The 115,343-nt window shown below is 38.2% G+C and carries 109 protein-coding genes, 5 pseudogenes and 2 riboswitches (1 of these 116 running past the window's edge); of the genes and pseudogenes, 82 read left to right on the top strand and 32 right to left on the bottom strand.

All coding sequences use genetic code 11. The annotated features are described in order from the left end of the window. From F4V44_RS18425 to coaD, 4 genes are all read right to left on the bottom strand, one after another. A protein-coding gene (locus F4V44_RS18425) for an EAL domain-containing protein (RefSeq protein ID WP_150441482.1) crosses the window boundary here: on the bottom strand, window positions 1-964 show its beginning. Its footprint begins 1,817 nt before the window's first position; only the first 964 of its 2,781 coding nucleotides appear in the window; the start codon lies at window positions 962-964; its stop codon lies beyond the left edge, outside the window. A gap of 107 nt (window positions 965-1,071) precedes the next feature. After that, entirely contained in the window at window positions 1,072-1,245 is a 174-nt protein-coding gene (locus F4V44_RS27945) for an aspartyl-phosphate phosphatase Spo0E family protein (protein ID WP_223881959.1), read from the bottom strand. A 225-nt stretch (window positions 1,246-1,470) separates the two neighbouring features. Further along, on the bottom strand, window positions 1,471-2,670 hold the full coding sequence (locus F4V44_RS18415; protein WP_150441481.1) for an MFS transporter: 1,200 nt from the start codon (window positions 2,668-2,670) through the stop codon (window positions 1,471-1,473). A 537-nt stretch (window positions 2,671-3,207) separates the two neighbouring features. Next, window positions 3,208-3,681: a pantetheine-phosphate adenylyltransferase gene (coaD, locus tag F4V44_RS18410; RefSeq protein ID WP_150441480.1), complete on the bottom strand. Its 474-nt coding sequence runs from the start codon at window positions 3,679-3,681 to the stop codon at window positions 3,208-3,210. A gap of 147 nt (window positions 3,682-3,828) precedes the next feature. On the opposite strand from coaD, the gene F4V44_RS18405 reads away from it, so the two are divergent. The 4 genes and pseudogenes from F4V44_RS18405 to F4V44_RS28425 all read left to right on the top strand — a co-directional run. Beyond that, window positions 3,829-3,975 (top strand): YrdB family protein, encoded by a 147-nt coding sequence (locus tag F4V44_RS18405; RefSeq protein WP_223881958.1) that lies wholly within the window; start codon window positions 3,829-3,831, stop codon window positions 3,973-3,975. Between the two features lie 121 nt (window positions 3,976-4,096). Next, window positions 4,097-4,819 (top strand): hypothetical protein, encoded by a 723-nt coding sequence (locus F4V44_RS18400; protein WP_150441479.1) that lies wholly within the window; start codon window positions 4,097-4,099, stop codon window positions 4,817-4,819. A gap of 96 nt (window positions 4,820-4,915) precedes the next feature. Beyond that, entirely contained in the window at window positions 4,916-5,524 is a 609-nt protein-coding gene (locus F4V44_RS18395) for a zinc ribbon domain-containing protein (RefSeq protein WP_191090764.1), read from the top strand. Between the two features lie 257 nt (window positions 5,525-5,781). Then, window positions 5,782-5,988, top strand: a pseudogene (locus F4V44_RS28425) (YrdB family protein); the annotation flags it as partial. Between the two features lie 149 nt (window positions 5,989-6,137). Here the strand turns inward: F4V44_RS28425 and F4V44_RS18385 are convergent. Next, window positions 6,138-6,488, bottom strand: a complete 351-nt coding sequence (locus F4V44_RS18385) for an aldo/keto reductase (RefSeq protein WP_150441477.1) — start codon at window positions 6,486-6,488, stop codon at window positions 6,138-6,140. A gap of 573 nt (window positions 6,489-7,061) precedes the next feature. Here F4V44_RS18385 and F4V44_RS18380 point away from each other — a divergent pair. The 3 genes from F4V44_RS18380 to metE all read left to right on the top strand — a co-directional run bounded on the left by F4V44_RS18380 (window position 7,062) and on the right by metE (window position 11,282). Beyond that, window positions 7,062-7,544, top strand: coding sequence for a DUF4306 domain-containing protein (locus tag F4V44_RS18380; RefSeq protein WP_150441476.1), 483 nt, complete (start codon window positions 7,062-7,064; stop codon window positions 7,542-7,544). A gap of 669 nt (window positions 7,545-8,213) precedes the next feature. Next, window positions 8,214-8,504 (top strand): nucleoside triphosphate pyrophosphohydrolase, encoded by a 291-nt coding sequence (locus F4V44_RS18370; RefSeq protein WP_150441513.1) that lies wholly within the window; start codon window positions 8,214-8,216, stop codon window positions 8,502-8,504. 122 nt (window positions 8,505-8,626) lie between these two features. Next, window positions 8,627-8,824, top strand: a riboswitch (cobalamin riboswitch). A 160-nt stretch (window positions 8,825-8,984) separates the two neighbouring features. Beyond that, window positions 8,985-11,282: a 5-methyltetrahydropteroyltriglutamate--homocysteine S-methyltransferase gene (metE, locus tag F4V44_RS18365; protein WP_150441475.1), complete on the top strand. Its 2,298-nt coding sequence runs from the start codon at window positions 8,985-8,987 to the stop codon at window positions 11,280-11,282. Between the two features lie 361 nt (window positions 11,283-11,643). Here metE and F4V44_RS18360 read toward each other — a convergent pair whose 3' ends face one another. Continuing rightward, window positions 11,644-12,639: a DUF3231 family protein gene (locus tag F4V44_RS18360; protein WP_150441474.1), complete on the bottom strand. Its 996-nt coding sequence runs from the start codon at window positions 12,637-12,639 to the stop codon at window positions 11,644-11,646. Window positions 12,640-12,876: 237 nt separating this feature from the next. Between F4V44_RS18360 and F4V44_RS18355 the strand changes: the two genes are divergently transcribed. After that, a complete protein-coding gene (locus tag F4V44_RS18355; protein ID WP_150441473.1) occupies window positions 12,877-14,934 on the top strand; it encodes a catalase in 2,058 nt (685 codons plus the stop codon). Window positions 14,935-15,108: 174 nt separating this feature from the next. On the opposite strand, the gene F4V44_RS18350 is transcribed toward F4V44_RS18355, so the two are convergent. From F4V44_RS18350 to F4V44_RS18320, 8 genes are all read right to left on the bottom strand, one after another. Further along, window positions 15,109-15,516: a ribonucleotide-diphosphate reductase subunit beta gene (locus F4V44_RS18350; protein WP_223881957.1), complete on the bottom strand. Its 408-nt coding sequence runs from the start codon at window positions 15,514-15,516 to the stop codon at window positions 15,109-15,111. Window positions 15,517-15,806: 290 nt separating this feature from the next. Next, on the bottom strand, window positions 15,807-16,397 hold the full coding sequence (locus tag F4V44_RS18345; protein WP_150441472.1) for a ribonucleotide-diphosphate reductase subunit beta: 591 nt from the start codon (window positions 16,395-16,397) through the stop codon (window positions 15,807-15,809). After that, entirely contained in the window at window positions 16,385-16,687 is a 303-nt protein-coding gene (locus tag F4V44_RS18340; protein ID WP_223881956.1) for a hypothetical protein, read from the bottom strand. The genes F4V44_RS18345 and F4V44_RS18340 overlap by 13 nt, the downstream gene beginning before the upstream one ends. 410 nt (window positions 16,688-17,097) lie before the next feature. Continuing rightward, window positions 17,098-18,840: a class 1b ribonucleoside-diphosphate reductase subunit alpha gene (gene nrdE / locus F4V44_RS18335; RefSeq protein WP_150441471.1), complete on the bottom strand. Its 1,743-nt coding sequence runs from the start codon at window positions 18,838-18,840 to the stop codon at window positions 17,098-17,100. Continuing rightward, window positions 18,837-19,196, bottom strand: coding sequence for a class Ib ribonucleoside-diphosphate reductase assembly flavoprotein NrdI (gene nrdI, locus F4V44_RS18330; protein ID WP_150441470.1), 360 nt, complete (start codon window positions 19,194-19,196; stop codon window positions 18,837-18,839). Before nrdI ends, nrdE begins: the two co-directional genes overlap by 4 nt. Beyond that, window positions 19,193-19,417: a glutaredoxin family protein gene (locus F4V44_RS18325; RefSeq protein ID WP_150441469.1), complete on the bottom strand. Its 225-nt coding sequence runs from the start codon at window positions 19,415-19,417 to the stop codon at window positions 19,193-19,195. The genes nrdI and F4V44_RS18325 overlap by 4 nt, the downstream gene beginning before the upstream one ends. Before the next feature lie 120 nt (window positions 19,418-19,537). Next, window positions 19,538-19,715, bottom strand: a riboswitch (cobalamin riboswitch). A 147-nt stretch (window positions 19,716-19,862) separates the two neighbouring features. Beyond that, window positions 19,863-20,000 (bottom strand): PH domain-containing protein, encoded by a 138-nt coding sequence (locus tag F4V44_RS27940; protein ID WP_223881955.1) that lies wholly within the window; start codon window positions 19,998-20,000, stop codon window positions 19,863-19,865. Continuing rightward, on the bottom strand, window positions 19,964-20,272 hold the full coding sequence (locus F4V44_RS18320) for a PH domain-containing protein (RefSeq protein ID WP_223881954.1): 309 nt from the start codon (window positions 20,270-20,272) through the stop codon (window positions 19,964-19,966). Before F4V44_RS18320 ends, F4V44_RS27940 begins: the two co-directional genes overlap by 37 nt. Window positions 20,273-20,681: 409 nt before the next feature. Between F4V44_RS18320 and katG the strand changes: the two genes are divergently transcribed. The 16 genes and pseudogenes from katG (at window position 20,682) to F4V44_RS18240 (ending at window position 36,124) form a co-directional block, all read left to right on the top strand. Further along, window positions 20,682-22,865, top strand: coding sequence for a catalase/peroxidase HPI (gene katG / locus F4V44_RS18315; RefSeq protein WP_150441468.1), 2,184 nt, complete (start codon window positions 20,682-20,684; stop codon window positions 22,863-22,865). Window positions 22,866-23,358: 493 nt separating this feature from the next. Next, window positions 23,359-24,108 (top strand): DeoR/GlpR family DNA-binding transcription regulator, encoded by a 750-nt coding sequence (locus F4V44_RS18310; protein WP_150441467.1) that lies wholly within the window; start codon window positions 23,359-23,361, stop codon window positions 24,106-24,108. After that, the gene (pfkB, locus tag F4V44_RS18305; protein WP_150441466.1) at window positions 24,105-25,016 is read left to right on the top strand and encodes a 1-phosphofructokinase; all 912 of its coding nucleotides are present in this window, start codon (window positions 24,105-24,107) and stop codon (window positions 25,014-25,016) included. The genes F4V44_RS18310 and pfkB overlap by 4 nt, the downstream gene beginning before the upstream one ends. A gap of 15 nt (window positions 25,017-25,031) precedes the next feature. Then, entirely contained in the window at window positions 25,032-26,897 is a 1,866-nt protein-coding gene (locus tag F4V44_RS18300; RefSeq protein ID WP_150441465.1) for a PTS fructose transporter subunit IIABC, read from the top strand. 123 nt (window positions 26,898-27,020) lie between these two features. Continuing rightward, the gene (locus F4V44_RS18295) at window positions 27,021-27,287 is read left to right on the top strand and encodes a phosphocarrier protein HPr (protein ID WP_150441464.1); all 267 of its coding nucleotides are present in this window, start codon (window positions 27,021-27,023) and stop codon (window positions 27,285-27,287) included. Between the two features lie 419 nt (window positions 27,288-27,706). Continuing rightward, window positions 27,707-27,907: a cold-shock protein gene (locus tag F4V44_RS18290; protein WP_150441463.1), complete on the top strand. Its 201-nt coding sequence runs from the start codon at window positions 27,707-27,709 to the stop codon at window positions 27,905-27,907. Between the two features lie 23 nt (window positions 27,908-27,930). Beyond that, window positions 27,931-28,209: pseudogene (locus F4V44_RS18285) on the top strand (phosphocarrier protein HPr). Window positions 28,210-28,375: 166 nt separating this feature from the next. Then, a pseudogene (gene arsB / locus F4V44_RS18280) lies at window positions 28,376-29,151 on the top strand (ACR3 family arsenite efflux transporter); the annotation flags it as partial. Between the two features lie 21 nt (window positions 29,152-29,172). Next, complete coding sequence (arsC, locus tag F4V44_RS18275; protein ID WP_150441462.1) at window positions 29,173-29,577, top strand: arsenate reductase (thioredoxin); 405 nt, start codon at window positions 29,173-29,175, stop codon at window positions 29,575-29,577. 116 nt (window positions 29,578-29,693) lie between these two features. Further along, window positions 29,694-30,644, top strand: a complete 951-nt coding sequence (locus tag F4V44_RS18270; RefSeq protein WP_150441461.1) for an exonuclease domain-containing protein — start codon at window positions 29,694-29,696, stop codon at window positions 30,642-30,644. 208 nt (window positions 30,645-30,852) lie between these two features. Next, window positions 30,853-31,983 carry a GerMN domain-containing protein gene (locus tag F4V44_RS18265; RefSeq protein ID WP_150441460.1) on the top strand — a complete coding sequence of 377 codons (1,131 nt, stop codon included), beginning with the start codon at window positions 30,853-30,855 and terminating at the stop codon, window positions 31,981-31,983. Window positions 31,984-32,116: 133 nt separating this feature from the next. After that, window positions 32,117-32,530 carry a DUF3231 family protein gene (locus tag F4V44_RS18260; RefSeq protein ID WP_223881953.1) on the top strand — a complete coding sequence of 138 codons (414 nt, stop codon included), beginning with the start codon at window positions 32,117-32,119 and terminating at the stop codon, window positions 32,528-32,530. A gap of 339 nt (window positions 32,531-32,869) precedes the next feature. Further along, window positions 32,870-33,376 carry a CBO0543 family protein gene (locus tag F4V44_RS28300; RefSeq protein WP_317978344.1) on the top strand — a complete coding sequence of 169 codons (507 nt, stop codon included), beginning with the start codon at window positions 32,870-32,872 and terminating at the stop codon, window positions 33,374-33,376. A gap of 278 nt (window positions 33,377-33,654) precedes the next feature. Continuing rightward, window positions 33,655-34,101 carry a GNAT family N-acetyltransferase gene (locus F4V44_RS18250; RefSeq protein WP_150441458.1) on the top strand — a complete coding sequence of 149 codons (447 nt, stop codon included), beginning with the start codon at window positions 33,655-33,657 and terminating at the stop codon, window positions 34,099-34,101. A 99-nt stretch (window positions 34,102-34,200) separates the two neighbouring features. After that, the gene (locus tag F4V44_RS18245) at window positions 34,201-35,082 is read left to right on the top strand and encodes an EamA family transporter (RefSeq protein ID WP_150441512.1); all 882 of its coding nucleotides are present in this window, start codon (window positions 34,201-34,203) and stop codon (window positions 35,080-35,082) included. Window positions 35,083-35,137: 55 nt separating this feature from the next. After that, on the top strand, window positions 35,138-36,124 hold the full coding sequence (locus tag F4V44_RS18240) for an NAD(P)H-dependent flavin oxidoreductase (RefSeq protein ID WP_150441457.1): 987 nt from the start codon (window positions 35,138-35,140) through the stop codon (window positions 36,122-36,124). A 299-nt stretch (window positions 36,125-36,423) separates the two neighbouring features. On the opposite strand, the gene F4V44_RS18235 is transcribed toward F4V44_RS18240, so the two are convergent. After that, a complete protein-coding gene (locus tag F4V44_RS18235; RefSeq protein WP_150441456.1) occupies window positions 36,424-38,211 on the bottom strand; it encodes an adenine deaminase C-terminal domain-containing protein in 1,788 nt (595 codons plus the stop codon). A 467-nt stretch (window positions 38,212-38,678) separates the two neighbouring features. Here F4V44_RS18235 and F4V44_RS18230 point away from each other — a divergent pair, with 467 nt between their 5' ends. Next, window positions 38,679-40,016 carry a phenylacetate--CoA ligase family protein gene (locus tag F4V44_RS18230; RefSeq protein WP_150441455.1) on the top strand — a complete coding sequence of 446 codons (1,338 nt, stop codon included), beginning with the start codon at window positions 38,679-38,681 and terminating at the stop codon, window positions 40,014-40,016. A gap of 109 nt (window positions 40,017-40,125) precedes the next feature. Here the strand turns inward: F4V44_RS18230 and F4V44_RS18225 are convergent, their stop codons facing one another. The 3 genes from F4V44_RS18225 to F4V44_RS18215 form a co-directional block, all read right to left on the bottom strand. Continuing rightward, window positions 40,126-40,395 carry a 2Fe-2S iron-sulfur cluster-binding protein gene (locus F4V44_RS18225; protein ID WP_150441454.1) on the bottom strand — a complete coding sequence of 90 codons (270 nt, stop codon included), beginning with the start codon at window positions 40,393-40,395 and terminating at the stop codon, window positions 40,126-40,128. 159 nt (window positions 40,396-40,554) lie between these two features. Continuing rightward, window positions 40,555-40,920 carry a hypothetical protein gene (locus F4V44_RS18220; RefSeq protein WP_150441453.1) on the bottom strand — a complete coding sequence of 122 codons (366 nt, stop codon included), beginning with the start codon at window positions 40,918-40,920 and terminating at the stop codon, window positions 40,555-40,557. Window positions 40,921-41,084: 164 nt separating this feature from the next. Beyond that, window positions 41,085-42,422 carry a gluconate:H+ symporter gene (locus F4V44_RS18215; RefSeq protein ID WP_150441452.1) on the bottom strand — a complete coding sequence of 446 codons (1,338 nt, stop codon included), beginning with the start codon at window positions 42,420-42,422 and terminating at the stop codon, window positions 41,085-41,087. An 817-nt stretch (window positions 42,423-43,239) separates the two neighbouring features. On the opposite strand from F4V44_RS18215, the gene F4V44_RS18210 reads away from it, so the two are divergent. The 3 genes from F4V44_RS18210 (at window position 43,240) to F4V44_RS18200 (ending at window position 48,322) form a co-directional block, all read left to right on the top strand. After that, the gene (locus tag F4V44_RS18210) at window positions 43,240-44,427 is read left to right on the top strand and encodes an ROK family transcriptional regulator (protein ID WP_191090763.1); all 1,188 of its coding nucleotides are present in this window, start codon (window positions 43,240-43,242) and stop codon (window positions 44,425-44,427) included. A gap of 210 nt (window positions 44,428-44,637) precedes the next feature. Further along, window positions 44,638-46,968 carry an arylsulfatase gene (locus tag F4V44_RS18205; RefSeq protein ID WP_223881952.1) on the top strand — a complete coding sequence of 777 codons (2,331 nt, stop codon included), beginning with the start codon at window positions 44,638-44,640 and terminating at the stop codon, window positions 46,966-46,968. A gap of 100 nt (window positions 46,969-47,068) precedes the next feature. Further along, window positions 47,069-48,322: an anaerobic sulfatase maturase gene (locus tag F4V44_RS18200; protein WP_150441450.1), complete on the top strand. Its 1,254-nt coding sequence runs from the start codon at window positions 47,069-47,071 to the stop codon at window positions 48,320-48,322. Window positions 48,323-48,691: 369 nt separating this feature from the next. On the opposite strand, the gene F4V44_RS18195 is transcribed toward F4V44_RS18200, so the two are convergent. Further along, a complete protein-coding gene (locus F4V44_RS18195; RefSeq protein ID WP_150441449.1) occupies window positions 48,692-49,159 on the bottom strand; it encodes a CinA family protein in 468 nt (155 codons plus the stop codon). Window positions 49,160-49,473: 314 nt separating this feature from the next. On the opposite strand from F4V44_RS18195, the gene F4V44_RS18190 reads away from it, so the two are divergent. The 4 genes from F4V44_RS18190 (at window position 49,474) to F4V44_RS18175 (ending at window position 51,853) form a co-directional block, all read left to right on the top strand. Then, window positions 49,474-49,788, top strand: coding sequence for a PadR family transcriptional regulator (locus F4V44_RS18190; protein ID WP_150441448.1), 315 nt, complete (start codon window positions 49,474-49,476; stop codon window positions 49,786-49,788). 16 nt (window positions 49,789-49,804) lie between these two features. After that, window positions 49,805-50,419 carry a DUF2812 domain-containing protein gene (locus F4V44_RS18185; protein WP_150441447.1) on the top strand — a complete coding sequence of 205 codons (615 nt, stop codon included), beginning with the start codon at window positions 49,805-49,807 and terminating at the stop codon, window positions 50,417-50,419. A gap of 220 nt (window positions 50,420-50,639) precedes the next feature. Then, on the top strand, window positions 50,640-51,317 hold the full coding sequence (locus F4V44_RS18180) for a CPBP family intramembrane glutamic endopeptidase (RefSeq protein WP_150441446.1): 678 nt from the start codon (window positions 50,640-50,642) through the stop codon (window positions 51,315-51,317). A gap of 41 nt (window positions 51,318-51,358) precedes the next feature. Beyond that, window positions 51,359-51,853: a hypothetical protein gene (locus tag F4V44_RS18175; RefSeq protein WP_150441445.1), complete on the top strand. Its 495-nt coding sequence runs from the start codon at window positions 51,359-51,361 to the stop codon at window positions 51,851-51,853. Between the two features lie 113 nt (window positions 51,854-51,966). Here the strand turns inward: F4V44_RS18175 and F4V44_RS18170 are convergent, their stop codons facing one another. Continuing rightward, a complete protein-coding gene (locus F4V44_RS18170) occupies window positions 51,967-52,674 on the bottom strand; it encodes a helix-turn-helix domain-containing protein (RefSeq protein WP_191090762.1) in 708 nt (235 codons plus the stop codon). A gap of 400 nt (window positions 52,675-53,074) precedes the next feature. Here F4V44_RS18170 and F4V44_RS18165 point away from each other — a divergent pair, with 400 nt between their 5' ends. Both F4V44_RS18165 and F4V44_RS18160 read left to right on the top strand, forming a co-directional pair. Then, entirely contained in the window at window positions 53,075-54,748 is a 1,674-nt protein-coding gene (locus F4V44_RS18165; RefSeq protein ID WP_150441443.1) for a flavin-containing monooxygenase, read from the top strand. 30 nt (window positions 54,749-54,778) lie between these two features. Beyond that, complete coding sequence (locus tag F4V44_RS18160) at window positions 54,779-55,732, top strand: alpha/beta hydrolase (RefSeq protein WP_150441442.1); 954 nt, start codon at window positions 54,779-54,781, stop codon at window positions 55,730-55,732. 124 nt (window positions 55,733-55,856) lie between these two features. Here the strand turns inward: F4V44_RS18160 and F4V44_RS18155 are convergent, their stop codons facing one another. Together F4V44_RS18155 and F4V44_RS18150 are read right to left on the bottom strand one after the other, a co-directional pair. Next, the gene (locus F4V44_RS18155; RefSeq protein ID WP_150441510.1) at window positions 55,857-56,579 is read right to left on the bottom strand and encodes a DUF421 domain-containing protein; all 723 of its coding nucleotides are present in this window, start codon (window positions 56,577-56,579) and stop codon (window positions 55,857-55,859) included. Window positions 56,580-56,759: 180 nt separating this feature from the next. Beyond that, entirely contained in the window at window positions 56,760-57,263 is a 504-nt protein-coding gene (locus F4V44_RS18150; RefSeq protein ID WP_150441441.1) for a DUF2269 family protein, read from the bottom strand. 201 nt (window positions 57,264-57,464) lie between these two features. Between F4V44_RS18150 and F4V44_RS18145 the strand changes: the two genes are divergently transcribed. From F4V44_RS18145 to F4V44_RS18120, 6 genes are all read left to right on the top strand, one after another. Next, window positions 57,465-58,967, top strand: coding sequence for an aminotransferase class V-fold PLP-dependent enzyme (locus tag F4V44_RS18145; RefSeq protein ID WP_150441440.1), 1,503 nt, complete (start codon window positions 57,465-57,467; stop codon window positions 58,965-58,967). Window positions 58,968-59,164: 197 nt separating this feature from the next. Then, entirely contained in the window at window positions 59,165-59,584 is a 420-nt protein-coding gene (locus F4V44_RS18140) for a MarR family winged helix-turn-helix transcriptional regulator (RefSeq protein ID WP_191090761.1), read from the top strand. A 153-nt stretch (window positions 59,585-59,737) separates the two neighbouring features. Continuing rightward, entirely contained in the window at window positions 59,738-60,916 is a 1,179-nt protein-coding gene (locus F4V44_RS18135; RefSeq protein WP_191090760.1) for an iron-containing alcohol dehydrogenase, read from the top strand. Window positions 60,917-60,984: 68 nt separating this feature from the next. After that, on the top strand, window positions 60,985-62,448 hold the full coding sequence (locus F4V44_RS18130) for an aldehyde dehydrogenase family protein (RefSeq protein ID WP_191090759.1): 1,464 nt from the start codon (window positions 60,985-60,987) through the stop codon (window positions 62,446-62,448). A 143-nt stretch (window positions 62,449-62,591) separates the two neighbouring features. Beyond that, window positions 62,592-63,635, top strand: coding sequence for a zinc-dependent alcohol dehydrogenase family protein (locus F4V44_RS18125; RefSeq protein WP_150441436.1), 1,044 nt, complete (start codon window positions 62,592-62,594; stop codon window positions 63,633-63,635). A 262-nt stretch (window positions 63,636-63,897) separates the two neighbouring features. Then, a complete protein-coding gene (locus F4V44_RS18120) occupies window positions 63,898-65,181 on the top strand; it encodes an MFS transporter (protein ID WP_150441435.1) in 1,284 nt (427 codons plus the stop codon). A 122-nt stretch (window positions 65,182-65,303) separates the two neighbouring features. Here F4V44_RS18120 and F4V44_RS18115 read toward each other — a convergent pair whose 3' ends face one another. Further along, entirely contained in the window at window positions 65,304-65,627 is a 324-nt protein-coding gene (locus tag F4V44_RS18115; RefSeq protein WP_150441434.1) for a hypothetical protein, read from the bottom strand. A 321-nt stretch (window positions 65,628-65,948) separates the two neighbouring features. Here F4V44_RS18115 and F4V44_RS18110 point away from each other — a divergent pair, with 321 nt between their 5' ends. Then, entirely contained in the window at window positions 65,949-66,281 is a 333-nt protein-coding gene (locus F4V44_RS18110; RefSeq protein ID WP_150441433.1) for a DUF1904 family protein, read from the top strand. A gap of 127 nt (window positions 66,282-66,408) precedes the next feature. Here F4V44_RS18110 and F4V44_RS18105 read toward each other — a convergent pair whose 3' ends face one another. From F4V44_RS18105 to F4V44_RS18095, 3 genes are read right to left on the bottom strand one after another with little or no spacing between them, the layout of a single operon-like run. Continuing rightward, a complete protein-coding gene (locus tag F4V44_RS18105) occupies window positions 66,409-66,654 on the bottom strand; it encodes a hypothetical protein (RefSeq protein ID WP_150441432.1) in 246 nt (81 codons plus the stop codon). Further along, window positions 66,635-67,150 (bottom strand): RNA polymerase sigma factor, encoded by a 516-nt coding sequence (locus F4V44_RS18100; protein ID WP_150441509.1) that lies wholly within the window; start codon window positions 67,148-67,150, stop codon window positions 66,635-66,637. Before F4V44_RS18100 ends, F4V44_RS18105 begins: the two co-directional genes overlap by 20 nt. Before the next feature lie 16 nt (window positions 67,151-67,166). Then, entirely contained in the window at window positions 67,167-67,547 is a 381-nt protein-coding gene (locus F4V44_RS18095) for a group-specific protein (protein WP_223881951.1), read from the bottom strand. Between the two features lie 831 nt (window positions 67,548-68,378). On the opposite strand from F4V44_RS18095, the gene F4V44_RS18090 reads away from it, so the two are divergent. Together F4V44_RS18090 and F4V44_RS18085 are read left to right on the top strand one after the other, a co-directional pair. Then, window positions 68,379-69,293, top strand: coding sequence for a catechol 2,3-dioxygenase (locus F4V44_RS18090; protein ID WP_150441430.1), 915 nt, complete (start codon window positions 68,379-68,381; stop codon window positions 69,291-69,293). A gap of 39 nt (window positions 69,294-69,332) precedes the next feature. After that, window positions 69,333-69,635 (top strand): 2Fe-2S iron-sulfur cluster-binding protein, encoded by a 303-nt coding sequence (locus F4V44_RS18085; RefSeq protein WP_150441429.1) that lies wholly within the window; start codon window positions 69,333-69,335, stop codon window positions 69,633-69,635. A gap of 93 nt (window positions 69,636-69,728) precedes the next feature. Here the strand turns inward: F4V44_RS18085 and F4V44_RS18080 are convergent, their stop codons facing one another. Next, window positions 69,729-70,667: an aldo/keto reductase gene (locus F4V44_RS18080; RefSeq protein WP_150441428.1), complete on the bottom strand. Its 939-nt coding sequence runs from the start codon at window positions 70,665-70,667 to the stop codon at window positions 69,729-69,731. A gap of 674 nt (window positions 70,668-71,341) precedes the next feature. Here F4V44_RS18080 and F4V44_RS27505 point away from each other — a divergent pair. After that, window positions 71,342-71,485 (top strand): hypothetical protein, encoded by a 144-nt coding sequence (locus tag F4V44_RS27505; RefSeq protein WP_191090758.1) that lies wholly within the window; start codon window positions 71,342-71,344, stop codon window positions 71,483-71,485. Window positions 71,486-71,722: 237 nt separating this feature from the next. Here F4V44_RS27505 and F4V44_RS18075 read toward each other — a convergent pair whose 3' ends face one another. Continuing rightward, window positions 71,723-72,028 carry a hypothetical protein gene (locus tag F4V44_RS18075; protein ID WP_150441427.1) on the bottom strand — a complete coding sequence of 102 codons (306 nt, stop codon included), beginning with the start codon at window positions 72,026-72,028 and terminating at the stop codon, window positions 71,723-71,725. A 263-nt stretch (window positions 72,029-72,291) separates the two neighbouring features. Continuing rightward, window positions 72,292-72,900 (bottom strand): TetR/AcrR family transcriptional regulator, encoded by a 609-nt coding sequence (locus F4V44_RS18070; RefSeq protein ID WP_150441426.1) that lies wholly within the window; start codon window positions 72,898-72,900, stop codon window positions 72,292-72,294. A 511-nt stretch (window positions 72,901-73,411) separates the two neighbouring features. Between F4V44_RS18070 and F4V44_RS18065 the strand changes: the two genes are divergently transcribed. The 7 genes and pseudogenes from F4V44_RS18065 (at window position 73,412) to F4V44_RS27500 (ending at window position 79,033) form a co-directional block, all read left to right on the top strand. Beyond that, a complete protein-coding gene (locus tag F4V44_RS18065) occupies window positions 73,412-74,632 on the top strand; it encodes a benzoate/H(+) symporter BenE family transporter (RefSeq protein WP_150441425.1) in 1,221 nt (406 codons plus the stop codon). A gap of 1,170 nt (window positions 74,633-75,802) precedes the next feature. Then, window positions 75,803-76,900 (top strand): YncE family protein, encoded by a 1,098-nt coding sequence (locus tag F4V44_RS18060; RefSeq protein WP_150441424.1) that lies wholly within the window; start codon window positions 75,803-75,805, stop codon window positions 76,898-76,900. A 55-nt stretch (window positions 76,901-76,955) separates the two neighbouring features. Beyond that, window positions 76,956-77,228 (top strand): DUF2933 domain-containing protein, encoded by a 273-nt coding sequence (locus tag F4V44_RS18055; RefSeq protein WP_150441423.1) that lies wholly within the window; start codon window positions 76,956-76,958, stop codon window positions 77,226-77,228. 30 nt (window positions 77,229-77,258) lie between these two features. After that, window positions 77,259-77,420, top strand: a pseudogene (locus F4V44_RS18050) (stage II sporulation protein P); the annotation flags it as partial. 72 nt (window positions 77,421-77,492) lie between these two features. Then, the gene (locus F4V44_RS18045) at window positions 77,493-77,852 is read left to right on the top strand and encodes a hypothetical protein (RefSeq protein WP_150441421.1); all 360 of its coding nucleotides are present in this window, start codon (window positions 77,493-77,495) and stop codon (window positions 77,850-77,852) included. A 451-nt stretch (window positions 77,853-78,303) separates the two neighbouring features. Beyond that, entirely contained in the window at window positions 78,304-78,849 is a 546-nt protein-coding gene (locus tag F4V44_RS18040) for a TVP38/TMEM64 family protein (RefSeq protein ID WP_150441420.1), read from the top strand. Window positions 78,850-78,889: 40 nt separating this feature from the next. Continuing rightward, window positions 78,890-79,033 (top strand): hypothetical protein, encoded by a 144-nt coding sequence (locus F4V44_RS27500; protein ID WP_191090757.1) that lies wholly within the window; start codon window positions 78,890-78,892, stop codon window positions 79,031-79,033. A 64-nt stretch (window positions 79,034-79,097) separates the two neighbouring features. On the opposite strand, the gene F4V44_RS18035 is transcribed toward F4V44_RS27500, so the two are convergent. Further along, window positions 79,098-79,484, bottom strand: a complete 387-nt coding sequence (locus F4V44_RS18035) for a hypothetical protein (RefSeq protein ID WP_150441419.1) — start codon at window positions 79,482-79,484, stop codon at window positions 79,098-79,100. Window positions 79,485-79,724: 240 nt separating this feature from the next. Between F4V44_RS18035 and F4V44_RS18030 the strand changes: the two genes are divergently transcribed. From F4V44_RS18030 to F4V44_RS17985, 11 genes and pseudogenes are all read left to right on the top strand, one after another. Further along, window positions 79,725-80,264 (top strand): HXXEE domain-containing protein, encoded by a 540-nt coding sequence (locus tag F4V44_RS18030; protein WP_150441418.1) that lies wholly within the window; start codon window positions 79,725-79,727, stop codon window positions 80,262-80,264. Then, entirely contained in the window at window positions 80,219-80,521 is a 303-nt protein-coding gene (locus F4V44_RS18025; protein ID WP_150441417.1) for a DUF7010 family protein, read from the top strand. The genes F4V44_RS18030 and F4V44_RS18025 overlap by 46 nt, the downstream gene beginning before the upstream one ends. Next, a pseudogene (locus F4V44_RS27495) lies at window positions 80,500-80,643 on the top strand (GH32 C-terminal domain-containing protein); the annotation flags it as partial. The gene F4V44_RS18025 and the pseudogene F4V44_RS27495, both read left to right, overlap by 22 nt. Window positions 80,644-80,680: 37 nt before the next feature. Beyond that, the gene (locus tag F4V44_RS18020; RefSeq protein WP_150441416.1) at window positions 80,681-81,637 is read left to right on the top strand and encodes an aminoimidazole riboside kinase; all 957 of its coding nucleotides are present in this window, start codon (window positions 80,681-80,683) and stop codon (window positions 81,635-81,637) included. Window positions 81,638-81,820: 183 nt separating this feature from the next. Continuing rightward, window positions 81,821-83,029: an N-acetylglucosamine-6-phosphate deacetylase gene (nagA, locus tag F4V44_RS18015; RefSeq protein WP_150441415.1), complete on the top strand. Its 1,209-nt coding sequence runs from the start codon at window positions 81,821-81,823 to the stop codon at window positions 83,027-83,029. Then, window positions 83,016-83,741, top strand: a complete 726-nt coding sequence (gene nagB, locus F4V44_RS18010; protein ID WP_150441414.1) for a glucosamine-6-phosphate deaminase — start codon at window positions 83,016-83,018, stop codon at window positions 83,739-83,741. Before nagA ends, nagB begins: the two co-directional genes overlap by 14 nt. Window positions 83,742-84,415: 674 nt before the next feature. Beyond that, window positions 84,416-85,933 (top strand): NADH dehydrogenase subunit 5, encoded by a 1,518-nt coding sequence (locus F4V44_RS18005; RefSeq protein WP_150441413.1) that lies wholly within the window; start codon window positions 84,416-84,418, stop codon window positions 85,931-85,933. After that, a complete protein-coding gene (locus F4V44_RS18000) occupies window positions 85,933-88,557 on the top strand; it encodes a DUF2309 domain-containing protein (protein WP_150441412.1) in 2,625 nt (874 codons plus the stop codon). The genes F4V44_RS18005 and F4V44_RS18000 overlap by 1 nt, the downstream gene beginning before the upstream one ends. A 76-nt stretch (window positions 88,558-88,633) precedes the next feature. Beyond that, entirely contained in the window at window positions 88,634-88,999 is a 366-nt protein-coding gene (locus F4V44_RS17995) for a DUF2294 domain-containing protein (protein ID WP_150441411.1), read from the top strand. 81 nt (window positions 89,000-89,080) lie between these two features. Then, the gene (locus F4V44_RS17990; protein WP_150441410.1) at window positions 89,081-89,584 is read left to right on the top strand and encodes a carbonic anhydrase; all 504 of its coding nucleotides are present in this window, start codon (window positions 89,081-89,083) and stop codon (window positions 89,582-89,584) included. A 308-nt stretch (window positions 89,585-89,892) separates the two neighbouring features. After that, window positions 89,893-91,110, top strand: a complete 1,218-nt coding sequence (locus F4V44_RS17985) for an MFS transporter (RefSeq protein WP_223881949.1) — start codon at window positions 89,893-89,895, stop codon at window positions 91,108-91,110. 117 nt (window positions 91,111-91,227) lie between these two features. Here F4V44_RS17985 and F4V44_RS17980 read toward each other — a convergent pair whose 3' ends face one another. Then, window positions 91,228-91,518 carry a HesB/YadR/YfhF family protein gene (locus F4V44_RS17980; protein WP_150441408.1) on the bottom strand — a complete coding sequence of 97 codons (291 nt, stop codon included), beginning with the start codon at window positions 91,516-91,518 and terminating at the stop codon, window positions 91,228-91,230. Window positions 91,519-91,788: 270 nt separating this feature from the next. On the opposite strand from F4V44_RS17980, the gene F4V44_RS17975 reads away from it, so the two are divergent. The 19 genes from F4V44_RS17975 to F4V44_RS17885 all read left to right on the top strand — a co-directional run bounded on the left by F4V44_RS17975 (window position 91,789) and on the right by F4V44_RS17885 (window position 113,082). Further along, a complete protein-coding gene (locus F4V44_RS17975) occupies window positions 91,789-93,369 on the top strand; it encodes an amidohydrolase (protein WP_150441407.1) in 1,581 nt (526 codons plus the stop codon). A gap of 158 nt (window positions 93,370-93,527) precedes the next feature. After that, window positions 93,528-95,390, top strand: a complete 1,863-nt coding sequence (locus F4V44_RS17970; RefSeq protein WP_150441406.1) for a XylR N-terminal domain-containing protein — start codon at window positions 93,528-93,530, stop codon at window positions 95,388-95,390. Window positions 95,391-95,658: 268 nt separating this feature from the next. Then, window positions 95,659-96,846, top strand: a complete 1,188-nt coding sequence (locus tag F4V44_RS17965; protein ID WP_191090754.1) for an acyl-CoA dehydrogenase family protein — start codon at window positions 95,659-95,661, stop codon at window positions 96,844-96,846. 84 nt (window positions 96,847-96,930) lie between these two features. After that, a complete protein-coding gene (locus F4V44_RS17960) occupies window positions 96,931-97,398 on the top strand; it encodes a flavin reductase family protein (protein ID WP_150441405.1) in 468 nt (155 codons plus the stop codon). 35 nt (window positions 97,399-97,433) lie between these two features. Continuing rightward, window positions 97,434-98,258 (top strand): FAD synthetase family protein, encoded by an 825-nt coding sequence (locus F4V44_RS17955; RefSeq protein ID WP_150441404.1) that lies wholly within the window; start codon window positions 97,434-97,436, stop codon window positions 98,256-98,258. Between the two features lie 19 nt (window positions 98,259-98,277). Further along, complete coding sequence (locus tag F4V44_RS17950; protein ID WP_150441403.1) at window positions 98,278-99,255, top strand: DODA-type extradiol aromatic ring-opening family dioxygenase; 978 nt, start codon at window positions 98,278-98,280, stop codon at window positions 99,253-99,255. A 37-nt stretch (window positions 99,256-99,292) separates the two neighbouring features. Then, window positions 99,293-100,159 (top strand): alpha/beta fold hydrolase, encoded by an 867-nt coding sequence (locus F4V44_RS17945; RefSeq protein ID WP_191090753.1) that lies wholly within the window; start codon window positions 99,293-99,295, stop codon window positions 100,157-100,159. 168 nt (window positions 100,160-100,327) lie between these two features. Beyond that, window positions 100,328-101,635, top strand: a complete 1,308-nt coding sequence (locus F4V44_RS17940) for an MFS transporter (protein WP_150441401.1) — start codon at window positions 100,328-100,330, stop codon at window positions 101,633-101,635. A gap of 530 nt (window positions 101,636-102,165) precedes the next feature. Continuing rightward, window positions 102,166-102,909 (top strand): SDR family NAD(P)-dependent oxidoreductase, encoded by a 744-nt coding sequence (locus tag F4V44_RS17935; protein WP_150441400.1) that lies wholly within the window; start codon window positions 102,166-102,168, stop codon window positions 102,907-102,909. A gap of 190 nt (window positions 102,910-103,099) precedes the next feature. Further along, a complete protein-coding gene (locus F4V44_RS17930) occupies window positions 103,100-103,756 on the top strand; it encodes a DsbA family oxidoreductase (protein ID WP_223881962.1) in 657 nt (218 codons plus the stop codon). 228 nt (window positions 103,757-103,984) lie between these two features. Continuing rightward, window positions 103,985-104,899, top strand: a complete 915-nt coding sequence (locus F4V44_RS17925) for a catechol 2,3-dioxygenase (RefSeq protein WP_150441398.1) — start codon at window positions 103,985-103,987, stop codon at window positions 104,897-104,899. 97 nt (window positions 104,900-104,996) lie between these two features. After that, window positions 104,997-106,199 carry an acyl-CoA dehydrogenase family protein gene (locus F4V44_RS17920; protein ID WP_150441397.1) on the top strand — a complete coding sequence of 401 codons (1,203 nt, stop codon included), beginning with the start codon at window positions 104,997-104,999 and terminating at the stop codon, window positions 106,197-106,199. A 241-nt stretch (window positions 106,200-106,440) separates the two neighbouring features. After that, entirely contained in the window at window positions 106,441-107,289 is an 849-nt protein-coding gene (locus F4V44_RS17915; protein ID WP_191090752.1) for a cytidyltransferase, read from the top strand. Between the two features lie 118 nt (window positions 107,290-107,407). Further along, entirely contained in the window at window positions 107,408-107,713 is a 306-nt protein-coding gene (locus tag F4V44_RS17910; protein ID WP_191090751.1) for a 2Fe-2S iron-sulfur cluster-binding protein, read from the top strand. Between the two features lie 81 nt (window positions 107,714-107,794). Continuing rightward, window positions 107,795-109,720, top strand: a complete 1,926-nt coding sequence (locus tag F4V44_RS17905) for a XylR N-terminal domain-containing protein (protein ID WP_150441394.1) — start codon at window positions 107,795-107,797, stop codon at window positions 109,718-109,720. Between the two features lie 87 nt (window positions 109,721-109,807). Next, window positions 109,808-110,647 (top strand): alpha/beta fold hydrolase, encoded by an 840-nt coding sequence (locus F4V44_RS17900; RefSeq protein ID WP_150441393.1) that lies wholly within the window; start codon window positions 109,808-109,810, stop codon window positions 110,645-110,647. A 154-nt stretch (window positions 110,648-110,801) separates the two neighbouring features. Further along, window positions 110,802-111,248, top strand: coding sequence for a PNPOx family protein (locus tag F4V44_RS17895; protein ID WP_150441392.1), 447 nt, complete (start codon window positions 110,802-110,804; stop codon window positions 111,246-111,248). Window positions 111,249-111,434: 186 nt separating this feature from the next. Then, the gene (locus F4V44_RS17890; protein ID WP_150441391.1) at window positions 111,435-111,734 is read left to right on the top strand and encodes a hypothetical protein; all 300 of its coding nucleotides are present in this window, start codon (window positions 111,435-111,437) and stop codon (window positions 111,732-111,734) included. A 130-nt stretch (window positions 111,735-111,864) separates the two neighbouring features. Beyond that, window positions 111,865-113,082, top strand: a complete 1,218-nt coding sequence (locus tag F4V44_RS17885) for a TolB-like translocation protein (protein WP_150441390.1) — start codon at window positions 111,865-111,867, stop codon at window positions 113,080-113,082. An 82-nt stretch (window positions 113,083-113,164) separates the two neighbouring features. Here F4V44_RS17885 and F4V44_RS17880 read toward each other — a convergent pair whose 3' ends face one another. Next, window positions 113,165-114,106: an LCP family protein gene (locus F4V44_RS17880; RefSeq protein WP_150441389.1), complete on the bottom strand. Its 942-nt coding sequence runs from the start codon at window positions 114,104-114,106 to the stop codon at window positions 113,165-113,167. A gap of 383 nt (window positions 114,107-114,489) precedes the next feature. On the opposite strand from F4V44_RS17880, the gene F4V44_RS17875 reads away from it, so the two are divergent. Then, window positions 114,490-114,960: a hypothetical protein gene (locus F4V44_RS17875; protein WP_150441388.1), complete on the top strand. Its 471-nt coding sequence runs from the start codon at window positions 114,490-114,492 to the stop codon at window positions 114,958-114,960. Window positions 114,961-115,343: the final 383 nt, after the last annotated feature.

Here is a 115,343-nt window from a genome sequence, read left to right as displayed (position 1 = left end):
ACGCTTTTTCATAATGAACATGCTTTATATGTGCAATGTCATGAGAGAAAACATCATAAGGTGTTTTATTATAAAGAAGGTCTGAGGTCAGTCCAATTTCCTCTAGAAGCTTTCCTTCAGCTATCGTATAGAGAAAGTTTCCATCTTCATCTCTTCTTATTTTAAAAATACCATTTTGCAGGTTTTTTATCGTATGAGTAAAGTCCATTTTCAGTGCTTCTTGTATTTCTCTGTCCATATGGACTCTCTTCGTAATATCTGTTCGTATACTTACATATTGGTATGGTTTGCCATTTTCATTAATAAACGGAACAATCGTTGTGTCAACCCAATACAAGCTGCCATCTTTAGTCTTATTCTGAATCTCTCCTTTCCAAATTTCCCCTTTTCCAATCGTCCGCCACATGTCACGAAAGAATTCTTTTGAATGATAGCCTGAGTTTAGAATACTATGATTTTGTCCAATCAACTCTTCTTCTTTGTACTTCGATAATGCACAAAATTTATGATTAACAAATGTGATAATCCCTTTAGAATCAGTAATAGCAACGATGGTTGATTCATCTAATGCTAACTTAATATCGGCTAATTCTTTACTTATTGTACTTAATTGTTCCATTCTACTTTTTTCTTCAGCTAAACCTTTTAGAAGAAGGACTTTGTATCTCTCATTTTCAATGGAAAGAGATTGTGTTTGAATAGATAATGGAAGGTTCTCCCTTGAACGGATCAACACTTTTTGATCTAGTTCACATTCTATTCCTATTTTCAAATCAGGAATGAGGGTCTGGAGGGAGCTTCCTATACAATCATTATATTTAACGTCAAACAGGCCTTCCGCTTTAGGATTCAAATACATAATCGTTCCCAACATATCAATAACAATTATATAATCTGTTAATTGATCAAATAGATGAAAAAGTGAATCACGTGTACGTTCATATTGCATCATTTGTTTATTCATAAGATTCCTCTCTAAACGTTAACTTTCTTCTTGTAGGGTCGTTTATCTTAATCACAAGTTTGGAATAATGAAGTTAGACGAAAATAGTAAAATGGAAGTTTGGCAAATTAGCTGTTTGAAATGGCTTTTTGGTAATGGCTCAATAAAACGTCTAACTCTTGACTAACTTTAATGCTCTCAGGATGGTTAAGTCCATTAGCGTTTATCATTTCAATCATATAATTTCTTAAATCATCAATTTGATCTGAAAGGTTTTTGAGACATACCTTGTTATTTAGCACGAGTCTTTTCTCCTGTTAATTTATTAAGAAATATCTGAAAACATGGGTAATAATGACTATTTTACTTTAAATGAGATCTATTAACTAATAGAAATTTTATTGTTAAATCTATCAATATTGAAAGTTATATTTATTAATAAGTGAAACTTATGCTGAATAGGGGAAACATTGGCACGGTTCCTACGTTTCATAGGGGAGGTTTTTTCCTTGAACCGTCACTATGTTTCACACTTCTTGGTTAGGGAATTCGTAACGTCTATATTTGACCATGAATACAATTCCGAGAACAGGGCCAATCGCTAATAGGGTAAAGACCCATTCCCAACCAACGATTCTCTGAATAATAGGAATGAGATTGATAGAAAAGATAGTAAGCAGGAAACCAATACACATTTGAAAAGTAAGGGCTGTACCTACATAATCCACTTCGGCTATTTCTGAAACTGCTGCAGAAAATTGCGCGGAATCAGATATGACAGAGATTCCCCAAATCATGGAAATGATTAGTGTTAACCAAATAGATTGCCCAAAAGTAAAACCTATGACTATCGAACAGATCCCACTGATAAACATAGAAAGTATCGTTAAATTGGCTCTTCCGATTCGATCGGAGATTAGTCCACCTGCAACACAACCAATCCCTCCCGCCATTCCTATTGACAAGAATGCGGATAAGGCGGTGAACCAATGAGGAATTTCTGGTGAATAGGTTGAGAAACTAGCTGTCAAAAAAGCAGGTAGCCATGTCCACATGGCATATAATTCCCACATATGGCCAAAGTAACCGTAATTCGCAAGCATGACAGGTTTATTTTCTACTACTTTTTTTATTTGTTTGAACGAGAAGGGCAATCTATTTAAATTTACTGGAGCGTCTTCTAAAAAAAATGTGACAATGAAAGCAGATATTAAAGCCAATACTGAACTGCTAATGATGACTAATTTCCAATTGAATGAAGAAAAAAACATCACAACCACATGAGGGAATGATGACCCTAATGTTAATGCTGCTATTAAGATTCCAATGGCCAACCCGCGGTTTTTTGGAAACCATTGTGATAAAATTTTCACAGCTATTGGGTATACACCAGCAAGCGTGATTCCAGTTAAAATCCTAAGCGGAATACCGAAAATGGCGTAATCGACTAGAGTGAGTAAGGCATTCAATATGGCGCCTAAAAGAGCCGAAGTTGCAAAAATTTTTCGGGGATTAAAACGGTCGGCAACCCCAAAATAGGAACTAAAAAATGATCCTATAACAAATCCAATAGGAACAGAAGCAGAAAGCCAAGCTTCTGAATGGGAGCTAACGTTCCAAATTTCAATTAATTGGGGTGCAATCACTGATGCATTAAACCACAAGCTCAAAGCACATAATTCGGATAATCCAATCCATACTAATGCTCTCCAAGAACCTTGAATCATAATAACCTCCTCTGAAATAAAACTTAATAAAATGTAAAGTGTTGATGGAGTGGAGAGTTTAAATCTGAAAATCAATAAGAGTAAATTAGCTCAGGAAACCAAGGGACCTTCAGTTTTATCCGCTCAGACGATAGAGGTTGACCTAACAGCATTGTACTTTAAAATAAATCCAATACGTAAGCTGGAGGTTTTGTTTGTTAAAATTAGAGCTGTCAGAAAACTTTCTTAATGAGACTTTATGTATAAAGGTAGTGCCAACTTATGGTATTTGTGTTGCCTGCTATTGCCTTATACTCTGTTGATAAACCCCAACTGACATGGATTTACGGAATCAGTGCACTAATGAATCGACTTTTGATGTTTGTGTGGAAACAATGACAACATAAAGGATATGGATAAAGATAGGACAAAGTGTAATTACACGACTAGGTACACTAACATAAAAAATTATGATGAAATAGAAACATCGGGACGGTTCTGACGTTTCATATAGGGGGGAATTCCCATAAAATAAAACGGCAGAACTGTCCCTGCGTTTCATTGAATCTTTTCTAAAAGTGCCTTTTCAACATGATTGGGTATATAATTGGATAAACTTCCCCCGTTAAAATAGACCTCTCTTACGATACTTGAACTTAGAAAGGAATATTTTTCTTCAGAATGAATGAAGAAGGTTTCAGCCTCTTTATATAGATTTTTATTTGTTAAAGCCATTTGTGCTTCATACGCATAATCAGTCAGCGTTCTTAAACCTTTTATAATTGCTCTATAGTTGTGCTCCCTCATATAATCTACGAGTAAGCCTTCAAATGTATCAATTTTGACTCTTTTATTGTTTTGAAATGACTCTTCCACAAGCTTTCTTCGTTCTTCAAGTGAAAATAAGTATTGCTTCTTAGGATTAATCATAACCGCTACTACGATTTCATCAAAAAATTCACTCGCTCTATTAATAATATCAATGTGTCCGTTAGTAACAGGGTCGAAGCTCCCTGGATAGATGGCTTTCATTTCATCACCTCATTCGTTTTCTTTTTTATTTTACCCATCTTTTTAGTAAACTGAAACGTAGGGATGGTCTTTGTGTGTCATATGAGACATATGTTCCTTGGAGTGAAACGGTCCTCGTGGTTCAATAAGCTGTTTTGGGGAGGATTTATGATGTTCATACTGCAATCTATGAATCTAGGATTAAGATTCCTATTAGAAATATGTGCATTAGTTGCTCTTGGATATTGGGGATTTCATATAGGAAGCGGAAATATGATGAAGATCATATTGGGGGCTACAAAACAGTTTAACTAAAACTATTTAAACCTAATCAAAATTATTTATTTTGGTTAGGTTTTTTATGTAAATTTTGGATAGTATTTTTTAGGTTAGCAAACGTATGTTTGGTATAATGTTAGTAAGGGAGGTGAAAATAGTGGGGTTAACATATAGTAGAAAAATCAAAGTGAACTTTGTAAAAGAAGCTGAACTCATTCTAGACGGACAAAGCAAAATTTGTAATTGGTTGTATAATCAATTATTAGATGCCTGTCAAAAAGACTATAAGGAAAATAATAATGCCTTGAAATTATTAAAAAACAGAAATCTTCGTAATTATGGTGTTTCTCTAAAGGCAAAACACCCTTTTTTAAATACCGTTTTTTCTTCTCCTTTAAAAGAACCCTCTACTAGACTGGTCAACGCATATAAAGGCTTTTTTGAAGGAAGAACAGGATATCCTCAATTTAGAAGTTGGAAAAAGAAGTGGTTCAGCTTAGTCTTTGATGAACCGAATAAAGGGTGGGAAATCCTAAATGAAGGAAAAACTATTTCTATTTCATTAGGGACGATCCCCGGTATGAAAATAGAAAAAGGAAAAGGAAATCCTTCCGTTTCTGGTACGTTAAAAGAAAAGGTTGAACTAAAAAAGGGAGAAATCATCAAAACTTTTACGCTTTGTAAACAACAAGGCAATCAATTTTATGCCATTTTTACAATCGAACGATGTTCAGATCAAGAATTAGAGTTCAAAAAAGTCATGTCCGATTATCGAAAGGCTTTCAATCTTGCAAAAAAAGAAGGAAAAGAAAAACCAATCAAACCAAAACTTCCAGAAAAGAAAGTGAACACCCCAATGAATTCTAAATGGATTGCATAGGACCCTAATCATAAGAATTTCTTTGTAGGAGTCGATTATGAAGGAAATTCAATCGAATTTAAAAAACTTCGTATGATAAAATATTGGGATAAAAAAATGGATGAACTCAAATCCCTTCGCGATGCCTGTGAAAAAAATTACCGAAAAAGAAAAACGAAACAGGGAAATACTTACAAGGTCCATAGTCCACGATGGAACCGTTTTAATCATGCGTTAGATAAGGCATATCACAAACGTCGAGAACAACTAAAGACGGCATTGTACACCATATCACATGAATTGTATCGGAGATATGATTTGGTTATTGTTGGTGATTATACGCCAACTAACAGTACGGCTCCTTTTAACCATATGAAAAGAAGGATGCTAAACCAAGAAAAAATAGGGGAATTCCGTCATATTGCAGAATGGGTGGCTGTGAAACTAGAAAAATATTATCTCTTGGCAAATGAACACAACACGACCAAAGAATGCTGTGTATGCGGTCATGAAGAGAAGAAAGACCCTTCTATTCGAAGCTTTGTTTGTGTTCAATGCGGGAATGAATTCATGAGGGATACTAATTCGAGTGTCAATATTGGAAGAAAAATGGGCTTCTCATTAGATCTTCAAAAATATAAACATAAACTAAAAAGTTTCACCCATATAGGCGAAGCACGATACGGAAAACCTGTTCTCTGGATAGAAAATAAAAACAACCTATAATTGCCACGCTCAGGCTAGTTAGGAGTGTCCCGAACACGATTGGACTAACTATACTTCGATCATATTGCTTTCTCATTCGAGAGCATGACGGTGCCCATTCGCACTTGAAAAAATATTGTCCTGCCATCAAGATCTTCACACTGCATTTGGTCTTGATATGGGGAAAAGATGAGTACGAAGGTGTGACAATTCTACAAAATCTATCATTTAGATAGGGTTGAGTAGAATTGAGTAGGAAAATTTGAGCGGTAGGAGCACCCCTTTTCATTGCGATTATATGGGGAGTTTTCGGTTCTCCTAAAGCCATAGTCAAGTTATCCATGCCGCTGCATCTATTCTTAGAACTTATGGTATTTGTGTTGCCTGCTATTGCCTTATACTCTGTTGATAAACCCCAACTGGCATGGATTTACGGAATCAGTGTACTAATGAATCGACTTTTGATGTTTGTGTGGAAACAATGACAACATGAAGGATATGGATAAAGATAGGACAAAGATTAATTGCATGAATATAAAAAAAGTATAGAAACATCGGGAGGGTTCTCACATTTCATAGAGGAAATCTTTTCCTTCAATGGACTTTTTCTGCAGTCTAGAACCGTCCCCGCATTTCATTCGCTAGGCAGGCGATACGAAGCAAACGATTCTCCATAAATGAAAGGCATGCTGGCATGGTTAAGTGCCTCAATGGTTGATGAATCCAAATCTAATGACAGACACTTTATATTTTCCATCACTTGTTCTTCCCGTGTGGCACCGACAATAATAGTAGAAACGACCGAACGACTCAAAAGCCATCCCAGCGATAGGGCTGCCGGAGATGTGTCGTGGTTTTTCGCTAACAAGGCAACTTGTTTGACAAGCTGCAGATGTTTATCGTCCAGCCATTTACCAATAATGGTAGTCTTGCAAACGTTAACATATGTTAGTTTAATTAAAATAAAAGTGAGTTTGAAAGTCAATTTATTGGTTCAATGCATTTGTCAGATAGAAAAAAAGCAATGAACTCATGACTTGGACGTAAATGCAGCAAGTAGTTTTAGTCGGTATATGTCCAATAGCGTATGTATATAGAAAGATAGCTTAATGATAAGTGCGTATATTTCTGAATCATGTTCCTTTTTGTCAGTAAAAGAAAAACGAATTTCAGTAAACCAGGAAGGGTTTTCTATCAAAAACAAAGAATTGGTAGTAAATCAGAAACGTAGGGAATGATTTCGCGTTTCATATGGGAAATCTTTTCCTCCAAATGAAACGGCAGAACTGTCAGAGACTGCTGAAATAATATAAAAATGAATTTCAAGCGGGGTAGTATATAACAGAAGCATCCTAATTGATAAGGCAATGCTATTGGGGTTTTCAGGAAATCTGTCCGAATGAAGCCTGGATTCGGACAAACTTTAGGGATCTCTATGAAAATCTGTCAGAAAAGTATTTTTCAGCAGTCTCGAACTGTCCCCTCGTTTCACACATTTCACTCAGCCAGAGTACAACGAAAAGAAAGTCATCAAATCCTATGTGGGAGGTTATTTTTCATGTTGCGATTTATCTTTCAGTTCTGTATTGCCTCTGGTGCTTTTTTATTTTCCTTTCTTGCTGCTTGGTATGAAGGAAGTGCTCTTCTAAATCGTCCTTCAGAGTGGCGGAATTCCACACCCATTACTCAGTGGATGGTTGGACATGTTCATGAATCAAGCGATATTCTGCAATGGGATTTTTTTATTTATGCAGCCCAATATCGACCCACATTTCCCATGATTATGATTGTGAGCGGTTTATATCTGCTCATCTTATTAGGAAACCTTCTCTTTAAAAAAGTAAGGAAATGGTTTGCTTTTTATCTTTTCATAATCAGCGGGGTATTATTTTCACTAGGCTATTTCAGTTTTGGCTCTTTAACAGATGGCGGTCAAAAAATGTTCGGTCTGTTCACCGTTTGTGGTTTATTTTGTTTGTTAACGGGGCTTATTACTTATTTGACGGTTACGATAAGAATTAAGAGGATGAAAACGGAATGAAACGTAGGGTCGGTTCACGTTTCATTAATAGGGAATAATTTCCTGAAAATGAAATGGCAGAACCATCCCCGCATTTCCATACGAAAAGATTGAAGGTGATAGTATATGATCAATTTATTAGATAATTCCTTTTCTTTACCTAACCATATTAGAGGTCGAAACATCTATAACAACGTGATTCCAACGGTCTGCAATCTTAAAAATATGCTTGAAAAACTAGATTCCGCCAATGGAGATGAGTCTACACTTAAACAATGGGAAAAAAGAAGTTATACAGCGTATCGTATAGATAAAATGAAGGATCGGATTTTATTTCAAACGACGGAGAAGAAGATTACTATCATTAAAGAACACATTCTACAGCATGAACCAAACGAATGGGGACCTAGTTGTATCGATATCTATTTGGTGGCCTATGTTTCACAACAAACAAAGCCAGGAAAACAAGCTTTTATCGAATATGTCATGCAGTATGGAATAACGGACAAGCTTAATTCGGCACATGCCATTTGGCAAGTAGGTAAGGGGGACGGCGTCTTTTTAGGAATATTAAATGAAGATGGCACGGTAAAAGATTGGAATTTCTTTCGTCAATGGGTCAAAGGAAAAACCCAACCTTACAGCACAAATAAAACGTTTCAAGTACATAATAAACTTGTCCGTGATGAAATTCCCGCTATTCTTGAGAAAAATGGCAAAAGGTATAGAAGTAGAATATTAGATCATCAAGAATTTATTTTTGAATTAAAAAGAAAAGCATATGAGGAATTAGATGAGTATGCACAAGCAAAGAACCAGAAAGAGATTATAGAAGAATTAGCTGATTTAGTTGAAGTGATTCAATCGATGGCTGAGTATCATGGAGTAACCATGCAAGAAGTGGAAAAGGTTAGAAAACAAAAGGCTAAATCGAAGGGGCGTTTCAAAGACCGCGTCTTCTTAGTTGAAGTCGAAGATTGAACAGTCTCTGTGTTTCATTTTTTTAAAAACTCTTTTGACAGCCTGTGTGTATCATGCTAATATGATTATCACATTCAAAATATTATAAAATATAAAACATTTTTATTTAAATCTATTAAAACTTAATAAAAAATGCATCAGATGCTGTGTACATCATGTACTCAGCTTAAAAGGGAAGACCGGTGAAAGTCCGGCGCGGTCCCGCCACTGTAATGGGGAGCGACTTATCATTAAAACCACTGTTTCATATAGATTGAAATGGGAAGGGATAAGGAGCAATGAACCTAAGCCAGGAGACCTGTCTGTTGTATTCACTTGTACTCTACGGGTGTATAGAGAGGGGTGAGGAATACGTGTTGAGAAAATCAGATTGTCTCAACTCTAGTTAACTATGCGTATGAATCTCTCTTTTCTATAGGAAAAGGGAGATTTTTTTAGTTGCAGACAAGAATACCATCATACAAGGAGTGTCATCAAACAATGAATAGAGTAAGAAGTTCGAATGTAGGTTATCCAAGAATTGGTGAAAAACGGGAATGGAAAAAAGCCCTTGAACAGTTTTGGGCAGGTAAATTAGAAAAAAAGGCATTTTTACAACAAATAGAGGAGATTCGCCTTTCTTCTCTTCAGAAGCAAAAGGAACAAGGGATTGACTTAATCCCCGTTGGAGACTTTAGTCTGTATGATCATGTGCTCGATACAGCTGTGATGTTTGGTCTTGTACCGACACGCTTTGAATACAGCGGAGGAAAAGTATCGCTAGAAACGTATTTTGATATAGCGCGAGGCACGAACGGTGCGGTTGCTTCTGAGATGACCAAATGGTTTAACACAAACTATCACTATATTGTTCCAGAATTAAACGGAGTCGTTCCTGCTCTTGTCGAAAACCGTCCGCTTCAATTTTACAAAGAGGCGAAACAAAAACTGGATATTGATGGAAAGCCTGTAATCTTAGGACCAGTCACATTTGTCAAACTATCAAAAGGCTATGAGGCGAGTGAGTTTAAAACCATTGTCAATCAATTTGTCCCACTTTACGCTGCCATTTTACGAGAATTACAAGAAGAAGGTGTTAATTGGGTACAAATCGATGAGCCGATTTTAGCTAAAACGATTTCAGAGGAAGAACTGGCAGTATTTAACGATGTTTATCAACAGCTGCATAGAGCGGCACCGAATGTAAAGGTCATTTTACAAACGTATTTTGAAAGCATTGACCATTATGAAGAAGTGATTTCCCTTCCTGTTCAAGGAATTGGGCTTGATTTTGTACACGATCATGGACAGAACTTGACAGCTTTGAAAACGTACGGTTTCCCAAAAGATAAAGTGCTTGCTGCTGGAATCATTGATGGGCGTAACATCTGGCGGGCCAATCTTGATGAAAAGTATTCTCTTCTTGAAGAGATTGCGGAGGTTGTGTCAAAAGACCGTCTGATTGTTCAGCCTTCATCAAGTTTGTTGCATGTACCGATAACCGTTAAGAACGAAGAAACACTTGATGAATTGTTAAAAGAGGCTCTATCATTTGCAGATGAAAAATTAGAGGAAACGGTTATCCTTGCAAAAGGCTTACAGGATGGGAAAGAAACGATACAGAACGAAATCGCAGCAAGTACAAAAGCGATTCAAGCCTTAAATCATTCAGCCTCTCGAAACCATACACAAGTTCAAGAAGCCATTCAAAACTTGAATACGTATAGAGCTGAACGTGAGGCAGCCTTTCATGTCCGTCAAGAGGTTCAAGAAGAGATGTTTCAATTGCCGCTTCTTCCAACGACAACAATCGGCAGCTTTCCACAAACACAAGAAGTGAGAAAACAGCGTTTAAATTGGCGTAAAGGTGAGTTAACCGATGCGAAATATGAGGAGTATATAAAAGCTGAAATTAAAAAATGGATAGAGATTCAAGAGGAACTTGGCCTGGATGTGTTGGTACATGGAGAATTTGAACGGACAGATATGGTTGAATATTTTGGTGAAAAATTAGCTGGTTTTCAATTCACCCAATTCGGTTGGGTACAGTCGTATGGCTCCCGTTGCGTCAAGCCGCCGCTTATCTATGGGGACGTATCTTATCAAGAACCGATGACAGTCAAAGAAACGGAATATGCCCAATCGTTAACAACCAAGCCTGTTAAAGGAATGCTTACAGGTCCTATTACGATACTAAACTGGTCGTTTGTCCGAGATGATATTTCACGCTATGAGGTGGCCAATCAAATTGCCCTTGCGCTTCGAAAAGAAGTGGAAACCCTTGAAGAAAACGGAATCTGTATGATTCAAGTGGATGAACCGGCCATTCGTGAGGGGCTGCCGCTTAAACAGGAAAAATGGGAAAGCTATTTGAACGCAGCAGTCTATGCGTTTAAACTTGCGACCACATCCGTACAAAATGAAACACAAATTCATACCCATATGTGTTATTCGGATTTCAAAGAGATTATTGATGCGATTACAGCACTTGATGCAGATGTGATTTCAATTGAAACATCCAGAAGTCATGGGGAATTGATTCATGCCTTTGAAGAAAATACGTATAGCAAAGGTATCGGACTTGGTGTATACGATATTCATAGCCCGCGTGTACCAACGCTTGAAGAGATAACAAGAAACATTGACCGTGCCCTTCAAGTCCTTAATCCAAAGCTGTTCTGGATCAACCCTGATTGCGGGTTAAAAACACGGGGGATGGATGAAACCGTTGCAGCACTGGCGGTAATGGTTGAAGCTGCCGAACAAACAAGAGAAAGATTGCTTGCGAAAACGGAATAATCATTGAAACAGCGGGACGGTTCAGGACTGCTGAAAAACACTTTTCTGACAGATTTTCATGGAAATCTATTTATGTTTGTCAAAATCAAGACCTCTTTCTGACAGGTTTTCATGGAAATCTATTATGTTTGTCCAAATCAAGGCCTTATTCTGACAGATTTTCATGGAAATCTATTATGTTTGTCCAAATCAAGGCCTCTTTCTGACAAGCCCAATAGAGCTGTCCTATCAATTAGGATGCTTCTGTTATATACTACCGATTAAAATTCATTTTTATATTTATTCAGCAGTCTCGGAAGGTTCTGCCGTTTCACAGAGGAAATATTTTCCTTAAAACGAAACGTCAGATCCCTCCCGCGTTTCATTTACGATCTTCCATTTGAGGCGGTTCTTCCATCCAACCATTTTTAATCATGATTTTCGCACCCTTGTGGGCATATTCAAAAATATCTTTCATGAAGACTGCCATTTTGGGGGGCAAGTCATTACGTAAACTAAAAGCGGTTCCGAGTGAATTACTTCCCATAGAAAAGCTGCAGAAAAGACTTGTGCAATACATCATGAGCTTATCAGAAAAGGGAGCAACTGTTGAACGCGTTGGATTTCCTCCTGGAGTTTGAGGAATAGAAAGGTTGGTTTCAATCATGACTTCACTTAATTCTTTAATAATGCCTTTAGCCAGTTCTTCTCCTTCATGGAAGAATTTCTGAACCTCTTCATCAGCTGCACATTGTGCAAAACCTAAAATCAATTTTAAGCCTGTCAGATTGGATTCAATTGCTTTATAAAGGTGAGAAACCTCTACTGTATTCAATGTTCTTTTCTTGCCCAATGGATTTAGAGCTCCTCCACCTAAATAACTGTTATCTTTAACAAACTCAACTAATTTTGGCATCGAGACGTAAGGAGATCGAACAAGTAATCCTTTTTCCAGCAAATATTGAGAGCAAATTCTAAAATACTTTTGAGAGAGAGCCGTAAGGTCTTCAAAAAGCCTATTTATATCTTCTCGAAACGTCATGGTCAAATTTAATGAATGCATCCCCATACTGATTTCTTTTAAAAGGCGAACAAACATAATGTCAAACCCATTATCATACAGCTTGGGGACATTCTTATTTACATCTTGTTCTGTATATCCAACTGGTATAACAGCGCCTTCCTTTTCATAGATTTGAATGATTTTACCAACATAGCTTTCAAGCTCTTCATGCAAAAGAGTCATAATATCCTTGGCTTTTTCATCATCTGCTTTCTCTATAAAATACTCTAACATTCTCAGAATCATTGTTTTTTCTTGATACGTAAGCCATAATGTTCCTAATTCTGATGATGTAATGGCTGCTTTTTCTGGCATAAATATTCCTCCCTAAAATCATTGATTTTAGGTTGTCTAATTTATGGAAGATTCATACCATTGTTGCTCTTATTCAGAACCGCAAGGACGGTTTCATGAATAAGAAATCATTCCCTAAAAATGAAACATGAGTACCAATCCCCGCGTTTTTCAACCATTATAAATAAAGGTATAAGAGCCATTAACTTGCATACATATGAATGGGTTACACCTTAAACTCCTGGGGCAGGTGATGACATGGGGAAATCATCAGAAGATAACAAAAAAGACGATAGAAACAGAAAAAATGAACAGCTAGATCAATTCCGTGCAGAAAATGCCGGTAAGAAAATAACAACAAATGAAGGGTTAAAGGTTTCAAATAATGAGAACACCTTAAAAGCGGGAGACCGCGGTCCTATATTAATGCAGGATTTTCATTTTTTTCAAAAACAGATGCACTTTGACACAGAACGAATCCCTGAAAGAGTCGTGCATGCTAGAGGATTTGGCGTGCATGGAGAATTTGAATCGTATAAGTCAATGAAAGAGTATACAAAGGCTGGCTTTTTACGGGAACCGGGGGAAAAAACGCCTGTATTTGTGCGATTTTCTACCGTACAAGGCAGCAAGGGTTCTATGGATACTGCACGGGATATACGCGGCTTTGCGGTTAAGTTTTATACAGAGGAAGGAAATTACGATTTATTAGGACTTCAATTTCCTGTATTTGTTATTCATGATGCGTTTAAATTTGTGGATTCACAGCATGCTCTAAAACCGGAACCGCATAACGATATGCCGACTGCCTCGGCCGCACACGATAACTTTTGGGATTTTATAGCGAATAATCAAGAATCCGCCCATTTTGTGATGTGGTCGATGTCAGATCGAGCGGTTCCAAGAAGCTGGCGAATGATGGAAGGGTTCGGTATCAATATCTTTCGATTTGTCAATGAACAGGGAAAAGCGCACTTTGTGCGGTTTCATTGGAAGCCTGTCCTAGGTGTCCATTCCTTACTCAATGAGGAGTCATTAGTCATTGGGGGAGTGGACCCTGATTACCATAGACGAGATCTAAGGGAAGCGATTGAGCGTGGTGCGTATCCTGAATATGAATTGGGTGTGCAGATGATTGCGGAAGAAGATGAGCATACATTTGATTTTGATGTGATTGACCCAACAAAGCTTTGGCCTGAGGAACTGGTGCCTGTTGAAAAAATCGGGAAAATGACATTGAATCGAAATGTTGATAATTTCTTCGCCGAAACAGAGCAAGTTGCATTTGATGTAACCAATCTTGTTCCGGGAATCAACTTTAGCAATGATCCTATTTTGCAGGGAAGGACATTCACCTATAAATTGACACAGCAGCACAGGCTTGGTGGGTCCAATTACCCTGATTTGCCGATTAACAAATCACTTTGTCCTTTTCATAATAATCAGCGTGACAGCTATAGCAGATATCGGATTGATGTGGATCAAGTAAACTATTATAAAAACTCTATAGCCAATAATACACCTGGTCCAACCCCTAGAGAGGAAGGGGGATTTGAACATTATCCGGAGCATGTAGAAGGGCCAAAGGTTAAGGCAAGCAGTGACTCCTTCAAGGATTTCTTTTCGCATGCGAGGTTATTTTGGAATAGTATGTCTCCTGTTGAGAAGCAGCATATTATTGAAGCATTCAGTTTTGAACTCGCTAAAGTGAAAAGGGAATCTATTCGCCAACAGGTAGTCGATATGTTTGTGAACGTTGATAAGGAAATGGCGACAATCATTGCCGATAATATAGGAGTAAATCCGCCAACCGGTCAGCATGTTCCCATTACAGCGTCTTCCCCTGCAGTAAGCCAAGAGAATACACTGCGTTATCCCCATACCTTAAAAGTGGGTGTACTAATTGGAAATGGTTTTAATGGGCAAGAGGTAAAAAATACTATTAAAACGTTAAAACAGCATGGTGTTTTCGTTGAATGTATTAGTGAAAAGCTTGGTATCGTTACAGGTGACGATGGCACAAAAATGAAAATAGATCAAATATTTGTTTCCACACATCATGCCCTTTATGACTCCATTTATGTAGTTGGCGGGCAAACAGAGAATCAAACGGCCTTCAATTTTCACGTTACTGAGTTTATTAATGGAGCCTACAAATACTATAAGCCGATTGGTGTGGCAACAACGGGACAGTCCTTTATCCAGTCCTCGGACTACAATCATTTAGCTGGTGTGGTTTTTGTCAAGGAAAACCAAGACTTCGGAAAAGAATTTGTCTCTGCTATCACTACCCGGCGTTTTTGGGATAGAAGGTAGGTTAGGTATTTAAAGAAGATAGGTGGGGAGGTCAATTGCCCGTAAAGACCGATTCGTGGAAGAATGCCACATTTGTGGCAATATCCGTGTGACCGCATCCTATGGGCCTCAACTAACCATTAGTGGGGGATGAAGAAACCCCCACTGATAAAAGTTTCATTTTATATGGCTAATTCATTTTTTTATCTCTTCTAATCTATCAAACTGAAAGGTGTCATCTGTAATAGGAGCTACCTTCGCTTTGGCATAGGTAGAACCTTTTTGTGAAAAGAAATCATACGTAGAGCCTTCATTCCGAATCCCGTTCATTACAATGGGATTGACTTCTTCCTCTGGAAACATCGGTTCAAATCCGACATTCATTAACGCTTTATTCGCGTTATAGCGTACATAGGCTTTAACCTCAGGTGATAAGCCTGTTTCCGCATAGACATCATCGGTATACTGCATTTCGTTTTGATATAGATCAAGTAATAGTTCATAGCCCCATATTTGCAGCTCATCCTGCTTTTCCTTTGAAAATTGCTTGAATATATTTTGTGCAAAAAAACCTACGGCTACACCGTGAATGGATTCGTCCAATATGTTCACATAAGTTCGTCAGACCTATGCCGTGAATTCACACTGCTTATAATTTCTTATAAGTTCAGACCATTTCATACATATTTCTATGTCTCTCCGCTTCGAACGCCATTATTGACTTGCGCTCTACTCTACTCGCTTCCATGTTTCGCATGTGCTTTCGATGGTCGTTGCACCTTATTAATTAGCCTCTATATATTTATAGAGATAATTAATCTTGGCTCAAGATTGCCCTCGTCTTTACGTTAGGGTATTTCTTGAATTCAAAGAGTTTTACTTGCGCCACTAGTTTAACGCAAGATAAGTGAAATAACTTCCGCACTATTACGCAGGAAACCTTGCCCGCCTAAATATAAGGGATAGAAGAAGCCTGAGTAAAATAAGAAAGATTCAAGCAAGACAGAGGAAAACATCGCTTTCCAAAGGCTTTCTGCATTTCCTTCTTCTATCTTGTTATACATATCGCTAATTTTATTTGCTTTGTATTGCAGATACTCATTTTTCTTCACCCATTCAAAAAGCTCGTCGATTTCGGTGTTGGTACATAAGGTTGTAAAAATATAGGAGTAAGATTTTGCATGAATCGCTTCAAAAGCGGCAAAAACCGTGAAGACAGCCTTTTCCTGTAAATCCGTTGCATAGGCAGCAATCTGATTCATGCCAATATTGGTTTGAATCGTATCAAGCAACGTTAATCCAGCAAATACTTTTTTGTATGTATCCTGATGTTCAAAGCCTTGCCACTGTTTCACGTCTTTACTGACGGCGATTTCTTCTGGAAACCAAATTTGCTTCCATTGCTGGTCCCAAAACACTTGGGCCAGTTCACTTGTTGGCTTATTCCAATTGACCGCCTCATACTCATGGATTAAATTTGACATGCTACACACTCCTCTAATGTTTGTAATCGTTGACGCACATAGTAAACTGACTTAATGCCCTTCATCCAAGCATAAATATAAATTTTCGCTAGTTGCTCGGTTGTCCAATTGTCAGTCACATAAAGTGTCATCGAAATCCCTTGATCCACATGTTTTTGAGCAGCCGCATATAAATCAATCAAATCATATGAATTCACATCATATGCCTCAACGTATAAATGTGTATTATCATTTGTTAAATGAGGCATTGGATAAATCGTTCGGCTATCAGCATAATCCCGTACTTCCACACGCTCTGTACAAGGGGCAATCGAAGCAGAGCAGCTGCGAATATAGGAAATACTCCATTTTGTTACACTCCTTCATTAGGAGGGATAGGTCGTTTCTGTTCCGCCTATCTCTTTAAGTTTCCTTAAAGTGCAGACTGTATCATAAACTAATTAGACATTTTTCATTCAAGGTTTGCTTCCATATAATCAAAATAATCGTCTAATTAGTTTCTTCCCGCATCAGTCGTTGAACCTTTATCTTTTAAAGATACTTGGCTGCGGATTGCCCAAATCCTTATCTCTTTTACTATACCGTTGGGATTAGCAACGCCCTTATCTATGTCACCATGATAAGTTAGTGTATAAGGCTCTAAGGGGTTCCCCGTCAATTCGAGAAGTTTGCTTTGCATATCACTATACAAAGGGGCTAGTCAATAACCCGTAGGTGCAATCGCTAAGCGATATGAATGAAATAACCCGTATTGCATAACTTCTTCTTTTAATGTCTGCCACATCTGTTGCGTGATAATCGGAACAGTTCCCAATGCTTTTGACACAATGGGGGAGAGTGCTTGTTCCTCTTTATTCACATAAGGGTCGAAATAAACGCCTGATGCATAATCGCTATCCTTAAAGCGATAGAAGGTTTCACCGCGTTCCTTTGCAATTTCCATTGATGTTTTCAGAGAATAATAGTTTAATGCTTCCATAAAATAATCAATAAACTCAATCGATTCCTTTGAACCGTACAGAATGCCCTGTGTGACAAGATGACCATGTAAATTCATCACACCAAGTCCTACAGAATGCATTAATTTATTTGCTTTTGCAACGGACGGTACATTTTTGATGTCGGTCATTTGCGAAACATTGGTTAACAACCGCATTGCTGTATCCACTAACTTTCCGAAGTTTTTTGACTTGCTTGCTTTATGGATATCAATGGAGCCTAAATTACAAGATACATCTAAGCCATATTGGTTTGGTTCGTCTTGGTCCGTAATAATACTCGTTTCTTGAACCTGTAATATTTCGCTACACAGATTAGACATTTTCACACGGCCAATATTTTTGAGCGGATGGGCTTCATTGACAGTGTCATCAAAGATTTCAAACGGATAACCGGATTCAAATTGTGCTTTTTTTATTTCTGTATAAAGCTTCCTTGCATTTATTCGTTTGATTTTACGGATATTTGGATTATCTAATAGCTCGTAATACATCTCTGTTATCGAAATCTCAGACATCCGTTTCTTATATTCTTTAAAAATATCATATGGACTAAACAGCACAATATCTTTATCCCGTTTCATTAGTTCAAAGAAAATAGTCGGGATAATAATCCCTGTTGATAGGGTGGCGAGACGAATTTTATCATCGGCATTTGGTTTTTTCGATGAAATAAAATTTTCAATGTCCCCATGAAAAATATTTAAATAGGCAACACCCGAGCCGTTTCGTTGTCCAAGCTGATTCGAATAACTGAATGAGTTTTCTAGGAGCTTGGCGACAGGCATAACACCGCTGGCACGGTTAGAAATCCCTTTAATCGGATCACCTAATGGACGCAAATCGGTTAAGTTCACTCCAACACCGCCGCCAAGACGTGATAATTCCAAACAATAGCCAATGTTTTCTGCGATACTGTTCATCGAGTCATCCATCGATAATTTAAAACAGCTGACTAACTCGCCGCGGGCTTTCTTCCCGCTATTTAAAGCCGTTGGTGTCGCAGGTTGATAAGCCTCCATCATGGCTTCGACTGCACGTTCTGCTAGAAGAGTATCTCCTTGCGCTAAATACAAGGCAATGATGACTATCCGGTCTTCATACTTTTCTAGTATTTCTTCTCCGTCACGGCTTTTCATTGCATAGCTATCGTAAAACTTGCTGGCACTCATAAAAGACGGAAAACGGAAGTGATAATCATACGCTTTTTTGTACATTCTTTTAATAAATTCCATATCATACTTGCTAATAAACTCTTTTTCATAATAGCCTTCATCTACTAAATAACGAATCTTTTCTTCAATATCAATAAAGTAACGCAGTCGCACATTGACATATTCTAAAAAATACCGGCGCGTTGCTTCACGGTCTTTTTCCAATTCTAATCTTCCTGTTGTGCGATAACTATTCAGGACTTCATTATTAAGCTTTAAATACGTTTTCATTCTAGTACCCTCGTTTCATAAAACTTTTGAATGGCGTCATAATCGGCCTTGTATCCTCGTAAATCTAGTTTTCGGACCAAGGGAATGTGATAGGTTGATTGGATTTTATCCCCGGCACCGCCAAATACCTTATGACCGAAGTTGCGATTGCCGCTGACAACGACACCTTTACAATCGTTCGCATTATGTTCTAAAAAATGTGCAACCTCCCGAGGAATATCGCCTAGCCCGTCCGTATAGGTCATTAATAGGTACGGTTGATTCACCGTTAATTCTTCAACAATACCAATCGACTCTGCTTTTAATTTGGATGCAATATATCTGACATTGCCCGTTCGGCTCGCATAAACAATCATTGGGCAATCAACTCAATTTGAGACATCATTTCCTTCACATCACTTAGCATCTTTCCATCGAATTCAAGAACAGGAACACTTAAAAAGCCTGCTTCGATGATCCTTTGCTTTGCTTGTTCATCGTGATCAATGTTAATAATGTCTGCTTCAATTCCGGCATTTTGTAATTCTGATTTTACCCAAAGGCACTTAGGACAGATGGTTTTCGTATAAAGTTTCATAGGATTCCTCTTTTCTTCATAATAAAAAGGCTACCTCTTCAAATAAGAGATAGCCTAAAATGGAAACGTTCAAAAATAAGAAATGGACACGTCTCCATCTCTCAATCCCCGAAGAAATGATTCATTTGGTTCACATAGGCAGGTCTCCTGGCTTGCTTCATTCTCCGATTCCCTTCCCATGCGAATGCATAGTGGCATTGAATCGTCGTCAGCTTTACAGTTGCGGGGACAGCGTCGGAATACAACCGAACTTCCCTATTAAACTACATATAGTAGTACCTATATAAACGAACACCATATATTGTTTTCGGTACCATCAAGTGTACCACCCTTCAAATGAAAAGTAAATCTATAAATAGAAAATTAGAAACATAGGGACGGTTCTGCCGTTTCATACGGAAAATATTTCCCTTGAAATAAAACGGCAGAACCGTCACAGCGTTTCCTAGTTATTAAGTTGAATGTGGGGATTCTTTTGTTGTAACTCATTGACAAATGATTGTCTATCTTTGGGGGAAATCTGAATGGTTTTATACTTTCCGTAATTTAATTCAATGCGATGAACAGAAAGTGAGGGAGCCACAAAAGGATTCGTTGTATTCCGAATGGATTTAATTTCTCGTATAGCAATCGCCTTTTTATAGGTCCATATGATATTTTAAGTGTGTCATTTTCAATTTTATATTGAGTATTAAACCAGATGGTGCCCAATAAATAACTCATAACAACCATTACAATGATTCCTACTATATTAAATTGAACAAAAACGGATTGATAAAAAACCCAAATAAATGCAACAATTAAAGCCCAAATAACAATCCCCATCCATAGATCTTTTCTTGACGTAAATACCATTGAATCACCTCCATAATTTTCATACGAATGATACCTTGAAGTGGTTTCAAAAGTTCAGAAACATAGGGGCTGGTTCTCAAAGTGTACTATATGTAAAATCCTCTACATATAGTGAAAGAGTATGTGCCAAAATGGACAAATCCATAGAAACATAGGGGGGTTCTCGCGTTTTATATGGAAAAGATTTTCCTTAAAATGAAACAGCAGAACCGTCCCGTGTTTCATCCCCGCAAGAAGTCTACAAAGAAATGTTCATATAAATCTCCTAAAAGTACCAGTTTTGTCATATTATTCTTTATTCTTACTTAAGAATTATTCTATAATTAAATTAGTAATTATTGTCATCTAGTTATGAATTTCTTGCGGCTAGAGGCATGCTAATTTCTTAAAAGAAAGGGAGAGAGGCATAATGGAATCAAAAGAAACGTCTAATGTAGGAAAGTGCCCAGTCATGCACAGTAGTGCGACGAGTAATAAGTCTAGTGGTACGACGAACCGAGATTGGTGGCCAAATCAGTTGAACTTAAATATTCTCCATCAGCATGATAGAAAATCGAACCCAATGGGAGAAGACTTCAATTATGCAGAGGAATTTAAGAAATTAGATTATGATGCTCTTAAGCAGGATCTTCAGGAGCTGATGACAACTAGTCAGGATTGGTGGCCTGCTGACTATGGTCATTACGGTCCATTGTTTATTCGTATGTCTTGGCATGCTGCAGGAACGTATCGGATCGGTGATGGCCGAGGCGGCGGCGGAACCGGCAACCAGCGTTTTGCGCCGCTTAACAGCTGGCCTGACAATGCTAGTCTTGATAAAGCCCGCAGACTGTTGTGGCCGATTAAACAAAAGTACGGCAATAAGATTTCATGGGCTGATTTGCTTGTTCTTGCAGGGAATGTGGCGATTGAATTCATGGGAGGAAAGACGGTTGGTTTTGGTGCAGGCCGCGAAGACATTTGGCATCCAGAAGAAGATATCTACTGGGGTGTGGAGCAGAAATGGCTGGATGACAAGCGGTACTCAGGGGATCGTGAGCTTGAGAATCCATTGGCAGCCGTACAGATGGGACTTATTTATGTGAACCCAGAAGGTCCGAACGGCAAACCGGATCCGATTAAAAGTGCCCGCGATATCCGTGAAACTTTTGCACGTATGGGAATGAACGATGAAGAAACTGTCGCACTCATTGCCGGTGGTCACACCTTTGGAAAGGCACATGGTGCTGGAGATGCCTCTCATGTTGGTCCAGAACCGGAAGCGGCGCCCATTGAAGCGCAAGGCTTGGGCTGGCAAAGTTCATACGGAAGCGGCAAAGGCCGTGACACCATTACGAGCGGGCTTGAAGGAGCATGGACGGCTAATCCGACAAAGTGGGACAATGGTTATTTTGATCTATTGTTTGGCTATGATTGGTGGCTGACAAAGAGTCCAGCAGGAGCTTTTCAGTGGCTTGCGGTCGATCCTGCAGAGAAGGACCTTGCACCAGATGCGGAAAATCCATCGCTTCGTGTTCCAACGATGATGTTGACAACGGATATTGCATTGCGTCATGATCCAGCATACGAAAAGATTGCTCGTCGATTCCATAAGAATCCGGAAGAGTTTCAGGATGCTTTTGCACGGGCATGGTTTAAATTATTGCACCGTGATATGGGGCCGCGTACGAGATATTTAGGTCCAGAGGTTCCGGAAGAAGAGTTTATCTGGCAAGATCCAGTGCCAACGGTTGATTATGAATTGAATGAGGCAGAAATAGCGGAAGTTAAAACAAAAATTCTGGATTCGGAGCTTACCATCAGCGAGCTCGTCACAACTGCCTGGGCTTCAGCTAGTACTTACCGCGGCTCAGATCATCGCGGAGGTGCGAATGGTGCCAGGGTTCGTCTGGCTCCGCAGAAGGATTGGGAAGTGAATCAGCCTCAACAACTTTCAAAGGTACTGAATGTACTAGAATTCATTCAAAAACATCTGGATAAAAAAGTCAGCATGGCTGATTTAATTGTATTAGGCGGATGTGCCGCGGTAGAAAAAGCGGCACGAGAGGCAGGGTTTGATATAACTGTGCCATTTACACCTGGACGCGGTGATGCATCACAGGAACAGACGGATGCAGAAAGTTTTGCTGTGCTAGAGCCAATTGCTGATGGTTTCAGAAACTATCAGAAAAAGGAGTATAGCGTAAGTCCAGAAGAGCTCCTTGTAGACAAGGCGCAGCTGCTCAAACTGACTGCACCAGAAATGACCGTACTCGTTGGAGGAATGCGTGTGTTAGGTGCAAATTACGGCGGTACAAAGCACGGAGTATTCACGGACCAAGTCGGCACGCTCACGAACGACTTCTTTGTTCATTTGCTTGATATGGGAGTTGAGTGGAAGCCTGTGGATGGAGGCGTCTATGAAGGACGTGATCGCAAGACCGGTGAAGTCGTGCGTACAGCCACTAGAGTGGACTTGGTATTTGGATCAAATTCCGTTCTGCGTGCCATTGCAGAAGTGTATGCGCAAGACGATAACAAAGAGAAATTTGTACGTGATTTTATTGCAGCCTGGGTCAAGGTAATGAATGCCGATCGTTTTGACCTGAAATAAATAGAATGACAGTCACAAAACAATTCTCGGAAGTTATAAAAATCAAAAGTAGCGAATCGACTAGAATATTATGATGCTTTAGATAAGGCTCATACTTCAAAAGATTATCGTGATTTTATTCAATTAGTGGTAACTGAAGTGGAGGGTTCACTAAATTTATATTTAAGTACGACGAATGAATCGATATTCAATAAAAAACTATAGATATAAAAAAATCAGCCAATTTTCTGGCTGATTTTTTGTTTTTAATGCAAATAAGGACAGTAGCAGAAGGTTCCAACACAGCATTCCCCACAATAGGATTCTTCCATTTTCATTCCCATTTCATTTTAACTTTATAGACTATTAATGGCCGCCCAGAATGCCTTTGATAGTTTTTGATTGTTATATACTGTTTATGATTATTTTTGATAGTTTTTGATTGACTTATAATCGTTTTGGAAGTAAAATACAAGTATATTGATCATATGAAAGCGTTTTAGGAGGTCATTTTTTGCTAGAGCCAGAACGCCATCAAACCATTTTAGAAGCATTAAAGAAAAAGAATACGGTCAAGCTGCAAGAGTTGGTTGAGTTGACAAACTCCTCTGAATCAACGATTCGCAGAGATCTTACGTATCTAGAAAATAGAAATTTATTAAAGAGAGTCCATGGAGGCGCGGCAAGACTGCAGGGGAATCTTATAGAACCAACCATGACAGAGAAATCGTCCAAAAACCTTCAAGCAAAGAATCGAATTGCTCAATGGGCTGCCAGTTTAGTGGAAGAAGGAGACAGCATTTATTTAGATGCTGGGTCGACTATCCTGGAAATGATTCCGTATCTTCCTAGCCATATCGTTGTTGTGACCAATGGGTTAACACATGCAAACGAACTGATTGAAAAAGAGATCAAAACCTATTTGATTGGTGGATCGATTAAGCCGACAACAAAGGCTATGGTGGGTCGGGGAGCCGTTGAAAGTCTTGAGAAATACCAATTTGATAAATGTTTTTTAGGTGTAAATGGAATTCATCCGCGATTTGGTTATACCACTCCTGACCAGGAGGAAGCATTGATTAAACAAATCGCTTTATCACACTCTCGGGAGACCTATGTACTTGCGGATGAATCGAAGTTTTCCGAAGTGTCATTCGCCAAGATTGCGGAGCTCGGTGAGGCTTCTATCATTACTAATCAATTAAGTGAGGAAGCGAAAGAACTTTTTTCTAGTAAAACAAATATTAAGGTTGTGACAGCATGATATATACAGTTACATTGAATCCATCACTTGATTACATCATAGAGGTGGATGGAATAGAATTAGGCCAATTAAATCGAACAAAGTCAGAAGCGAAATTTCCTGGAGGCAAAGGGATTAATGTTTCACAGGTATTAAAAACCTTTGATGTAAAAAGCAGGGCGCTTGGTTTCCTTGGCGGATTCACAGGTGATTATATTGAAAACTATCTAAAATCCATTGATATTGAAACTGATTTTGTGAAAATACAAGAGGATACTCGAATCAACATAAAGCTTCGCTCAAATCAAGAGACTGAAATCAATGCCAAAGGGCCTGATGTCACATCTGATGAATTAAGCTCTTTAAAAAGCAAAATCAATGCTTTAACGAATGAGGATTGCTTAATCCTTGCGGGCAGCATCCCGTCTTCTATGCCGGAAAATATGTACGAAGAATTGGTCCAAATATGTAATCAGAACGGGACTAAATTTGTCGTTGATGCGGAAGGCAGCTTGTTAAAGCGGATTATTCCGTTGAAACCATTTTTAATTAAACCGAATCACCATGAACTCGGTGAGTTCTTTCAAACAAAGATTGAGAGTGTAGAAGAAGCCATACTAAATGGCAGAGAGCTGATCAACATGGGTGCAGAGAATGTCATCGTCTCACTAGCAGATAAAGGTGCAGTATTTATTAATCACTCATGTACTTTTGTCGCGAATGTCCCAAAAGGAGAAATGAAAAGTTCCGTTGGAGCGGGAGATTCCATGGTTGCTGCGTTTATGGCAACTTTTGAAAAAACAGGAAATGTGGAAGAAGCCTTCAAATATAGTGTGGCAGCCGGCAGTGCTACCGCTTTTTCACTTGGTCTATGTACGCTGGAAAAGGTGGAAGAATTACTGCCTCAAGTAGAGATAATCAAGCCATAAGCGAGGAGAACCCTTATGAAAATAACAAAACTCTTAACAAAAGATACCATTCGTTTATCCATTAATGGAACGAAAAAGCTAGATGCAATTGAAGATCTTGTTAAAGTGTTAGATTCTGCGAATATTTTATCAGATCGCCAAATCTTTAAAGAGGCCATTTTGAAGAGGGAAGAACAAAGCACGACTGGAATTGGTGAAGGAATTGCTATTCCCCATGCGAAAACTACCGCTGTTAGAAAAGCGGCGATTGCATTTGGCCGGTCTAGTGAAGGTGTCGACTATGAATCATTAGATGGTCAGCCGGCACATCTATTCTTTATGATTGCCGCACCAGAGGGAGCAAATAATACACATCTAGAGGCATTATCCAGATTATCATCGATTTTAATGAACGAAGAGGCAAGGAAACAGTTATTAGAAGCAAAGACAGAACAAGATATTTTAGCTGTCATTGATCATTATGATGAGGAAGATGAAGCAGAGGACGAATCGATGGAAGGTAAAAAGAACTTTATCATCGCCGTCACAGCTTGTCCGACTGGAATTGCTCACACTTACATGGCGGCGGATTCATTAAAAGCAAAAGCAGCTGAAATGGGTGTGGATATTAAGGTGGAGACCAATGGTTCCAGCGGAGCGAAAAATGTCCTCACATCCAAGGAAATTGATGAAGCTGTTGCCGTTATTGTTGCGGCAGATACAAAGGTTCAAATGAACCGTTTTAACGGAAAGCATGTCATTGAGACAGCTGTTGCAGACGGTATTCGTAAGCCTCAAGAACTAATTGAGAGAGCATTGAAACAAGATGCCCCGCTCTATCAGGCAAATGAAGCTGCTACTAGTGAAAAAGAAGGAAAAAGAGGAATAGGCGCAACCATTTACAAGCATTTAATGAATGGGGTTTCCAATATGCTGCCGTTTGTTGTCGGCGGCGGAATCCTTATCGCGATAAGCTTTATGTTTGGAATTAACGCTGCTAATCCTGATGATCCATCCTACAATGCTTTTGCTGCGGCTTTAAATACGATTGGCGGTGGGAATGCTTTTGGACTGATGATTCCAGTATTAGCAGGGTTCATCGCGATGAGTATTGCTGACCGTCCAGGTTTTGCTCCGGGTATGGTTGGCGGACTTTTAGCTGCAACTGGTGGGGCCGGATTTTTAGGCGGACTTATTGCCGGTTTCTTAGCTGGTTACCTAGTCGTTGGCTTAAAGAAAGTTCTGAAAGGACTTCCTGCTTCATTAGAGGGAATTAAAACAATCTTACTCTATCCATTATTAGGTATTGCTCTAACTGGACTCATCATGCTTTATGTCGTCAATAAACCAGTGGGAGCCTTGAATACAGGCATATCAGAATTTTTGTCAGGGCTTGGTACAGGAAATGCTGTTCTGTTAGGAATTATTTTAGGACTTATGATGTCATTTGATATGGGCGGCCCGGTAAATAAGGCGGCATATGTATTCGGAACTGGTTTATTGGCAAGCGGTGTGTATGAGCCGATGGCAGCCATCATGGCAGCAGGTATGGTCCCACCACTAGGAATCGCGTTAGCTACTACTTTATTTAAAAAGAAATTCAGCAAACAAGACCAGGAAGCTGGAAAAGTGAATTATATTATGGGATTATCGTTTATTACAGAAGGTGCGATTCCATATGCAGCAGCGGATCCTGTTCGAGTCATTCCATCCGTAATGGTTGGGTCTGCGGTTGCAGGAGGACTGTCCATGCTATTTGGAATCAGTCTTCGTGCCCCGCATGGCGGACTATTTGTTTTCCCGCTAGTTGATGGTAATTGGCTTCTATATCTGTTGGCAGTTGTAATAGGAGCCATTGTCTCAGCTATCTTAATAGGAATCTTGAAAAAACCAGTCCAATAGACAACTGAAATAAAGTTGGGAACAAAAAGTCTCATTTCAATTCAATGTTTAAAATAAAAGGGGAAGCAGGGGGGATATTCTTATCCTTGCTTCATTCTAATTGATTAACTGGAGGAATTAGATATGGTTGAAAAAAGTTATACAATAACAAGTGATTCTGGATTGCATGCTCGTCCTTCTACTGTATTAGTTAGCTCAGTATCACGGTTTAACTCAGACGTAACACTTGAATACAATGGAAAACAAGCAAATTTAAAATCGATTATGGGTGTTATGTCACTAGGGATTGCAAAAGGAGCATCTGTGAAAATCACGGCAAATGGTGAGGACGAATCACTAGCCTTAGCCGCTATCGATGAGGTAATGAAAAAAGAGGGCCTTGCCGGCTAATAATCGTTTTTTAGTAGAGTAAAAGTGTCTCGAACATTTGCATATTTTAGCTTCTTACTATGAATCTATTAAAAGTCTTCTTTTTCAAGGAGACTTTTTTTGTTTGGGAAACATGGAAACGGCTCTGAAACATGGAGGGCGGTTTCGCGTTTTATATGGAAGATATCTCCTTTGAGCTGAAACGGCAGAACCGTCCCCGTATTTCTATCGGAGCATTTTCTTCAATAACATTTCATAAAGAAATATCTTCTTCCGAAATGAAAGTTATTCCATTTGCTATTTCATGATATGTCTGTTATTCTTAGGAAGAATTATTTTTGTTCTTTTTCAGATTGAGAATTTATTTTGTTTTTCGTCTAAAGTATTTGAGCAAGGGTAGTAACACAATGTGTGGAGATCCACACGAGGAGGCAACAATTATGGAACAAGGTAAAGTAAAGTGGTTTAATGCAGAAAAAGGTTTTGGATTCATCGAGCGTGAAGCAGGAGAAGACGTATTCGTACATTTCTCAGCAATCCAAGGCGAAGGTTTCAAATCTTTAGACGAAGGTCAAAGTGTAACTTTTGAAATTGAACAAGGTCAACGTGGCTCACAAGCTACAAACGTTCAAAAAGCTTAATAATATCAGGTGGCAGACCCTAAATGAAGGGGTCTGTTTTTTATTTGCTTAAATTTTCTTTACCTGTACTTGGATTGCATGCTCGTCCTGCTACCATATTGGTTAGCTCAGTATCACAGTTTCAGTCAGAATTAACAACTGAATATAACGGAAAATAAGTAAATTTAAAATCGATTATGGGCATTATGTCACTTAGAGTTGTACAAGGAGTATGTGTGAAAATTACTGCAAACGGTGAGGACGAATCAGCAGCCATGGCCGCAATCGATGAGCTCATGAAAAAAGAAGGCCTTGCCGGCTAACAATCGCTTTTTTGTAGAGTAAAGGTGCTTCGAACATTTACCTATCTCGGCTTCTTACTATTGAATTTATCAAAAGTCTTCTTTATTAAGGAGACTTTTTTGTTTGTGAAACGAATGGTTCACCTCATGGTAACTTTACAATGAACTTTGGAATGTTAATGATTATTTATTTCAAAACTGGCTGCTTGGTCCCGTTTTAATGTTCTTTTTAGCCATTATCTTTTTACAGGATAAGCCAGAGTATATGGCTGGTTTAATTATGATTGGGCTTGCCCGTTGTATTGCCATGGTGATTGTTTGGAATGATTTGGCCCGCGGGGATCGTGAATATGTTGCAGGATTAGTGGCATTTAACTCTGTATTCCAGATTTTATTCTATTCCGTTTTTGCTTATTTCTTCTTAAATGTCCTTCCTGGTGTATTTGGATTAGAAAATTTATCTGTTTCTATCTCGATGTGGGAAATTGCAAAGAGTGTACTTATTTATTTAGGCCTACCATTTGCAGCAGGTATGTTGACACGCTTTATCGGGTTAATGGTGAAAGGGAAGGAATGGTATGAGGGGAAGTTTTTACCTAAAATCTCTCCGCTTACACTAATCGCTTTATTATTTACGATTGTGATGATGTTCTCATTAAAAGGAGATCAAATGATTGCTTTGCCATTCCGTTGTTAATCTATTTCTTAATCATGTTTGCCGTATCCTTTTTTGCTTCTCGCAAAGCAGGTGCGTCTTATCCGGTAACAGCAGCACATTCCTTTACAGCTGCAAGTAACAACTTTGAATTAGCGATTGCCGTAGCGGTTGCGGTATTTGGAATTAACAGCGGTGAAGCTTTTGCAGCTGTTATTGGTCCGTTAGTGGAGGTTCCTGTCCTAATCGCTCTTGTTGGTGTAGCTTTACGATGGGAAAGGAAATATTTTCGCACAACAATACAATAATGAAATGAGGAGGAACTACCTATGTCGCACAAAAAATCAATCTATTTCTTATGTACGGGAAACTCTTGCAGAAGTCAAATGGCTGAAGGGTGGGCAAAAAAATATTTAGGTGATGAGTGGAGCGTCTACAGTGCTGGAATCGAAGCGCATGGATTAAACCCGAATGCAGTAAAGGCGATGAAAGAAGTTGGTATTGATATTTCCAATCAAACATCAGATAGGATTGATCTGGAAATTTTAAATAACGCGGATTTGGTGGTTACCTTATGTGGAGATGCTGCGGATAAATGCCCAATCACACCCTCACATGTGAAACGTGAACACTGGGGATTTGATGATCCAGCTGGAAAAGAGTGGTCTGAATTTCAGCGTGTTCACGATGAAATTGGTGACAGGATTAAGAGATTTAAGGAAACAGGGAAATAACAAGCGCGTCTTTTCTTAGTCATTCCTACTCTATGTTTTTTGTAAGAGAATTGATTCTGAATCGTATATAATAGATAAAAGAATCAATTAGAGCATATCGGATTGGGGGAATGATGATGGATTTCATTGCAATTGATTTTGAAATAGCGAATAATCACTTAAATAGTGCCTGTTCTTTAGGGATGGCTTTTGTTGAGGATAATCAAATTATCGATGAAAAATATTTTTTAATACAGCCTCCGACACTTCATTTCGAAGAGGAAACGGTAAAGGTGCATGGATTAACAGCCCAAGATGTGATGCATGCGAAGAAATTTAATGAAATTTGGGAAGAAATCAAGGATTATTTTCATGATGTCCCGATTGTCGCACATAACGCCCAATTTGACATGAGTGTGCTGCACGCCTGTTTGACTGCCTATTCGCTGGAGATACCGGAATTTCCATATATTTGCAGCATTCCGATTAGTGCGAAAGCATGCAGCGGAGAAAAAGTCGGAAATTCATTAAAGGATCGGCTTGCTCATTTTGATATCCAATTGAACGACCATCACAATGCCCTTGCAGATGCCGTTTCCTGTGCCAAGCTTGTCATTGCAAGTGTAGAATTGAAGCGGAAAAAATCATTGCAGTCCTATTGCAAGGTATACAGAAGCATCCCAGTGAAAATGTTCTCAGAGCTAAAACCCCAAATCTACTTCAAAAATAAAACGAAGCAGACTAAAGAGAACAAGTTTAAAAATCGAATCGCCATTTCTGAAATAACTTCCTCTGTTGAAAACTATAATGAGGATCATATTCTATTTGGGAAAAATGTGGTGTTTACCGGGGATTTAGAGACGATTGATCGAAAAGCTGCGATGCAAAAGGTAGTGGACTTGGGCGGGCTAGTAAAAAGCGGTGTAAGCGGAAAAACACATTATTTAGTCGTAGGGCAGCAGGATTTAACTCTAGTAGGCAAAGAGGGCTTGAGCACAAAAGAGAAAAAAGCCTATGCCCTAATGGAACAGGGAAATGACATCAAAGTGATTAGAGAAACTGAGTTCCTAGATTTAATCAAATCATGACCAATCATTATAGGCGGCAGATGCTATCTCCATGTTGGATGGTATCTGCCGCCTTGCTGTTTTTTGAAAGTCGAAATTTTCTAACATAATGTATAAATAAAGATTATAATTGAGATAGAGTTAAAATCGTACTAAATAACAACCTTTAAATGATCGAATGTTTTAAAATGAATGATGATGGAATATTCATTAGAAGAGGAGGGGTTGGATGAACAAATATCTATTAACTAGTTTATTAGCACTTGTTTTGTTGTTATCTGGATGCACCGTTGATCGTGGAAATGATTCTCCTACTAACAATGGATTGAATCCTGTACAGGAGGAGCAGAAGGGAAACGAAGAAAGTAAAGATAATGAAAATGAACAACAAGAAACACAGAATGAATCTGAAACCGAATCAATCACAATCGAAGAATATTATCCTATAGAAGAAAATGTTCACTATGTGTATGAAGGGACGGGAAATGAATATGCTTCTTTTGATGTTTATAACGATTATACTGCTGAGCAGAAAGTACAGCAAAGAGTCGATAATGGCGGTACGGTGTTAGCCCGTATCATTGAAATAAAGGATGGGAAACTAATCCATACGTATTCAAGAGGAGAAGCATATTACAGGGAAAATCTATTAAGCTCCAAAAGCAGTGAAGAGGAAGTTCTATTAATGGAACCATTAAAGGAAGGGACATCTTGGAAGTTAAAGGATTCAAGAGTTAGAACGATTACCAATCTTTCAGCTGACGTAACCACACCGTCTGGGAAATATCAGGCGATTGAGGTAAGTACAGAAGGTCCTGATGGGAAAACGCTTGACTATTATGTCAAAGGGATTAGTTTAGTTCAAACATTATTTCAATCAAATGGGACGGAGGTCCGTTCTTCTTTAAGTAAAATAGAAAAAAACGTTCCGCTCGTTCAAAGTATTCGATTTTTTTATCCTAATATTGATGATGATCGATTATATTATAAAAATATAGAAATTTCTTTTCATACCAATGATATAACTAAAATGGTATTAGAAAAGGCTTATAAAGAAAATGTGCCGGATTTACTAAATACGGTATTGACGAAGAATACAAAAATAACTAGTTTATATTTAAATCAAGATAACAATCTATATATTGATATAAATAAAGCCTTTTTAACAGAACTGTCCGCTGGAGGAGGTCTTGAAATGATGATCCTTCAAAGTATCGTCAGTACGTTTGGTCATTATTATGGCGTGGAAAAAGTATATCTTACCGTTGATAATGAACTCTATGAATCTGGACATATTTCATTGAATAAAGGAGAATTTTTAACTGTAACTCCTATGGAAGAGACTGTTGAAATAAAATAGTAAAGTAACAGCGTACGACAGGCGCCATCATTTGGATGGTGCCTGTCATTTTTCTTAATACATAAAATGGTGAACGAATGAATAAATAAGCGATTTTTTATGTGAAGTGAAGAATCAAATGGGAAGATAATCTATGCCACGTCAGAAGTTCCAGTCAGCTGACATACATCCTCGTTATCCCAAAGGGCGGGTATCCGCATTCGGGGTCAACTCAGTATATCCTCGTATTCCCTGGGTTGCAGGCTGGTGGTCGTTTACTTTTCCGGGCTTTGGACACATGTTTTTAGGTAAGTACCTACATGGTTTTATCCTAATTATCTGGGAAATTATAGTAAATAACATGGCTAATCTAAACATGGGGATTGCCTTATCCATGTTAGGCAGGTTTGAGGAGGCAAAGGCCGTACTAAACGAGGACTGGATTCTGCTTTATATCCTCAATGGCTTTGGCCTTATTGGCTCTGGAACAGGCGGGTTCTTTAGCTTAAGAAATGACTTATCGATGAAAACTCTTTTGCTGGAAAAAGATGTTTATTTCTACGCCTAGGAAGGAATTGAAATAAAGATTAAGAACGGATGGTTTGAGGAACCGCCATAAATGGAAGACCGGGCTCAAATTATCAAAAAGGGATGAAGTCTAAAGGGATGAACGATGAAGAAGCGAGTGCTTCATAACTATTTTACTTCTATAGTGTAACCAAAGGTAAGCACACTCCTGTGTTTACCTTCTTTATATTTTGTGTTTAAACTTTGTAATCATCCCCCTTATTAATGGAAATGAAAACATCCTGATGGCTTATTTACATATAAAGAACCATACACTCTATATTTTACTTCATATCACACATAGATATTCTTTCTATTGAGCATTCTAAAAGAAAAAGGGATGCTTTTGATGAAGAGAAATAAAACTCAGTTAAGATTATTACAAATGATATTCTTGATCAATTCGGTGATTATCATTCCAATAATATTAAGAAAACGGCCAATAAAAGATTGGATTATAGTCTATTTATTCAATGCGGTTACAAACGGTATGATAGATAGAATTTTAGCGAAGAATAAAATCATAAGATATCCAGTTCGATTATTTTCCAAAATATTCGATACAAATATATTATTCGATTATTTTTTATATCCTACTTTTACCGTTCTTTATAATCAATGGACCTATAAGGACAACGTTCTTCAAATGATTTACAAACTTTTTCTCTTGCTCCTGCCTTCATTTTTTATTGAACTTTGGGCAGAGAGAAGAACGGATTATATTGTATGGAGTAGAAAGTGGAAGTGGTACCATACTTTCTTCAGTCTCATGTTGAAATCATTATTTACAAGATCTATTATTGGTATAATAAGGAAGATAGATCATATGGGTTTTCAGAGAAATTGAATCATTCTGTTTTGAGTAAATGGGACTTTACGCCAGCCGCAGTAAAGCCTTTTTTTATTGATGTGAAGTGTGGTTTGTGAGATTAAATGTATAATATAAAAAATCTTTGTAATAACAGGTGAAAATAGGACAAAAGGCATCCTGAATAGATGTATTCGGGATGCCTTTTGCCTGCTATACTAACCTGCTAATCGGGGACATTCTACTGCTGCCAGATGTTCTTTTCAACAATCTCTGATAAACTAATAAAATATAATCTAATGAGGAGAGGAATTCAATTGAAAATATATCAAGCTACCATTGAAGATTTAGAGGGAATATCCCATTTATTTAATGGCTATCGCATGTTTTATCAACAAACATCAGATTTAGAAGGTGCCAAGACTTACATAAAAAATCGTTTAGAAAACAAGGATTCTATTATATTTGTTGTTAAAGATAAACAAGAGTATTTAGGGTTTACTCAACTTTATCCCACATTTTCATCCATTTCCATGAAAAGGGCATGGGTTTTAAATGACTTATATGTAGATACAGAAACTAGAAACCAAGGAATAGGAAACATGCTCTTACATAAAGCAAAAGATTTTGCTATTGAAACAGGTGCTAAAAGTATTAGTTTGGAAACAGCACCAGATAACTATGCGGCTCAAAGATTATATGAGAAAAATGGATATAAAAGGGACTCTCAATTTTATCATTATGATTTAGATTTAGCTGAATAGCCTTTAAATGTTTAGTCAACGATTGGGTGCGTTGATTTTAGGGAGATGTGAAATAGTAGTTAATAATCTATACAAATGGAGGTGAATCAAGTGAAGGGAATGTTACCTGCTTGTTTCGTATTGTTTGCTGCAATCCTTTGGGGGACCACTGGTACCACTCAGGCGCTTGCGCCAGCGGGTGCACATCCGATTGCTATTGGGGCTACCCGCTTAGCGGTTGGAGGTTTATTTTTATTATTGATTTTACTCGTAATAGGGAAATTCAACTTACGAGGTTGGCCAATCAAGACAACGATTATGGCTTCTTTATGTATGGCTTTGTATAACCCTTTATTCTTCTCAGCGGTTTCCATTACAGGAGTAGCCATTGGGACAGTCGTAGCTATTGGGAGTGCACCTATCTTCTCGGGAATTATAGAATGGATGTATGTAAAGGTTCGTCCGCCTAAAATTTGGTGGAACTCTACTTTCCTATCAATAGCAGGTTGTCTATTAATCTTTGTTAATAAAGAAGTATTAGTAAACCCAATAGGAATCGTAATGGCTCTTGGGGCTGGGTTATCCTTTGCCAGCTATACTTTTATAAGTAGAACTTTGGTTGAAAAACATTCGTCCTTATCAGTAGTAGCAGTCGTTTTTACCCTCAGTGCCATTTGGCTATCTCCATTTTTATTTGTTTTTGACATGTCTTGGATCATGAGCTTTCGAGGGGTGGGTGTAAGTCTTCAACTTGGCATTATGGCAACCGGGATAGCCTATCTTCTTTTTGCCAAAGGACTTGTCCATGTTTCTTCATCAACGGCCGTTACGCTTTCATTAGCCGAACCATTAACCGCTGCATTACTAGGCGTTTTTCTATTGGGCGAATCCTTAACGACTACTTCATGGTTTGGAATCATTCTCTTAATACTAGGAATTGGAATCTTATTAGGGTTCCCTAAAAAATCGATAAGCAAAAAAGAGACTAGGATGGTTCAATAGTGAGGGATATTCTAAATCTAAAAAATTTGCTATGAATTGAATGGAGGAACAGTCTATGTCAAAAATTCCATCAAACCTTGAGAATTTGCGTATTCCTGTAATCGGAGCACCGTTATTTATCATTAGTAATCCTAAATTAGTGATTGAGCAATGCAAGGCAGGGATTGTTGGAGCGATGCCTGCGCTGAATGCTAGGCCCGCAAGCCTCTTAGATGAATGGCTGGCAGAGATAACAGAAGAGCTTGCCGCTTATAACGCAAAAAATCCAGATTGTCCAGCTGCACCATTTGCCATCAATCAAATTGTTCACAAGTCCAATGATCGGTTGGAGCACGACATGGAATTGTGTGTAAAGTATAAAGTGCCAATTATTATTTCATCCTTAGGTGCCCGCAAAGAAATATTCGACGCAGCACATAGCTACGGAGGAATGGTTCTGCATGACATCATTAATAACACGTTTGCCCACAAGGCAATAGACAAAGGCGCAGATGGCTTAATAGCTGTTGCGGCAGGTGCAGGCGGCCATGCTGGGATGAAGAGTCCCTTTGCTTTGGTTCAAGAAATCCGCCAATGGTTCGATGGTCCGCTTGCTTTGTCTGGATCGATTGCCACGGGAGCTGCTGTCCTTGCTGCCCAAGCGATGGGAGCTGATTTTGCCTATATTGGCTCTCCGTTTATTGCCACACATGAAGCGCGTGCATCTGAAGAATATAAGCAAGCCATTATTGACAGTACATCCGATGATATTGTTTATACCAGTCTGTTCACCGGTGTTCATGGAAATTACTTGAAACCATCGATTGCAGCAGCGGGATTGGATCCCGACAATCTTCCGGAAGGTAATCCATCACAGATGCATTTTGGAGAAAAGTCCATTAAGCCTTGGAAGGATATTTGGGGAAGCGGACAAGGCATTGGTGTGATAAAAGAGGTAACAAGTGCAGCAGAATTTGTTGATAAGCTATTTACGGAATATATGGACGCAAGGGATCGTTTAATCCCACGTAGTGAAGGCGGAAGGAATAGCAGAAGGCATTAAATTGGTTGCCAAAAATATGATAAAAGCTAGGACGACCATTCATAAAATCATTGAAATGACTGGATTAACTGAAAAGGAGATTTTGGAATGAAAAGAATCCTAAGAAATTAGGAATTCATTCTATCTGTGAATGGAGCGCATTCTCCTCAAATGATTTTCGCGAATAAGCGTTGCAATCCTTCTTTATGATTTCAACAAAAAAGTATTTGAGGGTGAAGTGATATAAATTAGCTCAAAATTTATATCGCTTCACCCTTAATTAGTTGGTTTTGGAGGGAAGCGGGAATGATGATTGTTCTTTATTTTCCCTTATTTTCTGCAAACATTGGCAGAGAAGTGGCAGGTAGAACAATTTCATCTGTTTTAACATCATATAATCCATAAGGAATGATGCGTAATCCTGGTAAGAAGTCACATGTTAAGAATAGTAGCGTATACAGGATATCATGGAAAGGAAAACCGCGTTCCTGAACAGCTGACAATAGCTTGTCATGAAAGTCCACAGCCACTTTAAAAGATGAATCGGGAATCATCATTCCTAATAAGGGCAAGGGGATTTCCAAAATAATAGAATCTCCGTCTACAATGACAATGCCTCCTCCCATTTCATGAACACGAGCTGCTGCTTTTGCCATTGCTTCTGGTTTTCTTCCAACGACGAGCAATTCTGCCGTTGTATTATAGGTGGAGGCCATGCCATCTAAATGGACCGCAAATCTCTCCATCATTCCTCTTGTCACCCACTGCCCCTCTCTGTCAATTAAAGCAGTATAAACGAGGCCTTCTTGCTCAGATAGATCGGCATATCCATTAATAGAAGGAATTTCCATATTTTTCCTTTGTGTGATGACGTTGCTGCGGAAATATATAACCGGTACAGGTTCTTTTGAATTAGCATGCGGATAAGCATATAACTCTGGTCTTTCAAGTACGGATTTCGGAAAGGCAAAAGGTTCACTCACGCGATATTTATCCCAACGAATAGGAGGCAATGAAACTTTCAATTCACCCTTTTCAGCAACAATCTCTCCGCCTGCAATAACCATTGAAGGACGGAAATCAACCAGGTTTGGCAGCAATAAAATATCAGCTCGTTTTCCAGGAGCGATTCCGCCAATATAGTCATCCAAACGCAAATAAGTTGCTGCGTTAAGAGTAACCATCTGAAGAGCAGTCATAGCCGGTACACCGAGTTCTACAGCTTGCCTTACAAGTCCATCTACAAATCCTTCTTTTTCAATAAAACCAGGATGCGGGCCATCCGTTGTCATTAAAATTCGATTTGTGTTAACACTCCCTTCTGTAATGAGTTTAATAATCTCTGAAAGATCAGGTCGTAATGAACTATTTCGAAGGGTTGTCCATAGTCCTAGTCTTAGTCGGTTCAGTGCTTCCTGCGTTGTAATGGCTTCATGGCAAGCACTTACTCCGGATGCTGCAATAGAATTCAATTTCTCATACGAACAGCCTGCATTATGGCCATCCACTACTTTGCCCATTTTCTTCGTAACTTCGACTGTATCGAGTAAAAAAGGATCACCATGATATAATAATGGCCAACGAGTGACTTCCGCGGTCCCTGCAACTTCATCTAATTGGAGAAGTTCTTGTACATCCTTTTGATTAAACCAATCTCTTTCACCTGGATAATCGGCCTGTGAAATTAAGCGAATGAGCCATAGAAAATTACCGGGAAGTTCTTTTAAATCGAAAAGCATTTCCTTAAACCCTTTAGCTCCCATTTTTAAATAAAAAAATAAATTATCATTTACGGTTGTCGTTGTACCAAGGGGCAAGACTTTTTCGGTCTGGCTCACTGGATTATAAAACACCCATGGATGGGCGTGAGGTTCAATAAATCCTGGAGACACAAACATCCCATGGGCATCAATTATCTTTGTTTCAGGGCCAATCGATGCCTCATCTTCCCCTACATAAGCAATGGAATCCTTATAGATTGCTATATTATGACTCAAGAATTCCCCAGAGTACACATTAATCACGGTGCCGCCTTTAATATATACATCAGCAGTCCGAAGCCCTTGGGCCACTTCAATTAATTCATTTCTTGCAGCTTTTAATTTCATTTCAGTTTCTCCTACCCTTAATCATTATGTTTTATATGTTATTGTCGATTGTTAATATAATATATCAATAATGGTGGGAATTTTCAAAAAGTTCAAATAGAATCTTCCTCTAATAGTTAGGTGGATGAACTTGAATGTGTTGAATGTAATTACGCTTCAAGGACCTAATAATAAGGCAGTTTCTTAAAGTTTGCTGTAATAAAGTGATTTCAATATGCTGCCAACGGGTAGAATATTTGAAACTATCAAGTGGGATGGGATTTCAATGTTTATCCGTTTCTTTAAGGTCAATCGATTCAGAATCGGCTAATACAAATCATCTCAATGAGATATCGGAAAAATCGACTGAATATTTTTAAAAAAATAGTGAAAATTGTCAAATAGAAGAATTATAGTTTTCTATTTGACATAATTTTCTGTTATTATTTAATTAATGTAAGGGATTACAGAAAAGGAGGAGAGAGAAAATGATTTCTGAAAAACAAAAAGAAGAATTCATGGAGCCGCAATCCCATGTAGAGGAAATTCAAGCGCATAAACTGCAAAAGCAGTTAGACTATATTTTCAATCATTCGATATTTTATCAAAAGAAATATGCTGAGGCTGGGATTCAAAGAAGCGATATAAAGGAATTATCCGATCTAGCGAAGCTGCCATTTACATATAAGGATGAAATCAGAGAAAGTCAACATACACTTCCTCCGCTAGGGACTCACGCAGTGGTAGGATTAGAGGATATTATTCGTATTCACTCCTCATCAGGAACAACAGGTCGTCCAACCTATGTAGGGATTACAAGACATGATTATGATGTTTGGACTGAAATGCTTGCGCGTGTGTGCTATACACATGGCATTCGAAAAGACAGCATCGTAGTTTTCGCCATGGGTCTTTCCTTTTTTGTCGGCAGTTCCATGAAAGACGGCATTGAAAGATTAGGAGCTACATTTATTCCGGTTGGAACAGGTGCTTCAGATCGCGTCGTTCAAAGTATTACAGACTTCCATGCAGATACATTATATTGTACACCATCCTATGCATCGTATTTAGCTGAATTTGTACGGGAAAATTATAACATGGAACCATCAGAACTAGGTCTTACATTAATGTGTGTCGGTGGTGAACCTGGAGGAGGTCTGCCGGAAGTCCGCAAAAAGATCGAACAGGATTGGGGCTGTAAAGTACTCGAGGCGATGGGAAATGCAGATATGGCTCCGGTAGTATTCAGTGAATGTCCTGAACAAAACGGCATGCATTTCATTGGTTCAGACTATGTCATTTGTGAAATCATCAATCCTGAAACGGGCGAAGTAGTGCCTAAGAGTGATCATATGGAAGGTGAACTCGTCTATACAGCGATCGATCGGGAATGTGTACCGCTTGTCCGTTTCCGAACAAGGGATTTAGTTCAAGTGGATATGACTCCATGTCCATGCGGGAGGAACAGCTTCCGGTTACGCTGCATCGGAAGGACAGATGATATGCTCATTATTCGCGGAGTCAATGTGTTTCCAACAGCCATTAAAGATGTGGTCAATCGTTTTAGACCAAAAACCAGTGGTGAGTTTCAAATCGTGTTGAAGGAAAAGCCACCATTAGCAGAACCGCCTCTTCCCATTAAGATGGAATGCTCAAATCATTTAGCTCAACAAGAAAAAGCCGCCTTGAAAAAGGAAATTGAATCGGTCATACGTGCGAAGTTATTCTTTACTGCTGATGTGCAGTTAGTACCAGAAGGATCCTTGCCGCGCTTTGAAATGAAAGCAAAGTATACAGAGGATTTATATATGAAGGAACAAGTATAGAAGTGAAAACTTAAAACAATGGGTAAGGGGGGGACCGATTTAGTGTTTCACCTAATGAAACACTAAAACGGTCCTTGTTTTTTCTCTAGGTTTCTTTCCTATGCTTCCATTATTTCGTAATGTAATCGAGTTGCAGGTCACTTAAAGGATAGGTCTGACAGAGGAAAACCTGTCCATTCTTTTTTTCCTCCTCTGATAGAGCCTTAGCTGCCCAATCATTTAATTTATACTCCCCTTTGGTTATTCTCATTTTACATATTCCGCAGCCTCCGCCAATACAGCCATGAGGGACTTTGATTCCTTGTATTTTAGCAACCTCAACCACTGACATGGTATCAGGACAATAGAAGCTTTCATTTTTTAAAGTGATTTTAAACATTTCTCTTAACTTCTTTCTATATTTTAAATGTTTGGAACCATGAACCACAACTTGATAGTTAAATCTAGTTTACTATATTTCTATGATAGAGAACCACAGGAAATATTCCGGCTCCATAGGTTGGAAGATAGGGTACTTGTCCTTATGTAGTTAGATTAGTTATTCGTTGGAGAGAGTATCAATCGCTTGAATAGCTAGTTCCAATGATTTGATTCTTCTTTTTAAAAGTGTTCTTTGAGGACTGCCTACTTTTGACTTCGTATAAATCTTCTCAATGGATGGAAATAAACCAGTAAGAATATTACGGGCTTCTGCCAACTCTTCCTGGGTGTATGGATGGGGGATTTGATTCCAAACATTTTCTAACAGAGCTAATCCGATGTAGAGAGCATTGAGGCGTTTCTTGATTAAAGTCGTATTTGCACCTTTCTCAGTCATCTGAGCGAAGGCTTTTTCAGTTTTACTGATAGTCGATTGGAAGGATTTCAGTGACTCTAATTTTTCAATATTTGAAACGTTTTCCATATTAGTGCTGACCTCACTTTTATGAGAATAAACTAGGATAGTTTCCTAAACTTTGTTATAAAAGACGATGTTCCTATTCTAATAAATTGGTAATCATTAGGAAAGCACAGGTACCGTCCCTATGCTGCAAAAAGACCCTGCCAAATAGGCAGAGTCCACATAGATTACATAAAGATATCTAAAATTAATACCACGCCAAGACCCACTACTGAGGATGTGAATAATAGTAATCCCCAAGTCATTAATGTTTCTTTGATTGTTAGATTGAAGTATTCTTTAAATAACCAGAAGGAAGCATCGTTCACGTGGGTAATGGTATTACTGCCGGCAGCTGTTGCTAATACCATTAAAACAGGGTTAACATCAAATGTATCCATTAGAGGGCCAACAATACCTGCAGCTGTAATCGCTGATACAACCCCTTGTCCTGTTGCAATACGAATTAAGGCAGTAATAAACCAAGCCATAATTAATGGTGAGATACTTGTGTTTTGCATCATATCAGCGATGTAATCACCAACACCCGCTTGAATAATGATTTCTTTAAACGCACCGCCAGCACCAACGATAAAGATAATCATAGCGATTCCTTTGATTGCGCCAGATAATGAATCCATGACTTCAGTCATTGAACGTCCAACACGAATCCCGAAAACATAAAAGGCAATCAATACAGCAATTAATAAGCTGACTTCGGCACTTCCTACAAAGTTTAAAATTTGATAGAAAGTCGTATCTTTTTCAATAAACATATTTACGATTGTTGCAACCGTAATTACAATAGCTGGAATTAAAGGTACAATTAAACTTGTCCAGAATCCAGGCATTTCTGCATCTGAAAATTCCTTTGGTTTTTCCATTAATGGTGGAATCGGATGATCTAAATTTTTCATTAATCTTGGGAAAATAATTCCCCCTGCAAGGACAGCAGGAATAAAGACGATAATTCCAACGATATAGACCATACCCATGTCCGCACCATATGCTTCAACTAAAGCAGTCGGACCTGGTTGTGGAGGGAAATAACTATGCGCTAATGTAGTGGCAGCAACCATAGTGATTCCCAATTTTAAATATGGAACCTTTGCTTCAATGGCAATACTAATAACAAGCGGCGCTAAAATAATAAATGCCACTTCATAAAAGACTGAAATTCCGAAGATGGCACCAATGATAATGAGCGCCCACTCTACCTTTTTAACACCGAATTTCTTTAGTAATGTTGATGCAATCCGTTGAGCAGCCCCTGAATCTACCATCAACTTACCGATGATGGCACCAAAACCGATAATAAGTGCTAATTTCCCTAATGTACCACCCAAGCCTGCTTTAACTGTATCCAGTAAAGCTAATGGAGCCATGCCATTTAGAAAACCTACTATAATACCTGAGATGAGTAATGCAATGAAGCTGTTTAACTTCCATTTCATATTCAAGAAAAGAAGTAAAGCAACACCAATGATTACTGAGATAATTGGCATATTCTCAATAATCCAGTTCATAAAAAAAAACCTCCTATTGTTTATTCTAAGTTGACTTGAAGCGTTTTCATTCTAGATGAAAAAAGATATTCTTTGCTAATAGTTAACTATTTCACATGGAATATTTCTTGTTAATTAATAAGTTTAGTGAACTTATTAATTAACAAAATCAAGAATATCATTCCAATATTCCTTCGTCAATATAATTTTGAAAGCGTTAAAAAAATTGACAAATAGATTGTATAGGTGATTGAGGTGCTTCATTCATTGTCATGATTATAGAAATAAGTGAAACTAAACAAAAATCAGGGATATTTCAAAAATCCACCGAGTGGACGGCTGTTTTTATTAAGAGTAGTGTGTTTGCCCATTCGTTCTATAGAAAAATGATGAGTGAATTAAGTCACAGTGATACACTACTTTATTATCTAAATGGACAATGCAATATTGAGAAAAGCATAGTCGAAATCTATCAATCACTTACGAATGACTAGTAAACGAATGGAATATTTTTTAAAGGTTTTGTAGTGAAGAATGTTGATATAGCAGGTTTCATAGGAGCCCACACTTAGTATTTCATGTCCTTGGTTGCTCGCAATGTATGATAATAATAAATTCGAAAATGAAACTACGGCAATGATTAAAGTGAGTGCTAGGCACTCTCCAAATTGGAAGGTACCTGGCGTTCGATTTGTTAAGACTCATAACCATAAGTTGCTAATGATTTCATGCTCTTTAAGTACCTTACCATACGGTAATTTCCTAAAGTTTGCTATAATAGAATTATTTAAATATACTGCCAAAGGGCAGGATGTTCGAAACAATCAGGTGGGATGGGATGTCAATGTTACGTCAGTTTCTACAAGATCAATCGATTCAGAATCAGCCAACGAAAATCATCTATCAATATATTTTTCAAAATGGATTAGTATCTCGGGCTGAAATAATAGAAAAAACAAATTTGAATCGGGGGAAAGTTGCCAGATCTTTGAAAGAACTATTGGAAAAAAATTATATTCAAGTAGAGGGGCTGGGAGATTCAGAAGGAGGGAGGCCGCCTGCCCTTTATCAGGTTAATCCTGTGACTAGCTTTCTTATAGGAATTCAAATCACAAGATGGGAAACAAAAATGGTCCTATACGATTTGTTATTAAATAAAATCGATGAGAAAACGATTATCATGTTGCCGAATCATTCTCCTATGTTCGTAATAGATGAAATAAAGAACACGATTAACAAATTTATGAAGAGCCATCTTATTCAAGTGGAAGACATCCTTGGGATTGGAATTGGAGCCATAGGACCATTGGATAGTGAAAAAGGAACCATCTTGCAATCTGAGCCGTTTTTGCCGATGAGCTGGGGTCAGATTCCTGTTGTCGATCAAATAAAAGAAGAGTTTCCGATTTTTGTCAAATTGGATAATGCCGCTAATACGATCGTCCTGGGTGAGAGCAAGCAATACCCTGCATTTCAAAATATTTTAAATGTCACCGTTGGGTGGACTTTGGGTTCAGGAGCGATTCATAATGGAAAATTACTCAAAATTGAGAGCGGAGATATAGCGGGATACGGCCATATCGTGATTCATATGGATGGGAAGCCGTGTTACTGTGGTAAAAAAGGCTGTATGACAGCCTATTCATCCCTATACGCTATTTTGGAGAGGATCAAAGAGTGTTCTCCTGCGTTCTATCTTGAAAAATTAAAGGGCTTTTCGCCTGTTGATCAAATTAGTCATATTGTAGCTGAGCATGACCAGATGACGAAGGAAGTCATCTTGGATTCGGCCAAATATATCGGGGTGGGTGTGGCCAATCTCGCTACCATTTTTCATTCGGAAATTGTGATTGTAAACGGTCCATTAATTAGTCAATTTCCAGGTTACTACGAGGAAATCATCCAACAGGCATCGTTACATATGAACGACCAGGGAAAGATTCAATTTAGACAAGGGAATTTCCAGCGTGATCCCGGTACTCTTGGTGCAGCCATGTTAGTACTGGACAGCTTTCTAGGTGAATGATGAACGGTAAATATTCAGGATTGTTGCCAATGTAAAAAAATGGCGGTAATCCTTTTTTTGTGTCTTTTTACCCCTTTTTTAAAACAGTAGTTGACAAAATTCTGAAAATTAAATAAATTCTATATAAGACTTTTGCACAATTTGTGCTAAAGTATGTCAGCAGTATTTTTATCCCAAAGCAGTTACCTATGTTGAAAAGGAGAGAGCATCGTGAAAGAGAAAAAATTTAAGTCCAAGCCATCCCTTTCTAAATTGACCGTGTTTGGTACGGCGATGGTTATGGCTTCGGCCATTACATTGAACGGCTATTCAGCCATTGCATCCGATTCCCCAAAAGGTAAGGATGCCGAAAAAAAGCAAAACAAATCGACGGAGAAAAAGAAGGAAGAAACGAAAACCAATGTCGTCTATATTGTTTTGGATGACTCAGGTTACTCAGATTTAGGAAGCTTCGGTTCTGAAATTAAAACCCCGAATATGGATTGGATTGCTGAAAATGGGCTGCGCTATAATAATGCCCACGTAACGCCGCTTTGCTCACCGACACGGGCTGCTTTACTAACAGGAAGAAATACGCATGAAGTTGGGGTAGGAACGGTAACAAATTTCGAATTAGGACCTGATTTTCCTCATAAGCGAGGTGCGATTAAACCGGAAGCGGGTACCATTGCAGAGGTGCTGGGCGAAAATAATTACAACACCTACGCAGTTGGGAAATGGCATCTGGCACCGACAGAGGAAACATCACCGGCAGGACCTTATCATAACTGGCCGATTGAAAAAGGCTTTGATCAATATTATGGCTTTCTTGAAGATTCATCCGATCAATATAAACCGGATTTAACGATTGATAACACGCAGATTCCTTCTCCAACAGATGACAGTTATCATTTTTCAGAAGCGATTGTTGAAAACGCTAACAGGTACATCACCAATCAGGCAAGTGTCTTCCCAGATAAACCATTCTTCGTGTATATGGCCTTTGGAGCCCAGCACTCTCCGCATCAGGTTCCGGAAGAATATATCGATCAGTATAAGGGGGTATATGACAAAGGCTGGGATCACATTAGACAAGAGCGTTTTGAAAGACAGAAGGAATTAGGCATTATTCCCAAAGACGCGGAGTTTGCCCCTAGAAATAATGGGGTCAAAGCGTGGGATGAGCTATCTGAACTAGAAAAGAAGAATTACATTCGACTTCAGGAAACGTATGCGGGCTTTTTAACTCATACGGATGAACAAGTAGGAAAATTACTCGACAATCTGCGCAGAACCAATCAATTAGACCATACGATGATTGTCTTGCTTTCTGATAACGGCGGTAGCGGCGGTGGACAGGCCAATGGGTCTGTGAACCATTCCATCAATTATAATGCACTAGGTGAAACTCTTGAAGAAGTGGATGGATTATACGAGGAGATGGGCAGCCAACGTGCTGGAACGGAGTACCCGGCTGGATGGGGACAAGTAAGCAACACTCCTTTTAGCCAATATAAAAACTCTGCGTTTGCCGGTGGAATGAACACACCATTGATTGTTTACAATCGGCAGATCATTAAAGACCCGGGTTCGATTCGTTCCCAGTATGTATATGTCAGCGATATTACCCCAACCGTCTATGACATTGCAGGTATCACACCTCCGAAAGAAATCGATGGAGTTAAGCAGATGGCGGTTTCCGGTCAAAGCTTCAAAGAGTCATTGACGAATCCAAAGGCGGAAGGTAAAGAGACGCAATATTATGAAGTAACCGGAAACCGCGCGATTTACCATGATGGCTGGAAGGCTTTTACAAGCCATAAAAAAGGTGATTCCTTCGACAATGATCAATGGTTTCTTTATAACGTGAAGGATGATTTCACTGAACAAAATAATCTAGCTGATCAATATCCGAAGAAGTTAAAAGAGCTTCAAAAGCTATGGTGGAAAGAAGCGGAAAAATATCAAGCACTTCCTTTGACAGATACGTTTTTAGAAGGGTTTTTATCCGTTCCTGAAGGTTCGATAAGAGCAGATAAACACTTAGTCTATTATCGTGGAATGGACCGCTTAACAGATTCAGCCGTACCGCCTCTTGTCAATCGATCCTATGAAATCAACATTCCGATTAAGCGGGCAGATGCATCGGAGGATGGAGTTTTGTTAGCACATGGGGGATTAGACAGCGGTTATACCTTCTATATTCAAAACAATAAACTCGTTTACGAGTATCGAATCGGAGAAAGAACACAAGCTTCGATTGTATCCAATATGGATGTACCAGTTGGTGAATCAGTCATTTCCTTGAAATATGATAAAACCGGAAAACATCAAGCAATTGGAACCTTGTATATTAATGATACAAAAGTGGGAGACACGAAAATAGAAAATACGTTACCGCTGAAATTATCCTTTGAAGGCATTGATGTTGGAAAAGATACCAAATATCCAGTGTCTCCGGCATATGCAGATAAAGACGACTTTGAATTCAAAGGTGAATTAGTCAAAGTCGAGTACATTCTCGGGGATGACGCAGAATTAACCGTTCCACGAGCGAACTAATAGCAGTGTAATAGCGGTGTCAGGCACCACAAAAACACAAAATGGTCTCTATTGTCCATCTGTGGTGCCTGACACCGTCCATTTTATATGAGGTGAAAGAATGAATACAACAATTGAAAAAACAAAAACGAACTTTCATATGTTAGCCAAGCCCTCCGGTCCGATCTGTAATTTAGATTGTCATTATTGTTTTTATACCGAAAAGGAATCTTTATTTGAGCCAAAGAGCACGTTTCGAATGTCAGACGAAACGCTTGAACAGTTTATTAAGAATTATATCGCAGCACAGGATGCAGAGGAAATTCCTTTTGTATGGCAGGGCGGCGAACCTGCATTAATGGGACTGAATTTTTATCAAAAAGTAGTAGAATTGCAACAAAAATATGCAAATGGAAAAAGAATTTCCAATTCGCTGCAAACGAATGGAACCTTATTAACAGAGGAATGGTTTCCGTTTCTTGCCGAGAATCAGTTTTTAGTCGGACTGAGCCTGGACGGGCCGGAGGAAATCCATGATACATATCGAGTGGATCGAGGAGGGAAACCAACTTTTCATCGGGTTCTAAAAACGCTGCGGAATCTGCAAAAATATAAGATTTCTTATAATGTTTTAACCTGTGTCACGAATGAATCTTCAAAATACGCACTTGAAATCTATCACTTTTTGAAAAAAGAAGGCGTAGAATTTATTCAGTTTATCCCAATCGTGGAAAGAATAGCAGACGAACAAGCGGCAGCATTAGGATTGCGGCATGCAACACCTTCATCCATCCATGAAGAGGGAGTCCATTTGGCTCCTTGGACCGTGAATCCAGAAAAGTACGGAGACTTCTTAATTACTATTTTCGATGAATGGGTGCGCCAGGATGTCGGAGAAGTGACGGTGATGAATTTTGAAAGCTCATTAGTGGCATGGATGGGACTGCCGGCAACGGTATGCATTTTTGCTGAAACCTGTGGCAAAGCAGCCATTATTGAACATAATGGGGATGTCTATTCCTGTGATCATTTTATGTATCCAGATTATAAACTGGGAAATGTTCAAACACAAACCTTTAAAGAGATGATTGATTCCATTCAACAATCTGAATTTGGCCAAGCAAAAAAGACTTCATTGCCAAAATACTGTCAAACCTGTGAAGTGAAATTTGCATGTAACGGAGAGTGTCCAAAACATCGATTTCTGACTACTCCGGACGGCGAACCGGGTCTAAACTATCTTTGTGCAGGGTACAAAAAGTACTTTACTCACATTCATCGATATATGAAAGGAATGGTGCAACTTCTCGAGCATGGTCTCCCTGCCTCTAAAATAAGTGATCTTATCAACCATCCAATCATCATAAAACAATAGAAGCAGTTGTTCTTTTTCTTATATATTTATTTCACGAAGAAGCAGCGTCCCTACACTATAGTGATTAAAAAGGAAGATCTTTAGATGTTAGAGAATTTAAGTTTCTATGCTTATTTGAATGATGACTCTCTGTCATTCTAAATAGCATTAAAAAGCGTAGTCCTAATAAAGGATTACGCTTTTTATGTTGGATTTATCAAATTAGTGATTTTTGTGGAAGAAATTTGTTTAATGAAACAATTAAGGCATGATTCAATGCGCAATTGGAGTATGCCTTAACTGTTTAGTAATGAGAAAACGCTGGCAAAGGTTCTTACACTTCGTTATTTGATAAAGATGAAGCAGTAGAATCATTTCCCTGCATCCTATCTAAATGAGTTCTAATAACTTCTTTATAACAAAGTCAACGCTGGATTTTCTTACTTCATTTCGGGATTGGTCTGAAAAATGCTTTGTATACGTGTATAGATTATCTTTTATTTTAAAGCCAAAGCAGACCATTCCAACCGGCTTTTGCTTTGTTCCGCCAGCTGGTCCAGCGATGCCAGTTATCCCGACACCTATATCTGAGTCGGATACTTTAGCTGCTCCAATCGCCATTTCCTTCGCCACCTCTTCACTGACTGCTCCAAACTTTTCTAATGTATCAGGATCAACGTGGACCCATTTCATCTTTGCTTCATTTGAGTAGGTGATAAAACTGCTGTTTAACACCTTTGAAGCATTCGGTACATTCACAATTTGAGCACAGACCATGCCACCAGTACAAGATTCAGCAAAAGAAATATGGTATTCCTTCGTCATAAGCAGATTTACAAGTTTTTCTTCTATCGTCACAGTTTCCGCCTCCTAAATGTCAGTGCTATACCGGAAGTCCATTATCTTGGTTAAAGAGGAAGCACTGGACTTCAGTGATACTTCAATTATACGCCAAGCAGTCACCGCAGAGTAGAAACAAGGAATCGTTCTTCTGTAGAAAAGGATACTTGATGTAGTAAAGGATTACGCTTTTTTTGATATTGAATTCATCAAATTAGTGATTTTGTGGAGGGAATTTCTTTGACACTATACAGTTGAACTGTATATAATAAAACTATACAGTTAGACTGTATAAAGCTAGACTGAATATTTGTTGTAAATCGGAGGAACTTATGAATCGAGATAAACATTTGCCATTAACAGAAACGACGTATTATATTCTTTTATCATTAATGGAACCCGCACACGGATACCTGATTATGCAAAAAGTGGAGGAATTAAGTAATAGGCAAGTAAAAATAGCGGCAGGCACACTTTATGGGGCGATTGAGAATTTGCTGAAGCAGCAATTAATACAATCAGTGAAGAGCGAGGATAAGCGGCGAAAAACATATGTCATTACAGAAAAAGGTAAAGAGGTGCTGCAGTTAGATTTTTCTCGAATGCAGCATATGATTCATATAACGAAAGACCTATTAAACTCATAAGGTAAGGGGGATGTAGATGAGAAAATTTAAATTCTTTATTAACTTTGAGAAAGAGGAAAAATGGTTACATGAGATGGCTAAACAAGGTTATCAGTTAGAGGATAAATCGTTTGGCTATAAATTCCTTAGTGCTGAGCCGGAAGATACGACAATCAAAGTGGATTACCGAGTATTTAAGAAACAGGAAGATTTTATTGATTATTGTACGTTATTTGAAGACAGCGGCTGGAAGCATATTTCCGGTAAAAAGAGCTCAGGAGCGCAATATTTTAAAAAAGTGGATGAAAACAGTGAGGAGGATATCTTCTCTGACAACATCTCAAAAGCCGGCAAATATAAAAGGCTATCGTCCATGTTTGTCCAAATGGCTTTTACCTTTTTACCGTTATTAGTTGCCTTAATGACAACGGATGTTATTGATTTGGCGGCTATTGTAAATCCAAAGCTTTTATATTTAACGCCAGGATTATGGGAAAAGACAGGAATATCATTTTGGATGGCCTTTCTATTTGAAACACCTTTTGCCCTGTTCAGAGGTATCATGTGGGCTTTTATTCCCGTGATGATGACCTTATATCTAATCTATAGTGTGAAAGCGAATATCCTTTATCAAAAGAGCAAAAAAGCATGATAGGTTCTCTAACATTCAGGTGAATAAAGGCATCATCCAACTAGGATGGTGCTTTTATTCTATTTATAAGCTGAATTTAAGTGTAAATTAAGAATGATTTAAGATTTAAAATATATACTATTTTTGTAAAAAGGTAGGAAAATAGAATCTGTATTTAAAGGAATTTGCACTATAACCACGAATATTATTATAGAAATAAAATAAAAAGAGGGGATTTTACTTGATCATTTTTGGGGTTTTAGTGCTTATATTTTTAATCGGGGTTTATCCGTTCCTGGATAAAAAATACACGACAAAGTTGGAAGCAACATTAGCGGAAGCAGACCGAATCACTTATTTTAAATATGTCATCTATTCGGAATGGGCGATTACTTTTCTCATCCTGGCAGTTGTGTATCTGACCTCCGCAAATATGGCGCAACTGGGGTTGAAGCTGCCTTCTGAGAATTCTGTTCAATTTTTGGGAATGCTATCGGGTTTTTTAGTTGGCGTGCTAGTGGTTATGTTTGTCTTATCGCGGATTCCCTATTACCAAAAGTATCAAAAAATGCAAACGAACAATGTGTCTTATTTGCTACCTACAGGAAAGCTCGATAAGCGATATGCTATATTTACAGCGATAACAGCTGGAATATGTGAGGAAATCATCTACAGAGGATTTTTGCTTCATTTTCTGTCGCTTTCACCTTTTTCGCTCGAAGGAAATGTATTACTTATTACAGGTGCTGTTATTTTTGGAATCGCACATTATTATCAAGGATGGAAAGGTGTCGTATTAACCAGCCTAGTCGGTTTCGCGTTATCAAGAGTATATTTCGAAACCGGCAGTTTGGTTTTTCCAATCCTTCTTCATATCTTGATAGATTTACGGTTCATGCTGTTTGTGAAAAAAGAGTAGGTACATAGATTTAATATATTTAAAGAAGAAGGTCGATCCTAATGAATCTTCCGAAAAAAAATTCAAAAAACCTGACAATCCTCTTTTTTACCGGATATGTACTGTTAATGGTCTCCATGATTGCAGGTGTCACATTGGTTGATTTACCTAATATAAATGAAGGGAATACTGTAGAAAAAGTGAATCCTACATTTGAAGAAGCTTTAGCAGCATATGAACAACAGCAAGCAGAGAAGAAGGCTGAGCAAGAGGAAAGAAAGTGGAAGGTGTCAAACGAATTTGTCATGATCGCTGTAACAATAGGGGCCGTTCTTGATGTCATCATTATCGTCATCTGGGCAAAGACTCAAAATAGAAAGTTAAAAGAAGCAAAAGAAACAAATAAAAGAAAATGGCTGTATTCGAAAGTTTTTTGGAATATCGTAGCCTTAGGCGTAATCCAGCCAAAAGAAAAGCAATTAGTGATTAACTGGTATAACCTGATTGGTGTAACTATCCTCATTCATCTATTCTTTTATTTTTTATTTATGAATTAGCAAAAACACTCGTGACTTCAATCATGAGTGTTTTTGACTTTGTCTAAAGATTGTTCTTTTATAAGATAAGGAATGATTGGATATCAGTCACAGTTGGACAGCTGCTGATGATGTCAGGAAATAACTCCTCTTCTCACCAACTCTGCAACGGCTTGTGTGCGGTTTTGAACGCCTAATTTTTTTATGACTGATTTTACATATTGTTTGATGGTTGTTTCGCTGATTCCCAAAATATCCACTAACTGCTTAATTACCCCGCCCTTTGCAAGTTCTTCCATCACTTCTAGCTCCCTTTTACTCAGACCATGTGTACTGTCTATTTTGCTTGTTAGTTTAAAAAGTTTACCGGATAAATTCCCAAATCGTGTGAAGTCAGACAGCAAATCCTGATGAAACATAACTTCCTCATCAAATTCATTACTGCATATGTAGCCAATTACGGTAGAGCCCGTGCAGATGGGGACGACTAAAACCGAATATAAGGAGTCTGAATTCGGGATATACTTGCTGCCTAATTGCGTTAGATAATCCTGCGAAGGGATATATTTGGCCTGGTACTCATGGATAGCCGAAAAGATCCCAGGCAGCGAGCGAACATCATCGCGAATCGAAAAAATATAATTGATACCCGTGGAGTCGATAGAGACGATTCCTTCAGCAAGATGTCCTAAAGGAGAATACCGAAATAACAAAGCGTTTTTGACAGGAAATAGTTCTACATAAATTTGTAGAAGCTGGATAATTCTTTCTTCGCTTGAAGTTATGTCAGCAAGCTGATCAAGCCCTTGCTGCATCATCGTATGGTTTAACTTTGATGGCAACGATTTCAACTCCTTGTCCAAAAATATCATATACGTGGATGAAAAACTCCTTACTTTTAAAAAGGGGTGCAGTCAAACAAAACAATTCCTACCTTTTAGGTTATTCGTAGCCGGTAAAATAGCCTTTTATGAGGTATAGGTTTATTTTACAGGAGGATTTATAATTTGTATATATTTGAATAATAACAATATTCAAAATTTTTAAAAAGAAAGGGTGAGTCTTACAGGGTTAGCGAATCTTAAGGCCACCAAAACTTCTATAAGAATGACAAAAGGTCGAACAGAATTCGGTCATAAACAAAGCGGAACCGGCGTAATCGAAATGGTTGATAAGCGGCAGTGAAAAATGAATACCGTTTGAAGCATGGCAATGAAAATGAGATTAGAGGAGGAAATGAACATGACTTCTACTAAAAAGCAGCTTCCATTAGAGCAGATTACTGATTTTGATGCCGTTGTAATCGGAGCGGGATTTTCGGGGTTGTATATGCTGCATCGTTTACGTGAGGACGGATTCTCTGCCCGTGTGTATGAGAAAGGTGATGGTGTAGGGGGCGCATGGTATTGGAGCCGATATCCAGGAGCACGCTGTGATTCTGAAAGTATCTATTATAATTATACCTTTTCAGAAGAGCTCTATAAAGAATGGACATGGACTTCCAGATATCCTGAACAGCCGGAAATCCTGCGTTATCTTAACTTCGTAGCTGATAAACTAGACCTGAGGCGCGACATTCAGTTTAACACTGAAATTACAGGTGCCCACTATCATGAGGAATACAATAAATGGCGAATTTATTTTAAAGATGGCAGCAGTGTAACAGCTAAGTATTTGATTACAGGAATGGGCTGTATCTCTGTTAATGCCACGAATATACCAAACATTAAAGGGATAGAAAATTTCGAAGGTGATTGGTATCATACCGGGTTTTGGCCGCATGAAGGGGTCAATCTAAAAGGCAAGCGTGTCGGTGTCATCGGAAATGGCTCTAGCGGGGTTCAAACAATACCGGTCGTTGCCGAGGAGGCAGGACATTTATACGTTTTTCAACGGACACCGCAATATACAACACCTGCGAGGAATCATCCTTATGATCCTGAATATATCAAACAAGCGAAAGAAAATTATCATGAAATGAGGAAGCTGGTGCATGAATCGATGGCGGGTATCCCTCTGCAATTTGGTGAAGGTTCTGCGCTTGAGGATTCTCCGGAAAGACGCCAGAACGTATACGAGACAGCCTGGCAGAATGGTGGAGTAATCTCCTACGTTTATCGTGATTTGATGTCGGACGAGGAAGCGAATGAAACCGTTAATGAATTTATTCGCTCCAAAATCCGTGAAACAGTCAAACATCCTGAGGTGGCGGAGAAGCTGATGCCAACGTATTTCTATGGCACGAAACGCCCGGTCATAGACACAAATTATTATGAGACCTTTAACCGTGACAATGTGACTCTCATCGATGTGAAAAAGGCTCCAATCGAAGAGATTACAGCGAAGGGCGTTCGAACAGCCGACGGAGAAGAATATGAGCTGGATATCCTTATTTTTGCAACGGGCTACGACGGCATGACAGGTCCGTTGTTTAGGCTAGATCTCCGTGGTAAAGACGGTGTTCTTTTAAAAGATAAATGGGATAACGGGGCACAGGTAAGGACGCATCATGGACTTGCTGCTTCAGGGTTCCCGAATATGTTTATGATTACCGGTCCGCAAAGTCCTTCTGTTGCAGGAAACATGCCGATAGCCATTGAGCAGCATGTGGAATGGGTTTCCGATTGTCTAAATTATCTGCGTGAGCATGATATCAAAACGATTGAAGCAAATGTGGATGCCGAGGAGAATTGGAGCCAGCATTGTAAAGAGGTGGTGGAACAAACACTTTATATGAAGGTTGATTCCTGGTACACCGGTTCGAATATTGAAGGCAAACCGCGCAGCTTTAATATCTATCTTGGCGGTTATGGTCCATATAATCAAATGATTAAGGACATGGCAGCAAAGGGCTATAAAGGATTTACGTTACGTTCCTATTCCGAGAACATGGCAATAGAAGAACAATCGATTTGAAAATTAAATGATAAAAGGAGTGTTTGAACGATGGACTTTATGAAAAGAGTAAATCCTGAATTAAGAGAAATGCTGACGATTTTTCCTCCGCTTAATCTTCCAGCCGGGTTAGAAGCAGCAAGGCAGGCGCCGGCTATTCCGGTGCCGGAGTCGGTCCATGTGCGTAACTCTATTCGATACATTGAAGGTGGAGATGGACAAGACATGCTTGTGAAGCTGTATGAACCAGCCAAGCAAGATGGTTCGAAACTTCCTGCCGTGCTTTGGATTCATGGCGGCGGTTATGTCATCGGACATCCGGATGGGGATGATGGTCTGTGCCAGACATTTGTGGAAGAAGCAAATTGTGTCGTTGTTTCGGTTGATTACCGCCTAGCTCCTGAGCATCGGTATCCGGCAGCGATTGAAGATTGCTACTCGGCCTTAGTCTGGATGACAAATGCCGCGGAGGAATTGAATATCGATTTATCGCGTGTTGCGATTGCTGGTATGAGCGCAGGGGGAGGATTAACAGCTGCTTTAGCACTGTTGGCCCGTGATCGTAAAGGTCCAGAAATTGCCTTCCAAATGCCGCTGTATCCAATGATTGATGACCGAAACGAGACGCCTTCCACCTATGAAATCACCGACGAACGAGCTATTTGGAATCGGGGCAATAATTTGGCTGCATGGCAAATGTATTTGGGAGATCATGCGAACGGAGACATTTCGCCGTATGCCGCACCGGCTCGTGCGAAAAATCTTGCCAACCTTCCGCCAACTTATACTTGCGTAGGGCAGCTGGACCCATTCCGCGACGAAACCCTCCAGTATGTTACACGCTTGATGCAGGCTGGGGTTCCGGTAGAATTTCATATTCATCCTGGCGGCTACCATGCGTTTGAATTCCTTAACCCAACATCTGAAATAGGACAGCGGACAACAAATGAGTATGTTCAAGCACTAAGCCGAGCTTTAAGTCCGCAATCAGTAAACGCTAGATAAAAGGGTATGTAAGAGTAAGCGGAAAAAATACATTTGGATAGTATGAAAGAGAGCGTTATAGAATGTTTTATTAACATATATATAACGCTCTCCTTTTTCTTTCTACTATTAGAAAATAAAAGTTTTAATGTAAAATCGGAGGCTTTGCTTCGCTCGGAGTATTCTTTAGCGAAAAATGCAATTCGTTCCTTTTATTTACGGAAGCATAAAAAATCTCATTAATATTGTGAATTCCATGTTTTTTCAGTTCGGTGTACAGCCAGGTTTCAGTTAACTGCAAATCCTTTAAAATATCTTGATATAACTTTCCTTCAATTATAACGGGATATGTAAGACCTTCTGATTTTTTCACAAGTCCTGCATCCTCCATTGTTACAGCTGATTTTTGCGGTTTCTTATAAACAGATAATTGCCCATTTGCTTCAATAATGGCTATTTCCACATCCGAGATATCAAATACTTCTTTTTCACGCAGCATTTGCAGCACGTTATCAATGGAATAGCGGATTTTTCTTAAATTCTCAACAAGAAACGTCCCATTTTGGATGACAATAGTCGGTTCAAAGGTAATCCACTTGCCAAACCTTCTTTTCCGAATGGATAGCTTCGTGATGGCAATTTGTAATGCGCCAAGACCAATAATGGTGACGGCTGTATGAAAGTGGCGAATCTCTGGATCCGATAAATCTGCTCCAACTACAGCTCCTAAGGAGATAATGATGAGGAAATCAAATACGGGTAATTCTCCAATTGAACGCTTCCCCATAACTAACGTAATAACAAGAAGTAGCGGGAGTATCGTGATAATTCTTCCATAGACGAGTAATGCATCTTTAAGCAAATCCATTATTTCCATCGTTTCAGACCTTTCGATTGTGAATCATTTATCTATTCATTAGTCTCTATTGCTAAACTTATAATTATTCAGCATTGAAAGAGAAACAAGGGAACGTTTCTTTACGCATTTAACATGCGATTGGTTTTATCACTTTAGATTTTCTCCGTCGTAAGTGAACTATTTATCCTATTAACGGCCTCTTTTTTTCTTCCGCCAAGGTTTTAAAAATGAAATGATGAATATGAAAGTTGTGACGAGCACCTGGAAGTAAACCGCATATTGTCTTATTTCATGATTCCGAATGAAAATAGGATTGTTTAACGCCATTTCTTTTTGGGTCTCTAATAGTTCCATATTTGCTACCATTAGTTCGTCTACAATAAAAATCCCAACAATCGTTTGAATCATATAGAGAACAAATTTTACGCCAACCCATCTATGCTTGAAAAAGCCCCAATTGGTAAAAAATCCGTATGTTAAACCTACTAGTAAAGTTCCAATAGCACCCCATTTGACAATATGATCACTGATTATAATAAGGTTTTTGTAACCAAGATAGGACTCATCATATTTTGTTAAATCAATATGAAGATTTAAAGCTATAGAACTTAAAATTCCTCCAAAAAATAATACAACTAGAAAAACGTGGATGATTTTCAACCACTTCATCCCATTAGATCCTATTTTTTTCACTTTGTATCCCCCCAAGTTGAATTGTCGTTTTTCATTATAATAGAGGGAAAATAATAGAATAATGAGCTGCGGTCTTAATTCTGTCTACTCCCATGGTCCTAGTTTAGAAGAATTCTGTCTTCTGATTATAAAATGTCATAAACAGTGCAAAGGAGCCTTGCATATAGTGAATACAGAATAAATATGTAAGGTGTGGAATAAATGATTACGGCCAACATTGGAAGTCAAACGTTTAGATTCCCAGAAACCCTTGAAGAATATTTTCAACCATTCCGTTCACATGTCATTGGAATGAACCAAGAATTTGATTCACCTTATGGAAGAAAGAAAATCATTTATGCCGACTGGACAGCAAGTGGGCGATTATATCAGCCCATTGAGGATAAGATAATTAGAGATTTTGGACCTTTCATGGCGAATACCCATACAGAATCGAATATTACTAGTGCCATGATGACTGGGCTATATAAGCAGTCAAAAAAAATCATTAAGGAACACGTGAATGCTGATTCTTATGATGTCGTCATCCTCGATGGTTTTGGGATGACCTCAGTGGTCAATAAACTGCAACGAATCTTAGGGCTGAGAGTGCCAGAGATGTGGAGAAACCAGCTGCAGCTTCCAGAAAGGGAAAGACCGGTTATTTTCATGACGTCGATGGAACACCATTCCAATCAAACGTCTTGGCTCGAAACACTTGGGGAAGTTAGATTGGTGAACTTGGATAGGGAAGGAAGGGTGGACTTATCTCATTTAGAACAACTGCTTCATGATTATAAGAATCGCCGGCTGAAAATAGGGTCCTTTACGGCCTGTTCAAATGTAACAGGCATTCAAACGCCTTATCATCAGCTTGCCAAGCTGATGCATCAGTATGGAGGACTTTGTTTTGTTGATTTTGCCGCATCCGCACCATATGTCGAAATCAATATGCATCCACAAGATTCTCTTGAGAAACTTGATGCAATCTTTTTTTCTCCGCATAAGTTTTTAGGAGGGCCAGGAACAAGCGGCGTATTAGTCTTTGATTCGAGAATGTATAAGAATAAAGTCCCTGACCATCCCGGCGGTGGAACGGTGTTATGGACTGATCCTTGGGGAAAACATCAGTATTTTGATAACATAGAGATGCGGGAAGATGGCGGTACTCCTGGAATTCTCCAATCCATTCGGACAGCACTTTGTTTGAATTTGAAAAGTAAAATGGGAATCAATCAGATATTAAAAAGAGAAAAAGAACAGCTTCGTCTTTTATTTTCCCATTTGGAAAAGATTCCAGAGGTCCGCATATTAGCTGGAAACATTAAAAATCGAATCGGTATCGTTTCTTTTTATGTTGAAACCATACATTATAATTTACTCGTTCGTCTTTTAAACGACAGGTATGGGATTCAGGTAAGAGGAGGCTGTTCATGTGCTGGAACGTATGGCCATTATCTCTTAAATATCGATCAAACAACATCAAAACAAATTACTGAAAAAATCTCGCATGGAGATCTGTCTGAGAAACCTGGCTGGGTCCGATTTTCACTGCATCCCATTATGACAGATGAAGAAATCCTAACGTTTATTCAGGCGATCAGAGAAATTATAAAGAACAAGGATGAGTGGAAAAAGGACTATGTTTATGATCCAGCCAGTAATGATTATTTTTATGTCCACCATCTTCGTGAAGATATGTCGTCATTTTTCCGATTTCATTAATTCGAGAAACCCGTGCTTTACTTCAAATGGAGTAGAGCTTTTTTGTGGTTTTATAATGATTTAAAATTTTCAAAATATTGACTTAATTAATTAGATATGCTAATATGCAAATAGTCAGCATACTGATTATTTTAAGTGAAATAAAACATTAGCCGCATCACATACGATAACGAATGAATAAGATAGGAGTCATTTTTATGTTTGAGCTAAACGATAGCTTATCTTTCTTACTTTCCAAGTGTAACCAAAAAGCTTTTGCTCTTTCCCAGGAGAGATTATCAGAATTTACTCTAACACCGGAACAAGCCGTTGCACTTACGTATTTATTTAAGAAAGATGGAATTAACCAGCTGCAATTAGGTGAAATGATCCAAAAAGATCGGACCACCATAAGCGGAATTGTAAATAAACTTGAAAATCAAGGTTATGTAAGAAAAGGCATTAATCCATCTGACAAACGATCAAGTTCAATCTATGTAACAGAGAAAGCATTTGCTATTAAAGATGCCTTGCTGGAGCAAGCGGTGGAGGTAAATGAATTTTTAAGTAAAGATTTAACGAACGAGGAGAAAGAATTTTTAATTGCCACTCTTAAAAAATTAAGAAATAGTAATTAAAAATTTTTTACATATAAAAGGATAAGTATTTTATCCTCTATTAGTCAGTATACTGACTAATTGTTTTGCAAGCGATATCATCGATAGGAATGGGGGTGGCTTTTTAAAGGTTTATTAGAATGGCAAGGAAAATAAAAAGGAGGAATGAGAATCATGACAAGTGTATTTGATAGTCCTAATAAATTACTTTTTGGAGTGGAGTCTTCTAAAAATGTTGGTGAAAAGCTAAAAGAATTGGGCGTGACAAAGGTTCTTTTTATCTATGATAAGGGGATAAAGTCTGCAGGTATTGTCGATAAAATCGCCGAGTTTGTTACTGCAAGTGGTATTGAAATTGTAACTTACGATAAGGTAGAACCGAATCCGCCCGATTACTCAGTAAATGAGGCTGCAGAACTGGGGTTACGAGAGCAAGTGAATGGCATCCTAGCGATAGGAGGGGGAAGTTCGTTAGATACAGGAAAAGGAGTAAGAATCCTATTATCTTATCCGGGTCCTATCAGCAATTATTATGCAAAACTAGATTCTGCTCCTTTAGATGAGAAAATAATGAAGCCGCTTATTGTGCTGCCAACGACAGCAGGTACAGGCAGTGAAGCGACACCTGGAGGGGTTATAACTGACAGTCTAACTCATATAAAGAGACCGATTATCTGTGGAGTAAGTTTGGGTATCATTGATCCGACTCTTCACGTCAATCTTCCACCTGCTATTACTGCAGCAACAGGATTTGATACGTTGTGCCATGCCGTTGAGGCAGTAACGTCTAAACGTAGTAACAGAATTAGTGATGTGCTGGGGTTCGAGGCTATCACACTTGTTGGAAAACATTTACGTACGGCTGTAAAAGATGGGGCTAACCTCGAAGCCCGTGAAGGCATGGCTTTGGCAGCGACTCTTGCAGGCATGTCACTTCGAGGACCTTTTGGCGGAATCCCTCACGATTTAGGTTCGCCTCTTAGCAGTGTCTATTCCATCCCACACGGTAACGCAGTGTCCTTACTATTAGCGGAAGCCCTTTCTTTTATCGCAGAGGCTGCACCAGATAAAGTGAGAGTAGTAGCAGAAGCTTTAGGAGCAAGAATTCCTGCTGAAGCATCATCAGAAGAAATAGGAAACATTGCGAGCGATACAGTCAGAGCTTTATATAGAGATGTTGATATGCCGTCTATGAAATCATATATACCAAACAAGGAAGAGATGTTAGCAAATATAGATAAATTCTATAAACCTTCCGTATTTTCACCTAGACCTTTGGAAAAGGAAGATGCCATTAAGATTCTATCTAACTCCTATGATAAAAGCTATGAAAAGCAACCTGAAAGAATTTGATGGTGGTTGTTTCGTTTTTTTGTTATTTATGAATATTTAGAAAATAATTAAGAGGAGAGATGAAAAGATTGAGTATAAATCAAGTGAATGTCCATCAAATAGATCTATGGATTAATCATGAAGATGTGAAAACAGATCAATATATAGAAGTTGTTGATCCTGGAAGGTTAACGGATAGGGTTGGGACCATAGCTCAAGGAAGATCCCATCACGTTGATCAGGCAGTTAAAGCGGCACATCAAGCCTTTCTTTCTTGGAGGGATACGCCCCTTGAACAAAGAATCCAGCTGCTTTTAGATGCAGCAGATATTCTTCAAAAAAACAGTAACGAATATGCAACTTTACTAACGAGAGAAACCGGTATGCTTTTATCTGCATGTACAAGAGATATCATGGCATCCACCATGTCCATTCGTGAAACGGTAAAACTTGCGCAGGAGTTTTTCGAACCTCAATATGCTGAAGATGAACACACACGTATCCAGATTGAAAAGGTTCCACTTGGAGTCGTAGCTGCGATTACACCTTGGAATGTACCAATGGGAATTGCGATGGGTAAAGTCGCTCCCATTTTAATAACGGGAAATACCGTTGTATTAAAACCATCCCCTAACGCGTCACTGGCTGTTTCGCTTGCTTTTAGAGAGATATCAAAAATATTTCCGCCAGGTGTCATCAACATTGTTCATGGAGATAGTGAGGTTGGCGAAGCTTTAACTTCACACCCGCTTGTACGAAAAATTACGTTGACTGGCGGAGAAAGAACGGCCATTAGCATTATGAAATCCGCTGCGGACTCGTTAAAACGAGTGCACTTTGAATTAGGTGGGAATGATCCTGCTATTATTTTAGATGATGCCAATCTAGAAGAGGCTTTACAACAAATTTCAGATTTAACTTTTAGGCGTTCTGGACAAGTATGTGTAGCAACAAAGAGAATCTATCTTCCAGAAAAATTATACGAGGATGCATGTGAGATTTTTATGAGTTATGTCAATCAATATAAAATTGGTCATGGCTTAAATCCAGATGCTACATTCGGGCCGGTTAATAATCAACACCAATATCGGTATGTGAAATCTCTCATTGAAAAGGCAAGGCAATACGCTCGAGTCACTGAATTGGGTACGAAACTTGAGCCGGATAACTGGAATAATGGCTATTACATCCATCCGACGGTTGTCACGCATGTGAAGAATCATCAAGAGATTGTCCAATGTGAACAGTTTGGACCAGTGGTTCCGCTTGTTTCATATCAAAACGAAGAAGAAGTGCTTCGAATGGTTAACGATACAGAATATGGTCTAGGCTCTTCTGTTTGGACATCCGATTATGAGAGAGGCCTTTCCATTGCCAAGAAAATAGAAGCTGGCTGCACAGGGATTAATGGAAGTATTGATTCTCTTCTTGGAATGAACTTGGTTCCTTTTGGCGGGGTAAAAAGAAGCGGAATTGGCTGGGAAAGAGGCATGACTGGCTTAAACGAATATGTGAACTACCATAGCATTACGTACCATAAAAGCAGAATATGATTAAGGTCTAATCAAGAATGGATGACGCAGAAGATTATTTTTAAAGTTTTAATAAAAAAAATTAATTACTTAAATAAAGGTTATGACAAAAAAAATTTCCATATCCTATCGACAGCTCAACAAGTATTGAGGAGGAGTAAATAATGCGTGCCCTACTATTAGAAGAAACCGGGAAACCAATGGAGGTAAAGGAGGTTTCCGATCCAACCCTTACACCAGATGGAGTCATCATCAAAGTGATGGCGAATGGAATTTGTCGCAGTGATTGGCATATCTGGGCAGGAGATGCAAATGTGGTGAAGGAATTCCCCCATGTCTTAGGTCATGAATTTACAGGAACCGTGGAGGAAGTTGGAAACAATGTAAAGAAGTTTCAAAAGGGTGACAAAGTCATTGTTCCTGTCGCTCAGAGTGATAATACGTGTCCGCATTGTCTAGGAGGCCATCATAATCTATGTGATAACCGTGTGATTCCAGGAATCAACTATTGGGGAGGATACAGCCAGTATGTTCATGTTCCGAATGCCGACGGAAATCTCGTTACCTTACCAGAAACCATGGATTTTGTATCAGCTGCCTCGTTAGGCTGTCGTTTTGTCACCGCTTACCATGGGATGGTTGATCAAGTAAAGGTTCAGGCCGGTGAATGGGTCGTAATACATGGCTGCGGTGGTGTAGGTTTATCAGCTATCCAACTTGCAAGCTCTCTTGGTGCAAAAGTAATTGCAGTGGACATTGGAGAGGACAAATTAGAGATAGCCAAACAATTAGGAGCGCATATAACGGTAAATGGCACACAAAATGATTCGGTTGAGGCCGTTCGTGAAATTACGAAAGGTGGAGCTGATGTATCTGTCGATGCATTAGGAATTTCCGACACTTGTCAAAATGCCATTTTAGGTCTAGGAAAGCGCGGCCGTCATCTGCAAATCGGGTTAACTACCAAAAAGGAAAAGGGATATATTTCTCTTCCGATTGATATGATTGTTGCTAAAGAGATTCAACTGATTGGAAGCTCAGGTATGCCAACATCACGTTATTCAGCGATGTTCAATCTAATAGAAAGCGTTCACATTGATCCTAGTAAATTAGTAACGGAGCGGGTGTCTTTAGAAGAGGCATACGGTGTCATCGCTGGAATGAGTGAGTATTCGAATGTAGGAATTTCAGTGGTTGACCGTTTTTAATGCAGCGTTTCTTACCAGTGCCATTGGTTGGGAATAGGGTGATTGGAGTTAAGCGAGTTGATATATTTCATAAAAATTGAACCATCTCTGAAAATCTAAATGATTAAACTTCTTATGACCTTTTTAGAGGATGATTAAGTAGAAATTAAATAAAAGGTGAAATTTATTTTAAACAGGTGTTTCGAAAGGTTTCTATCTACTACTATCATTCTAAAAAACTTTAAGATAGGATTTTTCGTCACTAATTAGGAGAGGTAAAGGGATGGAGAAATTAAACTCAAAAATAACCAAAAAAGCATGGGTCATGATTTTATTATTATTTTTTATGATCGGTATTAGTAATGTAGAAAAAGCGATGATTGGCTTTGCTTCCGTACCGATTATGGATGAATTAGGGCTATCACCAACTCAATGGGGATTGATTGGCAGTGCCTTCTATTGGTTGTTTGCTGTTTCCGCTATTCTTGGTGGAACGATAGCAGACAAGTTCGGAACCAAGCATGTGATTACGATTATGGTTATCTTATGGGCAGTCGTTCAATTTTCAACTTTGTTTATTTACAGTCTGCCTATTCTATTACTCACACGAGTGATTCTTGGTTTAGCAGAAGGTCCATCATATGCATTAGCCATGACAGCTGCGTCTAAATGGCTTCCTAGAGAAAAAACAGGTACAGGCCTTTCTCTTGTTTCCATTGGTGCACCTGTATTATTATCTATTTCAGCACCCATTTGTGTTTTCCTCATTTCTGATTTTGGTTGGCGTTCCTCCTTTTTGGCAGCAGGGGTTGTTACATTAATTTGGTTAGTGTTTTGGGTATTCTTTGGCAAAGAAAAACCAGATAGGGTTGAAGCAAAACAGGATCATCAAGTGATTTCGACTACGACGAAAGAAAGTTTTCTTCCTGTCTTTTTGTCTAAAAACTTCTTAATTGTCATTTTTAGCGGGTTTACTGCCTATTGGTCCATGTCTGTTTTCATGTCCTGGACGCCTAATTATTTTGTAACCGTTTTAGAATTAGGTAATGCGGGCATGTCATTAGCCGTAACAGCGCCAGCTTTATTAACCATTGCATCACAATTGTTTTTTTCCATGTTTTCCGATCGATTATATCGTAAAACGGGAAGTATGATTCAATCGAGAGTCTTTGTAATGGGACCAGTTGTATTAACAGGGGGAATTTTTTATCTATTAGGCAGTTTGACTTCTTCATCTACTTTAGCTGTTACATTTCTATCATTAGGTTTAACGATGGGAGCCGTCATCTTGGTATTAGGTCCAACTATTCTTGTGGAAATTATTCAGCCCCAACATTTAGGAAAAGCGCAAGGGATTTTTGTAGCCGTTGGTTCAATCGGTGGGATGGTTGGTCCTTATGTAACAGGTATTCTTATCGAACGTGCTTCAACGATGGCAACAGGCTTTCACTACGCATTCTATTTAATGGCACTGATTTTAGGAATCTGTGGTGTTCTAATATGGACGGGCATTCGTTCTAAAAAAGAGAAGGTTGAATTGGAAGCGATAACAAACCTGAATGGATAAAATCATAAAGCATGAGCTATCTACACAGAGGCTTTCTTTCTTGCGAATAAGAATATAAAGGATCTTCTAATCGAAGATCCTTTATAACGTTAATGTATCGTTTGCTTTCTATATTTATTGCATTATTTAGTCAGTGACATTTGAATAGTACCGGTAGAAACACCTATTTTCCTTATAGCTTCTTGCGCAGGTAAATCGCCGGGTGGATTGTCATTATAGTAACTATCCAATCGATCAATAAAATAATACTCTTCCACAATGACGGAATACCCTGCGGCCTTTAACTTCTCCAGTTCTGTTGTAACGAACCAGTACTTCTGGTTCTTATCCAATTCATTCCAGTGTTCCGCATAGGATTTCTCGTTTACTTCTGGCGATTTGTTACATCCCACTGAAGTGAAAATAAAAAACACAGTTAATAAAGATAAAAACAGTTTTCTAGTCATGAGTCTCCTTTTGTAAAACATTCTTTCATTTCTGCTCCTTACATACTTGACCGTTTGGAGTTCTAGTTATCTACTTTCACGCGCGTATATCATATTAGTAAAATATCACCGATAAATAAGAAAAACATCAGGCAATAGGCTCAAGTTCATATCATTGATGTTTAATCTCTATTCTACTATAGTAAGGAAGGGAAAGGAAGGAAATATTTGGTTTATAAGGGCTGTCATACTAGGTAGCGCTTATAATCAACATCGTCCTAGTAGTTGGATAAACGGTAAATGAGATATCTAATTAGATGATACATAATGGAGGGAATAGAATTGCCACACTTAGTGATTCGCGGAGTATCGATTGAAGAGATGAAAAGAATCAGCAAGCCATTAGTCGGAGAGCTTGCTGAAATTTGTGAATGCGGAACAGATAATTTCACGTTTGAGGTGCCACATTCTACTTTTGTATTTGACGGTGAAGAAATTCCATCTTTCCCGCTCATTGAGGTAAAATGGTTTGAACGCGGGCAAGAGACTCGTGATCGATTTGCCCAGTCTGTTACCAAACATATGATGTCAACAGGTGCCGATGAGGTAGAGGTCGTGTTTATTCCATTCTCCGAGCCTGCTTATTATATTAATGGCGAAAGAGTCGGTGAATAACAAAAATACCTATACTATTCAACATCGACCCACTGTATTTGTGTTCGACAACTAAAGAATAGGGACTAGTGAATGCTGCTAGTCCCTAAAGAAAATGATTAGTAAATAGGAACCCTTTATCCCGCCATTATAGTAAAATAAACATTTGAATGATTGCAAATGCAGCAGTACCAATAACAGGTGCAATTTTTAACAACAGTATCCCATGACTTGAAGATATCAATGGGTCAAGCGGGTCTTTTGCCGGTGAAGCAAGAAAATTAATGAATCGTTCCCATCTTTTTGGCTTCATCGGGAAATCGGGTATGTCTACATGATATTCATCCAGCTTTGTACGTAGATGCTGATCCTTATCAAAGGGATCCTGCCTCATATTCCTCTCCCTCCAATTCTTCCTTCAATTTCTTAAGAGCTTTGTGCAATCTTGACTTAACCGTCCCTTTCGGAATTCCAAGGATATGGGCTATTTCCTCTTGAGGCATATCGTGATAGTAGAACAGTAATACAACGGCACGCTGTATTTCAGGAAGATTGGCAACGGCTTCCCGAACCGTGATTCGGTCGGTATGATGGAATTCCTCATTTTTAGTCGGGGCAAGGAAGGGCAAAAGGCTCCTCCATTTTTTGCGCCGATTCAGCTTGGTAATCATTAAACGATAGGCAATTTGAAAGAGATAGGACTTTAACCTGCCATTCCTTGGATTATAGTCATTCTTATACCGCTGTAGCTTCACGAATGTATCTTGAACAATATCGATACTGAACTGTTCATCCCTCGTATAACGGTAAATAAATGAATAAAGCGGCTGTTTTAACAGAGTGTAGATCCCTTCTAAAGCGCTATTATCACCATTTTGATAAGCAATCATCAACTCATCTTCGCGTTCATTCAATTTCATCGCCCCAGCGTTCCTTTATGGCCTTCAATGTCATAGATACCCTGAAAATTAAGTAAAGCATTGATACAAGTGTCCATACTTGTGCTTGATTGGTAAAAAATTGTACAAACACATTCTCAACCGTCTCTCCACTAGAAACTAAAAAATTCAGAGCTTGAACACAGATAATCGAATAGATGGCTAAGCCAAGCGTCAGAGTATCAAAGACGTTCCATCGTAAATAGATTTTCGTTTTCTTATAATTGATTTTACCATTTTCACGGACAACATGTTTGCGATCCATTGGAATCGCTATCGCTAAAATAAAAACCATTAAAACACCTGCAACAATCAATGAAACAATCCAACCAGTATCCACTTTTAACATCTCCCATCTTTCTTCTTTGCTAACTATACAAATGGGGAAGCCAAAAGGTTCATTAAAAAATAAAAAAGTTTGAAATAAAAAGATATGGATCGTCATTTTAAAGGTAAGAATATGGAGGTTGCAAAATGAGATTCCAAACTTTATAGGTGCAGCGGCAGTGGAACTGCACCTATAAAGTTTGGAATAAAAACATGTTTCTCTCAATTGCCGGAGGAACGATTGTCTATATGGTTTTGTTCAAATGATATTTTAATTAAATGAAGGATGCTATAGTTGCAGCTTTTTCTTATTGAGCTAGGGAAGGGGTCTGCTTTACATCGGTCATTAAAGGACGATGATTATTTTATTATTTTAAAAAATCTTTAGTTCATTGTATTCTAGTAATGAATAGATAAAAGAATGTTTTATTTCATCTAGGAAGCGGGACAGATATTCCTGTTTATATTAGCAGATGTTACTTTATTAATTATCACTTTCTTCATTAATATAGATATGAAAAATGAGATGCTAGTTCATTTTTGAACGGTATCTTTTTTTATCATTTTTCAACGTATAAGTTCTTGTTTTCCGTGATAACAACGGATTGAATTCGTTAGTGGACATATGAACTAGCCTGCGAGATTTTTTTAAATATAATATTTTTTTTGGGTAAGCATATTATTTTTTATAGGTAAATTTTCTGTAAAAACATTGAAAACTTTATTTTAATATAATATAGTATAAATGTAAGCGATATCAATTATATATTAATGGTGAAAACGTTATTAATTTTATAAAAAGATAACTTTAAAGATAAAAAGAGTTTTATGAAAAGGTTAGGGGGAATAGAGAATGGCACGAGTATTACGTCTTGGACGCGCTGAATTAAGAGTATTAGATTTAGATAAATCTGTAGACTACTATACCAATGTTATTGGTTTACAAGAAACTGGACGCATTGGAGAAAGCGTTTTCCTAAAAGCATGGGATGAATATGATCACCATAGTTTAATTTTGACAAAATCAAACAGTGCAGGATTGGCTCATTTAGCTTTCAAAGTTCAATCGATCGATGATTTAGCTTATTACGAAAAGAAAATTGAAGAATTTGGCTGTACAACAACACGTGTTACGAATCAAACAAGATTGGCTGAAGGGGAAGCTGTTCGTTTTATCCTGCCAACTGGTCATGTTTGTGAACTATACCATGAAATTGAGCTGTTAGGGACGGCAGTAGGAACGAAAAATCCTCATCCATGGCCATTAGGTACAAAAGGAATTGCACCGCACCGTCTTGATCACTTGTTGCTAACTGGCGATGATTTGAAAACGGTCACAAGATTCTTTGTTGACGTGCTTGGTTTTGGACAAAGTGAAAAAGTGGTAACGGAAGGCGAAGAGGAACTAGTTGGAAGTTTCTTATTCACAACAAATACGGCACACGATATTGCTTTTGTAAAAGGACCTGATGCTAAACTTCACCATGCAGCATTTGGGGTTGATTCTCTACATGATGTATTCAAAGCGGCTGATTTATTATCTATGTATGAAGTGCCGTTTGATGTGACACCAACTCGTCATGGTATTTCAAGAGGACAAACGATTTATTTCTTTGATCCATCTGGTAACCGTAACGAAGCATTTGCAGGCGGTTATATGGCGTTTGCTGATATGCCAACGATTACATGGGATGCATCAAAAATTGGAACAGGTATTTTCTATCACCGCAGAGAACTTTCTGAATCCTTCCAAAAAGCATTAACTTAATTTAAATTATCTGCAGAAAAAAAGGAGGGGGAAACCTGTATGCACAAAGTTACACTTAAAGCAAGAGGGCAGGAATTTGAATTTTCCTGTGCACCGAATGTCACGCCGTTAAGGGCAGCCCGTGATTTATTTATTCCGATTCCTACAGGATGTCAACGCGGCGGCTGCGGGATGTGTAAGGTGAAGGTCCTAAACGGAGAGTACGATCAAGATTTAGTACGTTCTCATGAAGCATTATCAGATGAGGAACTAGAAAATGGTTATGCATTAGCATGCTGTATGACTGCTAAAAGCGACCTTGAAATCATTGCTGTTGAAGATTATGAGAAACTACAAAAATAAAGCGCAGTTAGATGATGCGAAATAATATCTAAAAAACCAATCGAACACATTCCGATTGGTTTTTTATTATCTTCTATTATTTATTGAAAAAAACTATTTAGTTAAAATAACCTCAATAGCATTTAATTCTTCTTTTGTTAGCACAATGTCACTTGCATCTAGATTCGCATCAATCTGTTCAGCGCGTTTTCCTCCGGGTATGACCGCGTCTACACCTTCTTGTGCTAAAAGCCAGGCTAGAGCCAGGTTGGGGAGTGAAATCTCTTTTTGCTCAGCAATATCTTTTAATTTTTCGACTTTATCAAGCGTATGTAGAAAATGTTCTTCTTGGAAGAGAGGAACTGAGTTTCTCCAATCACCTGAAGATAGTCGGAAATCTTTTGTATAGTGACCGCCTAGCAGACCAAAGGCTAATGGACCATATGGAATAAAGGAAATATTGTTTTCAACACAATAGGGAAGAAGATCTTTTTCCACCGAACGATCGAACATGTGATAAGCTGACTGCAGTGCAACGATTTCTCCTGTTTGATTGGCTTCTTTAAGCTGTTCTAAAGAAACATTTGAAATGCCGATAGCCCGAATCTTTCCTTCTGTTTTTAGTTTAGAGAGTTCAGCGACCGCTTCAGATAGATGGGTCTCATGATCTGGAACGTGGATGTAATATAAATCAATATAATCTGTATTCAGGCGGGATAAGCTATTTTCTACTGCTTTCCTTAAATATTCCGGTTTGTTATTTTTTCGTACACTGCCGTCTTCTAGCCATTCATTCCCGCCTTTCGTTGCAAGAACCAGGCTTTTACGATCTACTGTTTTTAGGACTTCACCAATCAGCTCTTCTGAACGGCCTTTACCATAAATATCAGCCGTATCAATAAATGTGATTCCTTGATTGATGGCATGTCTAACCATTTCTTTCCCTTGACTTTCATCTAAATCTGCAAATAAATTATGTCCTCCTACTGCATTTGTACCTAGTCCAATTTGAGAGATGATGATGTCTGTTTTTTTTAAAGTAGAAAACTTCATTATCTTTATCCTCCATTTTATCCATTTTTACTTTGCTGTTCATTTCTATCGTTTGCTTGAAAATCAACACTGATTATAGGGCTATCAACTGGTAATGTCAAAATATAGATACTGATAAACTAGTTTTCTCTCCTATAGGTATTGCGTAATGCAGATCATAATTTCAGACTGTCTATAATTGAAAATCTTTCATGGAAGAAAGAATAGTGGCATGGTGAATCGATTAGTAACAGCAAAGGAGAAGGGGGGAGACTCTTTTCCTTTGTTGTATTACTGTCACTCCTGTATTTTATGCTGCATGAAATAAGCTGTTATAAAATTAGAATATTATATCCCTTCTATATTAGCTGTTTCTGCAAATAGTTTTAATTTGCAGCATCCATTCCCTTTAAATAATCTTAATATAATAAAAAATTCGACAAAACTTTCTGCGTTATTGGAGTATATTACCAATATGCTGTTTTTTATTGTTATTTCAGATAGAAACTGTCGGAATATGAAGGAGAAAAAATCTTGAGTAATGCAAACGTTTCCAATTATAATGAAAGCAGGGAAATGGCGTGTGTGGCCATCATGGTATCATAGCGAAGGCGGGGCTATTACCATAATAAATAAGAAAAAAACATTATCGGGCGACGAAATAAATAAGTGTATGTCGGGGAAAGGAGGAGACGATGAAAAAAAGCAAAGCGGTCATTAAACATTTTATTAAGGATGATCAATTTGATTTGAATCAATACCTTAAGTTTTTAATTGAGCAAATGAACCCTCGCAGTCAGAAGCAATATAAAGAGTATAATACAAAAAAGATCAACTGAAGGGAATTAATATATGACAAAAAGAACATAGTAGAGGACCTTTTAATTCTTTCGGGAGTTTAATAAGGTCTCTTTTTATTTTAGATGGATGATTTTTTGGATAGGAAGTAGATTTTAATTCCCTCACCTAACATATCACTTATATAATACAACGTCTATTAACTAAATTCCTTCTTTAAGCGCAAAATATAAAGGACTAAAAAATACATCTCAATAGAGGTCAATTCTATATTTTCATCAGGAAATGTGTTTCGGAATATCGTCTGTCAGTGTTTTTGATGCTTGCGGGATGCCGTATTGACTTGTGGCTCCATCCTTTGATTCCGCTTGAATGAGTTGATGATTATAGATACGCTCTAGTAACCTAGTCAGATGACGGATGAAGGATTTGCACACCAATTTGCTTGATGTTAATTTAATCTTGATGTATTCCTCTATTGCTGATACCAGCTGTAATAAATCTTCTTTTATTTCCTTGTTATACATCCCTGTATTTGAAAATGTAGAAATGATAGATATAAATGGCACAGTGGAATGGTTCATTATTATTCCCCTCCATATGAAAACTATTAAAATATGTATTAGCTTCATATGAATCCTATTCATTAAATATTTTTTGAAGGAGAGGGATGATGAACGCCTATAAGGGGAATCTCTTGTCTTGTTATAGGTCTGATAAAAAAAGAGTTCCCCATATTGGCAGGGAACTCCTTTTCGATTATCGCTCGTATTATTTTTTTCAAAAACAAAATGGTTGCCTGTAATTGTTCTGTGCCATTATTCTGACAGCATTAAGTGAATATGATTTATTTCCCTTGAGAAGGGCAAATGCTTTTCATCACCTGATCTACTAATGTATTAATAAACGATGAATCAACGATTTTCTTTTGAATAAGCAGCCGATAATAGAGCGGTCCATAAAACATATCTGCTATGATGTCTAAATTAGTGGTGAATTGGATTTCTCCTTCCATTATGGCACGTTCAATGATTCGTTTGGCATCTGCCCGACGCGAATTAAGAAAATCATTGTGAAAGGCTGCGGCGATTTCCGATTCCTCTCCGCTCCCGGCTACAAGTCCGATAACGGTTCTGCCAAGGGCACTGTTTAGTGTGACGGCAAGGCTTTGAAGCTGCTGGCGGAAATTTTCACGAAGAGAACCTTCTTCAAGAAAAAATAAGGTGGATTCAGTTGACACGAGAAAGGCATCAAAAACGACAAAGGCTTTATTAGACCACCAACGATAAATAGTCGATTTTCCAACACCGGCACGGGCAGCAATCGCTTCGATAGTCAATTCTGCATAACTTGATTCCTCTAGTAATTCGACGGTTGCATCAAGTATCGCGATTCTAGACGCTTCACTTCGCGGTCTCCCGGGTGAGTGCTGTTTAGATCGTTTTTTTTCTGTCATTCATATACCTCACTTATTTGGATATAACTCAGGTTGTTCACCATGATATATAATGAACGCCGATGCGAAAGCATGACTGTTCTAGGGTTTTGAATCATCTATTGTCTTGTATACCTCAATAATAGAACAGCTTTAATAATAATGAAAGGGAGACGGATAAAAGAGAAAAAGAATTTGTTTTTCAGAAGGAAAGAACACTGTTCAGCAATGTTCGAAATCATCCCTATTCTAAAGAATCTGGAAAGGGACCTCCCGTGGAAATGCGTTAACCTTTTTCACTATTAACGCAATGAAAATATTATTATTGCAAAATTTCCTGATTGAATTATAATATTAAATATAAAACAGAACGTATCGTTTCGAAAATGTTTTTTTGCACTGTACAGCAGTTTTAGGGGTAATATAAAACCAGACAGCCTTATATCACAATAAACTTGCATGTCCGAATATTTTAAATTAATAAACGAAACTTGAAATATATAAGAAAGATAGGGTAGAGGAGAAGGCAGCTATGAAGGAAAATCATTTTCTGACGAATTTGAAAGATTTACGTCATACCATCAATATTAATACGGTAAGTTCAGCGGTAGTTGCATCCATCTTTGGAAGTACAGGCCCTGCTTTAATCGTTATTGGAGCAGCGACGAGCGGCGGCTTGACCTATGAACAGACCATCAGTTGGTTATTCGCGGTTTACTTTTTCAGCGGGCTCTTAGGTATGTACCTGGCATTAAAGTACCGTCAGCCGATAACGGGTGCCTATACCATTGCTGGAACGGTACTAGTAGCAGGCTCGTTAACCCATTTTTCATTGAATGAGGCGATTGGAGCCTATATCGTAGCGAATATTCTTGTCATCATACTCGGTCTATCTGGATTAATTGACAAGTTGATGAAATGGATGCCGCTTCCTATTGTTATGGGTATGATTGTGGGTGTAATGATTCGATTTGCTATTGATATGATTACATCCATAACGATTTCTCCCTTACTTGCGGGTTCAGCGATTCTGGCCTTTTTACTTTCATCACGGTTTTTCAAAAAGGTACCGCCTGTATTATCTGCTTTAGTTGTGGCGATTGCCTTGGCTTTCTTGATGGATGCGTTTAAATTTCAAGATATGGGAGGTTCTTTCATTCTGCCTCAGGTTATTTGGCCAGTATTTAGTATAGAAGCCATTATATCAATTAGTATTCCGTTAGCATTACTTATCATCTGTTCTGAAAATGCACAAGCATCAGGTGTGTTGATGGCTCAAGGATATAATCCGCCAAATAATGCGATGGCCATCTCCGGTTCAGCAATCGGTGTGATCGCTGCTTTCTTTGGTGCCCATGCCATTAATATCGCTGGACCAGCAACGGCGATTAATGCTTCAAAAGAGGCAGGGCCGAAGGAAACTCGGTATGCGGCAGGGTTCTTAAATGGAGTGATTTATTCAGGATACGGATTATTGGCCTCCATTGTTGTTCCATTTGTTATTGCTATGCCGGGTGTAATCGTAACAGTCATTGCCGGATTGGCCATGTTAGGTGTTTTAATCAATTCACTGAAAACGGCTTTTTCCGATACGAAATTTCAAATGGGTGCCTTTTTTGCGCTAATCATTGGGATGTCAGGTGTGAATTTCTTCAATATTAGTGCTCCATTATGGGCCATTATTGGAAGTTTGATGGTTACATTTTTACTAGAGAGAGAACATTTGAGTTTGAAATTAAAGGGAAATGGTTAAACAGGAGATTTAAAAGAGAACAAGGTTCGTTGCCATAAACTGAAAATGAAGTTTTAAGAAGATTGATATAGTGACTATCTCTTTTTAAAAATTGTTAAAGTATAGGGATATAGTAAAATAAACTTGAACATAGTAATTAGTTAGAAATAATACAGTCGCTAGAACATGAAGTACATGCCTATTCAATATAACACCATCCCTCTTGAATGTAAGAGGGATGGTGTTATATTTTTATATATTTCCTATTCATTAATGTGTGTGAAAATCTTGTTTATTAGTTGCATATAAAAGGTTCATGGTTAAGCTTTTATCTACTGAATAGGCAAATGACTATTGTATTCTTTCTAGTCTTTTAAAATTTTATCTAAATGCTTGCCAAGTCATTAATGCACAATTATGTCTTGCTTTTCATTTATGGACTCCTTTTAACGATAATGTACGTGTGGTGTGAATGATATCCTTGGGATGCTTACTGAATTGAAACAAGATAGTAATAGAGGAGCCGGGCGAGCCATATGTTTATCTGATATTGATGAAGGTATCATAAGTAAGAGTTTTAGAGACATGGTATAGATTATGTAACTTATACTATTTCCCTGGGTCTTTTAGACTGAATTATAATATAAAACAACCTGATATAACTAAAAATATAAGGAACAAGGATTTTGGAAATGAGCCATTCATTAAAATTAGCTATACCCAATAAGGTATAGCTAATTTTTCAGGAGGGACCTATTATCATTTTGGCCACCGGATACTTACCATTACTTCCAGGAATGAAAATGGATTTCTCGCTCCATAATGTTAGATACGGCGAATAGTGCGTATATAAGGTGTTCTTTAATGGCGGCTTGACCCTGTATAAAAAATTGTTGGAATAAATTTGATGTGCAACCATTGTACAGACGATGTACAGGCTTAGGTTTCCATTCGAAACAATTGAGGCGATGACATCTTGTTAGTTAGTTTTGACAAACGAACTAAAACTTAAATCAGATATTATTTTCCCCAAAAAATAGATTTTATTTTAATAGTAAGTTATGCAGTTTTTAAGGATTTTCAAAGAATTTTGCTATATAATCTTTCTTTTTTTAGATGTGAAGTAGCTCACATAAATAATTCATTTGAGTCCTTATGATAGGAATTAATATAAAAAGGAGGAAACACCAAATGAATAAACTAAAATTAACTATAGTTACATTAATTACCATATTAGGAGTATTTCTTGCAGGTTGTAGTACTGGTTCAAATCAGGACTCTAAATCAACGAAAAATAATATAGAGGATAATCCTCCTTCAACGGAAGCAACGGAGGATAAATCATCGGAGAATCCAATTATTCAGTATTATTTCACTGCTAATGAGGGAGGAAGCATCTCGAAAATCGATACAACATCTAATGAAGTAGCGGGTCAGATTAATGTCGAAGGAGCGGTTCATAATGTTCAGGTATCCCCAAATGGAGAAATCCTTGGTGCGACCGTTGTTCCAAAAATGGATCATGGTGGTGGTTCAATGGAAATGAACGGATTAGCATTGTTCTATGATACTCATTCAAATGAACTGTTAAAAACGGTTGAGGTTGGGAATCATCCGGCACATATAGTGTTTACAGAGGATGGTAAATATGTCTTGGTCACAAATAATGAAGAGAATAATGTTTCTGTTATTGATACAGAAAGCTTTACAATAACTCAAACCATTAATACTGGAAATGGACCACATGGTTTTAGAATTTCTGCAGATAGTCAAAGGGCTTATATTGCCAATATGGGTGAAGATACTGTGAGTGTACTGGATTTAAAAACAATGAAGGAAGAAAAGAAAATAAAGGTTGGGTCTACACCGGTTACTACAGCAATAACATCAGATGGCAATACACTTGTTGTAACTCTTAATGAAGAAAATATGCTTGCAATCATTGATCTAGAAACAGATCAAGTAGAAAAGGTGTCAGTCGGTAATGGACCTGCTCAAGTTTATATGGATGCTAATAATCAATTGGCATTTGTAGCGAATCAAGGTACAGAAGAGTCCCCATCAAATTCAGTTTCAGTTGTTGAATTAGCTTCAAAAAAGGTAATCTCAACGGTTGAAACAGGGGAAGGTTCACATGGAGTTGTGACAAGTTCTGAAAACAAGTGGTTATATGTAACGAATATGTTTGAGAATACAGTATCTGTTATTGATATAGAACAAAAGAAAGTAATTGATACAATCGAAGTCGGTGAAATACCAAACGGAATTACCATTATGAAAAAGAATTAATTAGAACTCTATAAAATCTTCATCTTTTCTTCGTATGATAAAGAAAATGGAATTCTTGGAATGGTTACAATATTTGCTGTTATTGGTTTGTCCTTTGATGATGATTTTCTGTATGAAAGGCCATAGGCATGTTCATAAGGAGCAAAAACTTTTTATAGGGATGGATTCAAAACTTTCCAATTTGGAGCTAGAAATTAACAAACGAAGAAATGAATTAGATATTCTACCAGCTTTGGTAAAAAAAATTCTAAAATCAAAAGCCGTTTCCTTTAATAAGGTAACGGTTTTTGATTTTAGAAAGTTTGATGAAAGTTTAGATACTAATTAAAGCGTATTTAGTAAAGGTAAGGACGAGGGAAATGGTGCTTACAATCAAGACATAACCACTACATCCATGTGGCTAGAGTTCGGTGGTGTAGAAAATAACATGGAAGAACTTAATTGCTCGATTGAAGACTTTGCTGAAGTATTTAGTGAACATTTTTGGAAAGCAGAAGAAGTTAGTAGGAATTCTGCATAGAATATCTCATAATAAGCTTTAAGGAACGTAAATAACTAAAAATAAAATGGTTGTGAGGTGTTATTTGTGTGTGTGTCTAATCATTTTATTGAGCAACAAGCTTATCTAGTAAGTGAAGAAATACGAAAAAGTTCATTGTATAATGTGGTAAGAGTAGATGTTTCAGGAGACGGTGGTCTTAAATCGCAACAGCAACATAATCAGTGGAATGGAAAGGATCTAATTACTAAAGTCATACTAGAAGATAAGGAAGGCAGGCTTTATTCTGTAAAACCCGATCATAATGGAGTCATGTTTGCAAAGGGGGAAATTACTTATAAAGAATATAGTAAATTACAAAAAAAAGAGGAATTAAGGGGTTACGGTTATTTTTTTGCGAGCACCGGTTTTCTCATTATCATGATGTTCGCATTACTCAAATTTTTAACCTAAACATGACGATATTGGTATAAAGTAATTTTGTATAAAAAGGAAAGGGCTATTTCACTTTAGAATTTAGTTAGCTGTGATCATTAAAGTCTTGCCGCCGTTTATGTTCTTGTTGTTGGTCATCTGTTGATTCAAACTTGTGATTGAATCTAGTCTTGCTGTCATGAAAAGGATAATAGATATGATAGAAAGTAACAATCTTTGGTTAGTATAGTTAAAATCTATAATCTTATAAAACTCAATGGGTTGCATTAATTAAAGATTCAGCTGCCAATTCAGGTGGCTTTTCTTTTTGTACGGTCAGGATTATCGAAGAATAAGAGTAGCTTTATAAATGATGCGATGTAAATAATGAAGAAATCTAATAATCATAAAAAATTTAAAACTCTAGTACGGGATGATCGGACAGGGTAACTAGAAAGTATCATTAGTAAAATATCATTGGTGGTGTTATATGGAAACAACGTTGATGCAATTGTTGGAGAACAGTGGATTATTCGCAGTATGTTTAAGTATTATCATTAATGTCATTATTAGTATTCTAGGTGTCATACCAAGTTTTTTTATTACCGCAGCTAATATCAATTTCTTTGGCTTCGGAAATGGATTTCTTATATCTATTATAGGTGAAGCTTTTGGAGCTATTATAAGCTTTTTCCTTTATAGAATGGGTATACGTAAAGTAAAAACAAAGACTACAATCAACAATAAATACTTAAAAAATTTAGAAGGGACGGAAGGACTGGAGGCATTTATGCTTATTATAGCCCTTAGAATATTTCCATTTATCCCATCAGGTTTAGTTACACTAATAAGTGCTGGCAGCAAAGTGGGAATCTTAAACTTTTCTATCGCCAGTACCTTAGGCAAAATTCCTGCACTGTTGATAGAAGCTTACTCTGTTCAACAAATTCTAAAATGGAGTTGGCAAGGTAAAGTTATTTTAGGTATTACCTCCATAATCCTTTTAGCCATTTTTTATAGAAAAAGAACAAACTAGTCATTACAAGGTTTCATTATTTTTTACTTTAATGATTACCGTGTTAGGTAATGTTATCGGCTTCCAACCATTTGTCGTAGCTGGTATCGGGATTGGCGGTTTAACGGTTATTCCATTATGGTTTATTTTCCAAGGAATCAGCCTTTATAAATTACTAAAAGATAATGACGGGAAATTTAATTAAAGCTGGTGTTGATTGGTCTCGAAGGTACAACGGGAACATTAACTGCTTTTGAATGAAAGATAAGTCATGCTAGTTCCTTTTTTAAGCGTAGAATATAAAGTACTAATAAATAAATCTCATATGAGGTCAGTTCTAAATTTTTATCGGGGAATATGTTATGAAAGATGGTTTGTAAGTTTTTATGATGCTTATGAAAAGCAATGCGGGCTCCTGCATCTATACAATGTTGCTCGCCTTGGATAAGTTCATTAACGTAAATACGTTCTAGTAATCTAGTCAGATGACTGATAAATGATTTGCAAACCAATTTTCTTGATGTTAATTTGACATTTATATAATCCTCTAAAGCCGGGATCAGTTGAATTAAATCCTTTTGTATTTCTCTGTTATAAATTTTATTGTTTGAAAATGTGGAAATGATTGATAAAAATGGGATAGCTGTTTCGCTCATTGTCATCCCCCTTTATATAGAAAACTATTAAAATTTATATTGGTTTCTTACAATCATATGCATTAAATATTCCTGGAAGTTACAATTGGAAGGCGAAGATATAAGAGGACTGTTGGACCTTAATAAAGGATGAGAGCAAAGAACCCATTGAGTCCTGTTGACTTAAGATAAAATTAAGATTAGTGTTGTATGTTTATATTATAAAGAAAATTCTGAATTATTCAAAAGAAGGTGCGTGCAATGCTGGATTGGCTTCAGCCGCATATAAGTCTGACTACATTAATTTGGCTTTTTCCCATCACATTTCTGCTGCATGATTTTGAAGAAATCATATTTGTGGAGTCTTGGTTCAAAAAGAATTATGTGAGGTTAAGACCTAAGGTGCCTAATCACATGGTCAAAGTGTTTGATGATTTATCGAAAACCAATGCCGCAAGATTTTCGATTCCAGTCTTTATGCAATTCATTGTCTATATCATTGCTTCCTATCTAGCGGCAGAACAAGGTTTTTACGGATTATTTCTCGGAGTCAATGCAGTCTTTTTTCTTCACATTTTTTCACATATCGGTCAAAGTTTATATTTTGGCGTCTATGCGCTTGGAGTGGGCAGTGCCATCATAGTTACGCTGCCGTATTCCCTTTACTTATTTTACAGGTTAATGGATGAACAGATAATTAGTTTTACGGATTTGGCTATTAATCTGCCATATGGGCTGATTAGTGTTGCACTTGTATGGTTTGGGCATCAGCTATCAGTAAAAATTTTACCAGATTCATAAAAAAGAAGGGGGAATATGATCTGAATGTCGATAAAACAACGATTGATTTAATGAAGCGGACGAAAAAAGGGATTACAATGATTTATGTGGGTGTGGTCTATTGGCTTCTCTTAGGTGCAATCAGCTTTTTCAATCTAGAGATCGAATGGCTTGGATTGTTTTATCTTATTGGTGCTGGAATGATTCTCCCTGTTGGTCTTCTTGTATCTAAAATACTGAAAATCGATTTCCTTTTTTCATGGATTATTCTTCCTTAGAAATTTTCGTTAATGACGGTGAAGAAGTTTTTGCTGCCCGTTATTTTCCAAATCCAAAGAATGATACGATTATCATTCGTGGAGAAGCGGAATGTAACTTAACCAAGTGGAATCTTGGTTAAGTGGGAATGATGGGATTATTTTAAAGTGAGGTGACAAATGTTGAATGGTGTCATATGTATAGGAGAAGCACTGATTGATTTTATTCCTCTTGATTCTGAAAATGTAACCTATCAAAAAGCTCCAGGAGGTGCTCCAGCCAATGTTTCTGTCGGCATTGCGAAACTTGGAGGGAAAGCTGCTTTCCTTGGCAAAGTTGGAAATGATGTGCTGGGACACTTTCTATTACAGACGTTATCCAATTACGGAGTGAATACGGAATCCATGACATTTACGGATGAAGCTAGGACAGGCGTCACGTTTGTCACATTAGAGCCTTCGGGGGAACGTGACTTTAGCTTTTACATTAATCCGAGTGCAGACAGGTTCTTAAGAAAAGAAGAATTAGATCCATTACTATTTAAATCTTATAAAATTTTTCATTTTGGATCCATTTCACTCATCAGTGAGCCTTCTAAATCAGCTACCCTTCAGGCTATAAAGATGGCAAAGGAAATGGGTATGCTAGTATCGTACGATCCGAATCTTCGTTTAGGCTTGTGGGACACTAAGAATCAAGCAAAGGAGACCATTCTTTCTACCTTAAATCAAGCGGATATTTTGAAAATCTCCGAGGAAGAACTTATTTTCTTAACCGGCTGCGACCATTTGGAAGAGGGGATTGCAAAATTACCGAATTTGCCGCTTATCTTAGTGACTTTAGGTGGAAATGGATGTATGTACCGTTTTAAAGGTCAGATAGGAAGCGTTCTTGCAATAGAATGCAAGGTAGTTGATACAACTGGGGCAGGTGATGCTTTTGTTTCTGGAATCCTTTATTCCATTAATGAATCAGTAAAACCCTTAACAGAGCTCACAGAACAGGAACTGGTCGAAGTAATTCGATTTGCCAGTGTATCTGGAGGTTTAGCTACGACCAAAAAAGGCGCTATGACCGGTCTCCCTGCATTGCAAGAAATAAAAGACAGAATACAGGCGACGCTTGGGGACCAGTGAAAAAGCAACTAGTATAGATATGAACTAGACTGATTCCTTGATTTTTCTATAATGACCATTTAAACGGGCAGTCTATTTTCGAGGATAGTATCTTTGCTATCCTCTTTAAAATGGAAGGACTTAAAGGAAGCGCTCGGTGTAAATGATAGAAAGGCTATAACTGGCTGAAGGGATGTAATATAAATGAATCAACCTAATACAATCATTTTACTAAAAGGCATTCAAATATATTCTGAGGATAGAAAAATAGAGAACGGATATATAAAGCTGAAGGATCAAAAAATAATCGAGCTTGGACCAATGGAGACATTAAGAGAAGAGGAGCATTGTGAGATCCTTACTCTTCCTTCCGCATATAAAGCAGTTCCTGGTTTTATTGATGTCCATATTCATGGTGTTAACGGTGCTGATGTGATGGATGCCACGGAGGAATCATTAGACATAATGACAAAAATGCTTCCAAGTGAAGGAACTACGAGTTTCTTAGCAACAACAATGACACAAAGTAGTTCGGAAATTGAAAAGGCTCTTTCAAATGCAAGCCAGTATATTAGCAAACAGCAAGATACTGGCAGAGCGGAAATTATCGGCATTCATCTGGAAGGCCCTTTTGTCAATCCGAAGATGGCAGGAGCACAACCAAGGGAACATATGGTTCATCCTAACCTTGACCTATTTAAAAAATGGCAGTCACTAGCAAAGAATCGCATTAAACTCGTCACCTTGGCTCCAGAGCAAACAGGAGGACTTGAGTTGGTGCGCTATTTAAAAGAAACAGGAGTTGTTGCTTCAATCGGCCACTCGGATGCAGTCTATGAAGAGGTAGTAGATGCTATCAAGGCAGGAGCTAATCATGTGACACATTTATACAATCAGATGAGGGGATTGCATCATCGTGAACCAGGTGTCGTCGGAGCAGCCTTCCTGCATCAGGAATTAAAGGCGGAAATCATTGTTGATGGAGTTCATGTACGGTCTGAAATGGTGCAACTTGCCTATAAGCAAAAAGGAAGTCAAGGTCTTATATTAATCACAGATTCTATGCGGGCTAAATGTTTAAAAAACGGCCATTACGATTTAGGCGGGCAGGACGTTACGGTACAAGATGGGAAAGCGGTTCTAAGTGACGGGACATTGGCAGGAAGTATCCTAAAACTAGGAACGGCTGCGAAAAGTATATTAAACTATACAGGTTGTTCACTTGAAGAAGTGATTGAAATGGCATCTGCGAATCCGGCAAAACAATTAAATATTTTCAATCGGAAAGGAAGCATTAAGAAAGGGAAAGATGGGGATATCGTCATTCTTAATGAGAACCTGGACGTTGTCATGACCTTTTGCCGCGGGAAGGTTGCTTATAAGAAGGAGGAAAATGGATATGAATTTGATTGAAGTAAAAGACTATGAGGAAATGAGTGCAAAGGCTGCAGAATATCTTGTTAATAAAGTTCGCAATTCTCCGAAAATCACACTCGGAATGGCTACAGGGGGTACACCGGAAGGTACTTACCGCCAATTAATTGAGGATCATAGGGAAAATCATACATCTTATCAGCATGTAACAACCTTTAATCTAGATGAGTATGTCGGCCTTTCGGGAGATCATCCAAACAGTTACCGCTATTTTATGAATAAGAAACTATTTGACCATATTGATATTCAAAAATCAAACACGTATGTGCCACGCGGTGACGCCCGTGATATTCAGAAGGAATGCCTTGACTATGAAAAGCTGCTTGAAGAAAAAGGTGGAATTGACCTGCAGCTGCTTGGTATTGGAAGCAACGGACATATTGGGTTTAATGAACCTGGCGCGTCATTTGACTCAAAGACACATCTAGTTACATTGACTCCATCTACAAGGGAAGCCAATGCTAGGTATTTTTCAAGTCTGGAAGAAGTACCAACACAAGCGATTTCTATGGGGATTAGCACAATTATGAAGGCTAAGGAGATTTTGCTTCTTGTTTCAGGTGAAAAAAAGAGCAAGGCTTTAGCTCAGCTGCTTAACGGTGAAATAACAGAAAATAATCCTGCGTCTGTATTGAAGAATCATCCCAATGTGACAATTATTGCTGATTATAAAGCACTTGCAGCTAAATAGGCTGATGATAAACGAGACCCTATTCTTCGTAACTAGAACGAAAAATCAATTTAACACTAATCACTACTTGACAGAATCTTTGAAAAAGAGTAATATTACTGCTGTAATAAATCTATAAATATTTCCTATAAATATACGATTATTTTAGCATATAGTTAATAAATCATAGTTGACTAGATGAAAAAATAAATTCATATGAATAGGAATCCAATAAAGCAAGCAGGGGGATATTCACTCCTTCTAATAACTGCATACTAAAGGTAGACTGATAAAAGCCTAAAAAAGGGCTAGTTGATAGTAAACCGACAATTTTCTATGTGTTTAATGGTCATAAACTGACTATTAAATCATTGAAGTTGTCGGTTTTTTTGTTTTTAACTTCATGCAGCAGAGTTTCTCCACTTCCTTAAGTGAGAGATGAATTCAAAAAGCACTCTGATTCAGTGGAGTTCAAACCCGGCTGAATGAAGTTAAGCCTCCGGCGGATGCCACGAATTTTTTAAAGGAAATTTATCGAGCGAGCTCAGGTAATCCGGGCGCAAATTCGACGGGGCGAATTTGATAAAGAACAGGAAAGGAAGTTGCACAATGATTAATTGGGAAAACCATAAGAGCATACATAAAATAGTCAAGCTTACTTCTATACTACCATTCTATCGATTGGAGGGAGTAAGATGTTAGTTTCATTGCCATTTGTCTTTCTTATCTTTCTTATCGTTTCATTAGTTAGCTCAACCATTCTGTTAATTCCTAAAGTCTCTCTAAGCTACGTTCGTATTCATATTGGAGTGGTATCGCTGTCTCCGTTACTTGCTCTTTTTGCTCTAATTTTTCAGAATGAAAGTTTCATATGGGGACCTTTTCGTTTTGATTCCTTATCATGGCTGCTGGCTGTATTTATTCTGACCATGGGTCTCATTGTCCAACGATTCTCAGTCCATTTCTTGCTTGGTGACCGTTCCTATCGAAACTATTTTTTTCTTCTCACACTCACGACGGTTGCTGGCGCACTGGCATGGCTCAGTGATGATCTTCGACTTCTATTAATCTGTTGGGGAATGACACTTTTTGGGCTGACTTTGATTATTAGACTAAAAAAAGAATGGCAGTCAGCTAAACGGGCTGCAACCACGATGGGTCGTTTGTTTGCGTTGGGCTGGCTGATTTTACTAGCAGCGATTCTATGGATATCTCAAGCAACAGGATATTGGCAGCTGTCACAGGTGGTGTCAGAAGAGAGTCTAGCGGGGTTAACGTCGTGGGAAAAAAATGGTATTCATCTGCTGCTGATCTTATCTGTGGTCATTCCGGCAGGACAATGGCCTTTCCATCGCTGGTTACTAGACTCGGCTGTGGCTCCCACACCTGTTTCAGCCGTTATGCATGCTGGTATTGTTAATGCTGGAGGTATCATCTTAACTCTTTTTGCACCGTTACTTACCACAAGTTTGGCGCAGATCCTCCTACTGATTCTATCAGGCATTTCGGTGATCATAGGAACGGGCATTATGCTCGTCCAAGTGGACTATAAACGACAGCTGATTGGTTCAACGATTGCACAGATGGGGTTCATGCTGATTCAGTGTGCGCTCGGTGCCTATATAGCGGCCATCATTCATGCTGTATTACATGGTCTATTTAAATCGACACTTTTCTTGCAAGCAGGTTCTGCTATTCACCATGAAAAGCCACTAAAGATGTTAACCAAGCCAGCTTCATTATTTGGAACAGTTTTTGGAATTGCTTTCGGAATCCTAACGGGAATCGGTTATTGGGCAGTCTCTCCTGAAGAGGGTTATCGATTAATTAGTGCAATCATCTTAGGCAGTTCAGTATCGTTAGCTTGGAAGCAATTGGTCGTTTTTGGATACGGAAAAATCGGACGAATATCAGGATTTATGTTATTTGCAGCTGGAGCATTCATCTATGCTCTGATTCATTCCGGCTTTCATCGTTTGTTGCATGAAACGATTAGAACAGGAATACAACCTCCATTTCCTGCCATTCTATTCATTTTGATTCTATTGTTCATTGGCAGTGCAATCGGTTTATCGTTTGCTCGCAATCAATCTTCAAGAGGTTTTATGATTCTTTATCTATGGCTCGTTCGGTTAGGGGAACCAAACTATGATGTGGTTGAAAGCCATCCAAAATATCTAATGAAATACATGTCACAAGGAGGGAATAAATAGTGAATTCAGTCTTAACAGTAGCAAAGACATTGCAGGTTGAAAAAAACTTAAGTGACCTTGATATAAATGTAAAAGAATTGGTGGAGACAGCAAGCTCCGTCATTGTGCCGTTAGGGCCCCTCACTGCGTTTGCAGCGAGGCATCCTTGGGCACGTATGGAACATCATTCGTTTGAACAGGTTGCCCGGTTTTTAAAAGAAATGAATGATGTAGATATTTATCCTAATGATTCTTTGATACAATCGGCTTGGTCTCGCGGAGAGATTAAGGAGGAATTTCTAGAATCAGGCTTACAAAAGTGGCTTGATGAACAGAATTTTGAATTACCCCGCGATGCGGCAGAAGCCTATTGCCGGGCTGCTCTCAGATGGGATCAAGGATCTTCTGGATGTTTATCACCATCCGAGTTAACCCATTTGGCAAAAAAGCTAAGTCGTTTTCAAACGAAAAAGACGAAAAAATATGCAGTCCAAACATACAGTCAGCTGATTGAAAATCAAAAGGGGACGAAGCTTGTTGAAAATCTCAATTTCCATATGATTAAATGGTGTAAATTATACTTGGACGAATCTCAGGCTGTTTGGTCTATGCCAAATCGCAAAAAGGGATTTTATCACGCATGGAAGGAGCTTGTCCTCCATGATCCTGCTTTGAAGCCCTCTGTACGCAAAAGATTAAGAAATGCACCTAATGAAGCTGATTATGCTTTGCAGGAAATCTTAATCCTATTAGGCATTCCTTATACAGACATGCAGGAATATCTGGAGGCTCACCTTCTGGCCCTGCCAGGCTGGGCAGGAATGATGCTTTGGCGTTCACAGCAATATGATACGGAAAAAACATTGTTAACCGAATATTTGGCCGTTCGGCTATTCATGGAGTGGGCTCTCATTACACCTTTTTTGCCTTTATCACAGCAAAGAATGGTGAAGCAAGTATCTATCGAACCTCTTATTGCTAATTGGGGTCACTGGGGGAATATGTCCATCCACTCTTGGTCACAAATTTCTGCAACAGAAATAAAAGCGCGTTTGACACTTGCCTATCGTTTTGATACGATTCTCCGCAATCGACTTTGGCTGGAAGCATGGGAAAAAACATACGAGGACCATTTGAAAAATAAAATTACATCCAAACTGCATAATAAAGCAGAACAGAAGAATCAGCCTGCATTGGCACAGTTTGTTTTTTGTATTGATGTGCGTTCAGAGCCTTTTCGCCGCAAACTTGAAGCATCAGGGCCTTTTGAGACTTTTGGCACAGCCGGTTTTTTTGGGTTGCCCATTGAAACGTGCAAGCTTGGCAGTGAACATCGTCACGCTGCTTTGCCAGTACTGTTTAAACCGCAAATAAAAGTGAAAGAATTTTCAAGGGAGCCCGCGTTGGAACAATATAAACAGCGATTGGGCGCGGTACATGCATCTAGCAGTACCTTTAAGGGTATGAAGCATCATGTGCTTGCCAGTCTGATGCTGCCGGAAGTCAGCGGTCCGTGGCTTACTTTTCAAACGCTGGCTCGAAGTTTTATCCCGCGAAGAGCAGGAGCAGCCTTCCGTAGAGTTCAGGAAAAATGGCTTCAAAAACCGGCTGCGGAACTTACACTTAACATCGATCATTCCGAAACAAAGTTATCCACCGGTTTTACTGAAAAAGAAAAAGTGACCTACGTCAGACAAGCGTTGAAAATGATGGGGTTAACCGAACACTTCTCTTCTTTAGTGGTTATTTGCGGTCATGGAAGCCGCAGTACGAATAATCCATATGCTTCATCCCTTGACTGTGGTGCATGCGGAGGGACATCAAGTGAATTTAATGCACGGGTATTAGCCTCTTTGTGTAATCTGAGGGAAGTAAGACAGGCGTTAGCGATGGAGGGAATCATGATTCCAGAAGATACGGTTTTTATAGCGGCTGAACATGTGACCTCGACGGATGAATTGCGTCCCATCTTTGTCCCGGAACTTACAGAAAAAGCGAAGGAAGCGTTTGATCGTATTCAAGCGGTATTGCCTAATGTAAGAGAAGAAGTCAGTACCGAACGGCTTATGCAGCTTCCTTCTATCGGATATAACGGTAAAAATCCGCAAGAAGAAGCTGAGCGATTTGCTGAAGATTGGAGTGAGGTACGGCCGGAATGGGGTCTTGCCCGTAATGCCGCATTTATTATTGGGAATCGTGAGCTCACGGAGGAATGTAATTTAGAGGGAAGAACTTTTCTCCATACCTATAACTGGAAGAAGGATAGGAATGGGACGATACTTGCCAATATTATTAAAGGACCTGCAACGGTCACCCAATGGATTAACCTGCAATATTATGCTTCCACCGTTGCACCGCATTATTATGGAAGCGGGAATAAAAGAACGCAAACAGTAACTTCCGGTATTGGTGTTATGCAGGGAAATTCCAGTGATTTATTACCAGGACTTCCATGGCAATCTGTCATGAGTGCTGATCATGAGCTTTACCATATCCCATTAAGATTATTAGTAGTAATCGAAGCACCTAAGGATGCGATTGAAAAACTATTAAAACAAGATCAGGACTTTCATCAAAAAGTTCAGAATGGCTGGGTCCAGCTTGCATCGATTGATGAGACAGGGAACTGGGTAAGCTGGTCCTAACCTCTTTTCCAGATGGAAAAGGATGTTTGGCTTAGTTATTAAGAGATTATTTTAGGAAAAAGGAAAGTGAATCGTTATGGATAAAACAAAAGGAGCCCTTGAAGCGGAAATCAGTAAAGCTTTAACCCATTGGGAAAAGCATTATCTTGGAAGAGGCTCGGTATCCGTTAAATCAGATATTTTGCGGGATATGATTATAGTCAGTCTTCGCGGAATTTTAACTCCCGCTGAATATTCCTTATGTAAAGATAAAGAGGGGTTGCTAACCGTTAAAGAGAACCGAAATAGCCTTGTAGAATCCGGTGTCGATGAGTTAAAGGAAATTATCTTTACGATAACAGGGTTTGAGGTCGTAAGTTTTTACACCGACCTTAGTACACAAACGGGAGAACGTGTAATGGTCTTTAAACTTTCTGGTGATTTACAATACGGGTTAGCTTAAGAAGATCTTTATCCTATTTTATATATATAGTGTCTGTTAAAGAAGTAATAACGATAGGATAAACATTCATGGGGGGATTTGATGTATTTAAAAGAGAATAAAAAAGTACTATTTGTAGTAGGAAGGGAAAAAGAAATCGATTTTCATGATGTGAAACATAGATATCAGGTTCGTCCAGAAGAAATGATCCTTTTAGAAAGCGATGAACTAGATAAAATAGAACCTTTTGGCGAATTAATGCGGGAGATTCTTTTACATGTTTATCAAAAAAATATAGAAGAAATAGTGATTGTTGATACGAATAAGGATCGAAAGGATTCGGAGGATATTCTAGGAAGAATTGGGGAAAGCATAGACCCGCATCAGAGCATGAGTACCCTTCATTATCTTTTTACCCATTGTAATCCAGAGTTTTCAAACACAACAATAATGGAATGGTTTGAAGGAAACCATAGTTTCATAGGTACTAATCAGAAATCAGTTGAAGTGATTCGCAGCCATCCATTAATGCCATCTTCTGTGAAGGTTATGGAATTAAGGATAGGTCATGAGAATGAAACGCAACATGAAGTCGATATTTTTTAAGAAACTATTATAGTTAGTTCAGCAAATAGTTTTTATGGGAAAATGATACTCGTGATTAATAAAGAGTGGGTTCAGTTAAACAGACAGGCATGCTATTTTAGCCTGTTTGTTTTTTTGTTTTGTACGCTAGAAAGCAAGTAATATAGGTTGTTTAGATACTAGTTTATGGAATATAAAGTTACTCAGCAGATGGAAGACAAAGGTACTGGAATGAGTTTATTCTATTAATCAAGTGTTAATGTTATTTAAGTATATTTTGAATTATGATAATATTAGATGTAGTGTAACTGAACAGGGGGGAATTCATCATGGTCAATCGACTGTGGTCGAAGGATTACATATTCGTCTGTCTAACGACGTTTTTTATGTTCCTAAATTATTATTATTTACTTGTGACTATACCGATTTATTTAATTCAGGATTTACAAGGAAATACGGCACAAGCAGGGTTGCTTGTTTTGGTGTTTTATATTGCTGCTATTGCCATTCGCCCGATTGCGGGAAAATGGATTGAATCTTTTGGAATTAAAAAGGTTTTTTTAGCTTCACTGATTCTTTATCTAGGTGCGGCCTTAATGTACTTTTTCACGACTTCACTCATTAGTTTAATGATTTTACGTGTGATTCATGGAGTAGGCTTTGGCATGGTTACAACGACAGCAGGAACGATTGTTGCGAACCTGATCCCTCAAAATAGGAGAGGAGAAGGTATGGGATATTATGGCCTTATGATGAATATGTCTATGGCTTTAGGTCCTTTTCTGGGTCTGCTTGCTATCAACAAATGGGGCGCAACCATAATGTTTGTTGTAAGTTTTGGCAGTGTGATAATCGGAACGGTCACAGGGCTGTTAATCTCTATACCTAAAGACGTGAGAAAGGTTCAAGCGGAAACAAGATTGAAGAAAAAAGGATTGAACATAAATGAGCTGATTGAAATGTCTGCTCTTCGCGTTTCACTGGTCTGCTTCTTTTTTGCCCTTGTGTATTCATCAATTGTTTCGTTTGTGTCTGTATATGCAGAGGAACTTGGGTTAACAGAAGTAGCAAGTTATTTCTTTATTGTCTATGTGATTGCGTTAATTATCTCAAGGCCATTTACGGGGAAATGGTTTGATCAGTACGGAGCAAATGTCATCATTATCCCATCGATTATAAGCTTTGCGATTGGTATGTTCCTATTAAGTCAAGCGAACGGTGCCTTTATGTTCCTACTGTCTGCAGCCTTTATTGGACTCGGCTGGGGGACAATCTTTCCAACGGTCCAAACGATTGCTATCGCAATCGCGCTTCCTAATAGAAGGGGTGCTGCTACTGCTACTTTCTACTCTACGATGGACTTAGGAATCGGAATCGGTTCATTAATTGTTGGAATTCTTGGTGCAAAAATAGGTTATAGTTCCTTATATTTTTATAGCTCCTTTTTTGCCCTTGCAGGTTTGATTGTCTATTACTATTTACATGGTAGAGTAAGTCGGAGCATAAGAGAAAGAGTACGTGCCTTCGAATTGAAAAAAGCAGAATAATAAGAGCAAAAAGTGCCAGACATCATCCGCAAATGGAATGGTGTCTGGCATTTTTCATGATAGAGTAATGAATGAAAATGTAATATTCATAATGGAATGATGGGGGTGTAAAAGAACTTACATTCTCTGTGAAAATACAGGTTCTTCTAATTTCTCATTAAAATCAATCAGTAAATCTTTATCATCAAAATACCAAGTATCATCATCTTCAATAAAGAAGGTTATACCATCTTTCTCCATTCGAGTATGAGATTGTTCCGGTCTATCTTTATCAATTCCTAAAGAAAATCCCTTTACAAAAGAGTTTAAACCGCCGTATCGGACATAAAATCTTACAAAATCGCCTTCAGTTAATGATAAATCTTCTTTGTACCATTCTACTGCTTTATCAGACATTGTAATTTGCATGATTTTTCACCTCGAAGAATTTTAAGAAGTTATTTTGTGATTTATTTCACATTTCTTTCTTGATAAGAGTATATCACGAATCATATCTATTAAAAGTGTACAATATGTGAATCATTTTCTATGTTTATCCAACGCAAGGTGTTGCATGTTTTTTATACAAATAATTGGTTAAGGATATAAAGGAATAAAGATTGTGCGTAAAATGGCAGGAAAGGATAAATAACTTGCGAATGTTGGATTCACACTGATTTCTGGAAAGGAAGCTATAGGATGAAACAACTTTGGTATGGTGGTACCATCTATACGATGGAGAAAGAAAACGAAACTGTAGAAGCTGTACTTGTGGAGGACGACAAAATTATAGCAGTTGGCACCTTTGCTGAATTAAGTAACCAAGCGGATGAAAAAATCGATTTACAGAGTGCTGCGATGTATCCAGGCTTTGTGGATAGTCATCTGCATATGATATTCCAAGGAGAAAAATTAATTCGACTTGATTTATCCAAAGCAGGTTCAGCTGAAGAGATGCTTAATATGATTAAAGAAGCGGCAAAAACAACTCCGCCGGATAAATGGCTTTTTGGAGAAGGGTGGAACGAAAATAACTTTGCGGACGGCAGAATTCCAACCAAACAAGAACTTGATGAAATTAGAAAAGAACCTATCCTTTTAACAAGAATTTGTCACCACGTCGTCTTAGGAAACACGGCAGCGTTTGAAGCGGGTGGTGTTCATGAAGAATTACAGTCTCCTGCAGGCGGAGAAATTGGACACAGTCCTGAGGGGAAATTAAATGGTCTTTTGTACGATCAAGCGATGAATGTGGTAACCAATGCCATCCCAAGGGCCGGGGAAGATTATATTCAAGACTTAGTCCATGCACTAAATCTTTGTATTGATGATATGTTATCAAAAGGATTAACGGGCGGACACACAGAAGATATGCATTATTTTGGCCGCTATAGCAATCCGTTGAAGGCATTTTTACAAGTCGTTGGAAAAAAACATCATTTTCGAGTCCATTTATTGCGCCATCATGCTGTATTTAAAGAAATGATGGAGAATCATGTCCAATATGATGAACCTTTTGTAGAACCGGGTGCGATGAAAATCTTTACGGACGGCGCATTAGGCGGTTCGACGGCAGCCTTATCTAAACCTTACTCAGACAACCTGAGTAATCGTGGCATTTTAATTCATGCCGATGAGGAACTGGAAGAATTAGTGAAGCTCGCACGAACATGTAATGAAGCAGTGGCTGTTCATATGATTGGGGACAGAGGCGCTGAGCAAATCATCACTTTATTAGAAAAATATCCTGCACCTATTGGCAAAAGAGACCGTTTAATTCATGCTTGTGTATTACGCGAAGATTTAGTCGAAAGAATCTCCAAGTTACCAGTTGTGATTGATATCCAACCTATGTTTGTCCCGTCGGACTTTCCGTGGGTGATGAATCGACTTGGTGAAGAGCGTCTTGATTATGCATACGCATGGAAAACGTTATTGAATAAAGGAATTATGTGTGCCGCAGGAACGGATGCACCCGTAGAAGACATTAATCCAATCGCAACGATTTATGCAGCGGTTGAGAGAAAAAAACCAGGCCAAAAGCATGATGGGTATCTTTCTGAACAAAAATTATCCCGCTTTGAGGCAATTCGTTCCTATACAGTGGGCAGTGCACAAGCTATATGTAAAGAGCATGAACGCGGGTTAATTAAACCAGGCTACGATGCAGACTTTTCCATTTTTGACCGTGATTTATTTAAAGGGACATCAGAAGAAATGCTTGAAGCAAAAGCAGTCAAAACCGTTGTTGCCGGGAAAATTGTTTTTGAACGAAACTAGACGTAACATTCATAGATTGCTGTCATCTTCTGCGTGAATACGGTAAAGCGGCAGACGTCAGCAATCTTATTTTTTCATTTTTTCTACTATGATATAATTTTAATATACAAAAAATTAAAATATTTTTTTATGGTTTATTTATTAAGTAGGTGAATGGGATGATTATTAATATAAATGATGAAGCTTACAATGAGGAAATGATTATAGCTGATCGGCCGATGGCTACGTCTTCAAGTGCTTTAGGGATTATGCGGCACCAGCTGGTAAAAAATATTGGACTCGAAAGGATCAAAGGGTTTTTAGTCCGTTTTGGTTGGGAAATGGGTGTAAATGATGCGAAGGAAGCGTTAAAAAAGAATATTTCTGTTAAAACACTGATTGAGCAAGGTCCCATTGTCCATATGGAGAATGGGCATATACGTGGATTTACCCATCAATGTTCAGCAGAATTTAATGAACATGACCAGATTGTTTCACTCCACGGAAGCGGGACTTGGATTGATTCTTACGAAGCTGTAGAGCATGTGAAAAGACTGGGGTTATCCCATACGCAAGTTTGTCATACCTTGATTGGTTATTCAAGCGGCTTTATGACAACTATATGTGGACAAACGGTTTTAGCAAAGGAAACGACTTGTGTGGGGAAAGGAGATTCTGTTTGTACGTGGATCACAAGAACAAAGAAAGAATGGGATAGCATGATGGAGGAGGAACTTTCCTTTTATCAAGAAACCCCAATCATGGAAGAGTTAGAGTATACCTATGAACAACTCCTGGAACAACAGAGCTTTTTGACACAATTAACCGAATTCCAAAAAAAGCTTAACGAAGAAATTGCCAATGGAACAGACTTAGAAACAATTACCAACATGGTATTTAATACTACGAATATTCCAATCGTTATTGAAGATAAGGAACTTCGAACGATCACTTATGCAGGGTTAACAGAAAATATGTATCATGAATTAGATTGGGATATGAAAGAATATCTTCGGAAGAGTAAGAGTCAACTCTTGTTACCAATCGGGAAAAAGACCATTAAAACAGAGAGGCAAGAAAAACTGATTTCTCCTATTTTTGTAGAAAAAAAGGTACTCGGATATTGTTCCTTTCTATACAATGATGGAAAAAATCATCATGAAGAAAAGGATTACTTACTATTAGATCGCTTTGCAAACGCTGTCTCACTGATTCTATTAAATGAGAAAACAAGATTCGAATCGTTTGAACGGATGAAAGGAAATTTTTTAGAGCAAATTCTCCAAGCACAAGTTCCACCTCATGAGATTATCCAAAGGGGAAAATATGCGAATTTGGATTTGGACAAGCCCTATTACGTAGTGGCAATGGAATTTCGTAAAACGCAAAACGCCACTTTATCTATTGAGGAAGAATTTTACCTGCAGGAGCAGGTTTTAGAGGCCATCTTTGAATATTTCAGTGACCATAAGTATCAAAGTTTAATTGGCCAGCGTGAAGGTAAATTAGTGTTATTAATGATTAAACAGCAGAAGACTTTCTCCATTCATAAAGCCATGCTTGAACTATATCAGTTTTTGGAACAAGCCTTTCCAAATGAAGATTTTAAATTAGGAATAAGTAATGAAGGATATGATATCAAGGAAGCTGCTGCCTATTACGAAGAAGCTTCCATTGCATTAAAACTAACTTTGCAAAAAAGCATTGTTTCTTTCGATTCTCTAGGGATTGTGGGAATCTTAATTAATTCTAATAATCTAAAGGGGATTAAAATGGTCGCAAAAAAGGAGCTTGGCTCCCTCTATCAATTGGAAGATTCAAGAAATATCGAACTTTTGAAAACCTTATTTGTATTTCTATCAAATGGCGGGAAACTTGAGCAAACGATGAGTGATCTGGCCCTTTCCATGAGCGGGCTCAGACATCGAATTAGAAGAATGGAAGAATTATTAGAAAAAGACCTGCGTGATCCGGAGGAAATGCACCAATTACTATTAATCTTAAAAGCGTTAATCGCCATAGGGGAATTTTCGCTAGATTAATCGTTGAAAAAATAAAGCAAGTAGTGGAGGGCAACATGTCTTCCGCTACTTGCTTTTGTTTTGTATGGAAATTTTGGAAGAGTATTAAAAATAATCAAAATGAACAAAAATTGTCTGTTTAAATGATTAAACATGAATCATTTTTGTTCTAGTCTGAAAATTGGGAATTAATTAAACTATAGTTAATCAGCAAAACACATTTAAAAAGGTGTAAATGTTGTAAGCGATAACACCCAATAAATCATTAACTCATAAAGGGGATGTATATATGGTAACTCAAATGATAAAAGCGCAAGAACAAACAGTCGAAGAAATGCTATTAGAAGGAGCAAGAAAAATTGGTGAATTAGCAGAAAAGGAAGCACAAGAAGCAGAAAAAAACGCTAGCATTTCTGAAAACGTCATCAATCTTATAAAGGAAACACAAATTTCAAGAATCATGTTACCGAAGAAGTATGGCGGTCCACAAGTTGACTTGAAAACATTCGCAAAAATTGTCCGTACCGTTTCTTATCACAATGTTTCAGCAGGCTGGTTGACGTATCTCTATCCGTTACACAATATTCTTCCAGCTTATCTTCCTGAAAAAGGCCGCGATGAAATCGTGAACCAAGGCGGATTAATCTGTGATGTGTTTGCTGCAGTAGGGAAGGCAGAAAAAGATGGAGATGGATATCGCATCAGTGGTAAATGGAATTTTGCCAGCGGCTGCTTATATAGTGATTGGATCGGACTTGGCGTGGAGATTCAATTCCCTGATAGCGATAAACCAGAAGTTTGCTTGCCAATGCTAAAGGCATCAGAAGTTCAAATTGTTAAAAACTGGGATACATTTGGATTAAGAGGAAGCGGCTCCAACCAAGTCGTTGCAGATAATGTTTACGTCCCAATGGAGAGAGTTTTACGCTTAAACGCAGCAGATGCAACAGGAAGACCGCCTGAAGCAGATTACGATAAGGATTATCCATTATACCATGTTCCATTTTACCCAGCCTTTTATCTTGGATTTCCAAACATGGCATTAGGTGGGGCAGAACGATTAATCGAAGAGTTTAAAAAGGCTACGGAAAATCGTGTTCGTTTAATGGATGGAGTGAGAGAAAGCGAATCACCTCGCAGTCAAAGGGTACTAGCGGAAATTATGACACAGTTCCATTCTGCTGAAAGCTTAATGGACAAGTATTTAACACTGTTAGAAAACTATGAAAAAGACGGCCGTAAAACAAGCCGTGCCGAATTCTTTGCAATCCGAACACAAATTACAAAAACATGTACAGATATTGCTGTAAGAATTCTCTTAACGCTAGGCGGAGGTGCTCTTTATAAAGGCGGAGTCATTGAGCTTATGATTAGAGATATTTTATCTGTCGCAACACATAAGACTTCTTTATATGAAGATTCTGTTGCAGCATATGGCCAAGAACTATTTGGATTTGATTCAGGTGTAAGAGGTTAAGAAAGTAAAGCATCATATGTACCAAGTCGATTTAAAATTGCCGGCTTGGTACATGGAAATTCAACTTTGGAGGTTTATAGAAAAATGGATGATTGTCAATTTCGTACAGCAATGGGAAAATTCGCAACAGGTGTAACAGTTATCGCTACAGAGGTGCATGGAGAAGGGACTCATGGAATGACAGCAAATGCTTTTATGTCTGTATCCCTTGATCCAAAATTAGTAGTGATTTCGATAGGAGAAAAAGCGAAGATTTTAAATAAAATCAAAGAAAGCAAAACATTTACAGTCAATATATTAAGTGCCGAACAACAAGAAGTCTCTATGATTTTTGCAGGACAAAAGAAAGATGTAGAAGTAGAGTTTGATCGTCTGGATGGGAAGCCAGTCATTCCTGGGGCAGTGACACAAATTGCTTGTGAAGTTTCTGCTGAGTACGTCGAAGGTGACCATACTTTGTTTATAGGAAAAGTGACGGATATTACTATTGATGATGAGGCGGAACCACTTATTTTTTATAGTGGAAAATACCGTTCACTAACAACGATTTAAGCACTCACAAATTAAGTGAAAGGAGCGAGGACTGCATGGAAACGATTTATTTAACCCGAGGAAATGTAACGAGCTGGCAAAAGATAGCAAAACCATCTGTTATGGCATTAGGTTTTTTTGATGGTCTTCATCACGGGCATCGGAAAGTTATCCAAACGGCCTTACAAAAGGCAAAGGAAAAGAATGTTCACTTAGCTGTCATGAGTTTTTTTCCACATCCGAAAACCGTTATTTCTAATGGAAAAAAGCAAGTGTGCTACTTAATGACATTATCAGAGAAAGAAGAAATGTTAGAACAGCTTGGAGTGGACCTCTTTTACATTGTTCAATTTGAGAAGGAGTTTGCTTCGCTGCCGCCAGAGGCATTTGTCGCTCAATATTTGTTAAAACTTGGTGTCGTCCATGCAGTCGCTGGCTTTGATTTTTCCTATGGATCGCGAGGGCTTGGAAATTTAGACCGGTTAAAGAATGATTCCGGTGGATTGATTGAAGTGACAAAGGTAGAAAAAGTGGAATGCAATGGAGAAAAAGTTAGCTCCACCTGTATTAGAGAAAGGCTGATAAAAGGTTTGGTAGAAGAAATCCCGCATTTTCTAGGACGTCCATATGAAGTGAAAGCAAACTGGGATGGAGTTTCAATCCATCTTGAATCCTATCATACGCTGCCATCTCCAGGACATTATATGGTGACCTTGAAAAAAGGGTTGGCTTCTTTCAAAACAGAATTGGTCGTGACAGAGGAATCTGTAGTTCAAACTTGTCACAGGCTACCTTCACATATGGCAGGGGAACTATCTATTCTTTGGCACCGTCAAATTGCTGCTAATGTCATTTCAAATGACATGTTAGTAACTATATAAAAGAAAAGGAAGTGGGAAAATGGCGAAGTTAATTGCGGGTATCGCGATGTCACATAGTCCAATGATTATGACAAGCGAGGAGGCTGCAGGAGATAAAGGACAGCGCTTTCTACAAAAGGCTGCTGAAATGAAGAAATGGTTAAAAGAAAGTGGTGCGGAGATTATTGTTCTTATTTCAGATGACCATTTTAATAGCTATTTTTATGATCAAATGCCATCCTTTACGATTGGAATTGATCGCTGTGAGGGCTGGGGAGATTGGCATATTCCAGAATATGATATTCCTGTCGAAAAAGATTTAGCAAAACATATCCTTAACATAGGATTGGAAAATAATGTTGATTTTGCATTTACAATGCGAATGAAAGTGGACCATGGTCATACACAAGCAGTCTATTTCTTAAATGAAGAGTTAGATATTCCGGTTGTGCCAATTGCAGTCAATACTACTGCACCTCCACTTCCGACAATGGATCGTTGTTTTCAGGTGGGAGAATTGGTGAGAAAAGCCATTGAAACTTGGGAATCTGATAAAAAGGTAGCCATTGTGGCTTCAGGCGGTTTATCACACTGGGTTCCGATTCCAAAAATTGATAGTCAAAAAGAAGAAGATCAAGGCCTGATTCAAATTTTAAAAAATGGCCGTCAAGAGATTGAACAGCTGGATGAATACTTAGAAACGAGAAAAACAAGAGTGACGAGCTTAAAGACGGGACCTGTGAATGAAGAATGGGATCGTCAATTTTTAAAACTGATTACGGAAAAAGATTACAAGTCTTTAAGAAGCTGGACTTCTGATTTTATTGAAGAAAATGGGGGCAATGGCGGACAGGAAATTCACAATTGGCTTGTCCTTATGGGAGCTCTTCAAAACTTTGAGAATCAGGTAGCTTTTTATGAGCCAATCCCCGAATGGGTAACGGGTATGGCAATTGTGCAGTTTGCCAGTTCAATCGGGCAAAAGAAGCCATTAACAGAGGAAACAATCAGCATTTAGTTAGACCACAAATAATCATTAGGGAGAGATGGAGATTATGACAATTTGGACAGACCTAGCAGATATTGAATTTAAATTATATTATTTGGACGCAAATGGAATTAAGACGAGGGTATTGGAAGCAGGTACAGGAGAACCGTTAATTTTGCTTCACGGTACAGGCGGTCATATTGAAGCATACGCTAGAAACATGAGAGGATTAAGTGAAAAGTTCCGTGTGATTTGTATTGATATGGTCGGTCACGGGTATACAGATAAGCCAAATCGTGAATATGGCATTGATTTTTATAGTGAACATCTTTTAGGTGTGATTCAAGCACTTGGTTTATCTAAAGTCTATCTTTCTGGTGAATCATTAGGCGGATGGGTAGCAGCTTGGTTTGCTGCTGAGCATCCTGAATATGTGAAAGCAATGGTGTTAAATACGCCTGGAAACGTGAAAAACAAACTAGACGTGATGGCAAAGTTAAAGGAATCGACGATAAAAGCGGTAGTTGAAGCCAACTATGAAAATGTGAAAACACGACTTGAATGGCTGATGTATGACAAAAGTCAAGTAACAGAAGAGCTTATCCAATGCCGTTATGATATTTATACAAGACCCCAATACAAGGAAGCGGTTTATAATATTGTTTGTCTTCAAGATATTGAAATAAGAGAGAAGTATTCATGGGATTCTTCTTGGTGCGGGAAAATCAATGTTCCTACTTTACTAGCTTGGACAGATCATGACCCAACTTCAACGGTTGAAGAAGGAAAACCATTGCAAGACTTGATACCTGGAAGTGAGTTCACTGTCATTAAAGATGCAGGACATTGGCCGCAGTGGGAAAAGCCTGAAGAGTTCAATGAAATCGTCATTAATTTCTTGTTAGAGAAGACCGCCAAAGTTGCTGTTCAGTAATGTAATAGAAGCTGTTTGAAAGAATACCCAGAATAAGAGAAGAACAACGATTTGTTTTTCTCTTATTCTTAATCTTCTTCTTTTTTTGATCTATATTTTCTGAATTTTGTTAATTGTTTATAATTTTATTAAAATATATGCTGTTTTTTTAAAATTGGAGGTAAAAGTATGGGGCAAAAAAGTGCGGAGAAATCCAAACTATCTAGGACAGCGTGGGTTGTCATTGTACTATTATTTTTATTAACGGTAATCAGTAATGCTGATAAAGCAATCATCGGATTTGCATCGGTTCCTATTATGAAGGAATTGGGGCTGAATGCAGAGCAATGGGGAATCGTCGGAAGTGTTTTCTTTCTTTTGTACTCCATTTCAGCTGTACTTGGCGGCATGCTTGCAGACAAAGTTGGGACAAGAGTTGTCATTGCAGGGATGGTCATTATTTGGTCACTTGTTCAATTTTCAACGCTCTTTATGTCGAGCTTTGCCTTTTTATTGATTACGAGAATTATTTTGGGTGCTGGAGAAGGACCTGCCTATTCTCTCGCCATGACAGCCGCATCCAAATGGCTTCCTAAGGAAAAACGAGGAATTGGGATTTCACTTGTTTCCGTTGGAGGGCCATTGGGAGTAGCTATTTCCGCCCCTATTTTAATGAGTATGATTAGCAATTATGGCTGGCGTTCAGCCTTTATCGCAACTGGAGTTGTTGGAGCGATTTGGGTAGTTGCTTGGCTATGGATTGTAAAAGAGAAGAAGGAATCAGCAGAGGAATCAATTGTATCTGAAGTGGATGTTAACCAGGCAGCAAGCCAAGAAAATACGAAATTTTCATCTGTCCTTCTGTCAAAAAACTTCATCTTCATTGCTCTATGTGGATTTGCTACATACTGGTCTTTTACGATTGGATTAAACTGGCTGCCTAACTATTTAGAAAATGTACGGAAGTTAGATGCTGAAGTATTGTCCATCGTTGTTGCCCTTCCATGGATCTTAATTACTTTATCGCAAATATCCTTTTCAATGATTTCGGATCGTCTTTTTCATAAAACGAAGAGTGTGGTAAAAGGTCGTGTGTTCGTACTAGGTCCTGTCATGTTAGCGGGGGCGGTTTGTTATTTTATCGGTTCCCTGTTAAGTTCTAATCTTTTAGCGATTGCCTTATTATCCCTTGGATTAACATTTGGCTGTATCACATTGGTTCTCGGGCCCGCCATCTTAATGGAACTTGTTTCCAAACAGCATCAAGGGAAAATTCAAGGCTGGTTTATGGCGATTACTTCACTGGGCGGAATTGTTGGGCCATATGTAACAGGTTATTTAATTGAACACTCTTCAAGCGCTGCTGCAGGGTTTGAATTTGCTTTTATCGTTTGCGGAGTGGTCTTGCTTGTTTTTGGCGGACTTGTATGGGCATTAGTCAGACCGAAGAAATCAGAAGTACCTCTCATCACCCAGGAATTACCAAAATCTGTTTGAAAAGTGAAAGCACCAGACACCATCCAATTTCTGGGTGGCGCTTGGTGCTTTTATTCTTTCATTGTTTGTGAGCGGTTCAGGGAAATCAAATAGAATGCAGAATAATGTCAAAGTTAATTAGATTTTGTCGCATAAAGTATTAACAATAATTGACTTTTTCCCTATTGGTATATTATTCTATTACTATCAAATAATTACATATGGCGGATGAATATTGTAGGATAGTGCAGAACCTACCTACCAAAGGAATGGGTTCCAAAAAGATTGTTGGGACAAAATTCCTAAGAGATAAAACCGAAATGGGATGCACCTAATCTCTTAGGTACAAAGGACAGAGAAGGATATTAAAAGCTATGACTCCCCTTTTCTGTTCTTTTTGTGTGCAAAAAGGCAGCAGGTGTAATGGCTTCTAGAATCCAATCACTTTCTTTGAAAACTTGCAGGGCCTGTCTTGGGACTTAACATCCTAGCAATATGTAAATTTGATTAAAAAATATTACATAATATACATAAATATGGAGGAATGTAAGATGCGGTTAGAAGGAAAAGTGGCTGTTATTACTGGGGGAACATTTGGCATTGGTGAAAGCACCGCATTACTTTTTGCTAAGGAAGGAGCAAAGGTAGTCATTGCTGCGCGTAATGAAGAAAAAGGGACAAGGGTTGTTAACCAAATAAAGGAGCAAGGCGGAGAGGCACTTTTCGTTAAAACAGATGTGTCTAAGGAAGAGGATATTAAAAATCTTATGAAGCAAACGGTAGATACATATGGGAAATTAGATGTTCTGTTCGCAAATGCGGGAGTTGGCAGTATGGGGGACCTCGATTCTATCAGTCTTGATGATTGGAATTATACTCTTAGTGTTGACCTTACAGGTGTGTTCTTATGTAATAAATATGCGATTCCAGAGATGGAGAAAAACGGAGGGGGTTCCATTATCAATTGTGCCTCAATCCTAGGACATGTTGGTCAAATGTCTGTTTCTGCCTATGCCGCAGCGAAGGGCGGGGTAGTCAATATGACTCGTACAGCTGCTGTGACCTATGCAAATAGGGGAGTCAGAGTCAACGCCGTATGCCCAGGTTATATCACGACAAATATATTAGATGATTTAAGTGATGAAATGTTGGAACACTTAAAGTCTTTACATCCAATTGGACGTCTTGGAAGACCGGAAGAAGTAGCCTATGCTGTATTATTCCTTGCTAGCGATGAATCATCATTTGTAACAGGTGCAAACTTGTTAGTCGATGGCGGTTATACTGCACAATAATGAACCATAAGATATTTAAGCGCACAAGTGACACTCGAAAATTAGGTGGCGTTTGGCGCTTTTTTCTCTGTCAAATCATATCATGTGTAAAACGAAAGATATTCTCGTATACTAGTTGTGAAGAACAGAAGAGGGGGAATCTATCATGCATATTGAAATGTGGACAGACTTTGCATGACCATTTTGCTATATTGGCAAAAGGCGTCTGGAGGACGCTATTAAACAAATTGATCATCCAATTGAAGTGACGTATCGATGCTTTGAATTGGATCCAACAATGAACAAAGATGTCAAAGAAAATATGTACGAGGCTTTAGCTAAGAAATATGGTATGAGTATGGACCAAGCGAAAGCGAATGTTCAAAACGTTGTACGAATGGCAAAGGAAGTTGGATTGGATTATAAGATGGATACGCTGATTTTAACCAACACCTTTGATGCGCATCGTTTAACCATGCTGGCGAAAACAAAAGGGTTAATGAAAGAAATGACCGAGCGAATTCTGCATGCCTATTTTACGGAATCCAAGCATATTGGAAACCATGAGACCCTTACGGAATTAGCTGTGGAAGTAGGGCTGGGCCGGGACGAAGTGAAGAACATGCTTGAGAGCGAGGCCATGGCAGATGTTGTTCGGGAAGACCAACAATTAGCACGGCAGTACCGTGTCACAGGTGTCCCGTTCTTTCTTATTAATAAAAAATATGCTCTAACAGGCGCCCAGCCAACGGAAACGTTTGTACAGGCATTGAAAAAAGTAATCGCAGAAGATCAGATGGTCGTTTTGGACAATCAAGACGGTCTTAATTGTGATGAAAATGGCTGTGAAATACCTAAAAAGGATTAAGACCGATTTTCTTTCTTATTAAATAAAATGATTGTGAGCCCGCCTGCTGCCTTGTTTCAGCAGGCGGGCTTTATTTATCCTCATACATATTTACAAATCCCTTTTAGTATAAAACATACGAAAAAAAACTGGAAATAATCAGAAAATTAGTCTTATTAAACGTATATTCTGAAAATTTAAAATTATAAAATAAACACATAACGAACCAAGATAAGGAGTGAATGAAACATGTCAATCATGCGAATTGGAAGAGCTGAATTAAGAGTATTAGATCTTGAGGAATCAATTAATTATTATACAAATATTATCGGAATGGAAGTAGTTGGAAGAAGTGAGGGAAGAGCTTATCTAAAAGCTTGGGATGAATTTGATCATCACAGTCTTATTCTGCAAGAAGCAGATTCAGCGGGTCTAGATCATTTTGGTTTTAAAGTACGAAGTGAATCGGATCTTGAGTATTACGAAAGAAAAATTGAGCAATTTGGCTGCACAACGAAACGTATTTCCAAAGGAACCCGTCTTGCTGAAGGAGAAGCGATTCGCGTTACGCTGCCAACAGGGCATCAAATGGAACTGTATCATGATATTCAACAACTAGGGAAGAGAACAGGTACCTTAAATCCGCATCCATTTCCGGATGAAGCAAGAGGGATTGCTCCTCACCGTTTGGATCATGTTCTATTAACGGGCGATGATGTGAAAACGGTTACGAGATTCTTCACAGAGGCGTTAGAGATATTCCAGAGTGAAAAAATTATGACGTTGGATGGAGAAGACATGGTAGGAAGCTTCATGCATGCTCAAAATGGAAAGGCTCATGATATTGCCTTTATTAAAGGACCGGATGCTAAATTGCACCATGCAGCATTCAAGGTTGAACATTGGTACGATGTGTTAAAGGCAGCAGATCTTTTGTCAAGATATGATGTACCGATTGAAGTTACACCAACTCGTCATGCCATAACAAGAGCAGAAACGATTTATTTCTTTGATCCATCTGGAAACCGAAACGAAGCCTATTCCGGAGGATATATTACATATCCAGATTTCCCTACGATTACTTGGACGGAGGATAAAATCGCTCACGGAATCTTCTATCATAGAAAAGAAATGGTTGAATCTTTTGTTCAAGCGCTTACTTAATATTTTCATTCATCTCTATTAATATAGTGGAAAATTGAAAACGTTTACTGTAATTTGAAAATTCAAAAAAACATATACCTTAGAGGAGGAATTATAAATGACAATGACAAACCAATTAACAAAAGAAAAGGTAGATATGAAGCATTGGTTAGCGGTAGCAGAAAGAATCGGTCAAGTTGCGGAGGCAGAAGCATTAGAGGCCGATAAAAATGGTCGTTTTTCTTCAAAGGTTGCAGAGGCAATTGTTGAGGGCGGAATTAATAAATTAATGCGTGCAGAACAATTTGGCGGTAATTTTATCGGTGTAGAACCATTTACAAAAATTGTGAGAAAAGTGGCAAGTCATAGTATGGCCGCAGCATGGTTAACAAACTTTTTTGCGATACATGATATTTGGCCTGGTTATCTTCCTCCAAAAGGAAGAGAAGAAGTTCTTGGTAAACATGAATTGATTGCGGATGTTTTTGCACCGCTTGGCCGTATGGAAAAGGATGGAGACGGATACCGCCTTTACGGTCAATGGAACTTTGCCAGCGGTGTACTATGGAGTGAGTGGATTGGTCTTGGAGCGATGGCTGACCTAGGAGAGGGTCTTGAGTATGTCATGCCTGTACTAAGAACTTCTGATTCAAATCTTAAACTGATTGAAAACTGGGATACACTTGGGTTGCGCAGTACAGGAAGTAACGGGGTTCATGTGGATGGTGCATATATCCCTGAACATCTCATCTTACGTGGAAAAGATATATTTGGTCTCGGAAAACCGGCGGGCGGAGAATATGATCCACAAGACCCTATTTACCGTATGCCATTTATGCAGATGTTTTTGGCTGCATTCCCTGCTACGTCATTAGGTGCGATGGATCGTATCATTGATATTTTCCAAGAACGTACGGAAAACCGTGTTCGCGTATTTAATGGAGGAAAAAATGAGAAAAACGGTTCTGGCAGCCAACGTGTGCTAGCTGAAATGAAAATTCAACGTCGTCAAGTAGAGGGATTAATGAGTCGCTATATTGAAGTTCTTGAACAATTCCAAGAGGAAGGAAGAACCATTGCAACGGAAGAAGAACGTATGGAATTGTTTGCGATTCGGTCACAAGCTTCTAAAATGGCCGCAGAAATGGCATTGAAAGCCATTATAACACTAGGTGGAACGTCTATCTTCAAAGGAGATCCAGTCGAGTTATTTGTAAGGGATGTTATCGCCTTTGCTTCACATCCAACGCAGCTTTGGGAAGATGCGATGGGCTCATACGGAAGTGTACAATTTGGCGGACCGGCACATCCAACTTGGTAATCTAGCCTTCCATCTATAGGATAAACGTTTCGTGTACGATGAAGATAATGAAAACTAGGTGAACAGATATATAGATTCTTAGGAACGTCCCGAATAGGTATCAGGCACCACTATGCCATATCTAGCAACCATTTTACGTAAATGGGAGCTAGATACAGTAATGGTGGATGCCCGTACCTATGGGATAGCCTAAAGGGTCGACAGAGTAAAATAACTGTTCCAGTAGAAGGGGATGAAGGATTTGAAAACCGTCTATCTTACCCATGGTCCAGAATTTTCTTTGCCGAAACCAGAGCCCTGTGTGATGGCAATGGGCTTTTTTGATGGAGTTCATGTGGCGCATCAACAAGTGATCTTAGAGGCAAAAAATATTGCTAGAAAAAGAAAAATCAAACTAGCAGTGATGACCTTTTTTCCTCATCCAAGAGAAGTACTTAACTTAGGAAAAGAAAAGATGAATTATTTAACTCCGTTAGAAGTCAAACTGGATCGATTTTCTAAACTTGGAGTGGATATTGTCTATGTCATTAAATTTGATCTAGTCTTTGCCGAGCTTTCTCCAAAAGAATTTATTGATACGTATGTAACAGGTCTTGGTGTGAAACATGCTGTCGCCGGCTTTGATTTTACGTATGGGCAAAAAGGAAAAGGAACAATGAAAACGATGAGCACTGATGGTGAGGGGAAGTTTCTTGTAACCGTTATCTCAAAACTTGATTACAAAGGTCAAAAGATTAGTTCGACTTTCATTAGGAATCTATTATCCCATGGTGAAGTGAATGAAATTGCCTCATATCTTGGAGACTATTATGAAACAAGGGGAAAAGTGGTATCTCATTATCATAGTAGAATAGGAAAACGTTTTTATATAGATGTAGCTGTCCACCCTTATTATACATTGCCAGCAAATGGTATATACGAAGTTGAGATGCATTCGGAAGGTCATGTTTATCATGGAAGTGCACTTGTTTACTCTAATAAAATAAAACTTTCATTCGATGGTACGATTAAAAATCAAACATATGAAACGGTTAAACTCAAATGGATTAGAAGTTTAGATATAGAGAGGGTACAATTGCAGCAAATATAAATGAAATGTAAATATAAAAAGGGATTTAGTCGAAAATTATAGAATTTTTATTCTATTTAGTATATTATAATAATAGAAATCCCTTTCAATTGTTTTTACATAGATGGAGGGAGTACTCATGTTTACAATCAAAACAGTAGATAGTCATGATCATAAGGCCTGGGTAGGCAGTGGAACGGAAAGTGTGCTTAATGGAGCACAAAGGAACGGAGTAAAAATCCCTTATGCCTGTAAGGGAGGGGGTTGCGGGCTTTGTAAAATAAGAGTGGAAGAAGGCGAATTTGAACGAGGACCTAGTTCAATTGCTGTACTGCCAAACCATGAAAGAGATCTTAATTATACCCTTGCCTGTAAAACCTATCCAAAAAGTAATTTGACAATTCAAATCGATCTATCTAGACAAAATGAAAAGATTAGCAGCTAGATGAGAAGAAATAATCTAGCTCTAGATGCCAAAGGCTTTCTCAGCTAAGAACATATATTTCGTTTACATGGTGGTGGGAATTTGAAAGCTGATGAACTAAAGCTAGAACAATTTTATAAAAAATCTAGTCTGTTTAATAAAGATGATCCAAAGGAAAGAATGGTTTCGATTCCAGCGGCAGCCATTGGAATGCTGCGGCATGAACTTCTTGAAACAATTGGTCTGGAACGAACAAAAGGTTTCCTTCTAAGATATGGCTGGCATACGGGAGCATATGATGCAGAAAAGGTGAAGGAGCTAACCTGGAATGATTCTCGTGAGATGTTGTTAGCCGGTCCTAAAATGCATACATTGCACGGTTATATTGAAGAAGCACCAAACCTTAGAGCAGAAGCAGATTTTCATATAGGAATCATATATCATGAGGCCCTTTGGAAAAATTCATATGAAGCAGAGGAACATATAAAGAGGTACGGCTATAGCGATGAACCTGTTTGTCACACATTGACAGGTTATGCGAGCGGTTATCTATCTAATATTCTAGGAAAAAAAGTCATTGCAAAAGAAGTAAAATGTCAAGCAATGGGTTATGAACATTGTCAGGTTCTTTGTCGTACAGTTGAAGAATGGGATGGAGAGATTGAACAGGAATTAAAATATTATCAAGAAGAATCGATGATTGATGAACTAAATGAGGCGTTTAGAAAGCTTAAGATAGAAAGAGATCATTTAAGTAAAGCATACGATGTTCATCAAAATCTAGTGGAAGAACTATTAAAGGAAAATGATCTTTCCGGAGTGGCGAATGCCCTCTACCAGCATACCGATTTGCCTGTTCTAATTGAAAGTAAAAGTCTGCAAATTTTAGCAACAGCAGGGATATCTGAGGAAAAAGGAAATCTGTATTCCAGGCAATTCAATCAATTCATGGATAATAATAAAAGGAAAAAGGATTTAAACAAAATAACGAGGGCTGAGTTATTTGATGACATGACCGGTTATAGCAGACTAATTACGCCTATTTATCTGCAAAAACAAGTAGTAGCTTACTGCTCCTTTCTCTATTTAGATGCAAAGCCGCAGGAAGTAGATAAGCTCATTCTTGAACAAGGAGCTTTAGCTTGTTCGCTCTATTTGTTTAATGAGCGTACAAGGGTTCAAACAGAGCTTCGTATGCAGGGTAATCTATTGGATAATATTCTTTCCAATCGAATGACATGGGAAGAAATATCCAAAAAGGCTTATTACGTCGGTTTTAAATTAACTACTCCTTATTTCATGATGGCCATTTGTCCGAATCGTGAAAAGTTAACGATAAGGGACGAACTGGAGTTAAACGACCTTCTAATCAATGATATTTCCCGATTCCTTAAGGATAGAACAATCAATGCGTTGTTGGGTCAAAAATCAGGAAAAGTGATTATCTTATTATCCGAAGATATTGCGTTAAAAAGTGAAAGCAGTAAGAAAAAGTTCTGTCAGGCAATGAATGATTATTTTTCTAAAAAGTATTCTTCTTATGATTTTAAATTTGGAATTAGTTCAAGTTCTTCCAGGATAGAGGAGGCATCTCAATTATACGATGAGAGCACCTCGGCCTTGCAAATTGCCAATCAGTATCAAAAAGTGGTTTTCTTTGACTTTTTAGGGATTGAAGGATTCATTTTTCAAGCAGAAAATGAACGTCTGCAAAAATTTATAAAAAAGAAATTAGGGACGCTAATCGAAGAAGATAAGAAAAAGGATATGGAACTGACCAAAACTCTTTTTCATTATTTAAATAATGGCTGTAATATTAATAAAACCGCAAGAGCGATGAGTTTTTCGATTAGCGGCTTAAGATATCGTCTTCAAAAGATAAATGAATTATTAGAGGCAGATGTAAATGTTCCTAATATAGGCTATCAAATTTATCTATCGCTTAAGCTTATGATTTATTGGGGTGACTTAGATATTGATATGAGCACTTCGATTGACTTAAGTAAAGATGATTATTTAAATGAATAGAAGAAAATATTAGAACAATGACTGGTTTCATAGATGAATGATTATTCATTGAGAATGGAATAGCATACATAGGAGGAGAATGTTAAAATGATAGAACAAGGAAAATATATTGATGTTAAAGGAATTCAAACACATTACCATGAGGCTGGACAAGGGGAACCGCTTCTTTTAATCCATGGTTCTGGTCCTGGGGTTTCAGCATGGGCAAACTGGCGTTTAGCATTTCCAGCGTTATCAGAACATTTCCATCTTTACGCACCTGATGTGGTTGGCTTTGGGACTACAGAAAGAAAAGAGGGCCAGGAATATTCGATTGATGTATGGGTCAATCATATGATTGATTTTATTGAAACCATTGGTAAACGTAAAGTTTCTATTATCGGGAATTCCTTTGGGGGAGCCATTGCGCTTAATTTGGTCAATCGCCGTCCTGATCTTGTTAATAAAGTCGTCCTGATGGGAAGTGTAGGAAATACTTCAACGATTTCAGAAGGTTTGGATGCGGTTTGGGGTTATACACCAAGTGTTGAAAATATGAAAAATCTGATTAAGATTTTTTCTTATGATCAAAGCAATGCTGCAAATGATAATTTAGTAGAAATGCGTTATCAAGCTAGTATCCAAGAAGGATTTCAAGAGGCCTTTTCAAGTATGTTCCCAGCTCCTAGACAAAGACATTTAGATGCGATGGCATTAACTGATGATGAGCTAAAGAGTATTGATAAGCCTGTCTTATTAATTCATGGACGCGAGGACAAAGTGATTCCTCTAGAAAGAACAAGCTGGAAAATTGCCCAGTTAATCCCTAATGCTGAGCTGCATGTATTTCCACACTGCGGACACTGGGTGCAAATAGAGAAAACACAAGAATTTATTGCTCAAGTCATTGGCTTTTTGAATCAACCTAATACAGCCACTCTAGTATAAGTGCAACACTAACTTTATTTGTAAAATAGGCTTTGTTTTTATTAATATTGTTGATTTTGGCTCATCTAAGCTGTATTGTCAATATAGTATTTTTAACAAAGTCTATTAAATAAATCTATTGAAATTCAACTAAACAACATGAGGAGAGATAGTTATGACAAAGGTTCAAACCGTATTAGATTCAAGCATCGTTGAATTGTTAAAAGGGGAAAGCATCGTTAGTTTAATCACGATTAATAGTGAAACGAAAAAGCCTGAGCTATCAGTTGTTTCATGGGTATTAGCAACTGATGATGGCAAGCAAATTAAAATTGCTGTGGGACATAAGGGTTCTAGTATTAATAACATTGAAGCAGATTCATTTGTGACACTAGGAATTACTGGACCTGAAAGCTGCTATGCAGTGAAAGGTCAAGCATCTGTATCTGACATTTTCTCAGGCACAATGAAGTATCGTGTGATTACAGTTGATGTGGAAGAGGTTGAAGATGTTATGTTCTATGGAGGAAAATTAACAGCACTTCCTAAATATGAAAAAACATATGATCCACAACTAGCAAAGAAATTAGACGATGAAGTCTATGAATTACTAAAAAAATAAGAACTTAAGCTAGGCCCCTTTTTAAAAGGGGCCTAGTTTTTTGCATGTGAAGAAGGTGTTTTCTTTTGTTATGTTCTGATAACTTTAAAAAGTAGGATATTTATTATTTTAAAAATTGAATATATTAAAAGAAAACTATATAATGATAGTGTAAACTTTATTAATCATCAAAGGAGAAATGAAACTATGTATTTCAACAAAGAAAATGGCATTGCATTTGAATTCGGAGGATTTTTTAATTTAAATGGAACGTTGAAAATTATAAATGAAACAGGTTCTGATATACTGAATCCTGGGTTAAAAGCATTCGACGAAGCAGGAAATGAAATTGATATCCTGACTCCTGAGAATCCTCTTCCAGAAGTATTAGAAAATAACGGTGAAATTATCGTGTCAGTCGTAGGAAAAGCAGACATCGATCTGCCATACGAGGTTGTGCTAACCACTCAAGGCGAAAACAAAGCGACTTTACTAATTGAAATGTAATAAACGATTAAAGAGATGCGTCTGAAAAAGATGTATCTCTTTTTAATTTTAGATGATAAAGAGATACTCATGTTGTCTGTTGAGAATCTCTATCATATATAAGGGCACTCTATACAAAGGAGGGATGTTTTTGAAGTTACGGATCTTATTACTTGTTATCGTTATCACTTTTTGTGTCTCAACGACAGTTTGTGCAGAAACTCCGCTCATGGCTGCCTTCATTCGTGACCATCAATTATGGATAAAAACGGGTGATCACGAAGAACAAATTACAAAAAATCGCTTTATACATTCTCCTAAATGGTCATACGATGGCCGGTTTATTGCGTATAAGGATGGCGATGAAAAGGGTGAAAAATCTGACCTGTTCATTTATGATACGAAAGAAAAAGACAGCTATCAGCCTTACGTAAGGCTCGAAACATCTGACTTTAAATGGTCACCGATTCAAAATAAGCTTGCTTACACTGACCAAGGCGTATTAAACGTGACGAAAACAGAGAATGGACGGCCGTTTGGTTTTGAGAATGTTGCACTTGGAGTTAGTGGTTTTGAATGGTTTCCGAATGGGAAAGAATTGATTGTTTCCTCTCAAGCTAACTTGCTTCCTACGGGGTGGGGACCGGTTCCGCTTTATCGGATTCCTGTCAATGCAAATCTTGACCCTGATAAAGCCAAGCCCTTTTATACGATTCAAACGAATGAAAAGGATTTGTTTGCGATTGACGCGAGTGATTTTAAGTGGAGTTCTGATGGGAAATGGGTTAGTTTTTTAGCTACGCCGACTGCTTCCTGGGCTATGGATAGCAATACATTATGTGTCTTGTCATCCGAAGGGGAGCACTTTCAAGCAGTAGGCAACATGCTGGGCTTCAAAGACTGGATAAAATGGGCTCCTTCAGCTAATCAATTGGCATATATTTCAGGGGAAGGAAGATTCTTTGTTGAAAATAAGAAGCTGGCCGTTGCAGACATGCCTGCATCTCAGCAGCAAAAAGAATACACTCCCGCTGGTTTCGTAGACCTTGATTTGGAATGGTTCACACCCGACACAGTGATAACCGCTCGTGCGAAGGAGAATAAGGACTGGAAGGAAGGACCCGTTCCCACCATGTTCACGACTCTATTTGCTATTGATATCAAAACAAAAGAACAAAAACAACTATCATACCCTGAAAAAAATGAACTTGATGAAGATCCTCAAACCGTTGGATCCTATCTTACTTGGTTTCGAAGGAAAGCAAATGAAAACAACGGAGATGTGTGGGTGAAAAACGGGTTTGATGGGAAAGAGTATATATGGCTTAAAAATGTTGATTCCGCTCCAGTCTTTTTTACTCAATTGTAATACCTAATTCAGCCTACACAAGTAAATATGAATTTGTGTAGGCATATTGTCTGTTATGACTAAATTTTTCCTTTAACTAAAATCAATTGTCTTTAGCTAAAAACTTATTTATACTTTCCTGATTTTGATCAAAATCCACTTCTAATACTTCTCCAATTCCTTCATAACGGTTATTTTCAAAACTGCCCTCCTCTGGAATGCGTAATGTTTCGACATCCCTGCTTTTCTCCGTTAATATGCTTTTTCCAATCTGAAGAAGTGTAGAAGTTTCTATATTCGTATCCACGTATGTATGTAAAAGGTTTAATAGCTTAGGCAGATTTGCCATACTATTTATACTAACCGCTTCTTCTTTTAATTTCGAGATGACTTCCTGCTGCCTTTGTATCCGCCCAAAATCACTTAAGCGATCGTGACGAAAACGAACATATCCCAGCAGCTCTGTCCCATGAAGTCTTTGTTTTCCTTGTTCTAACGTCATCCCGATCCCATAAGACATTTCATAAGGTACATCTACTTCAATCCCATTTGGCGCAAGGATATCAACCGCTTTTTCAAATCCTTTAAAATCGACAATGGCATAATAATGAATATCGAGCCCGAAATTTTCCTTAATCGTTTCCCTCAATAAATCCGGACCTCCATGTGAAAAGGAAGTATTTAGTTTATGTTGACCATAATCAGGTATAGAGACATACATATCACGCATGAGAGAAATAAGCTTTACCTGATGAGATTGGGGGTTATAATGTGCAACCATAATGGTATCTGTGCGGGCTTGTTCTTCTCCGCGGGAGTCGCTTCCTAATAAAAGAACATTGACCGGATCTAATTTGTGTTCTGTTTTCTTTCCTTGAAACGAATGCATATTTTCTACTTTTGTCACTGGCTGGTTAAGAGCAATGATTGTTTCGCCTATGTACTGGATGACATTGAAAAGACCAATCAGAAAGATTCCTAGGAAAAAGAAGGCTCCAAAAATCCTGCCCCACCTGATTCTTCTTTTCTTTTTTGTTCGTGACAAGTTTTCACCACCGTTCTATATCAAAATGTAGTCAATTAGAAACAAAATGAGAGCCAATTATCTCTTTTAATTGACTATCGGAATCAACATTATTTCATAAAAATATTTCATTCTATTAAAATTCTCATTACATTATGTTGAAATTATAATTACGTTCATTTTAAGAAGAAAGTGATAATCAGTAACGCTTCATTCATAAAAAAGCTACATCTTAGAATTCTTATGAAAAATAATTGTTTGACTATTATTCTAGTCTATACCTTTTCTCTTTTTTTTACATTTAATATAGTATGTTCCATTAAGTTATTTCTAGTTATCAAGAAAGGTAGTAAAAAAATCTTGAAAGGAGGGATTAGTACATGTCTAAAAACAAAGAAGTTACCTTGAATTCTGGTCCATTTCATATCCCCACTGCTAACCAAGCTAATACATTAAATAATAGAATCGTTATTACAATTAAAAACCATACAGACCGTACTCTTCAAGCAGATGTTATCGTAGATGCTTGCTTCCCGGGGGAAACTGTCGTAAATTTACCATCTGTAAGAGATTTAAACGAAGCTACTATTGCAAGCTTTCCTCGAGCAGACATCCCAGGACAAACTTGCAGAGTGTATGAAGTTCCTATTGCGCCCAATTCACGGCCATTTATAAAAGTAATATCGACTGGTGACTATGCTGTAATTGAAGGAAGACCAGCAGGAGGACTACTTGAAATTAGTGTTGTCGCTGGAGAAGGTCAATTACTTGGTGGCGGACCACCAGTAACGGGTCTTATTGCTGCTGACGCAGCCACATTTGTTCCCTATGGAAGTTGGGTAGTAGAAGACCGTCATCGAGATAGTGATTGTTAATCATTAGAAATTAATGAATCCCTCTTTTTTTACAGAAGAGGGTTTTTTACTCAGGAAATGTATAATGGTTGATGGATCAGGTACTAGACGCTGAATGGATTGATGGGACAGGTTCATCAACCCACTAACAATAAACAAAATAGGAGGGAGATACAGTCTTATTCTAAATAGTCTACAAGACAGCAAAACGACAGCTTAGATGTTTAATCATGTTTCATATAGATGGTGCAATAATGATGTCACCAGCGACTTGTGCTTTTATCCCACTCTTAACGGACAGTAAGACTCCCCTCAAGATTCTGAGTATATAAAAAAAGATAGGTGGGGGATTAACTGTCCGTAAAGGTCCATTCGTGGAATCACAGACTAAGAACGCCACATTT

Source organism: Niallia endozanthoxylica (genome assembly GCF_008710145.1).
GTDB lineage: Bacteria > Bacillota > Bacilli > Bacillales > Cytobacillaceae > Bacillus_BD > Bacillus_BD endozanthoxylica.
The sequence above is the reverse complement of the archived record's forward strand: the minus strand, read 5'-3'. Positions and strand labels throughout refer to the sequence as shown.

Excerpts from the sequence above, each read along its gene's own strand:
- nrdI (WP_150441470.1), bottom strand. The coding sequence starts at position 19,196 with ATGATTGTTTATGCGAGCCGAACGGGCAATGTCAGATATATTGCATCC.
- F4V44_RS18165 (WP_150441443.1), top strand. The coding sequence starts at position 53,075 with ATGACTTCTACTAAAAAGCAGCTTCCATTAGAGCAGATTACTGATTTT.
- F4V44_RS17955 (WP_150441404.1), top strand. The coding sequence starts at position 97,434 with ATGGAAACGATTTATTTAACCCGAGGAAATGTAACGAGCTGGCAAAAG.
- F4V44_RS18100 (WP_150441509.1), bottom strand. The coding sequence starts at position 67,150 with ATGATTGCTTATCAAAATGGTGATAATAGCGCTTTAGAAGGGATCTAC.
- F4V44_RS18025 (WP_150441417.1), top strand. The coding sequence starts at position 80,219 with ATGGTTTGGGCATCAGCTATCAGTAAAAATTTTACCAGATTCATAAAA.
- F4V44_RS18355 (WP_150441473.1), top strand. The coding sequence starts at position 12,877 with ATGGGGAAATCATCAGAAGATAACAAAAAAGACGATAGAAACAGAAAA.
- F4V44_RS18405 (WP_223881958.1), top strand. The coding sequence starts at position 3,829 with ATGATGTTCATACTGCAATCTATGAATCTAGGATTAAGATTCCTATTA.
- F4V44_RS18200 (WP_150441450.1), top strand. The coding sequence starts at position 47,069 with ATGAATACAACAATTGAAAAAACAAAAACGAACTTTCATATGTTAGCC.
- F4V44_RS18190 (WP_150441448.1), top strand. The coding sequence starts at position 49,474 with ATGAATCGAGATAAACATTTGCCATTAACAGAAACGACGTATTATATT.
- arsC (WP_150441462.1), top strand. The coding sequence starts at position 29,173 with ATGTCGCACAAAAAATCAATCTATTTCTTATGTACGGGAAACTCTTGC.
- F4V44_RS18095 (WP_223881951.1), bottom strand. The coding sequence starts at position 67,547 with ATGTTAAAAGTGGATACTGGTTGGATTGTTTCATTGATTGTTGCAGGT.
- nrdE (WP_150441471.1), bottom strand. The coding sequence starts at position 18,840 with ATGAAAACGTATTTAAAGCTTAATAATGAAGTCCTGAATAGTTATCGC.
- F4V44_RS18235 (WP_150441456.1), bottom strand. The coding sequence starts at position 38,211 with ATGAAATTAAAAGCTGCAAGAAATGAATTAATTGAAGTGGCCCAAGGG.
- F4V44_RS18085 (WP_150441429.1), top strand. The coding sequence starts at position 69,333 with ATGCACAAAGTTACACTTAAAGCAAGAGGGCAGGAATTTGAATTTTCC.
- F4V44_RS17900 (WP_150441393.1), top strand. The coding sequence starts at position 109,808 with ATGATAGAACAAGGAAAATATATTGATGTTAAAGGAATTCAAACACAT.
- F4V44_RS18175 (WP_150441445.1), top strand. The coding sequence starts at position 51,359 with ATGAATCTTCCGAAAAAAAATTCAAAAAACCTGACAATCCTCTTTTTT.
- F4V44_RS18320 (WP_223881954.1), bottom strand. The coding sequence starts at position 20,272 with ATGGTATTTACGTCAAGAAAAGATCTATGGATGGGGATTGTTATTTGG.
- F4V44_RS18030 (WP_150441418.1), top strand. The coding sequence starts at position 79,725 with ATGCTGGATTGGCTTCAGCCGCATATAAGTCTGACTACATTAATTTGG.
- F4V44_RS18260 (WP_223881953.1), top strand. The coding sequence starts at position 32,117 with ATGCCACGTCAGAAGTTCCAGTCAGCTGACATACATCCTCGTTATCCC.
- F4V44_RS18140 (WP_191090761.1), top strand. The coding sequence starts at position 59,165 with ATGTTTGAGCTAAACGATAGCTTATCTTTCTTACTTTCCAAGTGTAAC.
- metE (WP_150441475.1), top strand. The coding sequence starts at position 8,985 with ATGAATAGAGTAAGAAGTTCGAATGTAGGTTATCCAAGAATTGGTGAA.
- F4V44_RS18345 (WP_150441472.1), bottom strand. The coding sequence starts at position 16,397 with ATGTCAAATTTAATCCATGAGTATGAGGCGGTCAATTGGAATAAGCCA.
- nagB (WP_150441414.1), top strand. The coding sequence starts at position 83,016 with ATGAATTTGATTGAAGTAAAAGACTATGAGGAAATGAGTGCAAAGGCT.
- F4V44_RS18115 (WP_150441434.1), bottom strand. The coding sequence starts at position 65,627 with ATGACTAGAAAACTGTTTTTATCTTTATTAACTGTGTTTTTTATTTTC.
- F4V44_RS17990 (WP_150441410.1), top strand. The coding sequence starts at position 89,081 with ATGTATTTAAAAGAGAATAAAAAAGTACTATTTGTAGTAGGAAGGGAA.
- F4V44_RS18040 (WP_150441420.1), top strand. The coding sequence starts at position 78,304 with ATGGAAACAACGTTGATGCAATTGTTGGAGAACAGTGGATTATTCGCA.
- F4V44_RS17965 (WP_191090754.1), top strand. The coding sequence starts at position 95,659 with ATGGTAACTCAAATGATAAAAGCGCAAGAACAAACAGTCGAAGAAATG.
- F4V44_RS18230 (WP_150441455.1), top strand. The coding sequence starts at position 38,679 with ATGATTTCTGAAAAACAAAAAGAAGAATTCATGGAGCCGCAATCCCAT.
- F4V44_RS17945 (WP_191090753.1), top strand. The coding sequence starts at position 99,293 with ATGACAATTTGGACAGACCTAGCAGATATTGAATTTAAATTATATTAT.
- F4V44_RS18090 (WP_150441430.1), top strand. The coding sequence starts at position 68,379 with ATGGCACGAGTATTACGTCTTGGACGCGCTGAATTAAGAGTATTAGAT.
- nagA (WP_150441415.1), top strand. The coding sequence starts at position 81,821 with ATGAATCAACCTAATACAATCATTTTACTAAAAGGCATTCAAATATAT.
- F4V44_RS17935 (WP_150441400.1), top strand. The coding sequence starts at position 102,166 with ATGCGGTTAGAAGGAAAAGTGGCTGTTATTACTGGGGGAACATTTGGC.
- F4V44_RS17960 (WP_150441405.1), top strand. The coding sequence starts at position 96,931 with ATGGATGATTGTCAATTTCGTACAGCAATGGGAAAATTCGCAACAGGT.
- F4V44_RS18145 (WP_150441440.1), top strand. The coding sequence starts at position 57,465 with ATGATTACGGCCAACATTGGAAGTCAAACGTTTAGATTCCCAGAAACC.
- F4V44_RS18245 (WP_150441512.1), top strand. The coding sequence starts at position 34,201 with ATGTTACCTGCTTGTTTCGTATTGTTTGCTGCAATCCTTTGGGGGACC.
- F4V44_RS18240 (WP_150441457.1), top strand. The coding sequence starts at position 35,138 with ATGTCAAAAATTCCATCAAACCTTGAGAATTTGCGTATTCCTGTAATC.
- pfkB (WP_150441466.1), top strand. The coding sequence starts at position 24,105 with ATGATATATACAGTTACATTGAATCCATCACTTGATTACATCATAGAG.
- F4V44_RS18105 (WP_150441432.1), bottom strand. The coding sequence starts at position 66,654 with ATGAGGCAGGATCCCTTTGATAAGGATCAGCATCTACGTACAAAGCTG.
- F4V44_RS18225 (WP_150441454.1), bottom strand. The coding sequence starts at position 40,395 with ATGTTTAAAATCACTTTAAAAAATGAAAGCTTCTATTGTCCTGATACC.
- F4V44_RS18300 (WP_150441465.1), top strand. The coding sequence starts at position 25,032 with ATGAAAATAACAAAACTCTTAACAAAAGATACCATTCGTTTATCCATT.
- F4V44_RS17970 (WP_150441406.1), top strand. The coding sequence starts at position 93,528 with ATGATTATTAATATAAATGATGAAGCTTACAATGAGGAAATGATTATA.
- F4V44_RS18080 (WP_150441428.1), bottom strand. The coding sequence starts at position 70,667 with ATGAAGTTTTCTACTTTAAAAAAAACAGACATCATCATCTCTCAAATT.
- F4V44_RS18005 (WP_150441413.1), top strand. The coding sequence starts at position 84,416 with ATGTTAGTTTCATTGCCATTTGTCTTTCTTATCTTTCTTATCGTTTCA.
- F4V44_RS18220 (WP_150441453.1), bottom strand. The coding sequence starts at position 40,920 with ATGGAAAACGTTTCAAATATTGAAAAATTAGAGTCACTGAAATCCTTC.
- F4V44_RS18395 (WP_191090764.1), top strand. The coding sequence starts at position 4,916 with ATGGATGAACTCAAATCCCTTCGCGATGCCTGTGAAAAAAATTACCGA.
- F4V44_RS17980 (WP_150441408.1), bottom strand. The coding sequence starts at position 91,518 with ATGCAAATTACAATGTCTGATAAAGCAGTAGAATGGTACAAAGAAGAT.
- F4V44_RS18155 (WP_150441510.1), bottom strand. The coding sequence starts at position 56,579 with ATGGATTTGCTTAAAGATGCATTACTCGTCTATGGAAGAATTATCACG.
- F4V44_RS17995 (WP_150441411.1), top strand. The coding sequence starts at position 88,634 with ATGGATAAAACAAAAGGAGCCCTTGAAGCGGAAATCAGTAAAGCTTTA.
- coaD (WP_150441480.1), bottom strand. The coding sequence starts at position 3,681 with ATGAAAGCCATCTATCCAGGGAGCTTCGACCCTGTTACTAACGGACAC.
- F4V44_RS18415 (WP_150441481.1), bottom strand. The coding sequence starts at position 2,670 with ATGATTCAAGGTTCTTGGAGAGCATTAGTATGGATTGGATTATCCGAA.
- F4V44_RS17895 (WP_150441392.1), top strand. The coding sequence starts at position 110,802 with ATGACAAAGGTTCAAACCGTATTAGATTCAAGCATCGTTGAATTGTTA.
- F4V44_RS18295 (WP_150441464.1), top strand. The coding sequence starts at position 27,021 with ATGGTTGAAAAAAGTTATACAATAACAAGTGATTCTGGATTGCATGCT.
- F4V44_RS17925 (WP_150441398.1), top strand. The coding sequence starts at position 103,985 with ATGTCAATCATGCGAATTGGAAGAGCTGAATTAAGAGTATTAGATCTT.
- F4V44_RS18210 (WP_191090763.1), top strand. The coding sequence starts at position 43,240 with ATGTCAATGTTACGTCAGTTTCTACAAGATCAATCGATTCAGAATCAG.
- F4V44_RS27505 (WP_191090758.1), top strand. The coding sequence starts at position 71,342 with ATGAAAAAAAGCAAAGCGGTCATTAAACATTTTATTAAGGATGATCAA.
- F4V44_RS18075 (WP_150441427.1), bottom strand. The coding sequence starts at position 72,028 with ATGAACCATTCCACTGTGCCATTTATATCTATCATTTCTACATTTTCA.
- F4V44_RS18060 (WP_150441424.1), top strand. The coding sequence starts at position 75,803 with ATGAATAAACTAAAATTAACTATAGTTACATTAATTACCATATTAGGA.
- F4V44_RS18125 (WP_150441436.1), top strand. The coding sequence starts at position 62,592 with ATGCGTGCCCTACTATTAGAAGAAACCGGGAAACCAATGGAGGTAAAG.
- F4V44_RS18265 (WP_150441460.1), top strand. The coding sequence starts at position 30,853 with ATGAACAAATATCTATTAACTAGTTTATTAGCACTTGTTTTGTTGTTA.
- F4V44_RS17975 (WP_150441407.1), top strand. The coding sequence starts at position 91,789 with ATGAAACAACTTTGGTATGGTGGTACCATCTATACGATGGAGAAAGAA.
- F4V44_RS17940 (WP_150441401.1), top strand. The coding sequence starts at position 100,328 with ATGGGGCAAAAAAGTGCGGAGAAATCCAAACTATCTAGGACAGCGTGG.
- F4V44_RS18380 (WP_150441476.1), top strand. The coding sequence starts at position 7,062 with ATGTTGCGATTTATCTTTCAGTTCTGTATTGCCTCTGGTGCTTTTTTA.
- F4V44_RS28300 (WP_317978344.1), top strand. The coding sequence starts at position 32,870 with ATGCTTTTGATGAAGAGAAATAAAACTCAGTTAAGATTATTACAAATG.
- F4V44_RS17950 (WP_150441403.1), top strand. The coding sequence starts at position 98,278 with ATGGCGAAGTTAATTGCGGGTATCGCGATGTCACATAGTCCAATGATT.
- F4V44_RS18065 (WP_150441425.1), top strand. The coding sequence starts at position 73,412 with ATGAAGGAAAATCATTTTCTGACGAATTTGAAAGATTTACGTCATACC.
- F4V44_RS17890 (WP_150441391.1), top strand. The coding sequence starts at position 111,435 with ATGTATTTCAACAAAGAAAATGGCATTGCATTTGAATTCGGAGGATTT.
- F4V44_RS18070 (WP_150441426.1), bottom strand. The coding sequence starts at position 72,900 with ATGACAGAAAAAAAACGATCTAAACAGCACTCACCCGGGAGACCGCGA.
- F4V44_RS17920 (WP_150441397.1), top strand. The coding sequence starts at position 104,997 with ATGACAATGACAAACCAATTAACAAAAGAAAAGGTAGATATGAAGCAT.
- F4V44_RS17985 (WP_223881949.1), top strand. The coding sequence starts at position 89,893 with ATGGTCAATCGACTGTGGTCGAAGGATTACATATTCGTCTGTCTAACG.
- F4V44_RS18270 (WP_150441461.1), top strand. The coding sequence starts at position 29,694 with ATGGATTTCATTGCAATTGATTTTGAAATAGCGAATAATCACTTAAAT.
- F4V44_RS18020 (WP_150441416.1), top strand. The coding sequence starts at position 80,681 with ATGTTGAATGGTGTCATATGTATAGGAGAAGCACTGATTGATTTTATT.
- F4V44_RS18185 (WP_150441447.1), top strand. The coding sequence starts at position 49,805 with ATGAGAAAATTTAAATTCTTTATTAACTTTGAGAAAGAGGAAAAATGG.
- F4V44_RS17910 (WP_191090751.1), top strand. The coding sequence starts at position 107,408 with ATGTTTACAATCAAAACAGTAGATAGTCATGATCATAAGGCCTGGGTA.
- F4V44_RS18290 (WP_150441463.1), top strand. The coding sequence starts at position 27,707 with ATGGAACAAGGTAAAGTAAAGTGGTTTAATGCAGAAAAAGGTTTTGGA.
- F4V44_RS18325 (WP_150441469.1), bottom strand. The coding sequence starts at position 19,417 with ATGAAACTTTATACGAAAACCATCTGTCCTAAGTGCCTTTGGGTAAAA.
- F4V44_RS18160 (WP_150441442.1), top strand. The coding sequence starts at position 54,779 with ATGGACTTTATGAAAAGAGTAAATCCTGAATTAAGAGAAATGCTGACG.
- F4V44_RS18360 (WP_150441474.1), bottom strand. The coding sequence starts at position 12,639 with ATGCCAGAAAAAGCAGCCATTACATCATCAGAATTAGGAACATTATGG.
- F4V44_RS18215 (WP_150441452.1), bottom strand. The coding sequence starts at position 42,422 with ATGAACTGGATTATTGAGAATATGCCAATTATCTCAGTAATCATTGGT.
- F4V44_RS18120 (WP_150441435.1), top strand. The coding sequence starts at position 63,898 with ATGGAGAAATTAAACTCAAAAATAACCAAAAAAGCATGGGTCATGATT.
- F4V44_RS18035 (WP_150441419.1), bottom strand. The coding sequence starts at position 79,484 with ATGAGCGAAACAGCTATCCCATTTTTATCAATCATTTCCACATTTTCA.
- katG (WP_150441468.1), top strand. The coding sequence starts at position 20,682 with ATGGAATCAAAAGAAACGTCTAATGTAGGAAAGTGCCCAGTCATGCAC.
- F4V44_RS18135 (WP_191090760.1), top strand. The coding sequence starts at position 59,738 with ATGACAAGTGTATTTGATAGTCCTAATAAATTACTTTTTGGAGTGGAG.